This is a genomic window from Aeribacillus sp. SP014 (assembly GCF_054055575.1).
In genome coordinates, this window is the sequence record NZ_JBSRXI010000001.1 from 2,603,840 (window position 1) to 2,719,182 (window position 115,343).

The following is a 115,343-nucleotide window of genomic DNA, read 5'->3' on the forward strand; positions in this document are numbered from 1 at the left end:
TCGTATCAATGGTCAGTGTAGCAATGTCTTTATGTAAAGAGATCTCAATCTTGTAAACCGCCCCTGTCTCTTCTAACCAATCGGTCGTTTTTCGGTACTGCTGCTTCAATTTTTCAACTATTGCTTTTTTCACAATTTTCTGGCAGTCAGAAACACTTGCCAGTTTTGATTTCACCGATTTTCCGATGACAGGAAATTGAGCGTTTTCAGGCAAAAATTCCGCCCAATCAATGGCTTTCGTTTTTTCAAACAGTTCTTCAAATGTCGTCGCCGGAAATTCAGCCACTTTTAATTTCACTCGATCAGCCGTTCTAAGCCATAAATTCGCTCGGCAAATCGCCAGTTCATCGCCTTCAAACGTTACTTTTCCGTTTTCCACTTTGCATGTATATCCTAGATTGCGCACTTCTGATGCAACAATCGCTTCAATTCCCATTGCAGCTGTTGCAATCAATGTAAACCGTTTGCTCATTTTTTCACCTGTCTTTTTAAGAAAATAAAAGCTCTCCAAATGGAGAGCACGAAAAATTGCGGTTTATTCCATAACGTTCTGTAAGCCATGTTTTGTCCCCATGCAGCTTGTACATGGGTGGTAATCATCTATCTACAGAAGGGTTTTAGCCCTTCTGTCCTTCTCCTCGTTCATTTCCTCAGAGAAGGTGCCCCTACCATCATTTGGGTTTCTCGCTCGTGGGGTTTACCGCGTTCCACTCTTGCGATTTCTCGCAAGACTACGTCACTGTGGCACTTTCAGGGTAATAGTGCCATACTAATCAATAGCTTAGGCACGTTCCCCGCCGTCAGCCGAAAAGGCTGCCCTAGCTTATGGTTTCGCTAGGCACGAACACTACGGGCATCTCAGCACCGTGCGAGCATGGACTTTCCTCTACAACGGATGATCCGTTGCAGCGATTACCCGAACGTTATGCTAAACCGCATTATGTAGTATAGTGAAAATGAATAAAAAATTCAAGTGGCATCCATGAACATTATTCATATAATTTGCTTCCAAATACATGTTTTTCTAAATTCGATAAACGCTTCAAAATGTCAAAGTTCGTTGTATTCGCCTGCATCGTCGGTTGTTTTTTCGATGCTTCTTCGAGCTGCTTTTTCAGCCGCATATTTTCCTGCCGCAACTGTTCAATCTCCTGGTAAAACGTTTCGTAATCTTTAATGATAATATCTAAAAATTTATCAACTTCTTCTTGTTTATAACCGCGCATCGAAGTTTTAAACTCTTTTTCCAAAATTTCTTTCGCCGTTAATCTAATTTTATCTGAAATCAACTCGGTTCACCTCAATCGTCAGAAGTCCTCCTAGGCTATATTTTTTCAAACTTCCTGATTAATGTCAATTTATTCTTTATGGTAATAACATGTCTCCATCCTATTATGGAAAAAAATGAAGCCTTCAGAGGTTTAAAAATAATGATTATAAACGGAAGGAGCTGGTTACTCAGCCCCTTCTCAAAGATTATCTCGGAAACGGACCAGGTCCCATGCACTGAAAATGTTGATGTGACACGTTATTTACCGCAGATTGAGTATGCGGGAAATAATGCAAATGTTGATACATTTGATGATTAACATTTGTTGTATGAATTGGATGGATATGAGGAACGATTGTTGTTGAATGTGTATGATTGACGCAGCATTTCGTCGGATGAACAATCGGCTGAAGAACATTCGGTCTGCATTTCATATTATATAACTCCTTCCTATTTATTATTTTTACAATACTAGCCTATGAATATAAAAGTGTACATGTACTAATTCAAATACCTATTTTCAAAAAAAAGCAGGCGCGATATTTATCATGTATAGGCATTTCCTTCATAACCGATTGATTAAGGCACTATATTAAAAATTTGAAAGAGAAAGACCTTCTTGTTCGATGGAAGGTCTTGCTAGTCAATCTTTCTCTTTTTTTTATATTTGACAGAAAAAGCATCTAATAGGCGATGCCGTTTTTACTCGAATATAATACCAAAATATGTTGCCGCCGGCATCTATTCCTTTTAACAAATCCTTATATTAGACGGTTGTGATCGAGTAATTGTTTCATCTTTCTTCCAAATCTTCCAACTTATTTTTTTTCTTTTCCAGCCTCCATTTTCTTTTCAGCAGCTCTTCTTTTTGTGTTGAATGTTTGGATACTCCCATTCTTTCCAGCTGTTTCAAAATTTGAATCGCTTCGTTTGTGTCCATATATGCAGCATCAATATTTTTTTCATAATGCTCATAAAATTTGGCCAGTTCGACTAAAGCTTTTATTTTCAAAAAGCCTTGTCCATGTTTTTTAATTTCGCTCCATAGTTTCACTGCCTCATCCAAACGTCCGTTTCGTTTTGCCAGCATTGCCATTTCAAATTTTGCCTTGAGGTGAAGGCTGCTTGACTGCTCGTTTATTTTCGCATATGAAAAATAAGCAAGCTTTTCATTTCCTTGAGCTTGAAACCATCTTGCCATTTCAAACAGTTCTTTATCATCATGGTTGTCATCGGGAAATAAAAGCTTTTTTGACAAATGAATATAAAGTGAAATTAAGGAGAGAATATCCATCTCATTATGCTGAAAAATTCCGATCACACTATCAGGATTTGGATCTTTCAAAAAATGATGGTAAAGGATCGGCGCTAAATAGCCGGGAGTATCTTCCTTTCGGTTCACTTGCAAAATTATCTTTTTCAACATTTGATAATTTTACCGACTCCAAGCTATTTTTCCAGAGACGTCTAGCTGCATGATATAAATCAAAATGGCCGTACTCAGGCAATTGCGGCACCATATTGCGAATGAGAGTATGCCTCGTTTTCACTTGAGGCCAATCAAATGCTTTTCCATTGTATGTGACTAATGTTTTTATATTTACTTCACTTAAAAACCGTTGATATAAAGCAACCTCATGGCCAGGAGCAGGCAAAAAAAGCTGTTTGATCACCACTTTATCGAATAATATCCGCGCAAATCCAAGTAAAAAGATCATATTGCCTGCTCCGCCCTTCAAACCAGTCGTTTCCGTATCGAAAAAGAAAAGTTCATAAGGTTTATGCCCTTTTGCTGACAGCGGATGCTCCATTTCATTGTCATTCCAGTAATCTACAACATCAATTACTTCGCTCAATTCATACAATCCATGGCGATAATTGAGCGGATATTCTACTTCACGGATGAGAATATATTGGCCATCAAAGAAAAACGGCTTGACTCCAACGCTTTCCCAGCGTTTTAAGTATGGAATCTCTATATCCTGTTCCTTTTTCAATACGTCTTCATGAACAATATGATTTTTTAATCTGTTTAATTTTTGTTTTATGGACATAGAATCTGTCCTTTCTTTATATATTGAAGCAGCCGAAGCGCCGCTTCCTTTCTTCCGCTCGATTCTCCATCAAGACCGATGCAGGAAGGGCAGCCATCATCGCATTTACAGTTTGTTACCATTTCTTCCGTTCTTTCAAGCAAGCATTCAAACTCATCAAATACTTTCTTCGCCAGCCCAACTCCGCCTGGATATCGGTCATACAAATAGATGGTCGGTTTTCCGTTGTGAATGGATTTCACTTGAAATACAACGTCAAGATCGTTTGGATCGCACATTGCTGCAAGAGCACTCACATATTTTAAAGCATGGCTGATACCGACTAAAGCTTTTTCCATTTGTTGTTCCGATAAAACAGAAAAAACGTCATTTTTAAAGCTAATCCAAGCACCTGTTGTATGAAGCTCTTCCTCTGGCAGATGAATAGGACCAGAACCAATGTTCTCATGTGTGCCGAATTTGATTTTTTTAAATATCGTCGGTTGGGCAAGCACCATGACATCTCCAAATCCAATCTCCATGCTCTTGCTTTCCTTTTCCTGATCCACCTCAAGCACCTTTAATTGAACAGCTAGGTTCGCATCCGTAAAATAGTCAACATTGACTTCAGAAACATATGCTTTTTTTTCTTCCCAATCGAGCTTTTCAACCTGAAATTGCCTTCCTTCATGCAAATAGATCGCTTCTTCATGAAGCATCGTCATGGCGCTGAATCGGTCCATTTCCCCGATGACATTTGCGCCATTTGTAGTGTCAATAATTACGACATTTTCTTGAGAAGCAGAACGCAAGCTGATCCCATGTGCAGGAAACGAATCGCTCATCCAATACCATCTGCCTCCGTTTTCGTAAAGAACCGCCTTCCTCTTTCAGAAAATCAAGTATATCGTCAACCTCCACCCCGTCTAACGTTTCACCTGACTGAAATGGAAGCTCAAACGCCGCACATTTTATATGATCTACGAGAATGATTAAGTTATCTGGATGAATGATCGCACTTTCCGGATTTTTTTCAAACAAATATTCTGGATGCTTTAAAATATATTGATCTAATGGACTCGATCCTCCGACGAGAATAATTGCTGCCTCCTCTTCCCTTCTGCCCGCCCGGCCTGATTGCTGCCACGCGCTGGCAATCGATCCGGGGTATCCTGTCATAATGCAAACCTGCAGCTGACCGATATCAACCCCTAGCTCCAAAGCATTGGTGCTGACGACACCTTTAATTTTTCCCTCTCTTAGGCCTTTTTCAATTTCCCTTCGCTGCTTCGGCAAATAACCTCCGCGATATCCGCGTATCGTTTTCGATCCCAATTCCTTTTTCGTCATCTCTTGCAGATACGTTAAAATAATTTCAACCCTTGTCCGGCTTCTAGCAAACACAATCGTTTGAATGTCGTTTTTTAAAAATTCTTTCGCAATCTCTTTTACATCAATCATGGCGCTTCTGCGGATATTGAGAGGCTTGTTAACAACAGGCGGATTGTAAAAGATGAAATGTTTTTTGCTTCTTGGGGCTCCGTTTCGATCAATAAGAACCGCTTTCTCTCCAATCAATGTTTCAGCAAATTCCAACGGATTTGCAATCGTTGCCGACGTACATATAAATTGAACGTCGCTTCCGTAAAATCGGCAAATTCTCTTCAGCCTTCTGATTACATTCGCAACATGGCTTCCAAATACTCCGCGATATGTATGCAATTCATCGATGACGACATATTTTAAGTTTTCAAAAAGCGACACCCATTTCGTATGATGCGGTAAAATGCCTGAATGTAGCATATCAGGATTTGTCATAACAATATGACCAGCTTTTCGAATCTTTTGACGGATTGTTGGAGAAGTATCTCCATCGTATGTATAGCAATTTATCTCCGTTTTTATTCCTTCAATCCATTCATTCAGTTCGCTTTTTTGATCCTGAGCTAGCGCCTTTGTCGGAAAAAGATATAATGCTCTCGTGTTATTGTTTTTTAATATTGCGTTTAAAACAGGCAAATTGTAGCACAACGTTTTTCCCGACGCTGTCGGGGTTACAGCGACAATGTTGTGATGATTTAACGCTAATTCAAACGCTTCTTTTTGATGACTGTATAATTGTTCAATTCCTTTTTTCTTCAACATTTCCTTCAATCGGTTATCCATATCTTCTGGAAAAGGAACTGTGATTGCTTCTTTTTCAGGTATTGTGTGCCAATATACAATCTGATCCCGAAAACGCTCGTCATGTCTAAAATCATGGATGACTTTTTCAAAAGGTTTCCGCCCAAGCATAACCCATTCCTCCTCAAATTCACTACATCTATTCTAACGAATAAACGTTCGTAAATAAAGCATGTTTTCATTGGAAGCTTTCGTTATAAACTTTTCGAAACTCTTTTGCATATAAATGTGAAAAAAAGAAAGGGAGTGAGAGAGCAAGATGAAAAAAGACAAAAAGGAACATGATGAATTTTTGCCCGTGTTTTCCCAACTAGATCCGCTTCCAGGCAGGTTTTCACAATTTTTCGATCCTGCCTACATTCAATCGCTATTAAAACCGTTTCATGATTTGTTTGATACCGCAATGTCCCTTCCCTTTTTTCATTTTGACACTCATGAAACCGATCAAGAATGGGTGTTAGAGGGAAAGCTTCCAGGAGTGAAAAAAGAGCAAATACGCATCGAATCGTATGATCATGTATTAACGATTTCCATTCATCAAGATCAACATATTGAACAAACAAATGATGAAAAACAGATGACGCAAATGTTCAAGTCTCATGGCAAATTTGCGAAATCCTTTTATTTGCCAGCTTACTTAGATGTACAACGTATTAAAGCATCGTTTCAAAATGAAAAGCTGAAAATTGTGATCCCTTCCAAAAAAACAAAAATAAATATTGACTAATATGCTTCTAATCAAAGAGGTTGTCCAAAAAGTCAGGGTAACTGACTTTTGGATTCCCTCATTTTTCCACTTTTAAAAAAGCAAAAAAAATCGTCCTTTCTAAATAAAATGTAGTTGGGACACAACATCACAGAAAGGACGATTTTTTACGAAACCAATCAAATGATTACTACGGAAACAGCACTTTCACTAGATGTAAAAGAAGAAAATACTCCTGACAAAAGAAATTAACATTCCCTCCTACTTTCAAACTATATGACAACCGTCAAGTTCAAGTAATTTTCGATATTGAATTGCTCATACCAGAACATCACGTGGCACGTGTCATAGACAAAATGGTGAAGACGATGCAAGATGAGGTATTGTTTTCTCATTAGCTCACACTTCCTGAAATAGCCGACATCCGCCAGCTACTTTCAGATAAAAATCGAAAAATATAAAAGCAAGTGGAGAGAAACGCGTTGTTTCTCTCTACTTGCTTCCTTTTAGGGACTTATCGGGCAGTCCCATTTTTCCTATTGCATCCTGTAATTGTCTGTTTTGTGATCGGTACTCATCATTCCCCGGGCAATCATGTCATCAGCTGTTGTTCCCGATTGGAAATATTCTTTTTCCAAAAATAGGTTTTTGATATAAAAAGGATTTTTTCGTACATCCAACAAAGCATAAACAGCCTTGACTTGCGGCGAACGGCATCCCTAGCGCCTTACATCGTTTCAAAGCTCATTATTCAGCATCAAGCTTTAAAAATTTGCGTGACTCCTTTTAAAAGGGAGCTCATTTGATTCATCGTTTGAACAACTTGTCCTGCTGTATCGATCATTTTGTTAAAATCCATCTGTCCGTCCGCTTTTTTAAATGAAGAAAGCAATGAAGGATTTGACCCTTTTGGCATCATCATAGGCAGCGTGCTTGGATAAGGCTGAGGATACGGATTCATAAAAGGCTGATAATATGGAGATTGGAAATAAGGAACAACATGTTGATTCATCATGAAATATTGATCGTAAGAAACAGGTCTTAACCAATCATAAACATGATCATGATACATTTTGATCCCTCCAATAAAAACTTAACTAATCATAAAATATGTTTTTGCCTTTTAAAGGGTGAGATGTCAAATAGTGTCGGAAGTTTTTATTTTTTTTAAAATTGATAATTACAAAAGAGATGGTAACATATTAATATAAGTGTTAGGGGGGGATGTTTTATGACGGTTCAAACATTGAGGGAAAGATTTAAAATGGAGAAGCAATACGAAGCAGAATGTGCAAATGAATTGCTGGACTTTGCTCGCAGATTGTATCTTTATGAAAACATCAGCATCAAAGACTTTCGAAATATTGTCAAAACGCTAGAACAGCAAGGAGCCGTTACACCTGAATACATCCTTTAAATCAAGCAGAGGCGGGAGAATTTTCTCCGGCCTCTTTTTGCCGCTTACGAATAGTCCCGTTTACGGCAGTTCAATAGCATAGATTGACAAAAAAGAACGGATATTTTTTAGATAGAATCTTTTAACCCCAAGATTTCTTCAAACGAAGTAAGGTTTTGCGTAAATCGAAAGCCCAATAGATTGTGTCTATATATTCACACATAATAAAGCGGAGAAACTGCTCGCTTCTCCGCTTCCCCATTTTTATTCATTTTTTTCCATTTCACGGATCATGCTTCTTAATGTGTATTCAGCAGATTCTTTTATATTTTTAAATCTCACCTTGCTTGTATCTTGAAAAAAAGATTGGATCACAATGTTTTCAATATGCTCTTTCGCCGTATCAATTTGTTGCGAATGCAGGTATCTAGGATGGTACTTATTGATCCATTTTTTCGCAACAATTTCCCATTCATCCAATATTGGCAAAATCTTGTCAACACTCGGTTTAATTTCGGCAAAAAAATCGTATTCCAGTCCTTCCTTCTTGGTTCTCTCGAAGCGTTGAGCACTTTTTTGGATCACTTGAAGCAATTGCTCCGTGATTTTCCGGACTTGTTCTTCATCCAAGGTTCTCACCTCAGATTCATCATAGCAAATTTTTTTTGTTTTACCAAATTTTATACTACCTTTTTTCTCAAGCTCCGCACGAATTTCCTTTCTGCACACATTTTCTCAAATTCATTCATCTTTTCTTCTCCATTTTCTATAAAGTTTGAAACGGCTTGTTTTGTCCGATGAATTTCTTTATCTATATTTTGCGTCAATTGCTGCTCTAAAAGATCAATTTGTTTTTCAATTTCCTGCAATTTTTTTAATGCCTCTTGCTTTTCTATAAACGAACTCATCAGCATCCCTCTTTTCTTATTTTTGCTAAAAAATTCTTCTTCCTAAATATGAGTCCTGCCTGTTTGACAAAACTAGTTGTGATTCGGCAAAAAAAGTGTAAATTCCCTGCAGCATTCAAAAATCCGCTTCATTGTGCGCATGTATTTTTTCAGGTTAGAAAAAATAAACATGGGAGGTGTTATGATGAAAAACGATAAAAAAACCATTCAAAACGATAGTCAAAAAGAAAAAAAGCGAGGAGTTGGAGACAAAAAGCTTGAAGGTCCAAACAGACCCTCTACTTAAAAATGGTCAGGCTCATTGCCTGACCATTATTGTAAGTATTGCTTCATCATGCATAATAAATGTAGCTGGGACTGTTTTTTCTCATACCAGTTAGTTAATTCAATTCGTTTCGGAATCTCTGGATCTTTATAATACTTTCCGAGCCTCTGCCCATGAAACCATTCTCTTTCTTTTTCGTCTATTTCGTGTGAGATTATCGGAAAAGCCGTCCTTAAATATGGGGATTTTCTTTTTGTTGTTTTTTTCATATATTTTTCATAATCATACCGTGATCCTGTATGTATTACACGATTTGAAAATTTTAGAAACTGTCCATGGTAAAGAGGATGAAATAAAAGCCATGCCAGCCTTTTTCCCAATTCAATCCGTTTTTTGACATGGCTGAATTGATGGGTGGAAAATCCGTACAATTTTCCTGTTAACGTCGGAAACAGTATAACGCGAAAATGAAATAGATCTTGAAAAATAAACGGCAAGCTGTGAAAGACAAATTTTTTAAATAATGGATGATCAATAACCGGTTTTTGAATAACATGCTGCTCATTAATAATAAGGGAGGTTAAAAGCCTTTTCTCATCTTTTGTGCGGAAAAAGCGTTCCCACTCCTCCATCATAAAGGCGGATACATGAAAAGCTTCGAGCAAATAAAACATCGGTTTGTTGTAACGCTTGGAATATTCATATAGTAAAAGCTGTGGATAAGCATCAGCAAAAATGAGCCAGTTTGCGGTTTCAACTGATAAAAAGAGCCATTGCCGTTTTTCATAAGGCAAAGCCTGTTTGAGGGGAATACCTTCTAAATCTGTCATAAACCAGCCGGCGTTTCTGGAGACCATGCTTGCCAGCAACGCCCATTTTACTTCCGGATGTTTTTTATAAAACTTTGCATATCGTTCCGTCCGTGAAATATTATCAACATTTCCGTCATCTGTTTTTAATTTTGTTTGTAATATTATATCATGTAGTGACATAGTATTCCCTCTTTCAACTTAAATCATGTATAATGAAGTCATTTCATCGAAAAAAGGTTAACATTTTTTGTTAAGATATAAATAGCCGGAAAAAGGAGGAGATCGCTTGGCTATTCGTTATCCTAACGGAAAGTTGTGGAAAGCTAAACAAAATGTAGCGAATCCAGTCCCAGTTGAAATACAATATTCAAATAGAGGGATGACCCTCGAGGACGACTTAAATGAGACAAATCTTTATTACAGGGAAAATGGAATAGCTGTCATCCATAAAAAACCGACTCCGATCCAAATCGTTTCGGTTGATTATCCGAAACGGAGCGCAGCAGTCATTAAAGAAGCTTATTTTAAACAGGCTTCAACAACCGACTACAACGGAGTTTATAAAGGCAAATATATTGACTTTGAAGCAAAAGAGACAAAAAACAGCTCTTTTCCACTAAAAAATATTCATGATCATCAAATTGAGCATATGAAGGCTGTGCTCGAACAAAACGGAATATGTTTTCTAATTATACGATTCACTAAACTAAATCAAATATACTTCTTAGAGGCTGAAAAATTGATGCATTTTTGGGAAAGACAGAAAAACGGGGGAAGAAAATCGATTTCGCATCAAGAAATTGTAGAATGCGGTCACCATATCCCTCTTGGCTATTGCCCAAGAGTTGATTATATTAGTATAATAGACAAGTTATATTTTTAGCTACTGCCCTTTTCATTCTAAATGAAAGGTTGGATTTATAATGAGTCAACAATATAAATCGAGGGAAGAAAGACGAAAAGCTTTAGCAAGTAAGAAAAAAAAGCCGAAGAAAAAAGGAATCGCAAGAAAAATTGTGTTTTTCATTCTTTTGTTAGGGCTTGTAGGCATCATTGGAGGAACATCGACATTTGCTTATTTTGCAGCAACGGCACCTCCTCTAAATGATGATCTTTTAAAAGGAAATATGTCATCAAAAGTATATGACAAGGACGGAAATGAAATAGGTGAGGTCGGTTCGGAAAAACGGACATATGTGAAGATCGATGAAATTCCGCAAGTTGTAAAAGATGCGTTTATTGCTACGGAAGATGTTCGATTTTATAAACATAACGGAATCGATCCAATTCGTATTGGAGGCGCTGCAATTGCCAACTTTAAAGAAGGATTCGGTTCTGAAGGTGCAAGTACAATTACGCAGCAGCTTGTCAAGCTTTCCTTTTTATCTCTTGACAAAACATTAAAAAGAAAAGCTCAAGAAGCATGGCTTGCCTTGCAAGTGGAGCAAAAATATTCAAAAGATGAAATACTTGAAATGTATTTAAACAGAATTTATTATCCCGGCAACTATTACGGCGTCGCAAGAGCTACTGAAGCTTTCTTTGGGAAGGATCTTAAAGACATCACGCTGTCTGAAGCGGCAATGCTGGCTGGGATGATTAAAAATCCTGATCTATACAACCCTAGAAAAAATCCCGATCTGGCGGAAAAACGCCGCAATGTTGTCTTAAATTTAATGGTTAAAAACGGATTTATCAGTGAAGAGGAAGCGGCAAAAGCTAAACAAACATCCATCACAGAATCATTAGTAGAACCAAAAAAGCAGCAAAACAAATATCATGCCTTTATTGAACATGCGATTGAAGAAGTAAGAAAAAAGCTTGGCGTTGATCCGAGCTCAGCAGGATTAAAAATCTATACAACAATCGATACAGATGCTCAAGAATATGTTGAACAATTATTGAACGGCGACGAAATCAGTTATCCGAGCAAATATTTTCAGGCTGGAATTGCTCTAATCGACACGACAACAGGTGAAATACGCGCCATCGGCGGCGGGAGAAACCAACCGATTGGCGGATTTAACTATGCTGTCGATTTAAAACGGCAGCCTGGTTCAACCATTAAGCCTATTTTAGATTACGGCCCTGCCATTGAGCATTTAAAATGGTCAACGTATCACCAAATCGTTGATGAGCCGTACACGTATTCAAACGGAAATCCAATAAACAACTATGACCGCAGCTATAAAGGGCAGATGTCAATCAGAGAAGCATTGGCTGATTCAAGAAACATCCCAGCATTAAAGGCGTTTCAAGAGGTTGGTGAATCGAGGGCAAAAGCATTTGCCGAGAAATTGGGAATTAAAATCGATAAAATTACAGAAGCATACGCAATCGGCGGATTTGAACACGGCATATCCCCTCTTCAATTGGCGGGGGCTTACAGCGCCTTTGGCAACAACGGTATATACAATGAACCATATTCCGTAACAAAGGTTGTTTTTGTTGATGGAACAAAAGCTGATTTAACACCAGATCCGGTCGAAGCAATGAGCGATTACACAGCATTTATGATCACCGATATGTTAAAAACCGTTGTAGAACGAGGAACCGGTACAAGAGCTCGGGTGCCTGGCTTAAATATTGCCGGCAAAACGGGTTCAACGAACTTTACAGAGCAAGAAAAAGCAAAATATCATCCGGAGCGCGGTGCAGCAAAAGACAATTGGTTTGTCGGCTATACACCAAAATACACAGCTGCTGTTTGGACTGGATATGAGAAAAATGAAGAGAAAATGTATATAACAAAAAGGGAACAACAAATTGCCAGAGACATCTTTAGAAAGCTAATGCGGCATGTATCTGACGGGGATTCATCCGATTTCAAACAGCCGAAAAGCGTGGTGAAAAAGGCAATCGAAAAAGGATCTAATCCGGCGAAGCTTGCAAGCAAATATACGCCAAAAAATATGATTACGTACGAATATTTTGTAAGAGGCGAAGAGCCGACAAAAGTTTCAACGAAATATGAAAAGCTGGACAAACCGTCAGGCCTATCCATCAATTATGATCAAAAAACGAATGCAGTGAAGCTTAGCTGGAATCACAGTGAATCGGACGTTTCATTTGAAGTGAGCGCCTCGATCGATAACGCTGCTTCCAAAGTATTAACGACTACAAAAGACAAATCGTATGTCTTGTCAAATGTGAAACCTGGTTCTGTATATAAATTCAGCGTTACAGCTGTAAGGGACAGCATGCGAAGCGATCCTGCAAGCGCAATGATCGAAATACCTTCTGTGGAGGAAGAGGAGCAAGAAGAATTACCAGATGAATTAACACCGCCTGAACAGGAACAAAATGAAGGACAAGATGAAGAGGATCAATTGGAGAACGAAAATGACAATGAACAAAATAACGGGCAAAATGAAGAGGAAAATCAAAACGAGAATCCTGAACAGCCGCAGACGCCAAATGACAGTACACAAAACGGCAACCAAGGCGGCGGACCTACTCCTCCTCAAGATCCAGGCAATAACTTCAATCGTTCACAAACGGGTGGAAACGGAAGTTCACAAACCGAAACGCCTGCTGTTCAGCAATGAAAATAAGGGACTGTCCGATAAGTTCCTAAATGGAGCCAGTGGAGAAAAACAGCTCGTTTTTCTCCACTGGCTTTTGTTATAAAAAAATGAGAGGGCTCGAAAAATTCAGTTACCCTGAATTTTTCGAAGCCCCCTTTTGTTTTGCTTTTTTGATCGCCTGATGTTTATAAAACAATTTTTCCGTTTCTGTAAATAGTTCATTTAATTGAATATATGCATGATATTGAGTAGGCTTTTTTAAAATAAACGTTAGACGATCTTCAATATTGACGGGAGCTATATCCAGCTTCTTTATTTCGTCTAATTGCAGTGAATGAACCGGCTTTTCATTGAGCCAATAAAGAAGTTGGATATAGAGGCAGATCCCTGTCATCATTTTTTGTCGATCCATTTTAAACGGTTTTGTTATCGTGCGTTGAATCTCGGTTTGAATTTCCTTCCACTGCTTAAAGAGCTTGGGCAAAAATTGCTCGCTCGCCTCCCACGGTCTCGTATCATCCATTCCAGCCAAATATTGAAGATCATAATAAAAAAAATCAGTTGGATGCAAATATACAGATTCCTCGTCAAAAAACGCAGTATTTTGAAATTGCTCAGGGAGATGAAACATCTTCCTATCGTGCATTTTTTATGCCTTTCCTTTCATTCTTTTTTCCCCTTCTCTGCACAAATAAAGAAGAGGACATTCATGACACTTTGGTGATTGGGCTTTGCAATGATACCTTCCAAAAAAAATAAGCCGATGGTGGGTGATTCCCCATTCGTCCTCAGGAACTTTTTCCATCAATGTTTTTTCCACTTCCAATACAGAATCCTTCCAACGGCAAATTCCGAGCCGCTTCGACACCCGTTCAACGTGTGTATCGACGGCGATGGCAGGTTTTCCAAACGCAACAGATAAAACAACGTTTGCCGTTTTCCTTCCTACTCCAGGAAGGCTCATTAATTCCTCTCTAGTTTCCGGCACTTTTCGGTCAAATTCTTCAATTAACATTTTGCATAATTTTTGAATATTTTTCGCTTTGTTACGGTAAAGGCCGATGGAGCGAATATCTTGTTCTAATTCCTCCAACGGGACAGACAAATAATCATCAGGTGTTTTATATTTTTGAAACAAATTTTTTGTTACTTTATTGACTAACGCATCCGTGCATTGAGCAGACAAAACGACAGCAATGACCAGTTCAAAAGGATTGCTGTGCACAAGCTCGCAATGAGCATCAGGAAACATTTTCCCGATAACCTCTAAGCATTCTTTTACTTTCTTTTTTGATAGCATGTACCATCACCTTTCAATCAGCTTGAACAAGGAAAAGAATTTTAGTTTTCCAGCCAGTTGTAGAAAGGCACCTTCCTTTTATATTCTTGCTCCCCTTGAGTAGACTGCTTTTGTTTTTGATTGAATTCATGAAATTTTTGTGAATGCTTTTTAGCTTGTTCAATTGTTTTGATTCCATTCTTCTTCCATTCAAATAAAATCCGATCAATATATCGAAAATTTAATTTTCCGGAGATCACCGCTTCCCTTAATGCAGAAATGATAATATCGGGATCATGATGATCTTGGTCGATCCAAAAAGCTAACGTTTCGCACTCAATCGGGGAAAGAGGTCGTCCAAATTCTTGTTCAAAGATGGTGTATAATTGATTTTCCTTTTCTACTTTTTCTTGATCTTGGTCCATGACGACTACATCATACAACTTTTCCCATAGCTGTTTTAAAGAATATTTCTCATAAATCATCCCGTTTTGCTCAAATTCCTCTATCGTTAAAAAACCTCTCTGAACTAAACTCCGAAGCAATTTGACACATTCCGCCGTTGTGATTGTCATATGGTCGGAAAGTTCTGTAGGAGTTGGAAAAGCATTTCCTTTTTGAATGTGGGAATGTACGTGCAAAAGGAGAACAAATTCTTTTTCTGACAAACCTAAATCGGCATAATTCCGCAGCAGTATATTGGGAACGGTCAGTGATCCATCTTCCACTAATTCGGTGAACTGTTTTTTCTTCATATTTCGACACCTCAAAATAAGTATACCATGATTGCGGCCATTCATGGCTTCAGAATGCATGGTTGAAAAACGAAACCTCCTGAAGATAGGAGGCTTCATGCAGTTTACGGATATAAACGATTTAATAAACGCGGAAATGGAATCGTTTCACGAACATGTTCGATACCGCATATCCAAGCAACAGTTCGTTCAAGTCCAAGGCCGAAGCCGGAATGAGGTACGGATCCGTATTGCCGCAGCTCAAGATACCATTTATAAGCTGCTTCGTCCAGATGATGCTCTTCAAGACGTTTTTTTAATAAATGATAATCATGGATGCGTTCAGATCCGCCGATGATTTCTCCGTACCCTTCAGGAGCGATTAAATCCGCGCACAGAACAACCTCTGGTCGATTTGGATCAGGCTGCATATAAAAAGGTTTTAAGCTTGTCGGATAATGTGTAATGAAAACTGGTTTATCAAAGCTTTCCGCGATCGCTGTTTCATGCGGCGAACCAAAATCGTCCCCCCATGCGATGTCGTTGAATCCTTTCTTATGCAGCAGCGCGATAGCGTCGTCGTATGTTATTTTCGGGAACGGAGGAACAACCTGCTCCAGCTTGGAAATGTCACGTTCTAATGTTTTCAATTCAAGTGAACAATTTTTTAATACCGATTGCACAATATGGGAAACGTACTGCTCCTGCAGCTGCAAATTGTCTTCAAATTGATAAAACGCCATTTCCGGTTCAATCATCCAAAATTCAATTAAATGACGGCGCGTTTTCGATTTTTCAGCCCGGAATGTCGGCCCGAATGAAAATACTTTGCCTAAGGCCATAGCAGCTGCTTCCATATACAGCTGACCACTCTGCGAAAGGTAAGCATCTTCATCAAAATATTTCGTATGAAACAATTCCGTCGTTCCTTCAGGCGCACTTCCGGTCAAAATAGGGGGATCCACTTTGACAAACCCTTGATCATTAAAAAATTCATAAGTGGCACGGATGAGTTCGTTGCGCACTTTCATAATGGCGTGCTGGCGCTTTGATCGAAGCCAAAGGTGGCGATTGTCCATTAAAAATTCAGTACCGTGTTCTTTCGGCGTAATCGGATAATCGCTTGCTTCATGAATAATTTCTATATTTTCAACGCCAAGCTCATATCCAAAAGGTGAACGTTCATCCACTCTCACAACTCCTGTGACATACAAAGAGCTTTCTTGTGTGAGTTGTTTTGCTTTTTTAAATATTTCTTCATCCACCTTCGATTTTTCAACAACCCCTTGAATAAAGCCTGTTCCATCCCGAAGCTGCAAAAAAGCAATTTTTCCGCTTGATCGCTTATTCGCCAACCAGCAGCCGATTGTTACTTGTTCTCCGACATGGTTTTTAACATTTGAAATTGTTGTTTTCACAGCTTTACCCTCCATATGAAACCGCCTTTTTATTCGATGCTTTCTATTATACATATGTTATTCCTTTTTTTTCAATAAAGGAAACCAGCGAAAAAGCCGGCTGAACCACCGGCTATTGACAATCTTTACTGTTTATGATTGTTGACAAAGCGATCAATACGTTCAATCGCTTTATTTAAAAGTTCTAGCGATGTCGCATACGATAATCTTACATTATCTGGAGCACCGAAGCCGCTTCCTGGTACTAGCGCTACCTTTTCCTCTTCCAAGAGCGCCTCGACAAATTCGTCAACATTACGAAAACCTGTTATCTCTGCTGCTTCTTTTGCATTTGGAAATAAATAAAATGCTCCTTGCGGTTTAATGCACGAGAAACCAGGTATTTGCACAAGTTTTTCGTAAATGATATTTAAACGGTCTTCAAAAGCTCTTCTCATTATTTCGACCGGTTCTTGAGGTCCCTCATACGCCGCGATCGCAGCATATTGAGCAATTGAAGTCGGATTTGAAGTGCTGTGGCTCGCTAGGTTCGTCATAGCTTGAATAATGCGCTCATTGCCCGCCGCATAACCAATTCTCCATCCTGTCATTGAATGGGATTTCGATACACCATTAATAATAATTGTTTTTTCTTTTACTTCAGGAGAAATTTGAGCGATGGACACATGTTCATTTTCTCCGTATACTAATTTTTCATAAATTTCATCGGAAACGATAATAAGATCATGGCTAAGGCAAACCTCCGCCAATTCTTTCAACTCATCCCGCGTATAGATCATGCCGGTCGGGTTGCTCGGAGAATTGATAATCACCGCTTTTGTTTTGTTTGTGATCGCTTGCTGCAGCTGATCAGGCGTAATTTTAAATTGATTTTCTTCCCTTCCCTCTACAAATACTGGAGCTCCGCCTGCAAGCTTCACTTGTTCCGGATAGCTTACCCAGTATGGAGAAGGAATGATCACTTCATCACCATCGTCAAGAATAGCTTGGAACAATGTATATAAAGCGTGTTTAGCGCCTGTTGAAACAATAATTTCAGACGGTTTATATTCTAAATGCTGGTCTTTTTTAAATTTTTCTATAATTGCCTCTTTCAATGATATAAGTCCTCCAGAAGGCGTATACTTCGTATGTCCTTCTTTCATCGCTTTTTCTGCAGCGTCTAAAATATGATCAGGAGTGTTAAAATCCGGCTCACCTGCCCCAAGGCCAATCACATCATGCCCGGCTGCTTTCAATTCTTTTGCTTTTGCAGTGATCGCCAGTGTAGATGAAGGTGTTAAAGTTGATACGCGTTTAGATAAATTCACTTTTACAATGCTCCCTTCTTATTGCTTAATGCTGTACATTTTATAAACTCTGTCATCCGTAAAGCTAACAATAAAATATGTATAACGGTTTTGTTGGTCAATATATTGGACCTCCCAAACCGGTATATCCCATTTTTTCGAATCTGTATCATCATACCCAAGCATGATTTTCTTTATTTTCTTCGGCTTGCTGTTGTCAATGTTTTGAATCAATTGAAGTACGTCGTCTTTGCTCAAGCCTTCCTTCGCTTTTTTAATTAAAATTTTATCCGTGTTCCCCTTTTTCATCCAGCCGATAATTTTTTCGCCTTTTTTATTTTTCCCTTGAATGATATAGTAAACATTTCGATTATAAAATGTGTTGACTTCATCGATCGATGCAAAGCCATGCTCCTTCGCAGCTTGTATAGCTGTTTCGTGTCCTTTTGTTTTATCTTCTTTTGCACTATTATAAAGAAAAGCAAACGTCACCACTAAAAAGATAAGAGCGCATATAAAAGAAATAAAAATTTTTCCTTTCATTATGATCACCGATTATGTTCTATAAATAGTAAAAACCGCTTTATTTGGATCTTTGCTGTCAAGGGCTAATCCGAATAATAAATGTTCTCTTTTTAATGTCCGATTTAGCAAATCAACTATTTTATACAAATCGTCGGAATGCTCAACCGTAACGGAAGATATAATTTCGATTTTGCTTTCCATGTCAGCTTCCTCCTTTACAAAAACAAAATTTGTAATTCATACTTACAAAGCATCCAGGAAACAATACAGATACAACAGCAATATGTTGTTATCTGTACCCATTATAACAGCTTTACGGCTCACACTAAACAAAATTTCTCCTAGTCCACACCTAATTTTTTGAGGAGCCATCGCTGCTCCTCTTTTTTCTATATGTATAGAAAAGTTATGGCCAATTACGTCCGCAATAGAAAATAGGTCAAGCCCTATCGAAAGCTTAAGAGCCTGACCCTTGTTTATCACATAATCGTGTTCGCCGGTTCCTCTTTAATTAACTCGATGATTTCATTGTTTTCATTCATGATGGCTATCGTTGGACGGTGGTTTTTTAATTGATCTTCATGCACAAGCTTATAGGAAATGATAATGACCACATCACCGACCTGAACAAGCCGGGCAGCCGCACCGTTTAAACAAATGACACCGCTTCCTCTTTTTCCAGGAATCACATACGTTTCAAAGCGTTCGCCATTATTATTATTCACGATTTGCACTTTTTCATTCGGGACAATCCCAACGGCATCTAAAATATCCTGGTCGATCGTAACGGAACCTACATAGTTCAAATTTGCTTCCGTCACCCTTGCACGATGAATTTTTCCGTTCATCATCATACGGAACATGTATGAACCCCCCCCTTTAGGTCAAATCGATAATAATATTATCGATCAGCCTAGCATGCTTAAATTTTACAGCAATCGCAACGATAATTTTTCCCGTAAGTGCGTTTGGTTTTTTCAAGTCAGGATAAGTCAAAATATCTATATAATCAATTTCTCCGCTCGTCTTTTCCGTTATAAACGCTCTCATTTTTTCGATGATGGCTTCTTGATCATGCACTTTGTTCTCAACCATTTCTTTTGCCATTAATAACGATTGATATAAATGAACGGCTTCTTTTCGTTCCTGTTCGTCTAACCGTACGTTTCGAGAGCTTTTGGCCAATCCGTCCTCTTCACGAACCGTTTCCACCGGAACAATTTCAATTGGGAAATTAAGATCTTTTATAAGTGCTGTAACAACGGCAACTTGCTGGGCATCCTTCAATCCGAAATAGGCTCTGTCTGGAGTTATGATGTGAAACAGCTTTGTTAAAACCGTTGCCACTCCGTCAAAATGTCCCGGTCTTGATTTTCCGCACAAAACGTCAACGCGCTTCGTCACTTTTACTGTGACGGCAGGTTCTTCCGGATACATTTCTTCTTTTGTCGGCGCGAAAAAAAGGTCAACCCCTTTTTGTCTTGCCAGCTCTTCGTCGCGTTTGATATCGCGAGGGTATGTTTGATAGTCTTCATTCGGTCCAAATTGAAGCGGATTCACAAAAACGCTCATCACCGTTACGTCGTTTTCCTGTTTGGCCCGTTCAACCAATGATAAATGACCTTCATGCAAATATCCCATCGTTGGCACGAACCCTATCGTTTTTCCTTCTTTTTTCTTGAGATCGATTTCTTTTTTTATTTCCTCTATCGAAGTGACGATTTTCATTTTCCTTTTCCTCCATATAAGCTTGCAAGTTCCTCTTCATTCATGCGGAACGAATGATCCAACGATGGAAAGTCCCGATTTTTCACTTCATCTTTATAAGCTTCAATCGCTTTTACAATGCTTTCATTTACATTTGCATATTGTTTAACAAACTTCGGCACTCTTTCCACTCCAAATCCAATCAAATCATGAAACACTAACACTTGTCCATCTGTATATTTTCCTGCGCCGATGCCGATGGTTGGAATGGACAGCTCTTTTGTTATTTTTTCCGCCAGCTGAAACGGGATGCATTCCAATACAATGGCAATCGCGCCAGCCTGTTCGCATTTTTTCGCATCTAGCAGCAGCTTTTCTGCACTTTTCGCTTCTTTTCCTTGTACTTTATATCCGCCTAATACACCTACTGACTGAGGAGTCAGTCCGAGGTGGGCAACAACAGGAATGCCGGCATTTGTTAACAGAGATATGACGTCAAAAACAGGCCCTTCCACCTTTAAGGCATCTGCCCCGCTTTGCTGCACCATTTTCTTTGCATTTTGCAGCGTGTCTTCTGTCGAAATATGATACGACATAAAGGGCATATCCGTCACAACAAATGTATTTTTTGCTCCGCGTTTTACAGCCTTCGTATGATGAATCATATCTTCCACCGTTACAGGTACGGTTGAATCATACCCTAAAACGACCATTCCAAGCGAATCGCCGACAAGGATCATATCAACATTTGCCTGTTCAGCAAGCTTAGCGGACGGATAATCGTATGCCGTCATCATCACGATTGGCTCTTGCTTTTGTTTCATTTGAATAAAATCCAGCTTTGTTTTCATAAAAACTCCCCCTCTTTTGTAGTTGCAGAGGGTAAGAACGAACCGATTAAAAAAACCTTCTTTCACTGAGAAAGAAGGATTTTTACCATTTCCTTATTATCGGCTTCTTCATCCCTCTGTCCCAGTCCTTTTGGATCAAGGCAGAATCAATCTTTTAATAATGACAACATGAAACTTTTTTGGTGCAGTTCCAAACAGGATACTGCCCTTTCGTTAAGTATAACAAAATTTCATTGTAAAATATATTTATTTGATATCAATATCTGCTGAATACACTTTTTCTATTTTTCCTTCAGAAGTTTCAATGAGAAGCGCCCCTTCTTCATTAATGCCAAGAGCCTTGCCGACAACTGTTCCGGATAATGTCCGGGCATGGATCGTTTTGTTTAAACTAATGGAATAGCTTTCCCATAAAAGTTTAATCGGTTTAAATCCATGCTCTAAATATGTAGTATACCATTTTTCAAAACGTTCGAGAAACTTTTGAATGATAAGGGCGCGATGAATTTTCTCTCCCTTTTCAATCGCTATGGAGGTGGCGGTATTGCGAATCGCTTCAGGAAATTCATCAATTTGCTGATTTACATTAATACCGATGCCGATGATCACCGAATGCACTTGATCAGCTTCCGCCTCAAGCTCTGTTAAAATTCCGACTGCTTTTTTTCCATTAATCAAAATGTCATTGGGCCATTTAATGGTCGGAGAAAGCCCTGTTGCCTCTTCAATCCCTTCTACGAGAGCAACGGCTGTCAATAAAGTAAGCTGAGGAGTTTTCTGTAAAGGTATGTTCGGCCGCAAAATGATGCTCATCCAAATCCCTGTACCTTTTGGCGAATACCATACTCTAGCCATTCTCCCTCTTCCGCCTGTCTGTTCATCCGCAACTACGAGCGTTCCCTCCTCAACACCTTTCTGCGACAATTCATGGGCAATTTTTTGAGTAGAATCAACCGTATCGTAATATACAATGTTTTGTCCTATAAAATCCGTTTGCAGACCTAATTGTATTTCGTTGGCTGTAATTTTTTCCGGCGTCTTGACTATTCTGTACCCCTTTCTTCGCACCGCCTCGAGGACAAATCCTTCCTTCCTCAATTCCTCAATATGCTTCCATACTGCCGTTCTTGAACAACCGAGCAATTCGCTGATTTTTTGGCCTGAAACATATCCTCCATCAGCTTCAGAAAAAGCTGCTAACAGCTTTCGCCTAATTTCTGATTGCAATTTTTTAACCACTCCTTTATTTTGCCGCTATTATTTTCAATCAATCCATTGACAACCTGTTGTTCAACCAGCGTTAAATATTCCTCCACCCATTTGCCCGGCTTTTTCGGCACGATGTTTAAAATGTCATTCCCCGTTACGGCCAATTCTTTTCTAGAATGGATTGGAAGCTGTTCGTACGACTTTTGCAGTTTCTGAATGGCTTCTTCGTTTTTTTCTTTTTGCAGCACCTGCCTTATTCTTTCCAGCTGAAGAGCATCCTCAAGCCCTGTCTTATATAAAAGAAAGGCTGTCCAGTCTTTCTCGAAGAGACAATTGAGCAACTCAAGATGTCTGCATACTTTTTTGATCACCCTTCTAGGAAGCTTCCAATTCCGCATAAATGATTCACCATCATCCGTTTCTAAAACGAATAACAAAACAGTCCAGTATTCTTCCCGCTCACACAAATTATGCATTGGATAGCTGAGCAGCTTGTTCAACTGTTCTTTCTTTTGTTTTAATCCAGGCATATGTTGATAAACATTCGTAAGAGTTAATAGTTGTATCGCATCATTTGCGGAAGCTCCAGCCAGAAGCTTTTCAAATTCAGCAGTTATTCGCTCGATCGATATGTTCTGAAGAAGCTTATGCCAAACGGTTATGGCTTGCAAAGTTTTTTCTTCAAGCCGAAAGGACAATTGGCTGACAAATCTTAAAGCGCGCAGCATTCTTAACGCATCTTCGGAAAAGCGTTCATACGGATCTCCCACTGTACGAATCATGCGGTTTTCTAAATCTTCCATGCCATTGACATAATCTAAAATGCGCCCGTTTTTGTCCATCGCCAAAGCATTAATTGTAAAATCGCGCCGCTTTAAATCTTCTTGCAGCGAGCTGACAAAACGGACATATTTAGGTCTTCGATACTCTTCGTATTCCCCTTCCGTCCGAAAAGTCGTCACTTCATATGGCTTTCCATTATGAAGAACGATGACTGTACCATGCTGCACCCCAACATCAATTGTTTTCGGAAAAATTTTTTGAATCTCATCAGGCTTTGCTGATGTGGCAATGTCGATATCCCCGATCTTCCGATTCAGCAATAAATCACGAACAGAACCGCCGACAAAATACGCTTCATGGCCATGCTCATTTAATTGTTCTATAATCGGTATTGCCTCCACAAATTCTGCTTTCATGTTGGAACTCCTTCAGATAGTAATTCAAAATAAATTTGCTCATATGTTGACACAATTTTTTCAGAATGAAATTTTTCTCTGACAAGCAGTATCGCATTTTCTGACATTTTTTGATGAAGTGTTTGATCTTCCAATAAGCGAATCGATTTTTCGGCGGCATCCTCAATATCGCCAAGCTCAACAATATAGCCTGTTTTATGATCTTCAATTACTTCCGGTATGCCGCCGATCCTCGTTCCAATACAGGGAACTCCGCAAGCCATCGCTTCCAATAAAACTAATCCAAAGCTTTCTTTTTCTGACAGCAGCAATTTTAAATCACTGATGGAATACAATTGATCTAAGTTTTCTTGCTTCCCCAAAAACAGCACATGATCTTCCAATTGCAGCTGTTTCACTAATTTCATGACAATCGACACTTCCGGTCCGTCGCCGACCAGCAACAGCTTCGATGGGACTTCCTGTCGGATGAGGGCAAATGCTTTGACGACATCAGGAACTCGCTTCACTTGCCGAAAATTTGATACGTGTATAAGCACTTTTTCATCATCTTGAATCCCGTACTCTCTTTTTAATGAAGGCAAATGTTTTTTATGATAAATTCGTTCATCAATAAAATTGTAAACCGTTTCAATTTCTTTTTTAGGCTCCAATAAATCATATGTTTGTTCAACGAGCGCCTTTGATACGGCTGTAACGCGGTCCGAAGCTTCAATCCCAAATTTGATCGCTATGGAGAGCGTCGGATCATATCCTAGCACAGTAATATCAGTACCATGAAGAGTTGTGACGATTTTTATTTTTCCCCCAACCATTTGTTTAGCCAAAAAAGCGCAAATCGCATGAGGCACAGCATAATGAACGTGCAAAATATCTAAATTTTCCCTCTCAATGACTTCGGCAATTTTGCTGGATAAAGCGAGATCATATGGAGGATATTTAAAAACAGAGTATTGATTTACTTCCACTTCATGAAAATAAATGTTGTGATAAACCTTATTCAGCCTGAATGGCATGCTGGAGGAAATAAAGTGAATTTCATGCCCTCTTTCTGCAAGCAATTTTCCAAGCTCTGTCGCCACCACGCCTGATCCTCCAACAGACGGGTAGCAAGTAATGCCAATTTTCAATTTTTTCATTCATTATCACCAGGAAAGGATATTTTCAAAACTATGATTTCTGCTCAATTTTTCTCGTGGATGATGTTTCTCCATGTAAAATCTCCCCGTTCAAGCCCCTTTACTAATATTTCCGCAGTGCCCATATTGGTTGCCAGGGGGATTGCATACACATCGCATAGACGGATAAGGGCAGAAACGTCCGGTTCATGAGGCTGGGCAGTCAGCGGGTCGCGAAAAAAGAAGACGGCATCCATTTCGTTTTTCGCGACTAATGCACCAATTTCTTGGTCGCCTCCAAGCGGACCGGATTGGAAGCGGTGAATTTTCAGTCCAGTTGCTTCCTGTATTCTTAAGCCTGTTGTGCCTGTTGCAAATAAATCATGCTTTTCTAATATATGTTTATAAGCAATGGTAAATTGAACCATATCGTCCTTTTTCTTATCGTGAGCAATGAGTGCAATCTTCATATATTTCCCCCTCATTCAATAATGTTTTCCAACCCGTAAACGAGCGTATCGATCTTCATCACGGTTTCAACGGAAAGCTTTACTCCTGACATAAAAGACGCACGATTATAGGAATCATGGCGAATTTTCAGCGTTTGACCGTCACCGCCAAACAAAACCTCTTGATGAGCCACTAACCCTGGAAGACGAACGCTGTGGATATGAATGCCATTCCATTCGCCGCCTCTTGCTCCTTTGATCGTTTCCTTTTCCTCCGGATGTCCTTGCTTTTTATTTCCGCGAACTTCATAAATCATTTCAGCCGTTTTGATTCCAGTTCCAGAAGGTGCATCAAGCTTTTTATCATGATGCATTTCGATGATCTCAACATCAGGGAAGTATCTGGCCGCCATTTTTGCAAATTTCATCATCAGTACAGCCCCAATCGCAAAATTTGGCGCGATAATTGCCCCGATTCCTTTTTCTTCCGCTAATTTTCTCAATTCCTGCAAGTCTTCTTCCTGAAAGCCGGTAGTTCCCACTACAGGGCGGACACCGTGCTCCAGCGCAAGCTTTGTATGTATTTTTCCAACCTCTGGTGTTGTCAAATCAATCAACACGTCTGGCGATGTTTCTGCAAAGCATTGTTCAGGGTTTGTATAGGTGCGGACTTGATCTTGAAACCATTCGCCATCATTTATTTTGTCTATTACAGCTGAAAGTGTAAAATGCTCTGTTTCATTTACCAGTTTTACTGCCTCTTGCCCCATGCGTCCTCTTGGACCGGCAATGACGATCTTAATTTGTTCCATTATTCCATCACCTTTCTATTTTTTTGTCCATCTGTTTCGATCTCTAGTTTGAAATTTATGCATGACGCGATCGTGCGCCTTCTCAAGATCAATGTTTAAAGAATTGGCCAAGCAAATGATGACAAACAATAAATCGCCAATTTCCTCTTCAATTTCTTTCTCTTTCTCCGTTTCTTTTTTTGGCTTTTCCCCATAGTAATGATTAATTTCTCTTGCAAGCTCACCAAGCTCTTCTGTTAATCGCGCAAGCATCGCCAGCGGGCTGAAATAGCCTTCCTTAAATTGGGATATGTAATCATCTACTTCTTTTTGCAGGTCTTTAATTGTTTTACGTTCCATTAGGCAACCACCTCATTTGTCTTCTCTTTCATGTTAGCTAATTCCTTACCATTTGACAATAAAAAGAAATGTCGATTGAATTGTAACATACAATCTGATCCATTATAATTAAAAACATCGAAAAAAATAGGAGGTGGGAGTTTGTTGCCTTTTAAATTGAAAAACCTCTTTTTTATATTGCTCGGATCCGCTATTTTTTCGTTTGGACTCGTTCATTTTAATATGCAAAACAATTTAGCTGAAGGCGGTTTTACTGGTATTACGCTCCTTTTATTTTTTTTGTTTCAAATCAACCCCTCTATTTCCAATCTTGTATTGAATGTACCCATTTTTTTTATTGGATGGAAGCTTTTAGGGAAGACGACTTTTTTGTATACATTAATTGGAACGATTTCGGTTTCGTTCTTTTTATGGATTTTTCAGCTGCATCCATTTCATATTCCTCTACATGAAGATTTAACATTGGCGGCTCTGTTTGCAGGAGTTTTCATCGGCGTTGGACTAGGGATTATTTTTCGCTATGGCGGAACAACAGGTGGAGTTGATATCATTGCTCGTCTTGTTTATAAATTTTTCGGCATCAGCATGGGAAAAACAATGTTTTTATTTGACGCGTGCGTGATCACTTTATCGTCCATTTTTTATTTATCCTATCGCGAAGCCATGTACACATTAGTGGCTGTTTTTATCGGAACAAGAGTCATTGATTTTATTCAGGAAGGTGCCTATAGAGCAAAAGCAGCGACCATCATATCGGAGAAACATGAGGAAATTGCCGAAAAAATCATGAAGGATATGGATCGCGGAGTGACCATTTTAAAAGGACAAGGTTCGTTTACAAAACAGAATCGGAATATTTTATATTGCGTCGTTGCCAAAAATGAATTTGTCAAGCTGAAACAAGTTATTACAGCTGTCGACCCTCATGCGTTTGTTGTCGTCAGCGACGTTCATGATGTACTCGGTGAGGGCTTTACCCTTGATGAAAATAAAAATCCGATTGAGCACTAACGCGTTTCTTGTCGTCAACGATGTTTATGATGCTCAAGAAGGATTTACCCTTCATGAAAACAAAAACTTGTTTAAGCACTGACAGGGACTGTCCAGAAAGTCAAATCCCTTTTGAAAACAAAAAATCATAAACATCGATATATCAACGTTTCTAAAATATAAAAGGGGGCTGTCAATAAGCCAAAAAACGACTTATTAGACAGCCACGCACTCTAGTTCTCTTTTCTTTTATCTGTTTTTTCTCCTTTGTATTTTTTCCATCCTGTATAAGCTAGTGCAATAAAAATGACGCTGCCCGTTGAAAACATCACCCATAACAGCGATGGATCTGCTTCGTCGTTTTTGACGCGATCAAAAATGTTTTTTAAGTCTTTTTCGATTTCCATCATATGCTTCTGTCTTGTCTTTTTCGAAATTTCAAAAAACATTTTGTCGTTTACTGCTGAAATATGTGTTTCAATCTTATCAATGTTTTTGCTGTCAACATCAACGGTAAGGCTTGGATAAATAACGGAGTACAGTGACAAAAAACGATTCCACTCATGCTGAAAAGCCGCCCAATCCTCTTTTTCCATTTCCGTTTTTAATTCTGCAAATGTCGTCATGATCGGTTCTTCCATTGTGCTCCAGAGCGGCTGGTGTTCAGACAGAATTGCATCAACAACAAGCCGGAATTGAGTGACTTTGTCGATCCGATCTTCATAGCTCATTCCATCGTTCTCAACGGCATCCAACGCTTTTTCGTAAGAAGCAGAAATGACCCGAAGCTCATTTATTGATAAGCGGTTTTCAACATTATTTTCTTTAAATTCGTTTTCAAGAAATAATAACAGCTGCTTCGCTTCATCAAACTTTTTTTGCTTTGAAAGCTGCCACGCATAATTCGTCATGACATCCAATGTTTCCCAATTGTTTTTTTCTTTTGCATTGATCGGTATTTGAAGCAGGAAAAAAAGCAAGAGAACAATCAACGTACTGATCCATTTTTTCATTCTTGTCCCCCCTATAACTACTAGTAATAGTTATTCAAGAGTGGACAAGAGTAGACCATGTTTCTTACAATTCTTTCAATTCAAATTTGTATGTTTGATTTTTTATAACAAAAAAATAGGCGATCGCAATGGAAATAATACTCAGCCAAAACGTAAAGTAACCGATTAGCGCAGAATATTGATTTAAAACGCTATATTGAGGCATCATATCAAAAACGTAATCAATAATTTCATTGTGAAGCGTCCATATGGAGGCCAGCATCAAGTGCTTCATTTCAAACCGATAATACGGTGCATACAACAGCCCTTCTATTGCCATTCCTAAATGGGACAAAATGAGCATCATTCCGTAAATGGATAAAACACCCGTTTCCAAATATACAAACAGGTTCATGGCAACCGCCCAAATTCCATATTTAAATAGCGTAATCATCGCTAGTGCTTCAAACAATTTAAAATGCTTTCCAACAAGAAACCCAATCAAAACGAAAACAAAGAACAAACTAGCGGTTGGACTGTCAGGAACAAACGCAATAAACTGTGGCGGTGTTTCGGAAAGCTGCTGTTTATACCAAATATAACCATAAATTGTTCCTGCTGTATTGATTAAAAGCATCAAATATAAAAATGATCGCTGCCTTAATAAAAAAAATAACCAACCCATCCAAGTTCACTCCTTGGTTTTATTGAATTCGGGGTCATGTATCATGAGACACCCTGTACTATGTATGCCAAGAAAACACTCTTTTTTCATTGCAGAAATGTTTCTTATATTTTGAAGAACTAAATGTAGGAAGGCATTTTAAAAATAAGTTTATCGCCTTCCACAGCAACAATATTCATCCTGATTATCAAGAGTAACATTCTCTGTAAATAAGGAAAGCGCTCCTCATCTTTGGTAGAATTTTGTTTGATAAGAACATGACCTACCAAAAAAGGAGCACCTTTAAGGTGAAGTCTACCACACCTATCCACAAAATCAAGACCGAATGTACATCGCAAAATGCAAACAACTTCGGCAGATTCAAATATTCCTGGAGCATTCGAAAAATCAAGCCTGAGAAAGCGCTACAGGACTTGCCAGCATCAACGAAACGTCTCGCTGCGGAAGATGCCGCCTGTCGTTACTGGAAATGGTACGTCGATGATGAAGAAGGCATGACGGTCACCTAACCAAGCGATCTTCTGGAAGAACCCTCATCTTGTTGAGATCATAATGCCAAACACAGGTGGTGGATGACGGCCAGATGCTCTAAATCTAATCTTTAATACGGATTTCGATACAAACCAATCGCCACCAACCTCGAGTAGGAAGCGCTCAATTTGTGGCGTTTTTACAACAAACGATGTTCCATGGGAAATTACATCAAAGAAGCTAAGTGCATGTTTGCCATGGACTGGATTGCGACTGGCGATTTTGAAGCGAATGAACTTGACTTTCTCATCAAACTGTTTTCCAACAACCGCTATGAGCGGTTTAAACAAGATTACTGTGAACCCGTTCATCGAGCATACAGCACTGCTCGGTTTCACTTAGAATTCTTCCGTTGTACAGCAATGTACGGTACAGCTGTCGAGGAATTCTCAGGTTGATAAAAGATTTTGCTAATCAACAGACCTGGAGGAGAAGCGAAACAAAGATCGTCCGGCTAGAATGAGTTTACCACAATTTCGCATAGGAATACCGAAGCTCTTAACAGTCGGGAGGGAAGACTAAAGAGTCATGTGATATGATTCAGCGATGCTAACAAATGTACTGTTTGCATACTCTGATATTTCGTCATCTATCATTGTCTACGATGCTGAAAAACACTGAATGATTATTACTATCTAATCCCAATGTTATATTAAGATCATTTCCTTTGATAAACTGATCATAACACAAGTGAAAAGAAAGGGCGATTCATCACACAGCCTATAAAGGTGAGCGACTTCTCGTCAATTTACGTTAAAAAAGGGGCTTATTGTTGGTACGCAATCTTTAGGATCTTTCTTCATTTTCATGTTTATACCCGTCTGCCCAAAATTCGGCATTTTTTACACCCTGTTTTGTAGAATCATAAGTCGGATCAACACCTTGTTTTTTCTGATTTTCATAGTCTTTTAACGCCCTGATGGCCGGTTTATATAATAATACGAGACCGATTAAGTTCACCCATACCATCAATCCTAGTCCGACATCTCCCAAAGTCCATGCGATATCAGATGTCCGAACCGTTCCGTAAAAGACGGCAGCCAAAAAAATTAACTTTAAGACAAGAATCGGTATATTCTTACTTTTTTTCTTAAACAAATATATAATATTTACCTCGGCAATATAATAGTATGCCATTATTGTTGTAAATGCAAAGAAGAATAATGCCACTGCTACAAAGGGGGATCCAAATCCAGGTAGTTGGGAATCGACTGCAATTTGAGTATAAGCAGTACCCACTTCAACAGTTTCTCCAATATTGTTTACAAGCAATGATTTTTGATCAGGCTCATACACATTGTAGGAATTTGTAAACAAAATCATAAAAGCTGTTGCTGAACAGACAAGCAATGTATCAATGTAAATAGAAAATGACTGTACGAGCCCCTGTTTGGCCGGGTGGGAAACTTCGGCAGCACTAGCAGCATGCGGCCCCGTTCCTTGACCAGCTTCATTTGAATAAATCCCACGCTTTACACCCCAAGAAATCGCACTTCCTAAAATCCCTCCGAATAATTGATTAGCTCCAAACGCACTAGAGAAAATTAGTTTAAATACACCAGGAACTGCTTCAATATTCATGATAATAATGATAAGTGAAATAAGTATATATCCGATTGCCATAAAAGGCACTACTAATTGAGCGACGTTGGCGATTCTTTTTACTCCGCCAAGAATAATCACTCCCAATAGTACAACTAAGATGATTCCTGTTACGGTCGGATCAACGGAGAATGCTTTTTTAAATCCAGAAGAAATGGCATTTGATTGAACACCCGGCATTAAAACACTCATTGCTACAATCGCAGCCACAGCAAAAACCATTCCGGCCCAACGTCGATTTAACCCTTTTTCAATATAATAAGCCGGTCCTCCGCAGTATATCCCATCCACTTTTTCTTTATAAATTTGGCCAAGTGTCGATTCCACATATGCCGTAGCAGCACCAAAAAAAGCAATTAGCCACATCCAAAATACTGAACCGGGACCACCGTATGCGATCGCAGTAGCAACACCAGCAATATTCCCGGTTCCGACCCGTCCCGATAATGCGATCGACAATGCTTGAAAAGAAGAAATTCCTGACTTGGAACTTTTTCCTTTAAACATTTGCTGAACCATATCTTTGATCAATCGTATTTGAGCAAATTTTGTCATAAATGAAAAAAACACTCCGATTCCAATACAAAATACGATCATCGGCGTACTCCAAAGCCACCCACTCAATGTTTCAATAAAACCATCCAAAAAAAATTCCCCCTTATTTTAATGTTATGAGTAATTATAGCTCAGCATTTATATTTATAATAGATTCTTCATTAATTTTTGTGAAATAACACAAAAAAGAAAATATTTTTGAATTATTTGAAATGAATGTTAGTGCTATGCAACCAATTATCAGGAGGTTGAACATATTTTCTGTGCGACTAGAATTTCCAGAATTTTAAGTCGTTACTTAACATATGTTTGAAACACATTATAATGTTTAAATAGAGAAAAGGTTTTAGCAAGAACGCTGTCCTTTTACGGCTTTTTTCACCACAAATGTTCAGAACAGGTGGACGAGAAAAATCTGTGAATTACCCTTATGAAATAAACCGTTGTTTTGAATTGTTTATGTGAAACGATATCGTTGTGTCGATGATCGTGAAATATATAATTGGAGCAGCTCAAAATTCAATTATCAAATACCCCAATCATGGAATACTTTCAGACACTCCATACCTACACATGAGCAGAGGGCACAAATCATAAAATCAAAACAGTAAACGCCTTAGCATACTGGCTATAGAAACCAATACCGATTTAGAACACGTGGCTTGTTTAGAGTGTACAGGAGAAACGTATAATAAGCAGGTGTCCTAGCCCTCCTTCTTTATCATTTTGTCAAAAAATAGTAAATGGATAGAAAGCCGTCAACAAAGGCGATTGACCTCCTCTATTTTTTCATTTACCCAGTCTACAAAAAGAAAATACAATCGCATCAATCTTGCTGACTTAATTGTTAGAGTTGTTTCACAGTCAATGGAGATAAGACAATAAAAAAGCTTGTAGAGAAAAAATCTTCCTTTCTCTACAAGCTATACAGACAAACGCGATGTCAGCTCTTTTTATTTCGATGTAACACTAGAAACAAACTCTGCTAATACTTTCAACTCTTCATCCGTACCTTTAAAGATTCCAGGAGGCATGCTTCCTACGCCTTCTTTAGCAATTTTCGCAACTTCTTCCGGAGACAATCCGTTATCAACTAAAGAAGGTCCAGCCGCTCCGCCTTGCAGGTTATCACCGTGGCAGGAGACGCAGCCTTGTTCCTGAAATATTTTGTATCCTTCCGAATTTGTATCAATTTTAGCTTCCGCTTTAATTTTCCCTTGTTCCTCTTTTAATTCCCAGTCCGTATGCTCAACCGACTCCCATGTTAAATAAACGATGGAAGCTACAGCTAGCAGCATCATTCCTACAGCAACCGGACGCTTATGCGGACGGCGTTCTGGCCCGCGATCCAAAAATGGAGCAAGAAGTAGCGCAGAAAATGCCAGTCCAGGTATTACGATTGCACCGATAACGGTATAAGGACCTGATGCATAAGAATATTTTAAAAGCTGGTATAAAAATAAGAAGTACCAGTCAGGAAGCGGTATGTAACCAGTATCCGTAGGATCTGCAACCCGCTCAAGCGGTGACGGATGGGCAACGGTTAAACATAAAAAGCCAATTAAAAAGACCGCGCCAACTAACCATTCTTTTAAAAGAAAGTTGGGCCAAAAAGCTTCAGTTTTCCCTGGGTATTCGGAGTAATCTTTCGGTATGTTCGGCTTTCTTTCAGCCGACACACGAGAATCTCCAACGAACTTCATACCTTTTCCGCGATGCATTGTTTCCCCTCCTTTGTTAAGCGGTTCGCCACGAACAACTTACTAAAAAAGAATAAGCCGGATTTTATAGCGGACCTGAAATCCCTTGTTTGCGAATCATTAAGAAGTGCGCTGCCATTAATCCGAATAATGCAGCAGGCAAGAAAAATACATGAATCGCAAAGAAGCGAGTCAATGTTTGCGCACCGACAATTTCGGAATGCCCTGCAAGCAAAATTTTGACGTACTCACCAATAAGCGGTGTCGATTCAGCAATCTGCAAGGTAACTTTTGTCGCAAATAACGCTTTCATGTCCCAAGGCAATAAATAGCCTGTCAAACCTAAACCTAGCATAACGAAGAAAATGAGTACACCGACAATCCAGTTAAGCTCGCGTGGCTTTTTGTATGCTCCTTGGAAAAATACACGTAAAGTATGTAAAAACATCATGACGATGACTAAGCTTGCTCCCCAATGGTGCATACCGCGAACAATTTGCCCGAACGCCACTTCATTTTGCAAATAATAGACAGACTCCCATGCATTTTTAATATCCGGCACGTAATACATCGTTAAAAACATGCCAGACAGCACTTGAATCACTGTAACAAAAAACGTCAAACCCCCAAAGCAGTATACAAATGCTGAGAAGTGATGGGCTGGGTTAACATGTTCGGGAACTTCATGGTCTGCGATATCGCGCCATAAAGGGGTGATATCTAACCGTTCATCAACCCAATCATACAATTTGTTGAGCACTTATTACGCCCCCCCTCTTGGTTTAGCTTTTCCTAAATATAAAAATCCATCTTGAATTTTGTACTCATATTCATCCAGCGGAGCAGAAGGCGGTGTTCCAGGGACATTGTCGCCGTTTTTCTCATACAATCCTCCGTGGCAAGGACAGAAGAACATGTTAGGGTTTGATTTATCCCCGTTCCAGTTTACTGTGCAGCCAAGGTGTTTACAAATTGGAGAAAGTGCAACAATTTCTCCTTTTTCATTTTTATAAACCCACGCGGATTTTGGCTCTTCAGCTTCATGCCACGCGTCCTTCTGTTTAATGGTAAAGTCGACACGTGTCGGTTCTTCTTTAATGTCTGATTCCTTTACATTTGTATTAACAAATTCTCCAGCTGCTTTCGGCTGCAATACAGGATCTACAGCGAAACGAACCATCGGCATGAGCATGCCCGCAGCCATAAAGCCGCCTACACCCGTTAGCGTATAGTTTAAAAATTGACGTCTTGAAACACGGTGTTTATTCTCGCTCATCTTTTTCCCCCCTCTATCTCAAGCTAGTCCATAATGGACATATACAGAAACATATAAAACTAGGACATACTCATGATATATCAATCTTTGTAGAAGGTCAATATAATCATATCGTTAGAAACAAGGGATTGAAAGGGTTTTTAGGTTCGATTCCAATATTGTAATAAAATGTTCATAATTTGTTCGATTTGGTCCTGAACAACCTTTCGCTTTACATCCTGATCCATATGTTCTATTGGGATTGACGGAATCCATATAAATTCATCACCTTCTTTGCGCCATCTTTCTTCACATGTTAAAAAAATGACATGCTGAAAATGCTGTTTAATCGTATCTTTCCACTTTTTTAACAGTTTATCCAAATCAATGTCGTCATTTTTTAAAGAAACAAACGGAGGCAACAGCATGATCCGCCCCTTTAACTGCCGTTCAAGCTCCTGTGAAACAATTGTAATAAAATCTGCTTTTGACGCATTTCTTTTCAGTTCCTCATCAAAAGATACCGATAGGATAGGAACAACTGCAGTATCAACGTACTCCCTTGATTGAAGAAAAGAATCGATATCAACCATTTGCCATTTCACTGATTTCAGCCCCTATTTTTTATTTTTCCTTACTCATTATAAAACTGATAAGCAAAATAAAAAAGCAATGCTGTACACATTGCCTAACATCCTAAATTGTTCAATTGTTTTACAAGCTTTCGAAACGCCTCTTCATCGTGAGCATCCAACGCTTCATCAATTAAGCGGAGGAGTTTTTCTTTTTGAAATTTTTTAATTGACTCCTCCAAAATTTTTTCCGCAAGCAGCCGGTCTTTCTCATTTCTTTGCATATCTTTAGGCAAATATGGATTTTCAACTAAAACGGCAGCATATTCCGGGGAACGGTATTGAGCGCGAAAGTTTAACTGGATATACAAGTCTTCATCTTTATTCAAGCGAATATCGTGAAAAGACTTTTCTGCATCTGTTGTCATCACATTTTCTTTATAAAATCTAAACGGAACATCATCCACACAGTGGGTGGACATGATCATTCCCCTCGGACAAAATTTGGCATGCTCTACAAAATGGACGTTTTCCATTAATGAATCATGGCTCATTAAATAATTTAATATCCATACGCATTCCCGTCTTTTCAACTGATAATGATTTAAAAACCAGCGAATAAATTCTTTCTTCTCGTTAACAGAAACAGGGGCTTTCATCTTTAACCCTCCTCTGCTTTCCATCTAATTCAAAAATTCAACATAGTTGCGTTGAATTCCTTCCAATTCCGCCTAAAAATTGTCCTCCAATTCGAGCAGCATATTTTCATATTCAATGTTGCCTGGATCAAGCTCCAGCGCTTTTTCAAAAAGCTTCCTAGCCTTTGCCCGCTCCCCTTCTTCAAGCAGAAAATAAGCGTAATTCTCCAAAAATTCCGGGTCTGTTTTAAAATTATTATATGCACTTTCATAATGCTTTAATGCCTTTTCGTACTGTTCGGTTCGATGATAAGCGATCGCTAAATTGAAGTCAAAATGAGGATCATATTCTTCATGTCTTTCCACGATTTCCGTCAACATCTCAATCGTTTCCACATATTTGCCTTGGTTTAACAACACTCCTGAAAGTGTTATGATTGCTTCTATATAACCCGGATCCAGCTCCAGCGCTTTTTTTAACAATTTTACTGCATTGTCTACATCTTTGAGCTTTAAGGCAATTTTTCCGCCGAATAAATAAAGCTCTTTATTAAATGGATCCTCCTGTAAACCTTCTTGAACAATTTGAAAACTTTTTTCCACCATCCCTTCCTGTTCATAGCTTTTGGCCAAAATATAAATATAGTGAGTGGTAGGTAGTGTCCAATTCCTTTATTCGTTCAAATTGTGCAATTGCTGTTTTTGTCTGGCCTGCATTTAAAGCTGTCATCCCATAAGCGAAATATGTGTCCAAATCCTCTTCTTCCACCGCTTTCTCAAAATAAGCAAGGGCTTCTTCAAATTCACCGCAAGCAGATAAAGACTCGCCTATTCGTTTATGAATATTTACATTCATTATATTTTCAAATTCCTCTAGGACTACTCTATAAAAGTCGATTGCTTGACGATATTTTCCGAGATGAAAATAATGCTCGGCTAATGCGAAATCAATTACTTTCTCTTCAGGCAACCTTCTCTTGGCTTCCTTCAGCTTTTGTTCGCTGACTTCATATAAGCCTTGCAATTGATACAAATCAGCCATAAGAAGAAGGGCTTGCGGATATGATTCATCCTCTTGATCAATTTCATTCAGCAGATCAATCGCTTTTTCTTCATCGTCAAGCTCAATGTATATTTCCGCCAAAAAAAGAGTGATAGCAGATTCATCAGGGTATAACTGCGACAGCTCCTCGGCTATTTTAAGCGCTTCATCTGTCCTGCCCCATTGAAAATATTTTTCCGCAAGCTCAAACTTTTCTTCATCATTTAACTCTTTTTCAATGGATGAAAGTTTTTTCAATCCTTTTTCCACTTGGCCGCTTTCAACCAATTGAACGGCTTCGCTCATTTTTTTATTCAACCTAAAACTCCCCTTCTAAATTCAGTACTTGTTTATTGGCTGCGAATACATATTGAAGCGTCCTGGTGCATTCATCTGCACTTCTTTTCCGAACCCTGGTTTATAAAATATTTGTTCTCCTGCTTTCAAAACGCTTCCGTTGTGAACGATCACTTCTGGGTTATGATTATAATAATCTAGATAATTATTTTCTTCAACTAAATCGATCATCCGAAATAAATTATAATCAACATTGCTTCCGCTTAAAATTTCGCCGCGAATCGGATAAAGACCGATTTTCATTAATGCTTCTTTCGTAAGTGGGACACCGTTTTCAGGACATTCTTCCAATGATGGCAATTTATATTTTTTTACAATTTGCCGCCATTTGCTTTTCAACTGATGGAAGATGGATTGATCTTCTGAAGAAAAATGGGGAAAAATTGGAGTTTGCTTTGGAAATAAAGTCTCACGAATCCATTCCCATGGAACATCATCAAGCTCAGCAATCTGCTTAATTTCCACGATAATCACAGTAATTTTTTCTCTTTTTAGCATTCTGATGATTGAAGGGGTCAGCCGTTCGATTGGGATTTTTGCAGCGATCGCATAATCGATCGGCGAATTCATCATCACTTTGCGAATATGTTTTTTCTTTTCATCCCATTGTCTTTCAAACGGCAAATCAACAGCAGCAATTAAAAAAGTGCAGCCTTTTTGGATCAAATTCTTCACATATAATTTGAATGAATGGCTTTGGTCTAGATGTTGAATGTTTTGGTCAAGCATGACAAAGCCCGGTGTCATGAAATAGGGCGATCCATCCATTTTCATAAATCGAAACTGATCTAATTGCTTTTCTTTAAAACGAAACTCATTTCCGTCAACGAGTATTGAGCGCGTCACAATTTGATTGTCTTCCATTAAACGAATTTGATCAATAATATATGCCATTTTCCCACCTCAATAGCTTTTTTAGACAAGCTATGAAAAGGTTGATAAAAATATGACAAAAACCATCTGACAAACTCAGATGGTTTTGGAAAGCAAATTCAAATGGTCAAAAAAAGCAGGATAGGATACACTGACTGCCTCGTGCTGCATTAATTCCACAGGTTCTTCACAAATAGTGCTGGCAATCGCGAGCATCATGCCGATGCGGTGATCTCCATGGCTGGAAACATTCGTTCCTCCTTTCAGCTTTGTTTTTCCGCGAATGATCATTCCATCGCTTGTAGCTTCAATATCCGCGCCAAGCTTTTTCAGCTCGCCGACAACTGTATCAATTCTATTTGTTTCTTTTACCTTTAATTCTTCGGCGTCTTTAATAACTGTCGTTCCTTCAGCCTGTGTCGCAAGAAGGGCAATGATCGGAATTTCATCAATCAGTCTCGGAATCAGCTCTCCTGAAATTTCGGTTCCTTTTAACTCTGATGTCCTGATCGATATATCAGCCATCGGTTCGGCAGAATCTAATGTCGGTATAATCTCGATTTCTGCACCCATATTTTCTAAAACATCTAAAATCCCTGTTCTTGTTGGGTTAATGCCGACATTTTTCAGCTTGATCGAACTGTCCGGAACAATGGCTCCCGCAACAAGGAAAAAAGCAGCGGAAGAAATGTCACCAGGCACATAAATATTGGCGCCTTTTAATGTTTGTCCTCCCTCTACCGAAACGGTCAAATTTTGTTTTTCCACATGGACGCCAAAGGCTGACAAAAGACGTTCCGTATGATCTCTTGATTGATACGGCTCCTCAACTGTTGTGGTTCCATCTGCTTGAAGACCTGCAAGCAAAATCGATGACTTCACTTGAGCACTCGCTACTGGGGATTTGTAATAAATGCTCTTTAAATTCCCGCCGCGCAAAGACAGCGGGGTAAAAGATCCGTTATTCCGTCCATCAATATGAGCTCCCATTTGTCTTAAAGGAGCTGTTACACGATCCATCGGTCTTTTCGCAATTGACTCATCCCCAATAATGCATGCATGAAAAGGACGTCCCGCTAAAATACCCAGCATTAATCTTGTCGTGGTGCCTGAGTTCCCAACATTTAAAATGTTAACAGGTTCTTTCAGTCCGGAAAATCCTTTCCCTTCAATTGTTACATTCGTTCCTTCCTGTTTGATCGACACCCCCATCTCTTTGAAGCATGAAATGGTGCTTAAGCAATCCTCTCCAGTTAAAAAGTTTTGAATAGTTGTTTTTCCTTCCGCAATTGCCCCAAACATAACCGCCCTATGGGAGATCGATTTATCGCCGGGAACTTCTATAGTTCCGTTCAGCGAATGTTTTTTTGTCAAGACAAGCCCTTGATTCATATCTGTATCACCCCAACTACAGTATATATGTTTCATAATTCGTGTAGCGATCAATGCATTGTTTCGCCTTCATCCGGTCTTCATCCGACTGAAAGCTGATGCGCAAAACACCAAAAATTTCTTCACGCGTTTCTAAAATTCGAATATTTGTTATGCTAATTTCCTCTTTTGCTAAATAACCGGTAATTTCAGAAATAACCCCCGGATAATCCGGAACATCGACATAAAGGTCATAAAAGGACGGAATGGCTCCTTTTTCCCTTTCAGGCAATCCGTCTCGATATGTCTTCGCTTTTTCAAAATATGTATAAAGCTGTTCTTTATCGAGATTCTCAATGAATTGTTTAATTTGCTTCATTTCTTGAATCCATTCATCAAATAACTTGATTAATACATCATGGTTGTGAACAATAATATCGCGCCACATAACCGGGTTGCTTGACGCAATTCGGGTAATGTCGCGAAATCCTCCGGCCGCAAGCCGCTTAATAATTGGAAACATTTCTTCTTTCTTTTCTGCCTGATGGACGAGGCTTGCCGCGATTAAATGCGGAAAATGGCTAATGACCCCGGTAATGGAATCATGTTCTTCAGGTGTCATGACAATAAATTGCGCTTTTGTTCCCTTTAAAAGCTTTTTTAATTGTTCTATTTTTTCCGGACGTTCGTTGCTGCCAGGCGTTAAAATATAAAACGCATTTTCAAATAAATGAGTTTTCGCTGCCGCAACGCCTGATTTATGTGAGCCCGCCATTGGGTGACCGCCAATAAATGTTACTGTTTTCGGCAAAGAAAAGCTCGCATGATCGACAATTTTTTTCTTTGTGCTGCCGACATCAGTGATAATGACTCCTTCTTTCAAGCTTAGCTCTCCCAAAAACGTTAAAACGTTCAATGTTTGTTCAACGGGAGTTGAAATAATAATAACGTCCGCTGATTCAGCGCCTTCCTTAATAGATTCTGCTGATTGATCAATGATTCCCAATTTTTTTGCCATTTGCACTTGATCATTTTTTATATCATATCCGACCAATTGAACCGATGGATGTTCTTTCTTAATTGCACGTGAAATCGATCCGCCGATTAAGCCAAGACCAATGATAAAAACTTTTTCCACAAAAAACCACCTGTTTCTGCTTTTTGGTAAAAAAAGAGGTGAGCGTTCACCTCTTTTAGGAAAGTAGTTCCTTTAAAGTTTGAATCAGTGCTTCATTTTCCTCTTCTGTTCCGACAGTAATTCTCAGCGATGTCGGAAATCCGAGAGCTTTTCCTGACCGGACGATGAATCCTTTTTCAAGCAGCTGTTGAAAAAGCTCATCCGCATCCCTTTGAAAATCTATTAAAATAAAGTTCGTTTGCGAAGGGAAGTACTCAAGACCAAATTGTTCACAAAAATCATAGTATTGTTTGAGCCCTTCCCGGTTCAATTTTTTGCAGGTTTCGATAAAAGTTTGATCGTTTAGCGCTGCAATAGCAGCCTTTTGTCCAAGACGATTTGTATTAAAAGGTTCCCTTGCAGGCTCAATTAAGCGGATGAGTTCTTCATTTCCAATTCCATATCCTACTCGGAGTGCAGCTAGACCGTATGCTTTTGAGAACGTCCGTAAAATTAATAGATTTGGAAATTGATCCAATAAGGCGACTGAATTCGGATAATCTTCCGCCGTCACATATTCGTAATACGCTTCATCAGATACGACAAGGACATCCTTCGGCACTTTGTTTAAAAAATTAATAAGCTCTTCTTCACTTATGTAAACTCCTGTAGGGTTATTCGGATTGCATAACCATACAATTTTTGTTTTGGAATCAATAGAGTCTGCCATTTTATCCAAATTGTGCCGCCCATCTACAAGTTCAATTTCGCGAATTTCGGCATTTTCGATCACCGCATTATGCCGGTATTGGGAAAATGACGGTGACGCCATTACGGTATTGAAGCCTTCGCTCAAAAGTGAACGTGACAGAATTTGTATAATATTATCTGATCCGTTTCCGAAAATGAGCTGATTTTCTTTTACGCCTACATGCTTTGCCACCTGTTTTCGCAGCTCTGCACTATAGCCGTCAGGATAGATCGCAAGAGATTCAAGCTCTTCTTGTATCGCTTGTTTCACTTTATCAGAACAACCGTACGGGTTTTCGTTTGATGCAAGCTTGATCACCTTTGTTAGACCAAACTGTTCTTTTACTTGTTCAATTGGTTTTCCAGGTTCGTATGGTTTCAGCGACTTTAACTGTTCTTTTACCTCCAACCTTAACACCTCTTTCATCCCCTAATGGAGCAAACCGTTAATAAACCTTTCAAATTCCTGTAACCCGCTCTGTTTTGTATTCGCATTTGTGAGAAGCGGAATAAGCTTTTCAATTTGTTTAACAATCGCACTGCCCACAACGACGCCGTCACTTATTTTGAAAAATTTTTTTACATGCTCATTCGACGAAATGCCGAACCCGACAGCCACCGGAACTTCCGCATACTTCTTTACATGAGAGATAAAATCAGAAACGCGCTCATCAAATGATTGGCGCTCACCCGTCACCCCGAGAGATGAAACACAATATAAAAATCCTGCGGCGTTCTCAGCAATTTTTTTTATTCGATTGTAGGAAGTGGGAGCAACCATAGAGATAAAATAAATCCCATGCTCGTCACATTTTTTTCGCATCCATCCGCTTTCTTCGAACGGGAGATCAGGAATGAGAAGTCCTTCTAATCGATTTTTCTCCATTAAAGTAAAAAAGTATTTTTCTCCTAATTGTAGCACAGGATTGAAATAAGTAAAGAGAATGATCGGAATTTTTAAACCTCTTTCTTTCATTTTATATGCTAATTCCATCGCCTTTTCAATATTCATTCCATTTCTTCTTGCCCGGATGGATGCCTGTTGAATAACGGGGCCGTCAGCAAGCGGGTCCGAATAGGGAACGCCAAGCTCAATGGCTGACGCCCCGCATTTTTCTAAAGTAAGGGCGAGATCAATGGTCAACTCTTCATTCGGATCTCCAGCTGTAATAAAAGGAATAAAAAGCTTGTCAAACTGTTGAAACATGCTTTTGTTAGAAACCATTTTCAACTCCCCCTTTCGTTTTCATCAAAGTGTGAACATCTTTATCGCCCCGTCCGGACAAACAAATTAAAATTGACTGTTCATTTGATAAAGTTTTTGCTACTTCAATTCCTTTTGCAACGGCATGAGCAGATTCAATTGCGGCTAATATTCCTTCTGTTTTCGCCAATGTTTCGAGTGCTGCAATCGCCTCTTCATCTGTCACAGATTCATAAACGACACGCCCTATTTTTGCTAAATAAGCATGCTCCGGACCGACACCCGGATAATCGAGGCCGGCAGAAATCGAATAAGGCTCAATAATTTCACCGTATTGATTTTGCAATAAGTACGTCATCGAACCGTGAATAACGCCTTTCGTCCCCTTTGTAATTGTTGCCGCATGTTCACCCGTTTCCACTCCTTTTCCTCCTGCCTCCACTCCAATAAGCTTTACATCTTCTTCTAAAAACGGTGTAAACATCCCGATCGCATTGCTTCCTCCGCCCACACAAGCTATGACAACATCCGGCAGCTTGCCAAACTCGTTGAAAAACTGCTCTTTCGCTTCATCTCCAATGATCCGCTGGAATTCTCTTACCATCATCGGATATGGATGCGGACCGACAGCTGAGCCCATTAAATAAAAATGGTCTTCACAATGCTGAACCCAATATCGGATCGCCTCATTCACAGCGTCTTTTAATGTTTTATTTCCGCTTGTAACAGGCACTACTTCAGCACCTAGCAGCTGCATCCGAAAAACGTTGAGGCGCTGTCTATCGATGTCTTCTTCTCCCATAAATACTTTGCAGTCCATGCCAAATTTCGCAGCGACAGTTGCTGATGCTACACCGTGCTGTCCGGCACCTGTTTCAGCAATAAGCTTCTTTTTTCCCATTCTTTTCGAAAGAAGCGCTTGACCAATGGCATTATTGATCTTATGGGCACCAGTATGGTTGAGATCCTCCCGTTTTAAAAAAATGTTTGCTCCCCCGACATGTTTTGTTAATTGGTCTGCAAATGTTAAAGCGGTCGGTCTGCCGGAATATTTTTGCAGCATTTGATGATATTGCTGTTGAAAAGAAGAATCACTTAATGCATCCTTTAATGCTTCTTCTAATTCATACAACGGCTTCATTAACGTTTCTGGTACATATTTTCCTCCAAATTCTCCAAATCTGCCATATTCATCAGGATATTTCATCAGCCTTTCACCTTCTCTATTAATTTTGCTATTTTTTCGACATCTTTTTTTTCATTTGTTTCAACACCGCTTGCAACATCAATGTTTTCAGCGCCTTTTTCAAGCAGCTCTGTTATGTTTTCAGGTGTAATGCCGCCCGCAATAAAACAAAGCTTCCGGTGATTTTTCGCCCATATTATATAATCAGACACATTTGACCAGTCAAAAGCAACGCCTGTTCCGCCCCACATTCCTTTCACACGGCTGTCAATCACATATCCATCCACCCAACGCGAAAATTTTTCCATTTCCTCTATCACATGTTCATGATGAGGAAGAGCTTTCCAAACAGAAAGACCGAACTTTTCCTTTACCTGTTTTACAAATTCTTCATCTTCATCGCCATGCAGCTGTATGCAGTCTAATTCGACCGCTGCTAGCACATCCTCTAAAAATTGAATCGTCGGATGAACAAATACGCCTACTAGTTTTGGACGCATTTCTTTTGGAAAAGCTTCCATCCACCTGCCGACATCATTTGCCTTCACCTGCCGTCTGCTTTCAGAGGAAAAGATAAAGCCGATATAATCGGCTCCTTGATTGATGGAAACGGCTGTATCTTCAAATGTGCGGTTGCCGCAAATTTTGACGAGTCTCACTTTACACTCTCCTTAAACAGCTCATAAATTCCTTGTTCCGGATCTTTTTTCCGCATGAGCGCCTCCCCGACAAGCACGCCTTTTGCTCCATATTCATACACCGTTTGCAAATCTGCCATCGTGCTTATGCCGCTTTCACTGATCAATAAAATATCTTTCGGCACATATTTTTGAATCGTTTCCAGATGATGAATATCCGTATGAAAGGTTGTTAAATCCCTGTTGTTCACCCCTAATATATTCGGCACAAATATGTCTAGTATTCTTTCAAGAGTCTCGACAGAATGGACCTCCACCAGCACATCCAGCTCTAAGCTGACCGCTTCATCCCAAAGCTCCTTTAATTTTTTGGGCGGAAGAGCCTCCCCGATTAACAAAATGGCATCCGCTCCGATCCATTTCGATTCATACACTTGCTTTTTATCGATAATAAAATCTTTGCGCAAAACAGGAAGTTTCACCTTTTCTTTAATTTCAGACAAAAATGCGGTTGACCCTTGAAAAAACTTTTGATCGGTTAAAACAGATAAGCAGTCTGCCTTCCCTCTCTCATATTTTTTTGCAATATCGACAGGATCGAAATCTTCACGAATGACACCTTTGGACGGCGATGCCTTCTTCACTTCCGCAATGAGCCCAAGAAAACGGTTCGGGTTTTGAAGAGCAGCGAAAAATGATCTTTTTTCGAATGTTTTTTGGTCTAATTGCGTCAAATCAAGCTCTTTCACTTCTTGTTCTTTAGCTCTTATGATCGTATCAAGCATAGCTCTCTTCCTTTCGGATGGCCAATCTCTTTAATTGCTGATAGGCGGTCCCGTCTTTTATGGCTGTTAAAGCCATCTGTACCCCTTCAGAAATGTTTTTTGCTTTTCCTGCTACGTACAGAGCTGCAGCCGAATTTAATGCTACAATGTTCTTCACGCTTTCATTTCCTTTATTTTTCAGTACTTCCTCTATCATTTTAGCACTTTCTTTAGCATCTGAGACTTGTATTTCTTCAAGCTTCCCTCGATTCATTCCAAATTGCTCCGGAGAAATCGTATATTTTGTTATGTTCCCATCTTTTAGTTCTACGACATCCGTTTCATCACTGATCGAAATTTCATCTAATCCGTCCCTTCCTGATACTAACAGCACATGCTCTGAACGGAAATGTTTTAATGTTTCAGCCATTTTCTCCGCATGCTCCAATGATGAAACGCCAAGCACTTGTCGTTTTGTATTGGCCGGATTAGCCAGCGGCCCGAGCAAATTAAAAATCGTTCGGAATCCCACTTCTTTTCTTGCTTTGGCAACATGCTTCATCGATGAATGATAGAGAGGAGCAAACAAGAAGCTCATATTCGTTTCTTCCAAGCTTCTTCTTGCTTCTTCAGGCGTTGTTTGGATTGGGATGTTTAAACATTCGAGCACATCAGCGCTGCCGCTTCTTGAAGAAACAGCGCGGTTTCCGTGTTTTGCGACTTTCACTCCCAACGATGAAGCTACAATGGCAGATGCGGTTGAAATGTTAAATGTTGATGCTCCGTCTCCGCCCGTTCCGCAAGTATCAACTGCATTTTCAAATCCTTCAAGCTGAGTCATATTTTCCTTCATCGCTTTCACAAATCCCGTCATCTCTTCGACCGTTTCGCCGCGAAATCGTAAAATAGTGATGAGACTGGCAATTTGACTGTCCGGAACCTTTCCTTCCATGATTTTTTTCATAATATCTTCTGCTTCAGATGCTGAAAGAGTCTCACCATTAATGCACTTCTCCAATATATGCTTCATGCCCTCTTCCTCCCTTTTTCTAAAAACAATTGTTCTGCTAATTCGATCGTTTGAATGAGCGCACTCGCTTTGTTTCTTGTTTCTTCCCATTCTTTTAAAGGAACAGAATCGGCAACGATCCCAGCCCCCGCCTGGACATATGCCTTCTGATTGCTCAGCGTGATTGTCCGAATTGTGATGCATGAATCAATGCTTCCATCGAAGCTGATGTATGCAACAGCCCCCGCATAGCTCCCCCTGGCAGTCGGCTCCAGCTCATGAATAATTTCCATCGCGCGTATTTTTGGGGCTCCTGAAACGGTTCCGGCAGGAAAAGCCGAAATTAACGCATCAATCGGATGAATGCTTTTTCTCAATTTTCCTCTCACTTTTGAAATGAGATGGATAACATGTGAAAAATAAGCTGCATCCAGAAGTACAGGTGTTTTGACCGTCCCGTATTCAGCAACTCGGCCGATATCATTTCTTGCTAAATCAACAAGCATATAATGCTCCGCTAGTTCTTTTTCATCCTGCAGCAATTGGCGAACGAGTCTTCTATCTTCTTCCTTTGTTTTGCCCCGCTTTCTCGTGCCGGCAATAGGATGAATTTCAACATAATCGTCGCGAACATGAATCAATCTTTCCGGTGAACTGCCGATAAGCTCTTGGTTTGATAGTTTTATATAAAATAAATAAGGGGAAGGATTGATAATTCTTAAAATTCGATATAATTGCAGACCGGTTACCGATACTTGTTTTTCAAAGCGCTGCGAAAGAACTCCTTGAAATATATCGCCAGAACGAATATATTCCTTCATTTTTTCAACATGATGCAAAAATTGTTCTTTTGTATAATTCGATTCAAATCCGGCGAAAGAAACCGGTTCTTTGTTTGACGGGATGAAAATATTTCCTTCCGGCTTGACGTTTTTTAATTCATTGCGATATTGAAAAATGCGTTCCTTTCCCGCCTCAAATATTTGCTTCAGCTCTTGTTCGCTTTCGTTTCCTTCTAGCTCTCTGTAATGAATAAATGTCAGCAGTTTTTCCCTGTGGCTATATGCAATGACCGTTTGGCAAATGACCAGTTCACATACAGAATGGGTTCTGTCAGCATGACGATGAGCTGGAATTTTTTCAAATAGGCTGACCGCATCATAATCGATTTTTCCGACAGCTCCGCCTGAAAACGGCACATCGATCGCCACTTTTTTTACATTGAAGCTTACCGTCATTCTATGAAACAATGCTGATAACGAAACATCTTTGTCCATGACCATCTGTTTTCGATTTTGCAGCTGGAACGTTCCATTTTCTTCCTTGATAAAATACATCGGCTCAAGACCGATAAACGAGTAGTTGGACCAGTTCGACTCGCTGTCATTGCTTTCTAAAATATAACAAGCATCGGTTTGCAGCGTTTGAAATATTTGGATAGGTGTCAGCATATCGACATGATATTGCTCGATAATGGGAACCGTCTTATATTTGCGGCAATCCTGCAAAAAATCTTGAAAGGTTGTTGCCATTGAAGTACTCACTCCTCCAAAGTATTTGGAGAATGAGTCATAGAGGATCGTTTTTGAGGGATGAAATTGATAATAAAAATGCCCAAAAACATTACGTTTTTGGGCAGTCGATCAATCTATCTTCCTAAACCACTCATCTATTACTTCCTCGACTCATTCTCAACTACCCTTAACTAAACTCAGCTCATTTCAGGTCATATAAAAACTTTCTTATTCGCCATATTATCGGATACAGCATTATTTGTCAACAAGATCCGGTCGTAAAATTTTTGCCTTCTCTAAATAAACATGGCAAATATCGTTTTGGGCGGCTTCTGTATTAATATGCATCATCACCCTTACGCATTTCTCAAGGGCGCCTTCAACGGCTATTTCCTGCATGCATGTCACAGGAACATATTTCCAGCCTTCAATATTTCTTAATGCTTTTGCAGGGAAGCAGGCATTTAAATCATTTGTCGCCGAAATAAACACGGAAGCTACTTGTTCAGGGGCAATGTTGTTTAATCGAATCATCTCCCTTAAGAGCCTCTCCGTGCTTTCTACAATCTGTTCTTCATTATTTTCCGAAACGGTGATGGCCCCTCTAACACCTCTTATCAAACGCATCCCTCCGTTCTCCACTCATTAAGAAATGAATATAATGTATGCGTGTCAAACGTCTTAAGTACCGGATTGCCGATATCCTCGAGAAGCACAAAACGAATCTGGCTATGTACCGTTTTTTTGTCTTTTTTCATTCGTTCAAGAAGCGATTCGGTTTGAATGGTTTCATCGATTTTGACAGGAAAGCCGATTTCGTTAAACCAATTTTTGATCGATTTATATTGAAAATCTTTGCGGAACATCTTTTCACTCAGCCATAGAGCAAACAGCATGCCGCATGCAACGGCATCTCCGTGGGAAATCTTCCCGTAACCTAACTCCGCTTCGAGCGCATGGCCGAGAGTATGACCGAAGTTTAAAAACGCCCTTTTTCCCGTTTCTCTTTCATCTTCAGCGACAAATTCTGCTTTCACTTCAATTCCCTTTCGTATAAACCATTGCAGCTGTTCGCTTGTTACATGATTCAACGAATGGATCGTTTTCATTAAATTTTCAACAAATGAACGATCATTGATGAAGCCGTGCTTCACCACTTCTGCAAATCCTGAGCGGATTTCTAGAAGAGGTAGTGTTTTTAAAAACTGTGTATCATAAATAATGGCATGAGGCTGATGAAAAGCCCCGATCATATTTTTTCCGAGCGGATGGTTAATGGCCACCTTTCCCCCGACAGCACTGTCATGAGCCAAAAGGGTCGTCGGCACTTGAATGAACGGAATTCCTCTCATAAATGTTGCAGCTACAAAGCCTGCTAAATCACCCACTACACCGCCGCCAAAAGCAATGATCACGGATTCTCTGTCCAGATTGTTTTCTAAAGCAAAGGTCAAGCATTTATAGTACGTTTCAAATGATTTAGACTGTTCGCCGCTCGGAACAACACATGTCAATACGTCCAAATCAAATGCTTTTAATACCGACTCTAATTTTCCGCCATACAGATCCTTGACTGTTTGATCAGTAATGATCAAAATTTTCGAAGGATTATTGCAAACAGACAGAAGCCATTCTCCGACATTATCGATAATTCCGTCTCCTAAAAAAACTGGATACGAGCGACTTTTCGTTTGAATCATCATCTGTTCCATTAAAATTCCCTCGCATATTGTTTCATACGTTCGATATTTTCCCGAATAAGGTCAATGCGATCAAGACCAAACTGTTCAACGATCGCTTTGGCTACTTCCCATGCAACAACTGCCTCCGCCACAACACTTGCAGCCGGGACTGCGCAGCTGTCCGATCGTTCAATGCTCGCCAAAAAAGGCTCTTTCGTATCAATGTCAACGCTTTGCAAAGGTTTGTACAGTGTTGGAATTGGCTTCATGACTCCTCTGACGACGATGGGCATGCCGGTCGTCATGCCGCCCTCAAAGCCTCCCAGATTGTTTGTTTTGCGATAGTATCCTTTCTCTTCGCTCCAAAGGATTTCATCATGAACTTCGCTGCCAAAACTCCGTCCCGCTTCAAATCCCAAGCCGAATTCAACCCCTTTAAACGCGTTGATGCTTACGATCGCTTGCGCTATTTTGGCATCCAGCTTTTTGTCCCAATGAACATAGCTGCCGACACCAGGCGGCATTCCTTCAACAATCACCTCAACGATGCCGCCGATGGAATCACCCTTTTCTTTTGCTTCGTCGATCGCCTTCATCATTTGCTGAGCCGCATTTTCATCTAAACAACGCACAGGTGAGTTCTCTGTCTTTTCCTTCAACTCAGCAAGCGTCGAATAGTCCAATTTTTGCGCACGGACACCGCCAATTTCAATGACATGTCCTGCCACTTGAATACCGAGTTCAGACAAAATTTTCTTCGCAACAGCTCCTGCTGCCACCCTGACAGTTGTTTCCCGGGCAGAAGAGCGTTCAAGCACGTTGCGCATATCACGATGTCCGTATTTGATCGCCCCGACTAAGTCGGCATGGCCTGGGCGAGGTCTCGTAATTTTTCGTTTCATTTCCGCTTTCTCCGATTCGGAAATCGGCTCTGCCCCCATAATTTTCGTCCAATGGGCAAAGTCTTTATTTTCTACAACTAGCGCTATTGGTGATCCTAGCGTTTCGCCATGGCGCACTCCGCCTAGTATTTGCACCTGGTCTTTTTCGATTTGCATTCTTCGACCGCGGCCATAGCCTTTCTGTCTTCTTGCAAGCTCAATATTGATGTCTTCTTTCGTTAGAGGAAGCCCTGCCGGAACTCCTTCTATAATCGTCGTTAATTGCGGGCCGTGAGATTCCCCTGCTGTCAAATATCTCATACTAGCAAACTCCTTCCCATAACACTTTAACGCTTTTATGCTTTTATGCTTTTACGTAACTATACCATAAGATTTTTTGTTTGAATAGAAAGATCTTTGCTATTGCTACAATCGTGTATAAAAAAACGTTTCGATCGTTTTTAATCCATATTTTTCCGGAGTGAAAATTTGCTCTGTGCTGCCAACAAATAAAATCCCGTTTCGTCTAAGCGAGTTGCTGAATTTTTCATAAAGCTCTTTTTTCGCAGACTCAGTAAAATAAATGAGGACGTTTCGGCATACGATCAAATCAAAATCTGTTTCAAAGCGGTCTGACAGCAAATTATGCTTTCTAAAAGTAACCGAGCGTTTAATGTCTTCTTTTACATGATAGAAAGAGCCTTCTTGCTGAAAATAATTAGTTTTATATTCAAGAGGTACTTCTTTTAGCGATCTTTCCGGATAAATTCCAATTTGTGCTGTTTTAATCGCTTGTTCATCTATATCTGTGGCTAATATATATGAGTCTTTCAATAGCGAATTTTGTGCTAAAATCATCGCAATTGTGTAAGGTTCTTCTCCCGTTGAGCAGGCAGCGCTCCAAACCTTTATATGTTTTTTACCATTCAGCAAACGCGGAAGCAATTTTTTTTCAAGGATGTTCCAGCGCTGATAGTTGCGAAAAAATTCAGAAACATTAATAGTCATCCGATCTAAAAACAGATTGTATAAACATTTATCCTTTTCCATCGCTAAAAAAAACTCGTGAAAGGATTGAAAGCCTTTTTTTTCATACAATGATTTTAATCTTCTTTTCATTTGAGTCTCTTTATATAACGACAGGTCAATCCCGCTTTTTCTTTTTATCTTTTCGATAAATGCAACATAGTCCTTATCTGTCACTTTCCGATCTTCCCCCGAATGTAATGTAGAAAACCCTAATCAAACCATTGTTTGATTAGGGTCAGATGTTAATAGATCCATGCATCAATTTCACGGTCATATTCTACAAGCTCTTCAGCTTTAAAAAACAATTGAATTTCCCGCTCAGCGCTTTCAGGTGAATCAGAACCGTGAATTACATTCTTCCCTACTGTTAAACCAAAATCGCCGCGAATTGTTCCAGAAAGGGCATCCTTTGGATTGGTTTTTCCCATCATTTGACGGGCAATTTCGATTGCATTTTCGCCTTCCCAAACCATTGCAAAAACCGGTCCTGAAGTGATGAATTGAACGAGTTCATTGAAAAAAGGCTTTTCTTTATGTTCTCCATAATGCTGCTGGGCCAATTCTTCAGAGATTTTCATTAATTTTGCACCGATAAGCTTCAGCCCTTTTTGCTCAAATCTTGAAACGATTTGTCCAATCAGCTGCCGTTGTACACCATCAGGCTTTACCATTAAAAACGTCTTTTCCATCAACACATCCACCTCGAAAATTTCTTTATGTATAAGTACAAAATCCACAAGAAAATAGTATCATTATTAAAGCGGTTACGCAAACTAAAATTTCCTTTTTCCAATATATTTGGCAATATTGTATAGCGAAGTTCGCGCTTTCCCGTGCTTGAGGCCTTCCAATTGATGAAAGCTCTTCTGCAAATAGCGGTCACTAATATTCATCGACTGTTCGATTGCTCTTGATTTTTTAATTTCATAAATAATCGGCTTGATTTCTTCAGCAGTTGTTTGATTATTGATTTTGACAATTTTTTTTCTTAATTCTTCATTTTGCATGGCAAACAAAACAGGAAGGGTAATGTTTCCTTGAAGTAAATCGCTCCCAACTGGTTTTCCAAGCTCTTCTTCCGTAGAGGTAAAATCTAAAAGATCGTCAATAATTTGATACGAAATTCCAACATAATAACCGTACAAATAAAGCTTTTTACAAACGGATTCTGGAGCGCCGGAGGCAAGAGCGCCCAATTGGCAGCTGACAGCAATTAATAAAGCTGTTTTTCTTTTAATTCGTTTGACATACGTCCGATAAGACTGATCAAAATTGTATTTATCGTTGATTTGTTCGATTTCTCCTAAACAGAGTTCAACAAGAGCTTTCGAAAGAACTCGGTGAATAAGCGGCTCGTCCAGCTCTGTTATGATTTCAAGAGCCCGTGCGAATAAGTAATCTCCAACATACATGGCAATGCGATTGTCCCATTTTGCATTAACTGTTGGTTTTCCTCTTCGCAGCTCAGCATTGTCAATGACGTCATCGTGTACCAATGAGGCGCTGTGAATCAGCTCTAAAGCGACGGCAACCGGTTTCATACGGTCAATGTTATAATCTCCGAACATTCCTGACAACAATACAAAAACAGGGCGAATCCGTTTTCCCCCTGCTTGAAGAAGATGAATCCCGGCTTCACGTATTAACGGATCTTTTGTTTGTACGGAAGACAGCAATTCATTTTCAATCACTTCAAGGTCTTTTGTTAAAAAGGAATAGAATGATTTTAACTTCATTTATTTCACCTTTGTTTCCAATTTCGGTTTATAACCTAAGTGCATTGCTGCAACACCGCCTGTAAATGGCTTCACTTCTACATTTATAAAACCAGTTTGCTCGAACATTTTTTTCAGCTCTTTCATGCCAGGAAATTGACGCGCGGACTCCTGCAGCCAAGAATATTCTTCATAGCTTTTAGCAAATATCTTGCCGAATAAAGGCATGATAAAGCGAAAATAAAAATAGTAAAGCTGTTTGAAGCCAATCAAGGTCGGCTGTGATGTCTCCAAACAAACTACCATTCCTCCGGGTTTCAATACGCGGTACATTTCCGATAGAACCTGCATATAATCAGGAACATTTCTGAGGCCAAACCCGATGGTCACATAATCAAACTCGTTTTCAGGAAACGGCAAATCCATCGCATTGCCGTGAATAAATGAAATATTGGAAAATTGTCTTTCCTTTGCCTTTTCCTCACCGATGCTTAACATATTTTGGCTAAAATCAAGTCCTATGACCTTTCCGTTTTGCCCGACTGCTTCCCCGAGCGCAAGCGTCCAGTCCCCCGTTCCGCAGCAAACATCGAGTGCGTAGGAACCTTTTTTCACATTCATTCTCCGCATCGTTTCTTTTCGCCATGCAATATGACGATTAAAGCTGATCACAGAATTCATCCGGTCATAATTTTTATAAATTTTTTCAAATACGCGGTGCACACGTTCTTCTTTCGATTGCTGCATTTTTTAACCTTCCTCCACTATCATATGCGAAAACCGTAATACATGAATTCGGTTCATAATAAATTGTTTTACGGCAGGCGAATATTTCAGACTTTTTTCCAACAGTTTATTAATTTCCCAGAAATAATGATTGCAGCATTCTATGAAAGTTCCAACTAAATCAATCGGGCTTTTAGATTTCTTTTGAAATTGTGTTAAAACGGACTGGCTATTTTTATCGTATTTATGTTTTTCTTCACATAAACGTTTATATGTTAAATATGTTTTGGAAATTTCCGGCCACGTCTCAATTTGAAAATGCTCTCCGATCCGTTGAAATAACGCGGTTTCCACAATGACGATGCTTTCGACTATTGCTTCAATCGACTGGCAGCTTCGGTCGTAAAGACGAATTTTATGCTCATTAATTTCTTTAATCGCGGTTGCAAGCGCACGAACCATTTTCAAGTCTTGAATTTCAGAAAGAATAAAATAATATAGACCGCTGAAATAATCACCTGCAATGACATTTAATTGTCTTTCAACAAAAAGCTTCTTATTTTCACATTCCGTTGTCGTTACTAAATCATGGGTATCAAGGGCTGATTGAACAAGCATGGCAGTCACAACATATTTTTCCTTCTTTTCATCTGCTATTTCCGCTTCTTCAAAAAGAGCGTAAAACAATAGCAGCTTGTCTTCATCAATTACAGGCTTTTGAATATATTGTTTAAGCACAGGATGTGAAAAATATTGGTCTAGCGAACGTTTTATTTGCTCCAGCTTTTGATAGATTTCCATCATTATCACCCTTGTCCCCCATATATCTCTATACTAACATTTACAAATTTTATTATATCATAACCACATTTTTTCATTAGGCTTTGTCGAAAAAGTAAAAGCAGAAATCCTGCTTATTTTCTCTCGCCGCTCTCAATCTCTCCATAGCTTGTTTGAATAAGCGCCTTGCCGCGAATTTTAATGGCAGAAGTGTGTTCCGTAAATTGAGCAATCATTACTTCTCCTTTATCAAGCTTTTCGGAATGGTGGAACCTAGTATCGGAACCTCTTGTCAAACCAATCACATTGACGCCATCTTCAATTGCTTTAATAACCACATAATCATTTTGATTCGGATTCATCTATCAACACCTACCGTTTATTTTTTTATTAATGACAGCACTTCGCTTCTTGCCGCAGCATCATTCAAAAAACATCCTCTGACTGCTGACGTTACAGTGATTGATCCAGGCTTTTTCACTCCGCGCATTGTCATGCACATATGCTCCGCTTCAACAACAACCATCACACCGTGAGGATCCAATGATTCGACTATGCTGTCGGCAATCGTTGACGTAATCCGTTCTTGCAGCTGTGGTTTTTTTACAACCGCTTCAACAGCGCGGGCTAGTTTGCTTAGTCCAGTCACTTTGCCGCCTTTTGGTATGTATGCAATATGTACTTTACCGAAAAAAGGAACTAGATGGTGTTCGCACATTGAAAAAAATTGAATATCCTTTACTAAAACAAGCTCTTCATGATCCTCTTCAAATACGGTTTGAAAATATTCTTTAGGATCCTGATCTATACCTGAAAAAATTTCCTCATACATATTGGCAACCCGCTTAGGTGTATCAGCCAATCCTTCCCTATTAGGATCCTCCCCTATAGCTTCTATAATTAAACGTACTGCCTGTTCTATTTGCTCTTTATTAATTTTTGGCATACTCGGCTCCTCCTATTGTCATTCATTCATACCGATTCTAGCACAATTAATGAAAAAAAAGCAAAATGAAGCTTCCTTTCCCGCAAATAGAACAGAAAACTTTTCTGAACAATCTCGCCTAAATAGGAAAAGCCCCAAAAAGGGGCTTATTCTGTGAAGAAATGCAGCGAGCATATGTAGTCGCTACTCATTTCTTAATTGTGTGCGTTCATTTCATTACTTGCCAGCAACTGCATCTTTAAGAGCTTTGCCTGGTTTAAACGCAGGCACTTTGCTTGCCGGAATTTCAATTTCTTCACCAGTTTGAGGATTGCGACCTTTGCGCGCTGAACGCTCACGCACTTCAAAGTTTCCAAAACCGATGAGTTGAACTTTGTCACCTTTTTTCAAAGATTCTAAAATTGTATCGAAAACAGCATCTACAGCTTTCGTTGCATCCTTTTTGGATAATTCGCTAGCTTCTGCTACAGCGTTGATTAATTCTGTTTTGTTCATTTAATGTTTCACCTCCTCCCAAAAAAGTTTCATGAAAATCCAGCTATTATACATTTCTTCACAGCTTTTAAGAATTCTATACATGCAACAACAAGAAGTTGGTGACTAGCTTATCATAAATGAAACAATATTTCATTTCAACAGTTTTTCATTTTCAAATTGGTTGCAAAGGATGATTCATCCTTATGAGAGAAGAATTTCTGTAAAAAGATTATCATAACAATAATGGCAGAATCAAGCACAATTCTATTAATTTCAGTCATTTTTCAATCGATTTGGCAAAAAGTTCGCCAAAACAATAGGGGGAGACTGCATGAGCAGTCAACCCTTCCATCATTTAAAAACGCATCTCCCACATATTTCCGTTTTCAAAGCGCCGAATTTTTTTTCTTTTCGTATGTTTAAAATCCCGGCTCCCGCTTGTTTTATCCGATCTTCTTCTTCCTTCAGGTTCTTGGAAATAAAAATGTTTCAACCCTTTTTCTTCCCCCCCTATGAAATGCTTCTTTAATCACTTTTTCGGAAATCACTATTCTGCCCTCCCCTTTTATTTTGTATAGCATATGTGTCTTTACATTAATTCGTTTGGACCTTTAAATCGTTAAAAAAATGTGCGTTTACCAACAGTGGCATGTTTTATCCACATTCATACTATTTAAATGAAAAACAGTAAAAAGAGGGATCAAATGGAAAAAGGCTTGGAGAAAATTTCCTTATACATTCATCCGAAAGATTTGTTTTTTTTTACAAAAAAATAAATGGGATGAAGACGGAGTTCCGGCATGGTTTATTTAGGGAAGAAGATCGATGCGGATATAATGTATCGTGGCTCTCATACTAGAAAAGCGAAAAAAAAATCTTTTTTTATAAAATATTACCGTCCTTCAAAATACAATAGCGAAAAGGAATTTCATTTAAATGTGGAATATTTTGATCCTTCACTGATTCGCAATAAGCTTTCTTTTTATTTTTTGACCGCATAGGAGTATACGTCCCCGAAACAAAATTCACCCTTTTATCGATCAATGGAATCCATCAAGACATTTATTTACGCCTTGAATCCGTCAATGAAGATTTTTTAGCAAAAAGAAAACTGCCTAAAGACCCAATTTTTTATGCAATAGATGGTGATGCTAATTTTTCGTTTTACAGCGATTTAGACCAAAAGGTAAAAAAAGCTTATCACAAGGATATGAGCTAAAATACGGGGAAAATGACGATTTTAGTAAGTTCGAACAATTTATTTATTTTGTTAATACAAGCATTTCGTCCCAATTTTCTGAAGAAATTGAACAATATTTAGACGTGGAGCAATATTTAAAATGGCTGACAGGTGTTATTTGCACACAAAATTACGATGGTTTTGTTCACAATTACGCACTTTACTTACATGGAGAAACAAGCCGTTTTCATATTATTCCCTGGGATTACGATGCGACAGGGGGAATTGATGTCAACGGAGAAAAAATGCGACATGACTATGTTCGGGTAGAAGGATTTAACACTTTAACGGCAAGGCTGCTAGACGCCCAAAAGTATAAAAAACTTTACCAACAACTTTTATATGACACTATACAACATCAATTTACGGTAAAAAATTTGATAGATGCTGTATACGGTTATTATGAACAAGTGAAAAAGTTTATTAGCAAAGATCCTTATTTCCAATATACCCTTGACGAATTTAATCAACAGCCTTCACAAATTCTCGATTTTATCTCGAAAAGAAATCAATTTATCGCTTCACATTTAATGTTTTAGCAAGTTGAACGACGCAAATAGGCGATCGCTTATTTTTCATGAATTGGGTAAATGTTCTGTTGCTTTCTCCCATTTTGAACGTATAAATACATTATGATTGACCTGTATGGTTGAATGCCAAGGGAGGTTAAAGAAAATGAGTGCAGATGGAGAAAAATTTTATCAATATGTAAAGTCGCTTGTTGGAAAAATGATTAAGGTGAATAGAGGCGGTCCTGAAAGCAAAAGCGGTTTGCTGCTTGAAGTAAAAACTGATTATTTGGCCCTCTATTTATTCGAATCAAACAATGTTGTTTACTACCAATTGAAACACATTAAAAGCATTACAGAAAATTCTAAGACAAATTTCAAACCTTTACGACTGGAAGATGTTGAACAAAACGCTTCGAAAAGCGACAGCTTCCGCCACCTAATGAAATTATTTCAGTACGAATACCTTCAAATTAACCAAGGCGGCCCTGAAGCAATGAGCGGGAAGTTATTAGATGTAACAAATCATTATGCTGTTCTCTACAAAGATGATCAGGTGATCTATCTCAATTTGGAGCATATTAAAAGCTTTTCATTAAACAAAAGCAAAAACGCTGAAGAAAAGGAAACCGTCCGCTATTTGAAAGTAAAAACATTTGATGAAATACTCAATTATTTTATTCATAAATGGGTTTCCATTAATTTGGGAGGACCGGAAGCGCTCGAAGGTGTTCTGTCATACAGCGGAAATGGGACATTCATTTTAATTAACAAAGAAGAAGTCATTCGAATTCAGCCGTTCCACGTTCGAAGCATTTTTGAAGGTTCCCGTGATCAGAAAAAAAATGAGAACAAACAAACTGAAAAAAAAGATCGATCCGATCATGATAAAAGAACTTCAACGGAAAAAGATTCTAAAAGCGGACAAAGCACGTACGAGATTGAGCATAAAAACACTTACTCACACTCAGAACGTCATGTTAGAACCGATGATCTTGATAGAAGTACTGAAAAAAAATACCTGTCAACGCCAGATGATAGAAGAAGAGCTTCGAATACCTATATAGAAAGAGCAGAGATACAGTTGCGATCAATGCCGCATCCTGAAAAAGTAGTCAAAACTGTCCACTATCGTTGGAAAGGTTAGCTAGCGTCTCTGCCATCAAATTCCCCCTCTGTTTTTGTTTCAGTGTTTCAAAGAAAGGAGGCATTGAAGTTTTGAGATTTTCTGAACTTATTGACGAACAAGTAAAAGCAGAAATAAGCGGCAAAAACGAAATTATCGGAATTTTAGTTGACGAAGGATTAGATGTGATCGTGCTTTATAATGGTTATAAATATATATATATTCCTCTTCTACATTTACACAGTTTGGAAAAATATGATGACGAAAATCCGATTAAATACGATCACAAAACGATTAAACCAATGTTTATTGAGGAAGATTCCATTTCCTACCGAAAAATATTAATCAATGCTAAAGGAATGTTTGTTGAAATATATGTAACTGGAAATAAAGCTTTACACGGTTATATTACATCTGTCTTAACTGACTACTTTGTTTTTTATTCCCCTGTGTTTAAATATGTTTTAGTGTCTTTTCAGCATTTAAAATGGCTCATTCCATATCAAAACACAACAACGCCTTACTCGTAGGTGCGAAAATCATTGCCGTATGCATGTATAAATCCATTCCTACAATCTTTAATGCGATCAGATTTACAATGTTGCTGACACCAATTGGCGCGCTTGAAGCGGTGGCAACCAGCGCTCCACTTAGAAGGTACGGAATTTTTTCGTGATGTTTTAAACGAAGGTGATGAAGAAGTAGCAGTAAAATAGGAGTCGTAATTAAAATGCTTCCGTCATTATTAAATATGACAGTCATGAAAAAACAGAGAAGATTCGTATACCAAAACAATCGGATTCCAGATCCGTTAGCTTTAAATGCCAACTGATGAGCACACCATTCGAAAAAACGAAAGCTTTCCAAAACGATTGCCATGACAATCGTTGCGATAATCGTAACAGAAGCTTCTGTTACATTTAAAGCAATTTCTGACAATTCTTGAAAGCTGATTCCCCCAACGAATAATATGATAAGTGCCCCAATTGTTGCTGGAAATGCTTCATTTACTCCGCGGGGGCGCCAAAAAATCAAGATCATCGTTATGAAAAACACGAATAAAATCACTAAATCGCGGTCAACTAGCAAACTATTTCCCTTCTTCCTTACCGTCAGGTTCTTTTTAAATATCCACCATGGTTTCTATCACTCCTTATCACCTGTACTATATAAATATGTGTCTAACAATATCTCTGCCATCTATCAACAACCCATTTTCTATTAAATCCGCAAAAAACTATCTACTATTATCTCGGAAATCGATTCACTTGTCGGTTTTTTCGCTAAGTTGTTTAACCTTTTTAAAAAAATGATGTGTCTTTTCAAAGGCCGGAAAACGCAGGGCAGAACTTCTTGTCAAAAAAAAAACAGGGCTCACTCGTTTGCCCCTTGTGAAAAAAACAACGGCCAAAAAACCGTTGTTTTTGACCTTTTGATCTTTTATAATATGATTGCTATGAGCCCGCCTGACCCCTCGTTGATGATTCTTTCCAATGTTTCTTTTAATTTGTAGCGGGCATTTTCAGGCATCAACGACAATTTTGCCTGTATTCCTTCTCTGACGATCGAGCTTAAGCTTCTTCCGAATATATCGGAATTCCATATGGACAAAGGATTTTCTTCAAAATCTTGCATTAAATAACGCACAAGCTCTTCACTTTGTTTTTCTGTGCCAATGATCGGCGCAAATTCAGATTCAACATCTACTTTAATCATATGAATGGAAGGTGCGACTGCTTTGAGCCGGACGCCGAATCTCGATCCTTGGCGGATAATTTCCGGTTCATCCAGACTCATATCTGATAAAGCCGGTGCTGCTATGCCGTAACCTGTCTGTTTTACCATTTTTAAAGCATCAGCTACTTGATCGTATTCCGCCTTAGCGTGTGCAAAATTTTGCATGAGCTCAAGCAGATGATCCTTCCCGCGTATTTCAACACCGACAACTTCTTTTAAAATTTGATCGTACAGCTCATCCGGCGCAAACAAATCGATCTCCGCAATCCCTTGGCCCATTTGAATACCAGCTAGTCCAGCCCGCTCAATAAAATCATACTCACTGAACTGCTGGACAACTTGATTGACATCACGCAGACGTTTGATATCTTTTACTGTTTCCTTCACCGTTTCTTGATAGCTCGTGCGAAGCCAATGATCTTCTCTCAGCACCATCACCCAGCTGGGCAAATTCACATTGACTTCCAAGACTGGAAATTCGAAAAGCGCTTCTCTCAATACATTCGTTACATCAATTTCCCTCATGCTTTCCACGCTCATAGCAAGAACTGGAATATCATATTTTTCATTTAATTCTTTTCTTAAAGCCTCCGTATCCGGATGATGAGGATGCACAGAATTAATAATCATAATAAATGGTTTTCCGACTTCTTTTAACTCTTCAATTACTCGTTCTTCCGCTTCTACGTAATCTTTTCTAGGAATTTCGCCGATTGAACCGTCTGTTGTGACGACTACACCGATTGTTGAGTGGTCTTGAATAACCTTGCGGGTGCCAATTTCCGCTGCTTCATGAAACGGGATCGGCTCCTCATACCATGGAGTGTTGATCATTCTCGGCCCATTTTCATCTTCGTATCCCTTTGCACCAGGCACTGTATATCCTACGCAATCTACTAATCTTATATTGACATCAAGGCCTTCATCAACATGGACGGTGACCGCTTGATTCGGGACAAACTTTGGCTCCGTTGTCATAATGGTTTTGCCTGCTGCGCTCTGAGGGAGCTCATCTTGAGCACGTGCTTTATCCGCTTCATTTTCAATATTGGGAAGAACAACTAATTCCATAAACTTTTTTATGAATGTTGATTTACCGGTTCTAACTGCACCAACGACCCCTAGATAAATATCGCCGCCAGTTCGCTCTGCAATGTCTTTGAAAATATCTACCTTTTCCAAGTGATTCCCTCCCGACTTTCAAGTCTTATAACATCCATACATTTACAATTCTTTAGTCATTACATATTTATGATGTTGTCCTATCTAGTTATGACTGTAAAAAAAGAATTTCTTCCAAAAAGAAAAGAACCTTTCTCTTAAATTGTATTCTTAAGAAAAAGGTTCATGACTTATTTTATTAAAAATACCGGTTCATTTTTTTCATTCACAGTATATGGAAGGGAAAATGCAGGGACGAACGGGGAGTTTTCTACTAGCAAATGACGGATATCTTCCCCCTCTTTGAATGATCTTTTTGATTCCTTAATGGCACGGTATAAATCTAAGCTGTAATCAACGTAAACTTCTCGATTGTTGTCGATCACAAGCGGAAGATTTTCCCCTGAGTACGGACTCTTCACATGAGGAGGCTCTTTTAATCCTAGCTTTTTATAGTTCAGTGTAAATACATTTTTCGCTATTTGCTTTTCATAAGGAGGATATTCATGAGCATTGATCCTCATCTTTAGTTCACGGATCGCCTCTGCTATTCGTAAATCGATCAGCTTTACGGTTGGATTTTTTTCCACATCGACTAAAACATATAAGTAAATACCTCCATTTTCAAACGCGGTGCCAGGGGGCTCAGGCAAATATTCAGGAATCAACAGATTGAAATCAATAGGGTATTTTTCATAAATAGGCGTTGATTTGTCTCTCGTTTTAATCGGCAAAAGCCCTTCCGTATCAGCTTTATATTGTTCTACTGCTTTTTGCACGGATTGTATTTGCGCTTCATAAGGTATTTCATTTTTATGTAATCGTTCTTCTGGGTATAAACATCCAGATAAAAGCAAAACAAACATGATAGAGATGAAAGATTTCATTATGCTTTTCTTGTTCATCCTCGTCTTCCTCACTTTGCCTACTCGCTTGTCGGTCCGGAAAAGACTACGAAAAAAATGATAATTCCTGCTAAAATCATAAAAAAATAAGCAATCACTGCTGTGATAGATTTCAAAAATCCTTTTAGTTTAAAACGGCTCAAGTATATGGAAAAGACCGCGATAAACATAAAGGCCATCGCTGTGAGGGCAATCCACATTTTCATTAGACCTTCTGACATTGTGATCCACTCCTTCTATTCCTACCAATCATTTTAACATATGCTCTTTTTCACGCAATTGTTTTCCATATAAGAATCGAATTCAAAAAAAAACTGAAGCAGCTGGGAAATGTGCTACAGTTCTTCATTTCGATTTTCTAATATGTTCACAAGATCTTCCATTTCATGCGTTTTAACTCTCGCCATAAGCGCTTCGACTGCTTCTTTCGGATCTTTTTCGTGAAACAGCACTTCATAAAGGACATTGGCAATCGGCATTTTTACTGAATATTTTTCAGAGAGCTGTTTAGCTGCTTTTGTTGTTCTTACTCCTTCGACAACCATTCCCATGCTTTCTAAAACTTCATCTAGTTTTTTGCCCTTTCCTAGCAAATGGCCGGCACGCCAATTGCGGGAATGCACACTTGTGCAAGTGACAATTAAGTCGCCGATTCCGGCAAGACCAGAAAACGTTAATGGATTGGCACCCATTTTACAGCCTAATCTTGAAATTTCCGCCAATCCTCTAGTTATTAAAGCAGCCTTCGCATTGTCCCCGTATCCAAGGCCGTCGCTGATTCCGGCAGCTAAAGCAATAATGTTTTTCAGCGCTCCTCCAATTTCAACCCCGATTATATCCGGATTCGTATACACACGAAAATAGCGGTTAATAAATAAATCTTGAACAAATTTTGCTGCTTGAATATTTTTGCTCGCAGAAGTCACTGTTGTCGGCTGTCTCAAAGACACTTCTTCCGCATGGCTTGGACCTGATAATACAACTACGTCCTTCAAAAGGTGAGGAGGCATTTCTTCTTCAATAATTTCGGAAATTCTTTTTAATGAACCCGGCTCAATCCCTTTTGAAACATGGACAATTAAAATCGGCCGATCAATGGCTTCTCTTAATTGACTCAGCACTTCTCTTATCGCTTTTGTCGGGACTGCCAAGACAATCGTTTCCACATTTTCAACCGCATCCTTTAAGGAATAAAATCCGGTTAAATTGTCCGGCAATGGGACATTTGGCAAATATTTCTCATTTTTTTTTGTACGATTGATCGCTTCTATATGTTCTTTCCGATGTCCCCAAAGATGCACTTCATGACCATTGTCGCAAAGAACAATTGCAAGCGCTGTTCCCCAGCTTCCAGCTCCCAATATTGCCACCTTCGCCAAATTACTCACTTCCTTTTATTTATCTTCTTTTTCTCGCAATGATTTTAATAGGGGTTCCTTCAAACCCGAATGCATCGCGAATACGATTTTCCAAAAAACGTTCATATGAAAAATGAAGAAGCTCCGGATCATTTACAAATATGACAAATGTAGGCGGTTTAACAGAAACTTGTGTTGCATAATAGATTTTTAATCTCGTACCGTGGTCCGTTGGAGTCGGATTCATAGCAACGGCATCCATGATCACATCATTCAATACGTTTGTTTGGACACGCATCGCATGATTCTCGCTGGCAAGAATAATTTGAGGCATTAATGTGTGCAATCTTTTCTTCGTTTTTGCAGACAAAAAGACGATTGGCGCATAGTCTAAAAATAAAAATTGATCGCGAATATCTTTTTCAAACTCTCTCATCGTTCTTTCATCTTTTTCCACTGCATCCCATTTGTTTACTACAATGACAACGGCTTTCCCGGCTTCATGGGCGTAGCCAGCAATTCGCTTGTCTTGTTCAATAATTCCTTCCTCTGCATTTAAAACAACTAACACTACGTCAGAGCGTTCAATCGCTTTAAGCGCCCGCAAAACACTGTATTTTTCTGTTGTCTCATAAATTTTTCCTTTTTTTCTCATGCCAGCTGTATCAATGATGACAAACTCCTGCTTGTTATACGTAAACTTAGTGTCAATAGCGTCTCGTGTTGTTCCAGCAATTTCGCTGACAATCACTCTTTCTTCTCCTAAAATAGCATTTACTAAGGAAGATTTGCCGACATTTGGTCGGCCAATCAAAGAAAATTTAATGATGCCTTCATCATCATTTTCTGATTGGAGTTTTGGAAAATGTTTGCATACTGCATCCAAAAGATCTCCCAGTCCGAGCCCATGCGCTCCTGATATCGGGTACGGTTCTCCAAAGCCAAGAGAATAAAATTCATATATATTTTCCCTCATATCCGGGTTGTCCATTTTATTAACGGCAAGGACAACGGGTTTGTTTGAGCGGTACAATATTTTTGCAACTTCTTCATCAGCGGGAGTTACGCCTTCTCGACCGTTAGTAATGAAAATAATTACATCCGCTTCTTCAATCGCAATCTCCGCCTGATGGCGAATTTGTGCTAGAAACGGTTCATCCCCAATTTCAATTCCACCTGTATCGATCAAGTTAAATTGGAAATTCAGCCATTCACAAGGTGCATAAATACGGTCACGGGTAACACCAGGTATATCTTCTACAATTGAAATACGTTCACCGACAATTCGATTAAAAATCGTCGATTTGCCGACATTTGGTCGACCGACAATAGCCACAACAGGTTTCGGCATACTAAAACTTCCTTCCTAATTTAAAACTCATCACATTTTTCACTATGTATAATGTTAAAGGGGCTACGCCTTCAAGAAATCGCAGCATGTTTTCGCGCCTAACTCCTTTTTCGGCATGCCCCGGAAGTTTTTTACCAAGCTTTTTTCCAACTACCCTATTATATAGCAGTTTATGAAATTGAACAACTGCCTTAAAAATGTTTCACAATGATATATATTTCCTCGCTTATGGCATGAGCAATTCCATCTAGAATCGCTTCTAAATTTTTTGCAATCGAATCCATTTCGTTTTGGTTATCACAAATAAAAACAGGTGCACCGCCTTTTATTTTTTTCTCATTTGTCGTAACGACCGCTAAAACCGCTTTCTCTAAAACCATCGTTTTTTCTCACCTTTCCTATTTGCCTTCGACTCCGTCGGCATGCGAATGGCATTTTCAAGCGTTGGCACGTTGCTGATCACTCGAATGGCAATATCCAAATCATGTTTTTGAGGAAGCACAAACACGCCGACTCTTCCATCCTCAAGATCTCGTTTTGCCAATGGGACTAATGATGGTTCACCCGCATCGCGGTTTACGCCCAGCGCAGTTGAGACATCATGGAGAATCGCCTGACGTTGTCCGATGTTGGCAATCGTTGTTCTCGCATCAAATGATTTTGGTGTCAAAATAAACCCCATGCCATATTTTAAAACTAGTTCACGTTTTTCCGGGATGCCGATATTCATAATATAAATGTCATCGACATACAAGCCTGCACCGTCAAAATGCGGCTTTACATATTGAATGTCAACAATATCTTTCAATGTGCCTCCAGACATTAACACTTTAGAAATGATAAAGCAAACGACCGTCATCACAAGAGCCATCCAAAAGCCAAAGATTAAATAAGCAAGCGTAACAAATAAAGATGTGAAAATCACTAAATAATTTCTGCTTTCAAAGGCGATTGCAATTCCTTCAATATATGTACTTCCCCGAGGAACAAGCTCATATTGATCGAGCTCTGACAGTGTATTTCTTTCCATGTTGCGGACTTCGCGAAACTGCGATGCAGCCAACGTTAAAAAAGTAATGGCAGTAAACTCCTTTTCCATTATGGCCGGAACAGCAATCGTGCCGAGTCCCGCCGCTATAAATCCAAGTGCGATATGAATAATTTTTCCGTGCAAATATGTGGGATATTGGCGATAATCGGTTTTTAGCATAAAAAGACGGGCTAACACACCTACGAAGACACCATAAAAAATAGGAAGCGTGTATTCATTCATGACCCTTGCCTCTCCCTTGCATGTTTTTTGAATATATGTTCTAAAGAAGCAGCGAATGTTTTGAATGACGCCCATATGAGCAATGAAAAGATTCCGATTGACAGCATATCAAGAAAAGGAAAGTCGCCTATTACAATCGGCCGATAATAAGAATAAACTGCAGACGAAAAAAGAGCTTCTCCGTAACAAGATCCCAATATAAAAAATGCCATTCCTTCAAAAAAATCTTTGCTCAGCATATTGGATAAAATGACTCCTAATATAGATAAATACATCTGAACGTCAAGTAAAAACCAGACAGGATCAAATAAATAAAACAGCTTGACTCCTGCATAGGCAACCGTAATGATCAAAACGGAAAATAATGAATAAAATAAACGCTTAGTTCTATACAAGATGAAAAAACTAAGCAAAGCAAATAAGATATACGAAAAACCAACATGTATTTGTGTAAAGTGTATAAACGTTGCACTTCCTAAAATATTTAACAATATAAAAAAGGAGAGCCAAAAACGAGCATCCGTTTTTGGAAGCCAAAATGTTACAATTACCCAAATCATCCACATGAACCAATAATAATATATTCCTTCCATCTCCAACCTCCTACTATTTCCATTATGTGAAAAATTTATGGATGCTAACCGTACAAATTTTGAAATCAAAGCTAAAAGCGTATAAAAAGCAGTTAAAGGGCTGTGGGAGAATTGATTGCTGATAGATTGCTGTGAGAGGAAAATGTAAACATTTCACTGCCCGTCAAGAAAGGAATTTTCGCTATTTTTTTAGAGCTCATAAGCCGATCTGTTTAATGGCAGAATGTCCGTATAATTTCTTTTCATAAAAAAAGGCTTCTAAATCATTATTTTGTTTTTTAGGAGGGAGTTTTTCTGCAAAAAAATTGTGGGCTAATGAATACAGGCTGGATGTATCATTTGTTTATCTGCACAAGTTTTGATTTTTAATGGAGATACGAACGCAAAACGGACGTATCGCTTGCTTATAAAAAGCAGCGAAGAATTTTGTTCGCACATATAATCACGATATAGAGCAGCTTAGCAAAAATAGAACCGATACTGCAGAACTCAAAAGACAGCTTATTGAAGTGATATGGAAGCTATATACTAGGCGAGGCTTCGAACAATAACAGCTTATTACAGCGAGGATGGATCGTATCATTCTCAAGGATTTATGAAAAGAACAGCAGTGGAGAAGATGATAAAACAGCTCGTTATATGCTGGGCGGTGCTTATGGAGTCTTTATGGAGAACGCTCAAATGCGAAACGTAGATTTCGTTTGAGGACTGGCAATCGATACAAATTACCCTCATAAAACGACTAAACGGCCTCAGCCCTATGGAATATAGAGATAAAGCCGCTTAGATCATTTTTTATTCCGCTGTCACCTTGACAAGGGGCAGCTCGTGATAATCGCCTTTGTCTTTATTTTAATTTATTTAATTGCTCTCCGATCATTTCGCTTAGTTGAAATCCTGTCGATTCCTCTTTCGGACGATATTTGCGAAAATCTTCTTCACTACCGGTCCCATCATCTTCCAATTCCTTTATGCTTAAGGAAATCCGTTTCTCTTCTTCGTTTACATCAAGCACTTTTACTTTTACCTTTTGTCCTTCTTCTAACACTTCTTGAGGAGTGCCTATATGTTTTTTAGAAATTTGCGATATATGGACAAGACCTTCTACTCCAGGTAAAACTTCTACAAAAGCTCCGAATGAGACGAGGCGTTGTACAGTTCCTTCGACAACATCACCGGATTTGATTTTTTCAGAAATGTTTTCCCATGGACCAGGCAATGTTTCTTTAATCGATAGTGAAACCCGTCCATTATCCCGATCGACAGACAAAACTTTCACTTTTACCTTTTCGCCTTCTTGAAGCACATCTGACGGTTTATCTACATGAGCATGAGAGATCTGAGAAATATGTACAAGACCGTCAATCCCGCCGATGTCAACAAAGGCTCCGAAATCGGCTAAACGTTGGACTGTTCCTTCCAATACATCACCAGGCTGAATCGACTGAAGCACTTGCTGTTTTTTCTCTTCCTGCTCCTTTTCCACTACAGCACGATGAGACAAAATCACTCGATTTTTTTCACGGTTTAGCTCCACAACCATCAATGTCAATGTTTTTCCTTTATAATCTGAAAAATCCTCAACATAGTGAGGTTCAACCAATGAAGCAGGAATAAATCCGCGGACGCCTAGGTCTACCACTAAACCGCCTTTTACGACATCCTTCACTTCTGCCTCAAATACTTCTTTATTTTCAAATTTTCTCTCTAATTCCACCCAAGCTTTATCCGCAGCCACTTTGCTTTTCGATAAAATGACGGCTTCTTCCTCAACTTTAATGACCGCTAGTTCAAGCTTGTCATTTTCCTTTACAACATCTGAAGCTTTTTCAATATGCAAACTAGACAGTTCACTAATCGGAATGATGCCCATTTGTTTGCAATTTTTAATATCAACAATCACCTGCTTATCTTCCACTTTTGTTACAATTCCCTCTACAACGTCTCCCACTTCAGGCACAAAAACTTCACCTTGATTGATGTCCTCTACCATACCATTTACCTCCTTGGTCAAGCCATAGCAACTCAACAAAATATGTACCATTCTATTTAGTATGTCACAAGCTACTCTAAATAGAATGAAAAATACCTCTTTTCTATAAGTTCTAACAAAAAATTCCGTTTGTCAAGTTAAATCCATTGATTACCTATATTTTTCGAGCAAATTTCTAATTTCTGTCATGATTTTATCGGTCGCTTCTTCAGCTGAAATTTTTTTGTTTCGATAAGATGTAAAATCAATGGCTGGGCCGAAAATGACTTTCGTTTTCCGAAACGGTTTGTAAGAACTGACGACGGCGCATGGCAAGACGACACAATCTGATCTTAAGGCAAAAAAACCTGCACCAGCCAAACCTTTTCCGAGTTCACCTGTTTTGCTTCTCGTTCCTTCCGGAAAAATGGCTAAAACTTCTCTTTCTTTTAATATTTTCAAGCCTGTTCTTAACGCCTCTCGATCGGAAAAGCCCCTTTTGACCGGAAACGCCCCCAATGCCCGGACGATCAGGCTGAAAACCGGAATTTTAAACAGCTCCTCTTTTGCCATAAAACGGAGCTGCCTTGGTGAAACGATACCAATCGTCGGAGGGTCCAAATTATTAATATGATTGGAACAAAGCAGCACGGCACCATCCATTGGAAAATGTTCCTTTCCGATCACTTCGACCCGAAAGAGCGGTTTAATAAAGCAGTAAACAATTGCCTTTGCAAATTGATAAAATTTACCCATTTCTTACAGCCTTTCTGTTACCAATTCTTTAATTAATTCCGCCACCTCTTCAATCGTCAATGAAGTTGTATCGATTTCGACGGCATCCGGCGCTTTTTTTAATGGGGCAGTTGCCCTCGTGGAATCAAGCTTATCTCTTTCTTCAATTTCTTTCTTTAATTGTGTTAAATCGGATGTAAAACCTTTTCTTAAATTCTCCTCATACCTTCTTTTTGCTCTTTCCTCTACAGAAGCCTTTAAAAATATTTTCAACTCCGCATTCGGCAGCACATGAGTGCCGATATCCCTGCCATCCATGACAACGCCGCCGTTTCCTGCAAGCTGTTTTTGCCTTTTCACCATTTCCTCCCGCACATTAGGATGTTTGGAAACAGTGGAAACATGCTTTGTTACTTCATTGGAACGGATAATCGCCGTTACGTCTTCACCGTTTACTAGCACTTGCTGACCTTCATTTACCGGCTTCAGTTCAATCGTCATTTCATTCAAAAGCTTGGTGAGCGCTTTTTCATCCTCCAAAGAAATGCCATTCTGTAAAGCTTTCAAAGTGAGAGCTCTGTACATCGCACCCGTATCAATGTATGTATAGCCTAAATCTTTTGCGATTTTTTTGGCAACTGTGCTTTTCCCGGCAGCTGCCGGACCGTCGATTGCAATGGAAATTTTTTTACTCATAATACCTCCTAGCTAGTTTCAAAAAATATGTATCTATTTTTTTGGAATACAGAAAGAAAAGCAGGGGTTTCCTGCTCTTTTAGCGGCTGATAGTTTCCACCCATTCGGAGATGGACATGTTTCCAACACCTTCATATTGCACGGCTTTTGATAAATATGGCTTCAATTCAGAATGGCGCAAAAAAAGCTGAGCGGCAATTAACATAATGAATTGTATAATGATCAATTTGATCAATATTTGTTCAAAGCGCTTCACAAAAAACATCCTTTTGCCATTTTTTATAAATAGTATGGACAGCCTTGCCGGTATTATTCATTCAAAATTCCTTTCTTTTTCATTTGCAGCTGCTGTTCAAAGCAAAAGCGAATCAATTTTTGCTGTGTCTTTTCATCAATATTGATAAAAGCTATGGAAGCGAGCTTATGATGTTCCGCTTCCACAACTCTGAGCGCCTTCCCTGTTACCTTATAATATTCAATCGTTCCGTCCATAAACGTGAGCACCATATAAATATGTATATTTTCATTTAGCGGTACGTCCACACCGTTTGGAATAATGATTGAAATGCCGCCAGCACTTATGTCGTTTGTAACTGTTGTAAATGGGGCGAATTCCTGATTAATGGCGTGTATGGCTACATCAACAGCTGTCTCGATTCTGACAAATTGCCGCCTTTGGATCTCCTCCATATACTCAGGTGCCTGAAGCATGATCATCGGGAGGTTATCTTTTTTCTTGCCAAGAACTTTAGTACGAAATTTATACGGTTTTTTTTCGCTGTTCACAAATGTTGCAACGAGCTCGGTGCCGTCTGGTAAGAAAACAGTTTTTCCTGTCTTGCTATTTATAGGAAAATCAATATAAAGAATGTTTTCTTCTTGGTCCACAAGTTTGCATTTTAGTATTTGATCTTGGCCAGAAAGTTCCAATGTGATCATCGTACCAATTTTTATCAACGTTACCACTCTTTCAATGTAATAAGCGCTCTACATTTATTAAAGCATGAAATGAAAAAAAGGGAAAGCCTAAAAATCGACTCCCCTTTTTGTGATTAAATTTCTCTGAATAACGGTTCAGCACTTTGCAATTTTTCCACTTTTTCTTCCGTTCCGTCCATTGCGTTGATGAAAATGCGGTACGTGTCTTGGTCAATCGTTCCTAAAAATTCATAGCACAGCACTTCTTCGCCGGCATCATTTGTCACAACAGCTAATCGATCCTCCTGAATTTCAACGTTAGAATGGACTGATTTTTTCGCTTCTTCTTTTGTAATAGCCGGTTTCGGCAAATTTCTTTTTTTGTGCGCTGCTAAATAATCACGTCCAGAATAACCTATAATTTCTCCGTTGTCCAACGCTACCTTTAAACGAACTGCATCTGGATATAGACGTACACCTTTGTAATTAGAAACAAATGTGAAAACACCAATGTTGTCATATTGTGCACTCTCATAAAGCTCTAAATCCTTAAATTTTAGCTTTTTCAAAAATTCCGTTGCTCGGTTGGATGCTTCATTTAAGCTGATTTTTTGTTGTTTAATATCTCTGTTGTGCAATAAATAAATTAAATGACCGCCTTTTTTCGTGATATCCATATAAACATCATGTTTATTTCCTTTATCATGCATAGTAATGCTGTAAAACTGAATGTTTGATCCTTTACCATTTGTTGTTACATCTACTCGTTCTACATTTTTAGGGGCAAATCGTTTTGCGATTTGTTTTGCTTCTTGCTCTGATATTTCCTTTCCAGTTAATTGTTCAAATCCTTTTTTAGGCTTTTGCAGCGCTGTTGCTGTTGGACCGAAATTAGTTTCGGAATAGCCTTCAACATTTTTTTCTACCGTTTTAAATCCATCAATAATCGTATTGTCCATTTGTTTTTGCCCTGATGCTAGTGCGAGTTCAACATCCATCCAGCGCAGATTGTTTTTTAAGATTAAATGCTGGACGTTTCTCAATTCGTCTTGTATGTCTTTTGCATTTTTATACAATTTTTTTAACGTTTCATATTCTTGATCCGTTAACGGGTCTTTGTTTAAATCTCTCACCGCTGTTTGATAACTAAATTTGCCAATATTTGACAAGAATTCCTCTGTTTTATTGAACGGCAAAAGAGTTAACGGAAGCTGGCCGACATCATTGTGCGCTTCCGATGTAATTCTCCAAACTTCCGCCAGCGCCGGTGACAATGATTTTCTCGAATTCATGGCGAGTGTCTCGCCAATTTTGTCATGAAGCTGATCCACTTGATAGGTTAGATCGTGAAAAGCCCGCTGGTAATTGTTTTCTGCATGAATTAATACGGCGTTTTTTTCCTGATGCTCTTTATATCCCCAGTAGCCTGTTCCGATTAAGGCCACTGTAAGCAGCCCGATTAATAATCCTCGAAGCATATTGAATCACCTCACTATTCACAGAATATGTGTTTTCCGATTTTCTTGATTTGCGGCCGCGTCCATATCCATGGGCTTGTTGCTGTATCAGGATTGAAATAATAGAGAGCTTCTTCTGTCGGATCCCACCCGTTAATAGCGTCCATCACCGCTTTTCTCGCTGTTTCATTTGGTGTCAAATATATTTGTCCATCGCTGACAGCTGTAAAAGCACCCGGTTCAAAAATAACACCAGCAACCGTATTTGGAAATGTCGGGCTGTTCAGTCGGTTTAAAATTACTGCCGCAATTGCTACTTGACCAATATAAGGCTCGCCGCGGGCTTCTCCGTAAACGGCATTGGCTAAAAGATTTAAGTCATTTTGTGAAAAGCCTCCAGGCATATTCACCGCCATCGGCTGTACCGATTTCCCTGTTTGTTGTTTATTTTGGGCTGCTTGCTGTTTAGGAGCAGCCTGCTGTTGCCCTTGTCCAGCCTGACCAGCTTGTTGTTTTTTTGGCGGTACATTTTTTGCGAGATTTTTTTCGGTTTGCTTCCGCCATTTTGCGCGCAGCTCCTCAGAAGGCGCTGTTTGGATTTTTAGCGGCACTCCGCCATAATGGGTAAAGTCTCTGCCTTTTCGAATTTGTTCGTGGACAAAAGACTTATAATATTTTGTCGTATTGAAAAGCTTTTGTTTTGTTTCAGGACCAACTAAACCATCTACTTCTTTAAGTCCAAAATTATTTTGAAATTTTCTAACTGCCCAATAAGTATTCCATCCATATACTCCATCAATTTTCCCATGATAATATCCGTTATATTGAAGTCTTGCCTGTAGTTCAATGACATCATCACCTGTCGCACCTCTCTGAATCACTTGTTCGCTAAAAGCATGAACATGCAGCTGATTGTTAGAAAGAATAAGAAAAACGATTAAAACAAAAGCGTTTGCGAGCAGATATTTCATGTTTTTTCCCATCATCATGCCTCCTCACTTTATATCGTTACATGTATTTTCTGTAGTAGATAGCATTTTATACAACAAAAAAACCGGCTCATGCCGGTTCAAAAATTTTATCCTGATATTGTTTCGATATTTTGCTTGTATACCATGCGCGCTTTTTTTGCTTTATGTAGCCCAAACCACCATAAAAACACCATAAACGGAGTGACCCAAAACTTCCAGTCTTCATTGGAAAGCAAGATATAATTGTACGTTCCGTGCAAAAGAAACGGAATAACTAGAGAATAAAGGAGCCATCTTTTTTTAAGCCTATCATTCGAAAATTTGCTTTTTCCTAAATAATACCCCATGATGACACCGAACAATGCATGGCTTGGGACTGGAAAAATTGCGCGCCCGAATGCAAACTCCACACCGTTCGCAATTAAATATAAAATATTTTCCAATGTCGCAAAGCCGAGAGAGATGGACACACCATAAACGATTCCATCGTAATGTTCATCAAAATGAAAATGGGAGTAAATTGTAAAATAAAAAATAAACCATTTAAAAAACTCTTCCAATAAACTCGAAGCAAAGAAAGCTTGTAAAAAAGAAGAGGGCAATACATTTTCTGTTTCCAGAACGTATTCAATAAACATAATTGGAAAAACAAGCAGCGCACCGAAAATAAACGTCCGAACCACCATGTAAAGGGGTTCCATTTCATATTGATCCTTCAAATAAAAATATGAAAGTATTGCCAGCCCTGGTGCAATGCCTGCTGTAATAATCGCAATCATAATGACAGCCTCTTTTCTTCTAGTATCTCCTTATTTATGTATAGATTTATCAGAATGTTCCTTTTAAAATAAAACAAAATAAAAGAATGAGAAATGATGATTCATGTTAGAGCAGCAGTAAGTTGTTAAAAACATCCTTTTGATAAAATGGTAACATGTATATGACAAAATGAAAATCAAAAATAAGCATGAAAAAAATGAAACTTTAATGAAAGGGATAAAAAGATGAAGAAAGTATTGATTTTACATACAGGCGGTACAATTTCAATGCTGGAAGATGAACAAAGCGGTGCAGTGAGACCAGAAGGGTCCAATCCTCTAACAAATTTTTCATTGAATGTAAACAATGTACAAACAATCGTAAAAGAGCTTTTTAACTTGCCTTCCCCACATATAACTCCTAAGGAAATGCTGGAAATTAAAAAAGAAATCGAACATCATGCCAAAAATGGAAGCATCGACGGTGTCGTCGTCACTCATGGAACGGATACTTTAGAAGAAACAGCTTATTTTTTAGATTTGACTCTTGACCTTCCCATCCCGATTGTTGTAACAGGTGCGATGAGGTCAAATAATGAACTCGGATCAGACGGTTTATATAATTTATTGATGTCCATAAAAGTTGCTGCTTCCGACCAAGCGAAAAACCTTGGTGTGTTAGTTGTCATGAATGACGAGATTCATACAGCAAAAAACGTCACAAAAACGCATACAAGCAATATCGCTACATTCCAAAGTCCGCAATACGGACCGATCGGTATTGTGAACAAAAAAATTCTGGCATTTCATCACTATCCGTTGAGAAAAGAAAAATATCATATAACGAAAATCTCTAAACATGCGCTCCTTTTAAAGGCGTATGCAGGCATGGATGAAAAAATAATGGAAGCAGTTGAAGGACTGAATCCGGATGGAATCGTCATTGAAGCTTTAGGGCAAGGAAATTTGCCGCCAGCTTTAGTCCCCGGCATGAAACGGCTTATTGAGAAGAAAGTGCCGATCGTCATTGTCTCACGATGTTTTAACGGCATTGTGCAGGATGTCTATGATTATCAGGGCGGAGGAAAACATTTAAAACAGCTTGGCGTTATATTTTCGAACGGATTAAACGGGCAAAAAGCTAGAATAAAGCTTTTAGTGGCTTTAGAAAAAACGAGCGATTTAACTGAAATAGAAGAAATGTTTTCGAAATAATAAGCTGTTGTGATGATCAACACAAATTTTACTAAAAAATGTTACAAGTAAAGGGGGTGTCTAATAAGTCGTTTTTACAGCTTATTGACGCCCCCATTAATGTTTTAGAAATGTTGATATATCGGTATTTATGATTTTTTGTTTTCAATGGCGATTTGATTTCTGGACGGCCCCACAACTTATGAAAGCAACAAAATCAAGTAGAGAAAAACGGATTGTTTTTCTCTACTTGATTATTTTCGGGACATCCCCTATTCTTACCTCTAGTCAAGTATTTTTTATTAAATAATTTGGTTAATATAGATTTTATTTTGGAAGGAAGGGGGACCCCTTCCTTCCAAAATAAATTTTCGCATGACAAATAGACCTCACGATTTCCATTTTTTTCGTCAGGTCTTTGTGATATAATCTTACTTACGATTACTGATGCATTGTTGCCTTTTCGTAATCGTATTTCAGATTATGTGTGATAAGGTGATAAGCCGATTTCAAGAACTTATTCACGCATGCTATGGACGCAACTTTATGAGGTTTCCTCTGGGGTTGCGTTTTTAATTTATCATAATAATCTACAATATGATTTTGTGTGTTTTTCCGTAGTTGGATCATGGTCTGGATCATGTAAAATAGAATCTTTCTAAGTTTGTTATTTCCTCTTTTATTAATCTTGTCTTTATAAAAGGTATTCCCAGATTGATATCTCATAATATCAATACCGACGTAAGCATTCAGTTGTTTATGGTTTTTGAATCGTCGAATATCTCCTAATTCTCCAATTAAACGAACTGCAGTCGTTTCTCCGATTCCTGGAAATGAAATTAAAATCTGATACTCTTGTTTATCTTTCGATAATTTAACCATCTTTTGGACAAGTTGATCTCTTTTCTCCTTCAAGTCTGCAATCCGTTTGGCATAATCCCGCACTTGTTCACAGCGAATATCATCTTTTGAAATTGCTGGATACGCTTCTTTTGCTGCTTCGATTAAAGCGATCCCTTTTTCTTCAGCACGTGCCAATGATAAGTTTTTTCTTGTGTTGGCTTTTAAACGATTACGAATCACTGTTTTTGAACAAACTAACACATGATCCGGATGAGGGTATAATTGAACGACATTCAAAAATAAAGCAGAACGTTTACTGAATAGCTTTTCTAACTCGGGAAAACTCAATTGTAGAATCGCATGTAAACGACTATATAAATGCGTCATTTCACTACTTAATTCATCATAATATCTCGTCATTGCACGCATTTGTTTATAATATTCCCCTTCTTGATAAGTTTGTTCACGTTCAACTCTAAAGTGAGTTTTCGCAAGTTCATGAGCGTCGCTTTTATCTGTTTTTTGTCTCCTCATTGAAGCCATTTGAATATTCGCTTCGAGTGGGTTAACTCGATAATACATATAACCTTGATCACCTAAGAATCGTTCTAGTGGTTTTGAATATACGCCTGTTGCTTCAAAGACAATATCAGGTGCCTGTGCATCTTTTTGTGTTAAAGATATAAGGGTTTCGTTTAATTTCTCGAAAGAGTAGCGGTTATGGGTTATTTCACCCTCATATTCGCATTGACGATAACGGTCATAAATGACCATTGTACTTTTCCCCATACTGACATCAAATGCCACTACGTGTTTCATATTTTCTGCCTCTCCTTTTTAGCCAAACATAGAAGTTCTTCACATTGCCTTATTGATTCCATTTTCTTATACACGGTCTCTTCGGACCCAACATACTAAACTGATTCAAATAAGGATGTGAAGTTGGTCTGTTTTTAATACGGACTCTATTTGGTCCCAGGGGATGTTCGACCTTCCTTCACTTCTACTATAAAAAAATAGTAGCACAAACCTTGGCCTAGGTCTGTACTACTAATGTTAGTATGTTTTTATACTCTTTTGATAATTTCTTCTGCGATCAATTCCCCGTGAAATCTGCCGTTTTCGATAAAAATCTCATTCGCATCATTTCCAGCTGCGATGACACCGGCTATAAAAATCCCATTTACATTCGTTTCCATTGTATCGGGATTGTAGTAAGGTCTGCCTGTCTGCTCATCAATAAGTACACCCATTTTTTTCAAAAAGTTATGATCTGGATGGTAGCCAGTCATGGCAAAGACAAAATCACAAGGAATAGTTTTTTCTTCTGTTCCGTTCACAATATAACTAATAGAGTCATTTTTAATTTCTTTTACATCTGCCCGAAATTCCATTTTTATATAGCCTTTTTTGATAAGAGAATCAAATTCCGGCAATATCCAAGGCTTAATGCTTGAAGAATACCCGCTTCCTCGGTACAATACAGTTACTCTAGCCCCGGCTTTATAAAGCTCAAGCGCGGCATCAACACTTGAGTTTTTCCCGCCGATCACAACGACATCTTTATCAAAATATGGATGAGCTTCTTTAAAATAATGGAAAACGTGGGGCAGATTTTCGCCTGGAACATTCATGTAATTTGGATTATCATAATAACCTGTAGCAATCACAACAAATGACGCACGATATTTTCCTTTTTCCGTCGTTACCATGAACGTTCCGTCCTGCTGCTTTTCTACCTTCTCTACTTTTTCATATGTATGAATGCGCAAATTTTTTCGCTTCACAACTTCCCGGTAGTAAGCAAGCGCTTGATTGCGGACAGGCTTTCGGTTTTCTGTGATAAATGGGACTCCGCCAATTTCAAGCCTGTCTGCTGTGCTGAAAAAGGTTTGATGTGTTGGAAAGCGATAAATGGAATCAACAATATTTCCTTTTTCAATAACTAAAGGATTTATTCCTTTTTCCTTCAATTCGATCGCAGCCGATAGTCCACATGGACCTCCGCCGACAATGATCACTTTTTCTTCTTGCATCATGATCACTCCTATAGCATTAAGCGGCTGGTGACAAAAGAAAAGTTTCCCCTACATTATCATAGGGGAAACTGCAAAACGATGCAAATATTATACCCATCCGCGATATCTGCATGCTTCTGCCATTTTTCTTACGCCTACCATATATGCAGCAAGCCGCATATCTACTCTTCTGTTTTGCGCCGTTTCATATACAGTGTTAAATGCTTTCACCATCATTTTTTCCAATTTTTCTTCCACTTCTTCTTCAGACCAATAGTAGCCCTGATTATTTTGAACCCATTCGAAATAAGAAACCGTTACTCCTCCCGCGCTTGCCAATACGTCAGGCACGAGTAAAATTCCCCGGTCCGTTAAGATTTGAGTGGCTTCAACAGTTGTCGGACCGTTGGCTGCTTCTACGACAATTTGAGCCCGAATATTATGGGCATTTTCTTCTGTAATTTGGTTTTCAATCGCCGCAGGAACTAAAATTTCGCAATCAAGTTCTAACAATTCTTTATTAGTGATCGTATCATTAAACAATTTCGTAACAGTTCCGAAGCTGTCGCGCCGGTCTAATAAATAATCGATGTCAAGTCCGTCTGGATCGTACAGACCGCCGTATGCATCGGAAATACCTACAACTTTTGCTCCGGCATCATGCATAAATTTTGCTAAATAACCGCCTGCATTTCCAAATCCTTGGACAACGACCCTAGCCCCTTGTAAAGAAATTCCACGCTTTTTCGCTGCTTCGCGAATGCAAATGGTCACGCCTTTTGCCGTTGCCGATTCACGGCCATGTGAACCGCCGAGAACGAGAGGCTTGCCGGTAATAAATCCTGGCGAATTAAATTCATCAATCCGGCTGTATTCATCCATCATCCAAGCCATGATTTGCGAGTTCGTAAATACATCAGGTGCAGGTATATCTTTTGTAGGGCCAACAATTTGACTAATTGCCCGAACGTATCCTCTGCTTAATCTTTCTAATTCCCTGAACGACATATCTCTTGGATCACAAACAATTCCACCTTTTCCACCACCGTAAGGCAAATCAATAATTCCGCATTTTAGACTCATCCAAATTGAAAGCGCTTTTACCTCGTTTTCAGTTACATTTGGATGGAAGCGAACGCCTCCTTTTGTAGGTCCTACAGAATCATTATGCTGCGCCCGGTAGCCAGTAAATATTTTAACAGAACCGTCATCCATGCGAACAGGTATTTTCACTGTCAGCATGCGAATCGGCTCTTTTAATAATTCATACACCTCTTCTGGATAACCTAGTTTTCCTAACGCTTTATGTATTACCTTTTGCGTAGCTTTTAGCACATCATGCTTGTCATTGCCTTCGGCTACCATAATAAGTAAACCTCCTATATGTTCTTTAATAATGAAAAGGAAAAGTCCACCTTTCATGACTTAGTATACACCTTCTATAAATTAATTCAATCATTAATTCATAGAAAATAAAGGGATACTGAATTTCTTGTTAAAAAAAGAAAGCGGCAAACCGCTTTGTTTTTTATCAAATAAAATACTAAATCTACGCAAAAAAAGCTGATAAAACATCGCTGAAAGGCGATGTTTTGTCAGCCTCAGGAAAAATAGTCATTCAAAAGACGAACAGCGTGATCCTTTATCAATAATTTTCCATATTCATGCAGTCTATGAGTTGTCATATGTGTCGGCGTTCCATATTCCGCTAAAATTGCAACAAGATGCTCCGTTTCAATCTTAGAGATGTCATCAAACAGCAGGTAGTATCGTCCCTGATATGAATATAGCGCGCCTTCTGTTATTTCGAAACGTTGAAGAACTTTTGCAAGATCGAGGACATCTTCGAAATTCAAAAACTCATACAATATATCTTGATGTTCATCCACTTTTACTTGCATTTCAATATAATCATCTAAAAATTCATCTTCAAGTTCTTCATCATTATTTTTGGAAACAATAATCACCATTCCCTGTGCTTTTAGTGAATAAACCTCGACCGCAATCGAACCGTTTGCATGAAAATCGAGTTCTTCACTTGCCTCATTGATCATTTCCCGGAAAAGCTGATGAACTTTTAAAGAGTTGTTCCATAGATCTTCTTTTGTTAAGCCGCGATCCGACAAATCATCTAGAGTCAGGAAAATTTTAATTTTATTATGATTAAGACGCTCGAGCCGCATCTTCTTCCCTCCTGCCGTCAATACATCATACGATATTGTATGTTGATTCTAAAAGATGGTTCTTTAGTTAGTAAACAGTTTACAATTACGAGGGGGTGAAGACAAGCATTTTTACTCACAAATCACATTTTTATTTCGTTTTATAATAGAGATTAATATCAAATTCTTTTTTCATAACAGAAAAAACCTTGTCGCGATTCATCCACTCTTCTTCGCTTTTCCAAAAATCAGTGCTTTTATCAATAATTTCCCATCTAAGCTCATGATATTCTTTTTCCGCTTTTTCTTCTTTCTTTTTAAAATAAACGGCTGTTGAATAGCTGAATGCAATCAGCAAAACGGCGAATAAGTGTGATGATTGAAAAAAATAGAATAAAACAAACAAAAGATCTGTTTCCAATCGTTGATATACGTTGAAATAAATAAACACTATAAAAATGATCACTTCCACAAATGTAATTATTTGCCAAGCCAAACATTTCTGTTTATATGTTTCGAATTCTCTTTTACGCTCAATGAGCCCTTGCAGCATATGCTTGGTAGGTTGATCTGTATAGGGCAGATCTTTAATTTGCCTTTCCATTCGTTTAAAATCCCCCAAAGTTTTTTGTACAAGTTATGCATGATCTTTTTCAAATATGAAAAATTTTTAGTTATTGGGGATTATCTAAAGGGATTTTTAAAACTTGTCCGACATAAATGTTGGAATCTTGAAGATGATTCCATTCTCGAATAAGCTCTTCGCCATTTCGGCTTTTATAATACTTCATCGAGATTTTATACAGCGTTTCGTTCGGCTGGACAACATGAGTAATGATGCGTCTGTTCTCTTCCATGTTTCCATCGCTTTCATTTCCAGAAATTTCTTTTCGGGTTTCGTCTCTTGTGCTGTTGGAAGAGGATTGTTCTTCAGTCGTTGGAGAAGCTTCCTGTTCATTCTGATTTCCTTCTTCTTTGTCTGAGTTAGAGGAATTATTTTCTTCCACTCTCTCTTCTTGAACAGACTTCCCGCTATTATTTTTAATAATTACAGAGTCAAAATCTGAAAGATTTTCCCCGCTGCGGTTTGATTGATTTCGTTCCAAATAAGAAGTTAAAAATAAAACAACGACTGGCACTAATATAAAAAGAAAGACGAGAATACGCAAAAGCGGATAGTTCATTTTCTTTTTTTTCTTCCGCCTTTTTTTATGCACTTCACTCCGAGACGGATATGTCCCCGTTCTCTCTTTTATTTCATCAATCATTTTTTCCCTTAAACGCTCAGCTTGGTCATGTTCATACGGACTTGTCATCTTCTTCATCGTCCCTCCCATCGCCTTTACTATTTTTCAAATATTGAAAGCGAATTTGCACTGCCGATACAAAGTCGATAAGAAAATGAGCGAAAATTGTTGTTAAAATATTCTCAGTCAGTTCAAATATCACTCCGAGAAAAAAACTGACGAACAAAACCGTTGCAAATAACAGCCATTTTGAAAGATAACGAAAATGCATGAAGGCAAAGATCAAACTGGCGATAAACAGTCCAAAATGGGTTTGCAGAACCCCGCGAAACAATATTTCTTCCGCAAAAGCAACGATAAGGGTCATCCAAAAAATTTCCGGCAAGCTTCTGTTTTGAAACAGTTTTTCATTGATTCCTCCATCATCGTACCAGCTTTTTGGCGCCCATTTCATAATTACCAAATCAATGAGCAGAACGATAACTGTTGCAAGCAAGCCAACAGCTATCGATTCCCAACTCAATTCCCATAATTGAAAAAAATCCTCCGCACGGTCAAAAAAAATGAACCCTAAAATAATCGATATAAGAAGAAATAGCGACTGAGTGACCATGAGATGAAATAAAAGCTCTCGATCGGTCATGTTCTTTATCAATTCTTCTTGTCTTTTAATCACGCCTTCACCCACTTTGACGAAACAGCCTTTTTAATTCTTGCTTCCAATCCCACTTTATCATTGGCTGGGATGAATGAATTTTTTTTCGGATAAAAAAACGATCGTTTATTCCGCAATTGTCGCAGCAAATCGAAACCTTTGTTGAAGGTTTTTCCTGAAAATAGCTTAAAATCATGTTCCGCCTGCATGCTTTTGCTCGTAAAAATGCTTCCATGTCGGCTAATTTTTTAAATTTCATTTTCATTCGATCTTCAATCTTGCTCCATACATAATTTACGATCTGATCAGTCGTCCAATGATACATGTTTTCATCCAACATTTGGAAATTATATTGTAAAAATCTCCTCTGTACATCAGACAAGCCGAAGCTGCTCCACTCTTCTTCTGTTAAATCAAAGCTTCCCTTTAACCGAATCGTTTTTACAATCAACTCAATCTCTTTTTTTTCAGGAAATTCAGAACGTATTATCGACCGGGGAAACTCCTCGTCACCCTTTGCTACAAGTGCAATTGCAATGCTTTGGTTTCCATCTCTTCCTGCCCGGCCTATTTCTTGTACGTATGATTCCATGTCAGCAGGATAATGGAAATGGATGACAAATCGAACGTCTTTTTTGTTTATTCCCATTCCAAAAGCATTTGTCGCCGTTATAACCGAAAGTTCGTCATTTAAAAATTGCTGTTGAATCAACATTCTATCTTCATATTCCATTCCGCCATGATAATAAGCCGCATTTGTCATTCCCTTTTGTTCAATCCATCTGGCAAGCTCTTCCGCCCACTTTCTTGTGGAGCAATAAATGATACCCGGCCCTTCTAACATTTTCAGCCATTCGGCTAATCGCTCCAATTTTTCCTCTTGGCTGCTTACGGCTTCAACATTAATGGCAACGTTTTGCCTGTCAATAGAATGAATATGAAATGTTGCATCGGTTAAATGCAAGCATTTCGCGATATCGTTCAGCACTTCTTTAGTGGCTGTGGCGGTCATCGCCAAACAAGGGGGAGAACCGATCATCTCCCTTACCTTTCCGAGCTTTAAATAGTCAGGCCGAAAATCATGTCCCCACTGTGAAATGCAATGCGCTTCATCGACGACAAATAAAGATATTTGGATTTGCGCCAATGCATCCAATAGCCTTTTTGATTTAAACATTTCAGGCGATAAAAATATAAATTTGTAACGGTGCAATTGCCGGAAAGCTTTTTCTTTTTCATATCGGGTTAAAAAGCTATTTAATGCAATGACTCTTTTTTCTCCAAACATTTTCATCTGCTGTTCCTGGTCTTGCATGAGCGACAATAGCGGGGACACTATTAATACAGCACCTTGTAAACAATAGCCAGAAAGCTGATAGCACAATGATTTTCCACCGCCTGTCGGCAGCATGGCAACTACGTCATGTCCGCTAATAACATCTTCAATTATTTCCTTTTGGCCTGTTTTAAAGCTTGAATAACCGAATTTTTCCTTCAGCAAAGTAAAAAGATCTTTCGTCATTGCCATCTCCTTATTGCAGCCATTGCCAGCCGAATTTGAAAATAGCTGTATTGATCTTGAAGATATTCTTTAACTGTTTTCAGCTTGTTCGTTTGCAGCTTTTCAATCGCTTGCCCGATTTTGACCACATCTTCTTTGCTTACATAAGGTTCGAAGGCAAAATCGTGCATGTTTAAAGCAATCTCAACAATATGGTCCTCAATCGTATTTCTTTTAAGCTTTCGGACTGCTGCAATTTCATCAATGCCCAACCCCTCCGCCAACAAGCGGTACGTTTTTTCCGCCGATGCGGTTAGCGGGTGTTTTTTTATCAAATCTCTTAAAAGACCGAATAATATCGGATATTGATCAGAACGTTTTTGCAATTCGTTCACCATTTGAATGACGGCAGCTTGAAACATAAGCTTCAAATAAAAAGGATCTTCATTCGCAGCTGCTGCAAGCTGTTCAAAGGTGATTCCATTTTTTTTAAAGCCGGACAAACGATTGACAACTAAGATAGCTCCCTTTTCATCTAAACATTCAAGCAAACGGTTCATTTCCAAAAACGTTCGATTTCCGATATTTTTCTTTGTCTCTTTCATCTGCAATATGTATGTTTTGACAAAATGCAACAGCTGACCATTATTTGTTATAGGTAAAAATTTCGAATGGTTATAAACTAGATGGGAAACCGTTTGAACAAATAAAGATAAACGCTGCCAAAAAATTTTCCCTATATCATTGTAGGTGGCCCCATCCAGCTTATCAGGAAACGGTTTTTCTGACAAAAATTCTTGCAGCACCCGTTCGCCGTTCATTGTGACCATATAAAACTCGCCTTTTACTTGTTTGACATATGACAGCTGAACCAATCTGTTTAACAAGTGATTATATTCTTCAAGCTCGAGCTCACGGCAAATGCCAAATAAGTTCGATAAATGAAAAATAATGCTATCTTGAATCGTTTGAGAAGATTTTTTTCCTTTTAATAAATGAAAAACAGCTGCTTTCGATCGCTCGCATTTGAGCTGTTGAAAACAATAAAGGATGATTCCTTCCAAATAAGAGAGAGGCATTTGATCACCTTAAAAATTGAAACCTTCTGTTCAATCCTTATTTTATCAAAATTTATCCAATAATTGTCGAAAAATATATAATGAATGATTTGATTTAAGTAAGTTTATCGAAATACTATGACATTTCATCTTTTTTTATTGAAATGTTTAATATTCCATCTTACAATAATTATGTGGTATTCTGATTATTATATAAAACATTCTGAAGTGGAAGATAAATGTTTCTTTCTCTTTTATGACTTCTACTCATTTCATTTATACAGGAGGTTAGACAATGCCAAAATATACAATCGTTGACAAAGAAACATGCATTGCATGCGGTGCATGTGGGGCAGCAGCGCCAGATATTTATGATTATGATGACGAAGGAATCGCATACGTTATTCTAGATGATAACCAAGGGACGGTTGAAGTTCCAGAAGTTTTAGAAGATGATTTAATGGATGCTTTTGAAGGTTGCCCAACAGATTCCATTAAAATTGCTGATGAACCCTTTGACGGCGATCCTTTAAAATTTGAATAGCTGTTTCATCAGCTTTAAAAGAACAACCCCCACGGAAAAACGAATTTCTGTGGGGGTTTTGTGTATCATAATTCGGAGCACCGTTATGATGCGAAAACATCATAGCGGCTGGTCTCCGCTTTTTTGCATATAAATTATGCATTTTGCACGTTAAATTTATGTTGAAGCCATTCTTTTATTCTGCCGTAAATCATTAAAAAGACAATGGCAATAATTGTTCCTTTAATGAGGTTAAAAGGCAAAATCCCGGCAATAATGACTTGCTTCACTTCTGCAATCGACATTTGCGGCATATTTAAAAACAGCGTATATGCCGGCAAAATGAAATAATAGTTCAATAAGCTCATGGCTACTGACATTGAAATGGTCCCGGCAGCTAAACCGAAAAGAACCCCTTTCATCGAACGAACTTTTTGAAACACGAATGCAAACGGCAAAAGGAAAAACAATCCGGCCAAGAAATTTGCCAACTGATCAATCGGAACTCCTGTCGCGCTTCCTTGAATGATGTAATGAAGCGTATTTTTAATCGCTTCTACAGCCAATCCTGCAATCGGCCCTAATAAAATCGTCGCCAGCATAGCAGGAATTTCGCTGAAATCAATTTTTAAAAATGCCGGAAGTCCCGGAAGCGGAAAGTTAAGAGCCATAAGCAAGTAGGAAATCCCGCTTAACATTCCTACAAAAACAAGTTTAAATGCCTTTGTTTTTAACACAGTCCTTCTCTCCTTTTCTTTCTGTGATCCATCTTGAAAAGAAGGAAGGGTCCATCTCCTGCTTCAATAAAAAAACCCTCTACATTGACGCAGAGGGAGAATTGTAAGCAGGTTAAAATAAACGTTTCAATGATCATATTTTTTGAAACGCCTGAACCCTCATCTTCTCCCATCCAGACTATACTGTCGGCTCTGGATTCTCACCAGATCCACCGTAAAGGAAAAACACCTTTACGGGTCACGGGCTAAAAAAGCTTAAAAGCTTTTATCACCGCCGGTCGGGAATTTCACCCTGCCCCGAAGATGAATCCATATTTTTTATCTTCATTATATACAATAACGAAAAAAAAAGAAACTTATTTTATTTCATTGTCTTTTTTTCTACAATTGCCAATATTTTTTACATCCTCTATAATAAAAAGGCATACATAATAAAGGAGGATTTTGTCGATGGCAAACAATAAAGTTGTCGAAGCTTTTATTGAAATTCCGACAGGAAGCCAAAACAAATATGAATATGACAAGGAAAAAGGCGTTTTTAAACTAGACCGGGTTCTTTATTCGCCTATGTTTTACCCTGCAGAGTACGGTTATTTAGAAAATACTTTAGCACTTGACGGCGATCCTCTTGACATTCTCGTAATCGTCACCAATCCGACTTTCCCTGGATGCGTCATAGAATCGCGTGTCATTGGCTATTTAAACATGATCGACAGCGGTGAAGAAGATGCAAAATTAATCGGCGTTCCTGTAGATGATCCTCGTTTTGATCATGTTCAATCGATTGAAGATCTGCCGGAGCACAAATTAAAAGAAATTGCCCATTTCTTTGAACGTTACAAAGATTTGGAAGGAAAACGAACAGAGATCGGCAGCTGGGAAGGACCTGAAGCAGCGGCAAAACTAATTGACGAATGTATCGCACGATACAATGAATCTAACAATTAAACAAAAAAGAGAGCTGTTTCTTCAGAAGCAACTCTCTTTTTCCCTTTTTACACACAGTAAACGTTTTCAAACTGTAAAGTTTTGAACCTTGACAACATAGATCAGTTAAGATAAAATAATCAGAAATTTTGTTTTCATTTTTAATTCGTTCACTAGGGGGATCTTAGAAAATGTTTCATGTTCTTGTTTCTGACTCAATATCAAGCGATGGATTAGCACCATTATTGAACGATGAAAACATCAATGTCGTTCAGAAAAAAGTAAGTGAAGTTGACGACCTGGAAAAATATGATGCTCTGCTCGTCCGCAGTGCAACGAAAGTAACAGAAGAACTGCTTCAAAAAATGACAAATTTAAAAATTGTTGCAAGAGCAGGCGTCGGAGTCGATAATATCGATGTTGAAGCAGCGACAAAATACGGAGTTGTCGTAATTAATGCACCTGACGGAAATACGATTTCAACTGCCGAGCATACATTTGCCATGATGGCATCGCTTGTTCGTCATATTCCACAAGCAAATGTTTCCGTTAAATCAGGTGAATGGAACCGCTCCGCCTTTCTCGGTACTGAGCTATACGGCAAAAGCTTAGGAATCATCGGTTTAGGACGAATCGGCAGCGAAATTGCCAAAAGAGCAAAAGCTTTTGGAATGAACGTATTAGTGTTTGATCCATTTTTAACAAAAGACCGGGCGCAAAAATTGGGAGTAAACAGCTGCAAGCTCGATGAAGTTTTAGCGCAAGCTGATATCATTACTGTTCATACACCATTGACAAAAGAAACAAGAGGTTTATTAGGAAAAGAAAATATCGGAAAAACGAAAAAAGGAGTTTATTTATTAAACTGCGCCCGGGGCGGCATCATCGATGAAGAAGCATTAATTCATTATTTAGAAATTGGACATGTGAAAGGCGTTGCACTTGATGTATTTGAAGTCGAGCCTCCAGTAAATCGGAAGCTGCTTGATTTTGAACAGGTCATTGCTACACCGCATCTTGGAGCATCAACGAAAGAGGCCCAATTAAACGTTGCCTCTCAAGTTGCTGAAGAAGTATTAAAATTTTTAAATGGAAAACCTGTTACAAATTCTATTAATCTACCAACATTAACAAAAGATATATTTGACAAAATACAGCCGTTTTATAAATTGGCCAAAAAATTGGGTCAGCTTGCTTCTCAATACATGAAAGAACCTGTTCAACATATCGGAATCGTTTACGAAGGAACGGTTGCTGAACTCGAAACATCTTTTATTACGAAAGCATTTCTTGCTGGATTTTTAGGAGAACGGGTTGATTCAACTGTTAACGAAGTGAATGCTGGCCTCATCGCCAAAGAACGCGGCATCAGCTTCAGCGAAAAAATTGCTTCAAACGGTTCTGGATATGCAAATTGCATCGCTGTTCAAGTAGATGGAGATCATCGGACTTTTTCCGTAAAAGCAACGTATATTCCAAACTACGGTGAACGAATTGTTGATTTAAACGGTTTCGATATCGATTTTTACCCGGCAGGGGAAGTATTATATGTAGAACACATCGATAAACCAGGTGTTATTGGACGCGTCGGAAAAGTACTGGGCGACCATGGCGTAAACATCGCAACAATGCAGGTTGGACGTAAAAACATCGGCGGCGAAGCAATCATGGTTTTAACTTGTGATAAACTGATTGATGATCAGCTTATTGAAGCGTTAGTCCAGTTCGATGACATCGTTTCTGCCAAAACTATTCATTTATAATATTTAAAGGTGCTGGGAGGGCTTATCTCTCCTGGCTCCTCTGTTTTTAATCCTCCCAAAAACAAAAGACCGATGAAAAGCCCCATAATTAGGGCAATACCCAGCCTCCGCATTAAATCCAGCATCCGTTCATCCTCCTTTCCTCCTTTCGTACATTCTCAATATTTATGATGGTGTCTTTATGTTTAGACCTATTTCCGTTCCGTTTGCTATGCATCAACTTTCAGGTCAATAAAATTAGGCGAAAAAGGCACTTCCACCGGTTTTGAAATATCAATATTTCCGATTTTTTTCGCATCAAAGCCTTCGAACTTCACTTTCTTAAAGCCGAATTCTTTCGCTGTCATTAAAATCGCTTCCAGCATAACTTCAGTATGCTCTGTGTTTTTCATTTTTGAAGCATTTTCAAAAGTGACCGTAAGCAGCTCATCATCCTTTTTCAATTGCTTAATTTTAACGGAATTATTAATGGAAGGTTCAAGCCCGTCTTCCTTACCTTTTTGCATGGCATTCATTGCATCTTCAATTGTTTCATATTCATTTTTTGATGGAACGAGCAAAGGATTGCTGCTATTTTTAGGAAAAAACAAGAAATAGGCTTTTTTCAGCAGCTTCTTTATTTGAAATTCGGAAACAAAATGCTCAGAAGGAACATGCTGCTTTTCATTTGTAAATAAGCGCACCTTTTTATAATTTTGCCACCGAAATGTTTCTTTTAATACTTCTTTAAAATTTTGTTCATTATGGAAACGGTCTTTTATATTCAATTTTTCAAAATTTATGATCACCTCGTCACTTCGGCTTTTGCTTTCATAAATGTCTGCATCTTGAAAGGCAAAAGCTGAAAGATTGAAACGTTTCACATCGATCTTGTTTAAGACGTCATTTATTTGCTTGACGGCAGGCTCGAATTGATTTCCTTTAAAGCTTAGAGGAACGACATGCTGTTTGCTTTCATCTAAAAGCCCTACTGTGATAATTTGTTCAGTTGAAGAATTTGGAACTATGGAACGATACTTCGGCGAAGCCTCCATCGTTTGACTTTCGGTTAAATGACTGTTTCCTGCGTTTTCGGCCTTTTTGTTGTATGAATATTGGGTTTGTTCATTTTTGCTGTTGCTTAGCGGAAAAACTACAAAAGTGACGGCTGCTGTCAAAGCAACAATCGAAGCTGATGGAACAATGAATTTCAATATTGTTCTTTTTCTTTTTTTCTCGGTAATATTGTTCCAAATCTCGAATGAACTGCGGGAATCTTCTACTTTTGGAAACTCGCTTATCCATTTTTTGATTTGTTCATCGCTCCACCGAGAGTTTTTCACTTGAAACTACCTCCTGTTCTGTCATAGCTCCCTGATCTTTCGTGGCACCTTGTTCTTTCATAGCTTTATCTATATAATTTTTTAACACTTTTAAAGCCCGATGCTGGGTTGTTTTGACTTTGCTTTCCGTCCACCCCAACACCTCGGCTGTTTCTGCAACAGATAATTCTTTTATAAACCGTAAAATTAAAACGGTTCTTTGATTCACATTACAGTCATTCATTGCTTTGTATAGCATCTGTATTTCTTCTCGTTGTAAAGCTATTTCTTCCGGGAGGGGCTCTTGATCCGCAATTTGTGCTTGATCTAAATCAAATTTTTCCATTATTCGCTGACGGAGAGTTTTTTGCTTTCGAAAAAAATCAATCGCTACATGCCGAGCAATGGAAAATAACCATGTTTTTTCACTGCTTCGTCCTTCAAAGCTCGAGTATGATTTTAAAACTTTTATATACACTTCATGCACCAAATCTTCCGCTTGTTCCCGATCCTTCACCAAATAATATAAAAACTGAAAAATATCTTGATGATACTTTTCGTATAATCTTTGAAACGATTCATCCATGCACATACCCTCCGTTTAAAATATTTGTCGAAAGAGACGCATGACATGTTACAAACAAAAAAGAAAGGGTCTTATAAAAGAGACCCTCGGTGTCAATTTTTTTTGCTATTATTTGTCCGGAACACCTTCCCGCTTCGTTCGTATTCGACATCCTTCACGTTTAGGCGGTAATTTACAACCCGAGCAGCAGCAAATAAATAATCAGACAGACGGTTCATGTAAATGAGGACCGGATGATGAATTTTAACCTCTTTCATTAAAGAAACGATTAAACGCTCTGCTCTTCTGGCAACTGTTCTCGCAATATGTAAAACGCTGGCCGCCTCCGTTCCTCCGGGCAAAATAAATTTTTCTAATGCAGGAGCTTCTTCCACATAATGATCGATTCGTTCCTCTAAAAAACGGATCATATCCTCCGTCGTTTTAAACGGATGTTTTTGCTTTTCGTACACAACCGCTATGTCAGATCCGCAATCAAACAAATGATGCTGAATTTTTTCAAGCTCTTCGTAAATATCTTGAAACGCTTTATCTGTTAAAAACGTCCTTGCATAGCCTATGTAAGCGTTCAATTCATCAATCGTTCCGTAAGCTTCCACCCTTGGATCATCTTTATCGACGCGCGCACCAATAACGTTCGTCTGTCCTTGATCCCCTGTACGTGTATATAAATTCATTGCCAAACCTCCCTTCTGTTACGTGTGAAACAATAAAGATCGGCAAATTTTTACGATGTTTGCGGCAATAATACGGTAAATGTCGTTCCAACATTTAATTTGCTGTGAACTTGTATTACCCCTTTATGGGCATCAACAATATTTTTCGCAATGGCAAGCCCCAGACCCGTACCTGCTCTTCCACGCGTTCTCGCTTTGTCAGCTTTATAAAAGCGTTCAAACACAAACGGCAGATCTTCTTCACTGATTCCGCTTCCTGAGTCCTGAACATCTATTTTTAAACCATTGCTTTCTGAAATAATTACTTTTACAAATCCTTGTGCACTCGTATGGCGGATAGCATTGTCAATTAAATTGGTCAGTACTTGCTCAATGCGGTCCGGATCAAACGAAAAGGAATCCGTTTGAACATTCAGCAAATATTCGAGGTGAATCTGTTTTTCTTTTGCAATGCCTTGAAATTTGCGAATAATTTTTTCAATAAAAGGCTTCAATTTGACATCTTGTATATTTAAGGAAATATGTCCTGCCTCCATTCTGGCCAAATCCAATAAATCATTCACCAATCGGCCCATTCGCAATGATTCGTCATAAATAACCTGAACAATCTCCTTCCGCTCCTTTTCGCTTCCTGCAATGTCATCGCGAAGAGCTTCGCTGTATCCTTGCAGCATGGCAATAGGCGTCCGCAGCTCGTGGGACACATTGGCAATAAAATCAATTCTTAATTTGTCGAGACGTCTTTCCTTCGTTATATCGCGCAATACAACGACCGCTCCTCGAACACGATTTTGATTATAAAGAGAGCTCATGATCACTCCCCATGTTCTGCCTTGCAAAGTAATCTCAGTAACCTGCTCGCGGTGAGTCGTCGTCACTCGTTTAAACAGCTCTTCAATAGCCGGCGGAAGCTCATGTTCCTTTTTCGGATTCATTCCGTTTTCATAATACCATGCCTGCAAAAAACGTTCAGCAGGAGGATTTGTGACTAAAATCGTTCCATCGATATTTAACGTAATGACACCGTCGGCCATGCTGCTTAAAATGTTTGAAAGCTGTTCTTTTTCTTGCCGCAAAGCGTTAATATGGAATTTCACCTGCCGGCCCATTTGGTTAAAGGCAACAGCTAATTCACCAATTTCATCGCTTGTCAGCTTCGGAACTTTCGTATCAAATTTTCCATTCGCCACTTCAATCGCGACTTCTCTCATTTTTCGGAGCGGATAAGTAATGCGGGTTGATAAAAAAAAGGCAAAAACGGTCGTTAATATAATAGCTATAAATGCTGCCATAAAAATATATTTAGTTGTTTGTTTTGTTGTTTCATTAATGGCCGACAAAGATTGTACGACAAATATCGCTCCAGATTGATAAGGCACTCCGACGATCATCATTTCATTGTTGAATTTATTGTGATCATTCGTTTGCGGAAAGCTTTTTACAAGGCTGATTTTTTCTTGATCTTCCAATACTTTTGACAGCTCTTTTTCACTGATGATTTCATTTAATGAATATTGAGCGACACCCGCCCCGTCATTTTGTTTTTGCCAATATGTTTTTCCACCATCAACGATATACACACTTGTTAGTTTATCAGAAAGTTCAGTTGCGATGGAGCCGGCTAATGGTGTATTTTGATGATTTTCCATAATAATGGCTGCTTTATTGGCAAGCTGGGTCAATTTTTGCTCGGCATCTTTTATATGATAATTTTCCATAAACTCGAGCAGCAAAATGGTTAAAATCGACAGAACCACTATCACAAGAAATAAAATGGTCATCCAAAGCTTGCCAACAACGCTTCTCCAAAATTTCATTCTTCAACGACCTCGAATTTATAGCCGACACCCCAAACAGTCACGATCATTTTGGCGGCTTCAGGCGAAACTTTGTTTAATTTTTCCCTAAGTCTTTTCACATGAGTGTCAACTGTTCGTAAATCTCCAAAAAATTCGTAATGCCATACTTCCTTCAGCAGCTTTTCCCGGTCGTATACTTTATCAGGAGTTTTTGCCAAAAAATAAAGCAGCTCGTACTCTTTCGGGGTTAAGTTGACTTCCTTGCCGTCGGCCGTCACGCGATGAGCATCATGATCGATTGTTAAGTGCGGGAAAACGATCACATTTTTCGCCGATGAATCGGTTTTTAAATAGCTTGTTTGTGACGCCCTTCTTAAAATCGCTTTCACACGCAAAACAACCTCTCTCGGGCTGAACGGTTTTACAATATAATCGTCCGCACCGACCTCAAACCCTTGAACACGGTTTACCTCCTCTCCTTTTGCTGTCAGCATAATGACAGGAGTGGCTTTCTTTTCTCTCAGCTGCTTGCACACTTCGATTCCGTCAATTCCGGGCATCATAATATCCAGAATAATCAAATCATAATCGGCACAAAGAGCCTTTTCAAGCGCTTCATCACCATTTTCCGCCTCATCTATTTGATAATTTTCCCTTTCTAAGTACATTTTCAAAAGCCTGCGAATTCTTTCTTCATCATCTACCACTAAAATCGTTACATCCTGGTTCTCTGACATATTTTATTCCTCCCTTGATCAGGTTAAAAAAGAGCTGACTCAAATGATAATGATCCAAATTCCAGCATGTATCATGAGTCAGCCAATCCGTTTATGCATATGAATGTAAACCAGCTATCACAAGGTTTACAAAAATTAAATTAAACATGATGATCGCAAATCCGATAACCGCAAGCCATGCTGATTTTTCTCCATGCCATCCTCTCGAAAGCCGTAAGTGAAGATATGCCGCGTAAAACAGCCAAGTGATCAATGCCCAAACCTCTTTCGGATCCCAGCCCCAAAATCGGGTCCAAGCGATCTGCGCCCAAATCATGGCAAATATTAAAGCACCTAGCGTAAATACTGGGAATCCAATCGCTACTGAACGGTAGCCAATTTCATCCACCACATCCAAATTTAAATTTTTCACTAAAGGCTGCAACGCTGCAGAAATACGCTTTCTCAATATTAGGCGGATCACTCCGTATAAAATCAGTCCTACAAATGTGGACCATAAAACAGTGTTCACCTTTCTGGCCGATAAAATCGCCGGCAATTCCACAAAGCCTGCAAGCCGATCTTTTGTCAACAATTCTCCTTCGTGCGGCGCAACGAGAGCAGGCAAATGAAATTCCATTTCCGCCTCTTGTCCATTTTTATCGATCCATTTAAACACTGATTCATAATCCATTGCTCGGAACACGGTTGTGACAATGACAAATGCTAGTGTTGTGACTAATACAAACATGACAAATTCAAGCCAAAACGTCTTTTTTGTTGCTTTTGATTGGTCCACAACCTTTGTTAAATACAGGACTCCGGCTACAAAGCTGATCGCCAAAATAGCTTGTCCGGCAGCAGCTGTTGTTACATGGATTTTCAGCCAATCGCTTTGAAGAGCTGGTATTAAAGGGCTGATTTCTGTCGGAAACATGCTGGCATATGCAATCAATAAAAGTGCAACTGGCAATGTAAATAAGCCAAGTGCAGACAGCTTATAAATAAAATAAATAATGATAAATGCTCCTACTAGCATCATACCAAAGAATGTCGTGAATTCAAATAAGTTCGAAACCGGGGCATGTCCAGCAGCGATCCATCTCGTAACGAAGTATCCCAGTTGAGACAAAAAACCGAGGATCGCCGCCGCAATGCCTAATCGCGCCCATCTATTCGTTTTTTCATCCTTTCCTCTTTTGTCACGGATGGAACCGCCAAAAAAGAATGTTCCTATTAAATACAAAATAAACGCAATGTATAATAAAGTGCTGCTAAGTTCAGCCACAAACTTCCCCTCCTTCATGAGGTTCTATTCTTTTAATTGTTTTTGGTCAACAGGCTTTTGAATTTCAGTATCGCGCAAAATGATGTCCAATTCATTTTTTAATCCAAACCAGTTTTTGTTTGTATGCCCCGCCAGCATGATTTTGTCGTTATCCGCTTTCAGCCATATGCGGCGATGCTGCCAGTACAATCCTTGAATTAAGCCTATCATAAAAATGGCTCCGCCGACACCGAGCACCCATAAAGTTAAATCTTTTCTTACAACTAGACCCGTTAAGTTTTTCGTTTCAATTCCTGAAAATTTCATTTTGTATTTGTTATTCTCGTTAGGTTCAATCGTTTGCTGGATGGCAACGAAACTCGTTTCTCCCTTCGGTCTGTCAGGTGCAATCATTTTAAAAACAAATGCCGGGTTGTTTGGCACTCTCGACCGCGTGGCTGGATTGCCTTCGTCATCAAAATAAAAATCTGGAAGATAGCTGGCAATTTCAACAGCATAGCCGTTTCCTAAATCATATTTCTTTTCTGGATTTAAGAGGTCAATGACAACTTTCCCGAAGCTTTTCCCCGATTTTTTATCGATAAGATCAAACGTCATTTTATTTAACTCATTCAGCTTGTAATTCACTTGATAGACAGCATAAGAATCAAATTTCAATGGTTCGTTGACGCGAATGCTGAAGTCTTTTACCTCTTTTAATTTTGGTTCTTCACCCGGCAGGCTGTCTCCCTGCTTTTTATAAAGCGTCACATTTGATTGGAAGTTTTTAGCTACGCTTCCATCGCCGACACGGTCAATCGCTTCCTGAAACACATCTTTTTCTTTTTCCTTTTGATAAGTTTCCAAAATGAATTGATGATGCTTCAAATAATACTCGCCATTTGTCCCGGGTATTTCTTTCGTTTCCCCTTCTCTTAACCAGAGAACCTCATCCACATACATCCCCGGGAAAAAGCGGAGCATGGCTCCAATTAAAAAAATAATCAATCCGATATGATTGACATACGGACCCCATCTGGAAAATCGATTTTTCTCTGCCAAAATGTTTCCATTTTCTTCTCGAATGCGATAACGGCGCGCTGTTAAATTTTTTTTAACTTGTTCTACATTTTTTTCAATATTGTCCACATATGATTCGCTAAAAAGGCGCTGTCTTTTCAAAAAAGACTCGTGCCGAGACACACCTTGATTTTTCAAGGCACGATAAAGAGGAATAACTCGGTCAAGCGAGCAAATCACAAGCGATATTCCAATCGATGCGATCAAGGTCATATACCACCAAGAACCGTATAGGCGGTGAAAGCCTAATTGATAATAAAGCTGGCCTAAAATTCCATATTCATCTTTATAAAATTGCTCTGGCGTTACGTTGGAAGGTATGTACAATTCTTGCGGAAAAATCGTTCCGATTGCTGATGCGATCAGCGTTATCACAATCAGCCAGACTCCAACTTTAACAGAAGAGAAAAAATTCCATACTTTATCGACGATCGTTTTATTATATGTTTGAGAACGTCTGGCGCTTCCGTCATAACGCATATCATGAAGTTTTTCCGAATTGCCTTCGCTCTCTGCTGCCAAGGCCCGTCCGCAATTTTCACACAGCACAGTACCGAACGGATTTACATGACCGCATTCACATTTCACATGATTCATGTTGAAAACTCCCTAACTATGGTTTTATCATTTCCATGTAATCTCGAACTTCCCGTTCCGTCATTGGTGCAGTAATGATTTTGACAACCTTCCCGTTCTTATCGATGAGAAACGTAGTAGGCAGCGGATCTACATCATATGCATGAAGCACCTGCTGATTTTTGTCAATGACAATCGGGAAATTGAGTCCGTATTTTTCCGCAAATTTTTCCACTACTAATTTTGATTCGCCAACGTTGACAGCTAAAACTTCCACGCCTAAATTTTTATAGTGCTGATATTGTCTTTCAATGTAAGGCATTTCACGTTCACAAGGTTTGCACCACGTTCCCCAGAAATTGAGAAATACCCCTTTTCCTCTATAATCGGAAAATTGATGCTTTTTTCCTTCTAAATCAGTAAGAACAAAATCAGGCGCAGCTGATCCGACTTTCACTTTTTCTTTGCTCATAAAAAAATTTGAATAGAGTGTATATCCAAGAGCACCTAATAAAATAACAAGAATAATCGAGCGAGTAATGAGTCGCTTTTTTTTCATCGTGTGTACTCCCTTTGTTTTTCATTCGCTTGTTATTATATCATTGAATTTCCGTTCATTCAGAAAAATAATTTTGACGTTTATGTGACATAAAAACGTGTAAGCCCCTAAAGCAGTACATTGTTTGCAACGTTTTGTCGGTATAAATGCGAAAGCTTAACCGATTTTAGGCTAAACTCTCGCATGCTTGCCGTGCTGGGCCAACGCCCGCAATCTCTTCACCTCGTGGGGAGTAATTTCGCGGAACGCACCCGGATTGAGCCCTTTTAAATCTAAAAATGCGTACCGTTCTCTTTTCAGCTTCAGCACAGGAAAGCCGATTTTATCAAACATTCTTCTAATTTGCCGGTTTCTTCCTTCATGAATGGTAATTTCGATTATACACGTTTTTTTTCTTTTATCTAAAGAAAGCATTTTGACTTTTGCTGGTTTTGTCATTCCATCCTCCAGCATGATCCCTTGCTCCAGTTGTTTTAATTCTTTCCTTCCTGGAATTCCTTTAACTTTCGCTACATACACTTTATCAATTTCATATCGTGGATGCATTAACAAATTAGCAAAATCGCCATCGTTTGTCAGGATTAGAAGGCCTGAAGTATCATAATCAAGTCTGCCGACCGGAAAGATGCGCTGCTCAAAATCTCGAAAGTAATCGGTGACGACTTTTCTTCCTTTTTCATCTTTCACGCTCGAAATAACTCCCCTAGGCTTATAAAACAAAATATAAATCGGTTCTTCCCTTTCTACCGGAATCCCGTTTACCTCCACCTTGTCCTCGTCAGATACTTTTGTTCCGAGCTCTGTTACAACTTGTCCATTTACAGTAACTTTTCCGTCCAAAATTAATTGCTCCGCTTTTCTTCTTGAAGCAATTCCCGAACGCGCTATCACCTTTTGCAAACGTTCCATTGATCTCACCTCTCTAAAAATATTACCTTCTTTCGGTCTCGTTACACAAGATGAACGCATTTATTTTTTTGCAAATAAAAAAGCTAAGCTCATTAAAGCTTAACCGAAAAGGAGCGTAACAATTATTATGGAAGAAAGGATGGCTGCAAAATCCGCCAGCAGCCCAACCTTTATCGCATCGCCCATTCGCTTGATCCCAACAGCACCGAAATATACTGTAATGATATACAAAGTCGTGTCTGTGCTCCCTTGCATGGTGGCTGCCAGTCGACCGATAAACGAATCCGCTCCATGCATTGAAATTAAATCGCTCATAATTCCTAACGAAGCTGTTCCAGAGATGGGCCGAATTAACGCCAGCGGAACAATTTCCGCCGGGACGTGGATAGCTTGAAACATCGGTTTTAACAGGTCCATAAAAAAATCGAGAGCCCCTGAAGCGCGAAAAACAGACACTGCCACGAGCATGCCGACAAGATACGGAATAATGGAAAAAGAAATTTCGATTCCTTCTTTTCCACCTTCAACAAACGCTTCATAAGTTGGAATGCGTTTAAAAGTCCCGTACAACAAAATAAAACCGATGATCAATGGGATCAGCCATATCGAAACAGCACTAATGAACACCATCGTTATTCTCCTTTTCTTTTTCGTAAATAGTAAAAATAGCGGTCAATCATAATAGCGGCTATGGTAGCAAAGAAAGTCGACAGAAGCGTTGGCACGACAATATCAGTCGGATTATGCGAACCGTATGTCATTCGTATAGAAATTACAGTTGTTGGAACAAGAGTCAATCCAGTTGTATTTAATGCTAGAAAGGTGATCATGCTTCTGGACGCCTGGTCTTTATTTTTGTTCAATTTTTTCAACTGCTCCATCGCCTTAATTCCCAACGGTGTAGCTGCGTTTCCTAGCCCAAACATATTGGCGAGCAAGTTTGACAGCATGTAGCCCATCGCAGGATGCTCAGGGGGAACATCAGGAAAAATTCTCCTCATCAGCGGTTTGAACAGATTCCCTAGCTTTTCTAACAGACCGCTTTTCTCAGCAATATTCATTAAGCCTAACCAAAATACAAGCACGCTGATGAAGCCAAAGGCAATGGTGACACCCTCTTTTGCACCTGAAAAGACGGCTTTATTCACTTCCTCCATTGTTCCGTTGAACATTGCAAATACGACGCCGATCAAAGTTAAGGCAACCCAAATAATATGAATCATGCGGAAACACCCAGCATATCAAAAAATAGATCGATCATCTTTCCAAACCAGCCATGCGGAGGCTCTACATCACCGTTTTCAAAATAGATCGGCACTTCTTCAATCGTTTCGCCATCGAGCAACACTCTCAATGTTCCTACTTTTTCTGGAACCTTTTCAGGATGGTTCTTCCACGAAGCCTTCGGTTTTGCTAGGAATAAACGGATGTTTATTTTGTTTTTTTCTTCCTCCATCAGCGGATAAACAATGTCGCGATTAATGAAGATGCGGTCTTTGTAAAACTTGTTGTCAATGGCAAGGTATCCTTCTTTTTTGATCGTCACTTGATCATATTCGCTGAACGCGCTGTTAAACATGGACATATGGTCGTTCCAATCATCGGGAGCATTTAGCGTAACAGCAATTAAATGTAAATCATCTTTTTCCGCAGTGGAGACTAATGTTCTATTTGCCCTCTTTGTGTACCCGGTTTTACCGCCTGTACAATATTCATATAAATTTAAAAGTTTGTTTTTATTTTTCCACTGAAATCCGTCTTTTTTATAAACTTTTGTTCCAAATATTTTGCGGAACGTTTCATTCTCCATGGCGTATTTCGTTAAAAGAGCCATATCATATGCGGTAGAATAGTGGTTTTCGTGATCATCCAAACCGTGCGGGTTGGCAAATTCAGTATTTGTCATGCCGATTTCCTTCGCCTTTTCGTTCATCATAAATACGAAACCATCTAAACTGCCTCCGACAAATTCAGCAATCGCCACCGCAGCGTCATTTCCGGACCTTAGCATAAGACCATAAACCAAATCTTCCAGCTTCACCTTTTGCTTTTGCTTAAGATATATGGAAGACCCTTCAGTTCGGACAGCGCGGTCACTGACAGTCACATTTTGATCCATTTTTCCTGATTCAATTGCTAAAATCGCCGTCATGATTTTCGTAATGCTTGCAATGCGCATTTTTTTATGTGGGTTTTTTTCAAAAAGGATCCGGCCGCTCTCCTGATCCATTAATATGGCGCTTTCTGCACTAACTTCAATCGTATGAGTTGCATGAGCTGTCGGGATAAAAAAATGGCCTATCAATATAAAAAGAATGAATACATTAATACGTGATGTCCATTTGTTCATTAATGCTTTCACGTCCCTTTATTCGATTCGTTTTGTACAAGTTTATGCAAAGAAGACAACCGTATGAACGGAATTTGAAAGAATGTGAAATAAAAATAAGTCTCAGACTGCCGCCTGAGACGACTTACAAGTTATTTAATTTTTCAAAGAATAAATCTGCCTCTTCTTGAATAAAATGCTCTTCATTCTCGATCTCTGTCAATGAAGGCAATTCTTCGATCGTTTTTAATCCGAAATATTCAAGAAACTCTTTTGTCGTTCCGTATAAAATAGCTCTTCCCACTCCCTCTTCTCTGCCGACTTCTTGAATAAGCCCTTTCGCTAAAAGGGTCCGGATCGGCCTTTCTGACTTTACCCCTCTAATTTCTTCTATTTCAATCCGGGTAATCGGCTGTTTATAAGCGATAATGGCCAATGTTTCAAGCGCAGCCTGAGAGAGTGATTGGTTCATAGGAGTTTCCATCAGCCGCTTTAAATATGGTGCATGCTCCTTTTTGGTTGTGAGCTGGTAAACCCCTGCTACTTCTACAAGGTCGATCCCCCGTTCTTTTTTTTGGTATTCCTCTTTTAAATCTTCAATAATGCTTAAAACCGTTGCTTCGTCAATTTCAAGAACGGAAGTTAATTGCTTGATGGAAAGGCCTTCGTCTCCAGCCGCAAATAAGAGCCCTTCCAAAATGGATTTCCATTCAATAATCCCTAAACTCATGCAGCTTTTCACTCCCGTAAATATAAATTTCTGAAAAATTATGTTCTTGTTCTACATGAACGTATTCATTTTTCATCAGCTGAAGCAAAGCTAAAAAAGTCACGACCATATAATCCTTCCTGTCAGCTGGAAAGAAATCGTGAAACTCCTTTTTCTTTTTCGATGCCTTCAGCTCCATGATCATTTCCTTCATTCGTTTTTCGATCGGGATTTCTTCTTTTGCTACGGTTCGTTCGATTGGCTTTTCAATTTTTTTTCGTTTTAGCATTTTTTGAAAGGCAGCGATCATATCATAAACCGTTACGTTTCCTTTTTGCAAAATCGGCTCTTTTTCCTCCAAATATTCGCTCAAGTCGCTTGGAGGCTTCGTATAGACAAGCGCCCGTTCACTTTCCAGTTCTTTCAGCTTTACTGCCGCTTCTTTATATTTCTTGTATTCAATTAAACGGGTAACAAGCTCATCTCTCGGATCGGACTGCTCTTCTTCGATGATTTCCTCGTCTGACCACTCTTCCTCCTGTCTTGGAAGGAGCATTTTGCTTTTAATCGACAATAATGTGGCTGCCATCACTAAATATTCACTGGCAACATCCAGCTCAAGCTCCTGCATCGTGTGAATATATTCCATATACTGTTCTGTTATTTCGCTGACAGGGATATCATATATATCAATTTCTAAACGATGAATTAAATGCAAAAGCAAATCTAACGGACCTTCAAAAGCTTCTAACTTTACTAGATACATTACCTGATCATCACCCTCGATAAATGGCTAATTTTTAGTATAGACCAATAGAAAAATACATCCAATACTCTTTTTCAACAAAGCTCATTTTTGTTTATTTTTAAATCAGGCATGAATACTTTCTTTTTTGCAGCCATTTTCATAAACTATAACATATATAGTAGAAAAAAGGAGTTTTCTCAATATGTACCCACCTGAATATATTGAGTTTTTATATCATTTTCATTGTGACCGGGATTATTTTGAATGTCATGAAATTTTAGAAGAATTGTGGAAAAAAGATCCTAAAGAAGAGAGAAAACAAATCTGGGTCGGGCTCATACAAATTGCCGTTAGCTTTTATCATTACAGGAGAAAAAATTTCAATGGTGCTGAGCGGATGATGAAAAATGCTATTCGCATTTTAAAAAATGAAACGGCGTCTCTTAACAAACTCGGTTTGGATGATGAACAGCTCTTACATATTTTACAAAACACTTTTGGTCGAATTCAAAAAAGAGAACCATATAAAAGCATTCAGCTGCCGATTTTTGATCAAAACCTTTACGAAATTTGCTTAACAACAGCAAAGGAACGAGGAAAAACGTTCGGTGAGCCTAGCGATATTTCAAACGTTTTTTTAATACATAAACATAAAACAAGGGATCGAACGGACATCATTGAGGAGAGATTGAAAAATTGGCATAAAAAAAGAAAAAGAAGAGAGTGATCAGCTCTCTTCTTTTTCCAATTGTTCATGGTCGCATTTTTCAAAAAAGGATTGAATTTGTTCGCTAGGAATAACATGTTTATCTTTATATAGCTCTTTTACGGCATTGATCATTTTTTTGCCGATTCCTTCATGACGATGGGACGGGTTTACGCAAATATGCTGAATTTCCACTATTCCTTTATCTTTCAATTCAACGCCGATCACTCCGATAACATCTTCTTCCTTCCATAAGAAAAGCTGCCAATTTTCGTCATTTTCATACGTTTTCATCGTTTGCTGGAGCTGCTTTAAATCCTTTTCACTCGGCATAAAGGAAAGAAGCCCCATCGCAATTTTTTCAAAAGCTTTCTTATATCGAACTAACATGCTGGATCCCTCGTTAATATATAACATTCTTTCAAGAAAGATTTTATGGGCAACTGGTGTTGAATCCCATTTATCATATTGCTCTTAACATTATATACATTTTCTTATGAATTTTAAACTGTTTTCTTTAAAGTTGGGCGAGGGATTTGATTAAATTTGCCATTTCAATTGCCGATAGTGCTGCGTCCCAGCCTTTATTGCCCGCTTTCGTTCCTGCTCGTTCAATCGCTTGCTCGATATTTTCCGTCGTGACGACGCCAAATATTACCGGCACTCCTGTTTGCAGAGAAGCGTTCGCAATCCCTTTTGCCGCTTCATTGCATACGTAATCGTAATGCGTAGTGGATCCACGGATAACTGTTCCTAAGGCAATGACCGCATCGTATTTTTTGGACTCAGCCAGTTTTTTGGATACAAGCGGGATTTCAAAAGCCCCCGGAACCCATGCAACATCAATGTCGCTTTCCGAAACGCCGTGGCGGATGAGAGCATCGATTGCTCCGCTTAACAGCTTGCTTGTAATAAATTCATTAAATCTTGATACGACAATTCCGATTTTCAAATCTTTTCCGACTAAATGTCCTTCAATTTTGTTTATGCTCATTAGTATAACCTCCCGCTAAATATGAAGTAGATGTCCTAGTTTCGATTTTTTTGTTTTCAAATATTTTTCATTATCCTTGTTTGCCGGTATTTCAATTGGAACCCGCTCCAATATTTCAAGTCCGTATTCTTGCATTTCTTTCATTTTTCTCGGATTGTTTGTCATTAAACGAATAGACTTGGCTCCAATATCCTTCAGCATCTGTGCTGCAACAGCATATTCTCTTTGATCCGGCTGAAAGCCGAGCTCCTCATTTGCTTCGACCGTATCATAACCTTTTTCTTGAAGCTTATATGCTTTCAATTTATTTATTAGCCCGATCCCCCTGCCTTCTTGGCGCAAATAGAGCAAAATTCCGCTTCCTTCTTTTTCAATTTCACTCAATGCAGAATGAAGCTGCGGGCCGCAGTCGCATCTGTGAGAATGAAAGACGTCTCCTGTCAGGCATTCTGAATGGATTCTAACTAAAACGGGATGCTCCGGCTTAATTTCACCCTTCACCAGCGCAATATGCTCTTTTCCATCATACAAGCTGGTATAACCGATGGCTTTAAAACGGCCAAAACCTGTCGGAAGCTCGATTTCCACTTCTTTTTTGATTAATTCCTCCCGTTTTCTGCGGTATTGAATTAAATCTTGAATCGTGATCATTTTTAAATTGTATTGTTCCGCTATTTCTTTTAATTGAGGAACCCGAGCCATTGTTCCGTCTTCATTAATAATTTCACAAATGACGCCAGCTGGAAAGCATCCTGCCAGCTTTGCCAAATCAACGGCTGCTTCCGTGTGGCCGGCTCTTTTTAATACTCCTTCGTTCTTTGCAATTAACGGGAAAACATGTCCGGGTCTTTTAAAATCCTCCGCCCTTGCATCCGGCTGAATGAGCGACTGAATCGTTTTAGCTCGCTCATATGCGCTGATTCCCGTCGTTGTTGTTTGATGATCGATGCTGACAGTAAACGCGGTTTGGTGCAAATCTGTATTTTCCGCTACCATAGGGTGAAGCTGCAAACGGTGCGCTAACGATTCCGTGATCGGCACACAGACGAGACCTTTTCCTTTTGAAATCATAAAATTGATCATTTCAGGGGTGGAAAACTCAGCTAGACCGACAAAATCTCCTTCGTTTTCCCGATTCTCATCATCCACGACAATGATCACTTTCCCCTGTTTTAAATCTGCGATGGCATCCTCAATGGAATGAAACATTATTCTATCACCTCTATTCACTGTAAAAACCGTGCTTTTGCAAAAAATCAACGGTAATTCCGGTTGGCGCCTCTTTGCGGACAAACTTTTCTAAATATTTCCCGATCAAATCACATTCAATATTGACCTTATCGCCTATCTCCTTTTCCCCAATAATTGTTTCTGAATATGTGTGAGGAATAATCGAAATCGTAAAGGTTTGTTCTGTTAAGCCAAAAATGGTTAAACTCGTTCCGTCAACTGCAACTGAACCTTTTAATATCATGTAATAAAGCAAATCTTTAGGAGCTTTAATTTGATAATAAACAGCATTTTCCTTTCTTTCTTTTTTGACGATCGTGCCAACGCCATCAACATGTCCTGAAACGATGTGGCCGCCAAATCGGTCGCCAACAGCCATTGCCCTTTCCAAATTCACCTTTGATCCGGTTTTTAATGTACCTAATGTCGTTGCCGCCATCGTCTCAGGCATGACATCCACAGAAAAATAATTCGATTCAAAGTCGGTGACCGTTAAACAGACTCCGTTGACGGCAATGCTGTCGCCTATTTTTACATCTTGCAAAATGTTTTTTGCATAAATTTCTAAAATTACTGCTTGATTCGTTCCTTTTACTGATTTGATTTCCCCTATTTCTTCAATGATTCCAGTAAACAATCTTGTCCACCTCTTTTCGGAACGGAGACAATTTTCACATCTTCTCCTATTTTCGTAACGGACTGAATTTCAAATGAATGTGCCATCCTCATCTTTAATGCTTCATCGCCCATGACGGCTGATATTCCTTCAGGGTCTCCCAATATTTTGGGTGCAAAATACACGATTAATTCATTCACTGCTTCCGCTTTTAAAAATGAAGCATGGACTCTTGCTCCTCCTTCAACGAACAGGGAGGTGATGCCTCGCTCGCCTAATATTTTTAAAATATTTGGGATATTCCATTGATCATGTAAAGTCAACACTTCTATTCCTAATTTTTTCAGTTCCGCTTTTTTATTGAGATCCCCATCTTGGCAAATGACCCAAGTTTCTGCTTCCTTGTCAGTTATCACATTGGCATCCATCGGAATTCGCAGATGGGTATCTAAAATAATCCGTATCGGTGTTCGTTTGCGATCCGGCAGCCGACAAGTCAGACTTGGATTGTCTTTTATAATTGTATTAACACCCACTAAAATGCCGTCGTGTATTTCTCTGTAACGGTGCACATCCTGTCTTGCTTCCTCTCCGGTAATCCACTTGCTGTCACCTATTTTTGTAGCAATTTTCCCATCGAATGTTGCGGCATATTTTAATGTGACAAACGGAGTGTTTGTTTGAATGTAATGAAAGAAAACTTTGTTAAGTTCATGTCCATTTTTTTGCAATATCCCGGCTTCCACATCGATTCCAGCATCTTGCAAAGCTTTCACACCGCGTCCACTTACGAGAGGATTCGGATCCAAAGCAGCTACAACGACCCGTTTAATCCCTCTTTTGATAATAAGCTCAGAGCAGGGAGGAGTTTTGCCAAAATGGCTGCAAGGTTCAAGCGTGACGTACAGCGTTGCACCTTTTGCCTTTTCCCCAGCCATATTTAAAGCATGAACTTCCGCATGGGGTTCCCCAGCCTTTAAATGCGCTCCAAACCCGATCAGTTCCCCATCCTTCACAACGACCGCTCCCACCAACGGGTTAGGGCTCGTTTGGCCGATTGCTTGTTTCGCTAGCTGAAAGGCAAATTCCATCCATTTTTCGTCATTCATGAAGGACACACCTCCCTTTTGTTGATTTCAAAACAAAAGCCCCGGGTTTGTTCCCCCAGGGCTTGATGATCACTTTAACGAAAAGAAGGTATACTCAAATAAGAGTATAAAATCTGTTCTTTTTGAACAGTTTATACTCCTCACCTTCAAAAGTGATCCTTCTCCCATCCAGACTATACTGTCGGCTCTGGATTTTCACCAGATCCACCGCAAAGGCGTTCCGCCAATGCGGGTCACGGGCTAAAAAAGCTTAAAAGCTTTTATCACCGCCGGTCGGGAATTTCACCCTGCCCCGAAGGATGCATCATTCATTTTATGTTATTTTCAATGGGAAAAACGGCTGCTTCCTCTTGCTTCCCACCTTCCATTTTGAAGCATTCACGAGTTTTTGAAAAAGAAACAAAGCTGAAGAAAACAGCCAATTATTTTACTATTATCTCCCTTCAAACGGTCTTCTGTCAAGAAAGCAATCTTTGACCAATATGAAAAAGTGCCTTTTTATCGATTATTTCTCTCCTACACTTGACCGCATCTACAAGAATTATATTATCAACTAAAGCTGAGCGGTATTCAGCTAGTCAGCAATGAACATCCAATAGACGAGTCCCCAAATAATGCTCAATACAACAAGAACAATAAATAATATCCAGTTTTTCATTCTCATTTTGTACATCCCTTTCTATTTGAAAGAGGAATTTAATTTTCATACACTTCTACTTTTTTCATTACATCTCCGTTTTTCATGCTCAACACAGCTTCCATGCCTGAAGTTACTTGGCCAAAAACAGTATGAACTCCATCCAAGTGAGGCTGAGGTTCATGAACGATAAAAAATTGACAAGAGCCTGTATCCCTGCCTGCGTGAGCCATAGAAATGGCGCCGGTTACATGTTTATGCGGATTGCCATCTGTTTCGCATTTGATCGTATATCCTGCATTACCAGTGCCGTTGCCATTCGGACATCCGCCTTGGCTTACAAACCCTGGAATAACACGATGAAAAGTCAAACCGTCATAAAAGCCTGAATTCGCAAGTTTTTCAAAGTTCTTCACTGTATTTGGAGCTTCATTCGGAAAAAGCTCAAATTCAATTTTTTCTCCGTTTTCCATTAAAATGTAGCCTTTTTTGCTCATAAAACAGCTCCCTTTCATGAAAAAATTTTCTCTTTATTTTATCATAGAGTAAAACATAAAATACAGATGAAACGTTTTAGTATATATATACGTCTTAAATGGTTGAAAGTTTTTGCACTCTATATCATATATTCGAAGTCATGTTCGCTTAGGAGGTTAAGTGATGAAAAAAATCGTTTTATCCATATTACTTGCTATTGGGTTGGCAACACCAACTACTAGTTTTGCTGATTCTGTTGTTGGAGATGTTATTGTCACGTTAGGCAGCGATTTAACGGAGCAGCAAAAGCAGGATCTCTTAAAGGAAATGGGCGTACCAGATAACGTGCAAACGGTCACCGTGACAAACGAAGAGGAGCACAAATATTTGGGGGATTATATTCCGAAAGCGCAAATCGGTTCAAAAGCGATTTCTTCTTCCAAAATACAAATTGAGAAAAAGGGATCTGGTTTAGAAGTCCAAACAAACAACATAAACTGGGTCACGGATGAAATGTACTTAAATGCGCTCATGACAGCTGGTGTCAAAGATGCAAATGTTTATGTCACCGCGCCTTTTGAAGTTTCCGGAACAGCCGCTTTAACAGGGTTGATAAAAGCTTATGAAGTTTCGACTGATAAAGCGATCCCTGAAGACGTGAAACAGGTCGCCAACCAAGAGCTGGTGGAAACAGCAAAGCTTGGAGATAAGATTGGTGACGAAAATGCTTCGGCATTAATTGCAAAAGTAAAAGAACAGATGTCCGAAAACGGCGTTCCGAAAAATGACCAAGAGCTAAGAGAAATGATTGAACAAGCAGCAAAAGATTTGCAAATAAATCTTTCCGAAGATGATATAAACAATTTAATCCTCTTATTTAACAATATGATTAACGTCAATATCAATTGGGATGAAGTCGGAAACCAGCTTGACAAAGCAAAAGACAAAATTTCTAAATTTCTCGAATCCGAAGAAGGACAAAGCTTTTTGCAAAAATTGAAAGAATTCTTTTCTTCGATCATTGATGCCATCGCATCGTTTTTCCAAGAATGAAAACGGCGTCTTCAACTAATGTTGAGACGCCGTTTTTCGTTTACGGTTGACCGACTTCCGCTTTTAAAGGCAAATCGAGACTGACTAAATCCTCGTATGTTTCCCTTTTGACGACAAGTCTCGCTTCGCCGTTTTCAACAAATACAACAGCAGGCCGAGCGATCCGGTTATAATTATTTGCCATAGAATATCCGTAAGCCCCCGTGCAAAAAACAGCTAATATATCGCCTGCTTTTACGGTAGGAAGGGATAAATCCCAAATGAGCATGTCCCCGCTTTCGCAGCATTTTCCAGCAATCGATACAGTCTCAGAACATTCGTCATTCATCCGGTTGGCAAGAGCCCCCTCGTATTTTGCCTGGTACAAAGCAGGCCGGATGTTGTCGCTCATGCCTCCGTCCACCGCAACATATTTGCGAATGTTAGGGACGACCTTTTGAGATCCTATCGAGTACAAGGTTGTTCCTGCATCCCCGACGAGAGAGCGTCCTGGCTCAATCCATATTTCAGGGAGAGGAATTTGAAGCTTCTCAGAGTGCCCTTTCACAACTTCCACCATTTTTTCAACATATACATTCATTGGCAGAGGATCGTCCTCTTTCGTATATCGAATTCCGAATCCTCCCCCTAAGTTTACAACTTTCGGAACAAACTGAAACTTTTCTTTCCAAATAGAAATTTTCCCAAAAATCTTTCCTGCTGCTAAAACAAATCCTTCAGTGCCAAAAATTTGCGAACCGATATGGCAATGGATTCCTAATAGCTGTAAATGCGATTGATTTTTTACAAGCTCAATCGCTTTTTCGATTTGACCATTATGAAGGTCGAATCCAAATTTCGAATCTTCCTGCCCGGTTGTAATGTAATCATGTGTATGTGCCTCGACGCCTGGTGTAACGCGAAGCAATACCGCAACTTTTTTATTCATTTGCTGGCAAAGAGAAGATAAAACATCAATTTCATAAAAATTATCAATCACAATGCAACCGATATTTGCCTCCAGAGCCATTGCAAGCTCGTCGATGCTTTTATTGTTTCCATGAAAATGAATTTTTTCCGGAGGAAATCCTGCTTTTAATGCCGTATACAGTTCACCGCCTGAAACGACATCAAGAGAAAGCCCTTCCTCATTTGCAAGCTGCACCATTGCAATGGAAGAAAAGGCTTTGCTTGCATAAGCAACTTGATATGGAACTCCTAATGATTCAAATGTATTTTTAAAAGAACGGGCTCGTTCGCGAATGAGTGCGACATCGTATACATATAACGGTGTCCCATACTGTTTGGCAAGTTCAACTGTATCGACACCGCCGATTTCTAAATGCCCTAACTGGTTGATTTTACTTGTTCCCTGTAAATACAAAGACTAGCCCCCGCTTTCATGAACGTAAAAGTTAAAAATACATTACCATAAAACATTTTCTCTTTCAAATTTTTTTAAGGCTGCTTTTTTACGTTCTGCGGATGAACAATGCTTGGCCTTACTTTTATATGAGGCACCGACGACCTGACGATGATCTGCCAAAAGGCTTGAGGATTAAAAGGGATAAACGGCCATAAATAAGGCGTATTTAACGATCGAATGCTGGCAAGGAAAAGGATGAACAGTGTGCAGCCGATCACTAATCCGGGCACTTTAAAGATCACTACTAATAGCAGCAATACAAAACGAACGATTTTATTGGCTACGCTCAATTCATAGCTCGGGGTTGCAAAAGTACCGACCGCCGCAATGGAAACGTACAAAATAACTTCCGGCGAAAACAAACCGACATCGATGGCAATTTGTCCTATGAGAACTGCTGCAATTAAACCCATCGCCACTGAAAGAGCTGTCGGTGTATGAATGGCTGCCATTCTTAAAAGCTCAATCCCTATGTCAGCAAGAAAAATTTGAACAACAATCGGAATATTTTTTTCTTTGTTTGGTCCGATGTAAGATATAGCCTCCGGCAGTAAAGACGGCTGCACTACATACAGCATCCAAAGAGGAAGCAAATAAATAGAAGCTAGCATGCCAAAAAAGCGCACCCATCTGACAAACGTTCCGGCCGCTGGCGCCTGACGGTATTCTTCGGCGTGCTGAACATGGTGAAAAAAAGTAGTTGGCGTAATAATGACACTCGGGGACGTGTCAACAAGAATAATGACATGTCCTTCCAGCAAATGAACTGCAGCGACATCCGCTCTTTCCGTATAGCGGACAAGCGGAAACGGATTAAAGCCTTGCTTTACTAAAAATTCTTCAATTGTTTTATCTGCCATTGGAAGCCCGTCAATCTTTATCGTTTTTAACTCCTTTTTGATCACTTCAATTAATCCTGGATCCGCCACATCTTCCAAATACGCGATCGCAATGTCGGTTTTTGATCGCTCGCCGATTTTCATGATTTCATATCTCAGACGTTCGTCCCTTATTCTTCTCCGAATCAGTCCCGTGTTGACAACGATATTTTCCACAAAACCGTCACGTGCGCCGCGAATCACTTTTTCCGTATCCGGCTCTTCCGGCTGTCTTCCAGGATAGTTGCGGACATCGACAACAAAAGCAAAATCGCTGTCTTCGACAAAAAAAACGACTAAGCCTGACAACACTTGATCGACTGCTTCATCAAGCGTTTGAACCAATGTTACTTGCTGATGAACGAGACGGTTTTTGACAATTTCCTTTAAACGATTGGCTTCCGTTTCATGATCATTGATTTTCAAAAGCTCCTTGATCAGTTCGATGACATAAAGTGAATCGCAAAGTCCTGTCACATAATATAAATGCACTTGTTTTCCGAGAAGCATAAATTTGCGCACGCCTAAATCAAAGCTTGTTCCTAAGCCAATATGATCTCGAAAAAATTTTTCGGTATCTTGCAGCTTGGGAGAGATTTGACTTTTTTCTTGATCGGTTAATTTCGTCATGCTATCGAATCCTTTCTCTTCATCATTCATGTTCAGCTCACCTTTTCCCGCCTTTCTATCTCTGTCTTTCAAAAACTACTCCGTGAGCTATGGCCGGGATCGATTCGTTCAGCTTGATCATCGTTTTACTTAACAGAGCCCCGGTTGCCACCATCAATACTCGTTTTAAATTTCCTTTTTTCATTTCTTGGAATATGTGGCCGTAAGTTACAACTGCTGAACAAGCACATCCGCTCCCGCCGGCAAATGCTCTTTGTGCTGGATGAAAAATTAACAGCCCGCAATCTGAATGGTTGCCTCGGATGTCGTACCCATCCTCAAGCAATAATTCCTTCAGCTTCGGACTGCCGACTCCCGAAAGATCGCCGGTAAGAATTAAATCGTAGTCAGAAGGAGTCCGATTTAAATCACGAAAGTGCTGCTTAATTGTATCTGCAGCTGCCGGCGCCATTGCGGACCCCATATCATAAGGGTTTTTCCTGCCAACATCGATCACCTTGCCGATCGTTGCAGCCGTTATGGCAATCTCACTTTCGTCTTTGCTGATTAATACAGCACCTGCCCCTGTTACGGTTGTCGTCGCTGTTTCTGGTTTTTGTCCGCCGAAATTCGTTGGATGCCGAAACTGCTTTTCAGCTGCGCCATAATGGCTGCTTGTGGCAGCGATAATTTTGTTCGCGAACCCCCCATCGATCAGCGCGCATGCCGCAGCGACTGTTTCCATTGAAGTCGAACAGGCCCCGTACATACATAACAGCGGAATATTGAGCATTCTAGCTGTATAGTTCGATGTAGCATTTTGGTTCAATAAATCCCCCGCCAAAAACAAATCAATATCCTCTTCCTTTAATTCAGCTTTTTTTAAACAGCGGCTGATCGCCTGCTCCATTAAATTCCGCTCGGCCAATTCCCAAGACGGCGCACCGCAGTACATATCATCAAAATGAGCATCAAATGTTTCCTTAAGCGGTCCTTTCGCTTCCTTCGGCCCAACGACAGTTGCCGTTTTATTGACAAACAATTTATGTTGAAACACCCATGTTTGCTTTCCCGTTAACCGCATCATGCTATGTTTCCTCCGATCATATGACAAATTGCCTTTACAGACCAGCAAAATAAAGCCAATGAAACAAAGAGCCGCAAATTTTTCCTAAAACGATCGCCATCATCAACATAACGATTTTGTCATCAATGCCGATCCTTTTCGCTAATATCGGAAATACATTCAGCACTTCTGTTAATGCTGCTGCAAGCATTCCGACAAATATTCCGTAAAGGAGACCGATCGGGATAAACCAATAATGCGAAGCATGCAAATAGACGGGAGAGAGGCTGAACCAACCGCCGGACACGGCGCCAAGAATAACAGCCCATTCATACAAACGAATCCATTTTATTGTCTTCGTCAGTTGCATGAGTCTTGGAATGATTCCGAGAACAGATAAAAACGCAACAAATCCACACCCGACAGCCAAGCCCCCTGCAAACCCCGTAAACAAAAGCATGAACCATTTAATCATCATCATTTTTCACGCTTTCTTTGTTTTCGTTTATGGCGATGTATTGGTCGAGATCCATTTGATAATTAAAAATCTCGACTTCCAACGGACTCGGCTCTTCATTAAATTTCTTTTTAAAAACGTGATTAAAAAACAGAACCATTCCCAGCCCCAAACCGATGGAGTAGGGGATTTGCAAAATTAACGGCTTATCGATCTTATTGCCAGTGAAAAACTGATACAAATTGCGATGCATCCGCTGCATGCTGACATCTTCATGAAAGTTCATAATCGTTAAAGCCGATCCGACAAATAATAACAGCCATACAAGAAAAAAAAGGACGGGAGCAAATTTTTTTCGATGATTTTGAATTTCAACAATTGTTTGCGTCGGCCCAACAGGTTGGACATCAAGGGAAGGATCAATGGATTGGATTTTTTCTATGACGTTGATGACATCAATGACAACATATGTTTTATCTTTTGATTGAATTTGATGAATGATTTGATCCCCCATTTTGCTGATTATCGCTTCGTCTGCAATTATTTTCGCGATTTTGTTAAGCGTGATCCTTTCGTTCGGTTTTGCCTGAATACGATGCTTTAGACGCACATAAACCGTTTTATTCACGCCCTTTCACATCCTACTTTTTTCTAATAGTATGAAACGTTCGCCACTCCCTCATGCAAAATGATCAAGACCATTTATTTCCACAAAAAAAGACCAAAGAGCTATCCGCTCATTCGGTCTTTCATTTGCTTTAATATTTTCTTTTCCAGTCTGGACACCTGAACTTGTGAGATTCCTAACCGTTTTGCGACTTCCGACTGTGTTTGATCTTTATAATACCGCAAATAAACGATCAGCCGCTCCCGCTCGCCTAAATTGTTCATAGCATCTTTTAATGCTATTTGATCAAACCATTTTTGCTCATTTTGATCTGCAATTTGATCCAGCAATGTAATCGGATCGCCATCATTTTCATAAACCGTTTCATGGATGGAGGAAGGTGCACGTACAGCTTCTTGTGCAAGAACGATATCTTCAGGTGAAATATCTAAGTAGTCAGCGATCTCCCCTACTGTTGGCACCTTGCCAAGTGTTTTGGACAGTTCCTCTCTAGCCCGTCTAATTTTATTTCCGAGCTCTTTTAATGAACGGCTCACTTTTACTGTTCCGTCATCCCGGATGAATCGTTGAATTTCTCCTATAATCATCGGAACAGCATAAGTGGAAAATTTAACATCATACGACAAATCAAACTTATCGACCGATTTCACTAAGCCAATGCAGCCGATTTGAAATAGATCATCCGCCTCATAGCCTCGGTTTAAAAATCGCTGCACAACTGACCAAACGAGCCGCATGTTTTTTTGGATAAGCAAATCGCGGGCTGCCTGATCGCCTTGCTGGCTTCTTTTAATCAAATCCCTGACTTCCTGATCCTTCAATTGTCCATTCGAATGTTCGTTCTTGACCTCCACATCCATAAGCTAATCTCCTTAATTACATAAAGCTTTGCTTTTTGTAAGATGTTTTGTTAATCGAATGATTGTGCCTTTATTTTTTTCCGATTCTATTTTCACTTCATCCATAAAATTTTCCATGATGGTAAATCCCATTCCTGAACGCTCCAGCTCAGGCTTTGTTGTAAAAAGCGGCTGTCTAGCTTCTTCAATGTTGTCAATTCCTACCCCCCTTCATCTCGAATCGTCAAATGAACGATATGGTCCTCTAGCGTGCAGGAAATATACACAATACCGTCAGGATTATTTTCATAACCGTGAATGATCGCATTTGTCACAGCTTCGGAAACTACTGTTTTGATTTCGGTTAGTTCATCGATCGTCGGA

The 115,343-nt window shown here is 39.2% G+C and carries 123 protein-coding genes, 1 other RNA gene, 5 pseudogenes and 2 riboswitches (2 of these 131 running past the window's edge); of the genes and pseudogenes, 16 read left to right on the forward strand and 113 right to left on the reverse strand.

Annotated elements, in window-relative coordinates; genetic code table 11:
• From ACVIJU_RS12615 to ACVIJU_RS12640, 6 genes and pseudogenes are all read right to left on the reverse strand, one after another.
• Positions 1-472, reverse strand: the 5' portion of a protein-coding gene (locus ACVIJU_RS12615; protein ID WP_456687659.1) for a THUMP domain-containing class I SAM-dependent RNA methyltransferase. It extends 674 nt beyond the left edge of the window; 472 of the gene's 1,146 nt are visible here — the first part of the coding sequence; the start codon lies at positions 470-472; its stop codon lies beyond the left edge, outside the window.
• Positions 473-548: 76 nt separating this feature from the next.
• Positions 549-924: RNase P RNA component class B (gene rnpB / locus ACVIJU_RS12620), an RNA gene on the reverse strand.
• A 65-nt stretch (positions 925-989) separates the two neighbouring features.
• Positions 990-1,289 (reverse strand): cell division regulator GpsB, encoded by a 300-nt coding sequence (gene gpsB, locus ACVIJU_RS12625; protein WP_063388535.1) that lies wholly within the window; start codon positions 1,287-1,289, stop codon positions 990-992.
• Positions 1,290-1,476: 187 nt separating this feature from the next.
• Positions 1,477-1,704, reverse strand: a complete 228-nt coding sequence (locus ACVIJU_RS12630) for a CotD family spore coat protein (protein ID WP_063388536.1) — start codon at positions 1,702-1,704, stop codon at positions 1,477-1,479.
• Between the two features lie 359 nt (positions 1,705-2,063).
• Positions 2,064-3,324: pseudogene (locus tag ACVIJU_RS12635) on the reverse strand (ribonuclease H-like domain-containing protein).
• Positions 3,315-5,598, reverse strand: a pseudogene (locus ACVIJU_RS12640) (DEAD/DEAH box helicase). Before ACVIJU_RS12640 ends, ACVIJU_RS12635 begins: the two co-directional pseudogenes overlap by 10 nt.
• Before the next feature lie 148 nt (positions 5,599-5,746).
• Here ACVIJU_RS12640 and ACVIJU_RS12645 point away from each other — a divergent pair.
• Complete coding sequence (locus tag ACVIJU_RS12645; RefSeq protein WP_063388539.1) at positions 5,747-6,214, forward strand: Hsp20 family protein; 468 nt, start codon at positions 5,747-5,749, stop codon at positions 6,212-6,214.
• 251 nt (positions 6,215-6,465) lie between these two features.
• Here ACVIJU_RS12645 and ACVIJU_RS12650 read toward each other — a convergent pair whose 3' ends face one another.
• Together ACVIJU_RS12650 and ACVIJU_RS12655 are read right to left on the reverse strand one after the other, a co-directional pair.
• Positions 6,466-6,588, reverse strand: coding sequence for a hypothetical protein (locus ACVIJU_RS12650; protein WP_268753477.1), 123 nt, complete (start codon positions 6,586-6,588; stop codon positions 6,466-6,468).
• Between the two features lie 362 nt (positions 6,589-6,950).
• Entirely contained in the window at positions 6,951-7,265 is a 315-nt protein-coding gene (locus tag ACVIJU_RS12655; RefSeq protein WP_063388540.1) for a YppG family protein, read from the reverse strand.
• 159 nt (positions 7,266-7,424) lie between these two features.
• Between ACVIJU_RS12655 and yppF the strand changes: the two genes are divergently transcribed.
• Positions 7,425-7,610: a YppF family protein gene (gene yppF, locus ACVIJU_RS12660; protein ID WP_063388541.1), complete on the forward strand. Its 186-nt coding sequence runs from the start codon at positions 7,425-7,427 to the stop codon at positions 7,608-7,610.
• Between the two features lie 243 nt (positions 7,611-7,853).
• On the opposite strand, the gene ACVIJU_RS12665 is transcribed toward yppF, so the two are convergent.
• The 3 genes from ACVIJU_RS12665 to ACVIJU_RS12675 all read right to left on the reverse strand — a co-directional run bounded on the left by ACVIJU_RS12665 (position 7,854) and on the right by ACVIJU_RS12675 (position 9,754).
• Positions 7,854-8,219, reverse strand: coding sequence for a YppE family protein (locus ACVIJU_RS12665; protein WP_063388542.1), 366 nt, complete (start codon positions 8,217-8,219; stop codon positions 7,854-7,856).
• A 50-nt stretch (positions 8,220-8,269) separates the two neighbouring features.
• A complete protein-coding gene (locus tag ACVIJU_RS12670; RefSeq protein ID WP_063388543.1) occupies positions 8,270-8,497 on the reverse strand; it encodes a hypothetical protein in 228 nt (75 codons plus the stop codon).
• Between the two features lie 312 nt (positions 8,498-8,809).
• On the reverse strand, positions 8,810-9,754 hold the full coding sequence (locus tag ACVIJU_RS12675) for a DUF2515 family protein (RefSeq protein WP_063388544.1): 945 nt from the start codon (positions 9,752-9,754) through the stop codon (positions 8,810-8,812).
• Between the two features lie 106 nt (positions 9,755-9,860).
• Here ACVIJU_RS12675 and recU point away from each other — a divergent pair, with 106 nt between their 5' ends.
• Positions 9,861-10,457, forward strand: a complete 597-nt coding sequence (recU, locus tag ACVIJU_RS12680) for a Holliday junction resolvase RecU (RefSeq protein ID WP_063388545.1) — start codon at positions 9,861-9,863, stop codon at positions 10,455-10,457.
• Between the two features lie 40 nt (positions 10,458-10,497).
• Positions 10,498-13,122 carry a transglycosylase domain-containing protein gene (locus tag ACVIJU_RS12685; RefSeq protein ID WP_063388546.1) on the forward strand — a complete coding sequence of 875 codons (2,625 nt, stop codon included), beginning with the start codon at positions 10,498-10,500 and terminating at the stop codon, positions 13,120-13,122.
• A 109-nt stretch (positions 13,123-13,231) separates the two neighbouring features.
• Here the strand turns inward: ACVIJU_RS12685 and ACVIJU_RS12690 are convergent, their stop codons facing one another.
• The 16 genes from ACVIJU_RS12690 to ACVIJU_RS12765 form a co-directional block, all read right to left on the reverse strand.
• Positions 13,232-13,747: a YpoC family protein gene (locus ACVIJU_RS12690; protein WP_133309192.1), complete on the reverse strand. Its 516-nt coding sequence runs from the start codon at positions 13,745-13,747 to the stop codon at positions 13,232-13,234.
• A gap of 3 nt (positions 13,748-13,750) precedes the next feature.
• On the reverse strand, positions 13,751-14,401 hold the full coding sequence (nth, locus tag ACVIJU_RS12695) for an endonuclease III (RefSeq protein ID WP_063388548.1): 651 nt from the start codon (positions 14,399-14,401) through the stop codon (positions 13,751-13,753).
• Positions 14,402-14,442: 41 nt separating this feature from the next.
• A complete protein-coding gene (locus tag ACVIJU_RS12700; protein ID WP_063388653.1) occupies positions 14,443-15,135 on the reverse strand; it encodes a DnaD domain-containing protein in 693 nt (230 codons plus the stop codon).
• A 104-nt stretch (positions 15,136-15,239) separates the two neighbouring features.
• Positions 15,240-16,532 (reverse strand): asparagine--tRNA ligase, encoded by a 1,293-nt coding sequence (asnS, locus tag ACVIJU_RS12705; protein WP_063388654.1) that lies wholly within the window; start codon positions 16,530-16,532, stop codon positions 15,240-15,242.
• A 125-nt stretch (positions 16,533-16,657) separates the two neighbouring features.
• Positions 16,658-17,842 (reverse strand): pyridoxal phosphate-dependent aminotransferase, encoded by a 1,185-nt coding sequence (locus ACVIJU_RS12710; RefSeq protein ID WP_063388549.1) that lies wholly within the window; start codon positions 17,840-17,842, stop codon positions 16,658-16,660.
• Between the two features lie 18 nt (positions 17,843-17,860).
• Positions 17,861-18,364 (reverse strand): cell wall elongation regulator TseB-like domain-containing protein, encoded by a 504-nt coding sequence (locus ACVIJU_RS12715; RefSeq protein WP_063388550.1) that lies wholly within the window; start codon positions 18,362-18,364, stop codon positions 17,861-17,863.
• A gap of 12 nt (positions 18,365-18,376) precedes the next feature.
• Positions 18,377-18,547 (reverse strand): YpmA family protein, encoded by a 171-nt coding sequence (locus tag ACVIJU_RS12720; RefSeq protein WP_065095534.1) that lies wholly within the window; start codon positions 18,545-18,547, stop codon positions 18,377-18,379.
• 278 nt (positions 18,548-18,825) lie between these two features.
• Positions 18,826-19,209 carry an aspartate 1-decarboxylase gene (panD, locus tag ACVIJU_RS12725; protein ID WP_063388552.1) on the reverse strand — a complete coding sequence of 128 codons (384 nt, stop codon included), beginning with the start codon at positions 19,207-19,209 and terminating at the stop codon, positions 18,826-18,828.
• Between the two features lie 16 nt (positions 19,210-19,225).
• The gene (gene panC, locus ACVIJU_RS12730) at positions 19,226-20,074 is read right to left on the reverse strand and encodes a pantoate--beta-alanine ligase (protein ID WP_117016803.1); all 849 of its coding nucleotides are present in this window, start codon (positions 20,072-20,074) and stop codon (positions 19,226-19,228) included.
• Positions 20,071-20,904 (reverse strand): 3-methyl-2-oxobutanoate hydroxymethyltransferase, encoded by an 834-nt coding sequence (gene panB / locus ACVIJU_RS12735; protein WP_063388554.1) that lies wholly within the window; start codon positions 20,902-20,904, stop codon positions 20,071-20,073. The genes panC and panB overlap by 4 nt, the downstream gene beginning before the upstream one ends.
• 246 nt (positions 20,905-21,150) lie before the next feature.
• Complete coding sequence (locus tag ACVIJU_RS12740; RefSeq protein ID WP_117016804.1) at positions 21,151-22,131, reverse strand: biotin--[acetyl-CoA-carboxylase] ligase; 981 nt, start codon at positions 22,129-22,131, stop codon at positions 21,151-21,153.
• The gene (locus ACVIJU_RS12745) at positions 22,101-23,312 is read right to left on the reverse strand and encodes a CCA tRNA nucleotidyltransferase (protein WP_117016805.1); all 1,212 of its coding nucleotides are present in this window, start codon (positions 23,310-23,312) and stop codon (positions 22,101-22,103) included. The genes ACVIJU_RS12740 and ACVIJU_RS12745 overlap by 31 nt, the downstream gene beginning before the upstream one ends.
• Positions 23,309-24,451 (reverse strand): N-acetyl-alpha-D-glucosaminyl L-malate synthase BshA, encoded by a 1,143-nt coding sequence (bshA, locus tag ACVIJU_RS12750; RefSeq protein ID WP_456687660.1) that lies wholly within the window; start codon positions 24,449-24,451, stop codon positions 23,309-23,311. Before bshA ends, ACVIJU_RS12745 begins: the two co-directional genes overlap by 4 nt.
• 44 nt (positions 24,452-24,495) lie before the next feature.
• Positions 24,496-24,900 carry a methylglyoxal synthase gene (gene mgsA, locus ACVIJU_RS12755; protein ID WP_063388558.1) on the reverse strand — a complete coding sequence of 135 codons (405 nt, stop codon included), beginning with the start codon at positions 24,898-24,900 and terminating at the stop codon, positions 24,496-24,498.
• Between the two features lie 11 nt (positions 24,901-24,911).
• Entirely contained in the window at positions 24,912-25,691 is a 780-nt protein-coding gene (gene dapB, locus ACVIJU_RS12760) for a 4-hydroxy-tetrahydrodipicolinate reductase (RefSeq protein ID WP_094246121.1), read from the reverse strand.
• Positions 25,692-25,706: 15 nt separating this feature from the next.
• Positions 25,707-26,030, reverse strand: a complete 324-nt coding sequence (locus ACVIJU_RS12765; protein WP_063388560.1) for a nucleotide pyrophosphohydrolase — start codon at positions 26,028-26,030, stop codon at positions 25,707-25,709.
• A 141-nt stretch (positions 26,031-26,171) separates the two neighbouring features.
• Here ACVIJU_RS12765 and ACVIJU_RS12770 point away from each other — a divergent pair, with 141 nt between their 5' ends.
• Positions 26,172-27,041: a YitT family protein gene (locus tag ACVIJU_RS12770; protein WP_094246122.1), complete on the forward strand. Its 870-nt coding sequence runs from the start codon at positions 26,172-26,174 to the stop codon at positions 27,039-27,041.
• A gap of 212 nt (positions 27,042-27,253) precedes the next feature.
• Here ACVIJU_RS12770 and ypjB read toward each other — a convergent pair whose 3' ends face one another.
• A complete protein-coding gene (ypjB, locus tag ACVIJU_RS12775) occupies positions 27,254-28,033 on the reverse strand; it encodes a sporulation protein YpjB (protein WP_063388562.1) in 780 nt (259 codons plus the stop codon).
• 64 nt (positions 28,034-28,097) lie between these two features.
• Positions 28,098-28,697, reverse strand: coding sequence for a lipoprotein heptaprenylglyceryl N-acetyltransferase LhaT (gene lhaT / locus ACVIJU_RS12780; RefSeq protein WP_327856242.1), 600 nt, complete (start codon positions 28,695-28,697; stop codon positions 28,098-28,100).
• A gap of 287 nt (positions 28,698-28,984) precedes the next feature.
• Between lhaT and ACVIJU_RS12785 the strand changes: the two genes are divergently transcribed.
• Both ACVIJU_RS12785 and ACVIJU_RS12790 read left to right on the forward strand, forming a co-directional pair.
• Positions 28,985-29,206 (forward strand): hypothetical protein, encoded by a 222-nt coding sequence (locus tag ACVIJU_RS12785; protein WP_340733961.1) that lies wholly within the window; start codon positions 28,985-28,987, stop codon positions 29,204-29,206.
• Between the two features lie 150 nt (positions 29,207-29,356).
• Positions 29,357-29,626, forward strand: coding sequence for a hypothetical protein (locus ACVIJU_RS12790; RefSeq protein ID WP_340733962.1), 270 nt, complete (start codon positions 29,357-29,359; stop codon positions 29,624-29,626).
• A gap of 388 nt (positions 29,627-30,014) precedes the next feature.
• Here the strand turns inward: ACVIJU_RS12790 and ACVIJU_RS12795 are convergent, their stop codons facing one another.
• The 29 genes from ACVIJU_RS12795 to hbs form a co-directional block, all read right to left on the reverse strand.
• On the reverse strand, positions 30,015-31,475 hold the full coding sequence (locus ACVIJU_RS12795; RefSeq protein ID WP_063388566.1) for an alanine/glycine:cation symporter family protein: 1,461 nt from the start codon (positions 31,473-31,475) through the stop codon (positions 30,015-30,017).
• A gap of 863 nt (positions 31,476-32,338) precedes the next feature.
• Positions 32,339-33,106 carry a menaquinol-cytochrome c reductase cytochrome b/c subunit gene (locus ACVIJU_RS12800; RefSeq protein WP_063388567.1) on the reverse strand — a complete coding sequence of 256 codons (768 nt, stop codon included), beginning with the start codon at positions 33,104-33,106 and terminating at the stop codon, positions 32,339-32,341.
• 64 nt (positions 33,107-33,170) lie between these two features.
• A complete protein-coding gene (gene qcrB / locus ACVIJU_RS12805) occupies positions 33,171-33,845 on the reverse strand; it encodes a menaquinol-cytochrome c reductase cytochrome b subunit (RefSeq protein WP_063388568.1) in 675 nt (224 codons plus the stop codon).
• Between the two features lie 3 nt (positions 33,846-33,848).
• Entirely contained in the window at positions 33,849-34,361 is a 513-nt protein-coding gene (locus ACVIJU_RS12810; protein WP_063388569.1) for a QcrA and Rieske domain-containing protein, read from the reverse strand.
• 140 nt (positions 34,362-34,501) lie between these two features.
• The gene (locus ACVIJU_RS12815) at positions 34,502-34,945 is read right to left on the reverse strand and encodes a YpiF family protein (RefSeq protein WP_327873669.1); all 444 of its coding nucleotides are present in this window, start codon (positions 34,943-34,945) and stop codon (positions 34,502-34,504) included.
• Between the two features lie 83 nt (positions 34,946-35,028).
• Positions 35,029-35,571, reverse strand: coding sequence for a ReoY family proteolytic degradation factor (locus tag ACVIJU_RS12820; RefSeq protein ID WP_063388571.1), 543 nt, complete (start codon positions 35,569-35,571; stop codon positions 35,029-35,031).
• 72 nt (positions 35,572-35,643) lie between these two features.
• Complete coding sequence (locus tag ACVIJU_RS12825; protein ID WP_456687661.1) at positions 35,644-36,153, reverse strand: tetratricopeptide repeat protein; 510 nt, start codon at positions 36,151-36,153, stop codon at positions 35,644-35,646.
• 13 nt (positions 36,154-36,166) lie between these two features.
• Positions 36,167-36,910: a tetratricopeptide repeat protein gene (locus tag ACVIJU_RS12830; protein ID WP_456687662.1), complete on the reverse strand. Its 744-nt coding sequence runs from the start codon at positions 36,908-36,910 to the stop codon at positions 36,167-36,169.
• Positions 36,911-36,931: 21 nt separating this feature from the next.
• A complete protein-coding gene (locus tag ACVIJU_RS12835) occupies positions 36,932-37,843 on the reverse strand; it encodes a hypothetical protein (RefSeq protein ID WP_117016811.1) in 912 nt (303 codons plus the stop codon).
• 75 nt (positions 37,844-37,918) lie between these two features.
• Complete coding sequence (gene aroA, locus ACVIJU_RS12840; protein ID WP_117016812.1) at positions 37,919-39,214, reverse strand: 3-phosphoshikimate 1-carboxyvinyltransferase; 1,296 nt, start codon at positions 39,212-39,214, stop codon at positions 37,919-37,921.
• A 16-nt stretch (positions 39,215-39,230) separates the two neighbouring features.
• Positions 39,231-40,331: a prephenate dehydrogenase gene (locus tag ACVIJU_RS12845; protein ID WP_117016813.1), complete on the reverse strand. Its 1,101-nt coding sequence runs from the start codon at positions 40,329-40,331 to the stop codon at positions 39,231-39,233.
• A 55-nt stretch (positions 40,332-40,386) separates the two neighbouring features.
• Entirely contained in the window at positions 40,387-41,469 is a 1,083-nt protein-coding gene (gene hisC / locus ACVIJU_RS12850) for a histidinol-phosphate transaminase (RefSeq protein ID WP_066251925.1), read from the reverse strand.
• 21 nt (positions 41,470-41,490) lie between these two features.
• Complete coding sequence (trpA, locus tag ACVIJU_RS12855; protein WP_375338753.1) at positions 41,491-42,285, reverse strand: tryptophan synthase subunit alpha; 795 nt, start codon at positions 42,283-42,285, stop codon at positions 41,491-41,493.
• Positions 42,275-43,471: a tryptophan synthase subunit beta gene (gene trpB, locus ACVIJU_RS12860; protein WP_412674490.1), complete on the reverse strand. Its 1,197-nt coding sequence runs from the start codon at positions 43,469-43,471 to the stop codon at positions 42,275-42,277. Before trpB ends, trpA begins: the two co-directional genes overlap by 11 nt.
• A complete protein-coding gene (locus ACVIJU_RS12865; protein ID WP_117016815.1) occupies positions 43,471-44,109 on the reverse strand; it encodes a phosphoribosylanthranilate isomerase in 639 nt (212 codons plus the stop codon). Before ACVIJU_RS12865 ends, trpB begins: the two co-directional genes overlap by 1 nt.
• On the reverse strand, positions 44,106-44,873 hold the full coding sequence (trpC, locus tag ACVIJU_RS12870; RefSeq protein WP_117016816.1) for an indole-3-glycerol phosphate synthase TrpC: 768 nt from the start codon (positions 44,871-44,873) through the stop codon (positions 44,106-44,108). Before trpC ends, ACVIJU_RS12865 begins: the two co-directional genes overlap by 4 nt.
• Positions 44,866-45,882 (reverse strand): anthranilate phosphoribosyltransferase, encoded by a 1,017-nt coding sequence (gene trpD, locus ACVIJU_RS12875; protein ID WP_063388580.1) that lies wholly within the window; start codon positions 45,880-45,882, stop codon positions 44,866-44,868. Before trpD ends, trpC begins: the two co-directional genes overlap by 8 nt.
• Positions 45,879-47,393, reverse strand: a complete 1,515-nt coding sequence (gene trpE, locus ACVIJU_RS12880; RefSeq protein WP_130156176.1) for an anthranilate synthase component I — start codon at positions 47,391-47,393, stop codon at positions 45,879-45,881. Before trpE ends, trpD begins: the two co-directional genes overlap by 4 nt.
• 237 nt (positions 47,394-47,630) lie before the next feature.
• Positions 47,631-47,996 carry a chorismate mutase gene (aroH, locus tag ACVIJU_RS12885; protein ID WP_063388656.1) on the reverse strand — a complete coding sequence of 122 codons (366 nt, stop codon included), beginning with the start codon at positions 47,994-47,996 and terminating at the stop codon, positions 47,631-47,633.
• Positions 47,993-49,087 (reverse strand): 3-dehydroquinate synthase, encoded by a 1,095-nt coding sequence (aroB, locus tag ACVIJU_RS12890; protein WP_456687663.1) that lies wholly within the window; start codon positions 49,085-49,087, stop codon positions 47,993-47,995. The genes aroH and aroB overlap by 4 nt, the downstream gene beginning before the upstream one ends.
• Positions 49,087-50,259 carry a chorismate synthase gene (aroC, locus tag ACVIJU_RS12895; protein ID WP_063388583.1) on the reverse strand — a complete coding sequence of 391 codons (1,173 nt, stop codon included), beginning with the start codon at positions 50,257-50,259 and terminating at the stop codon, positions 49,087-49,089. Before aroC ends, aroB begins: the two co-directional genes overlap by 1 nt.
• Before the next feature lie 105 nt (positions 50,260-50,364).
• Positions 50,365-51,141: a CheR family methyltransferase gene (locus ACVIJU_RS12900; protein ID WP_063388584.1), complete on the reverse strand. Its 777-nt coding sequence runs from the start codon at positions 51,139-51,141 to the stop codon at positions 50,365-50,367.
• A 68-nt stretch (positions 51,142-51,209) separates the two neighbouring features.
• A complete protein-coding gene (gene ndk / locus ACVIJU_RS12905) occupies positions 51,210-51,656 on the reverse strand; it encodes a nucleoside-diphosphate kinase (protein WP_063388585.1) in 447 nt (148 codons plus the stop codon).
• Between the two features lie 84 nt (positions 51,657-51,740).
• Positions 51,741-52,703 carry a heptaprenyl diphosphate synthase component II gene (gene hepT / locus ACVIJU_RS12910; protein WP_063388586.1) on the reverse strand — a complete coding sequence of 321 codons (963 nt, stop codon included), beginning with the start codon at positions 52,701-52,703 and terminating at the stop codon, positions 51,741-51,743.
• The gene (locus ACVIJU_RS12915) at positions 52,704-53,429 is read right to left on the reverse strand and encodes a demethylmenaquinone methyltransferase (protein WP_063388587.1); all 726 of its coding nucleotides are present in this window, start codon (positions 53,427-53,429) and stop codon (positions 52,704-52,706) included.
• Positions 53,430-53,432: 3 nt separating this feature from the next.
• On the reverse strand, positions 53,433-54,209 hold the full coding sequence (locus tag ACVIJU_RS12920) for a heptaprenyl diphosphate synthase component 1 (protein WP_158640198.1): 777 nt from the start codon (positions 54,207-54,209) through the stop codon (positions 53,433-53,435).
• A gap of 113 nt (positions 54,210-54,322) precedes the next feature.
• Positions 54,323-54,550, reverse strand: coding sequence for a trp RNA-binding attenuation protein MtrB (gene mtrB, locus ACVIJU_RS12925; protein WP_063388589.1), 228 nt, complete (start codon positions 54,548-54,550; stop codon positions 54,323-54,325).
• A 17-nt stretch (positions 54,551-54,567) separates the two neighbouring features.
• Positions 54,568-55,134, reverse strand: coding sequence for a GTP cyclohydrolase I FolE (gene folE, locus ACVIJU_RS12930; protein ID WP_063388590.1), 567 nt, complete (start codon positions 55,132-55,134; stop codon positions 54,568-54,570).
• A 216-nt stretch (positions 55,135-55,350) separates the two neighbouring features.
• On the reverse strand, positions 55,351-55,629 hold the full coding sequence (gene hbs, locus ACVIJU_RS12935; protein ID WP_063388591.1) for a non-specific DNA-binding protein Hbs: 279 nt from the start codon (positions 55,627-55,629) through the stop codon (positions 55,351-55,353).
• Between the two features lie 818 nt (positions 55,630-56,447).
• Between hbs and ACVIJU_RS12940 the strand changes: the two are divergent.
• From ACVIJU_RS12940 to ACVIJU_RS12950, 3 genes and pseudogenes are all read left to right on the forward strand, one after another.
• Positions 56,448-57,390, forward strand: a pseudogene (locus ACVIJU_RS12940) (CotH kinase family protein).
• 136 nt (positions 57,391-57,526) lie between these two features.
• The gene (locus ACVIJU_RS12945) at positions 57,527-58,507 is read left to right on the forward strand and encodes a hypothetical protein (RefSeq protein WP_456687664.1); all 981 of its coding nucleotides are present in this window, start codon (positions 57,527-57,529) and stop codon (positions 58,505-58,507) included.
• A 71-nt stretch (positions 58,508-58,578) separates the two neighbouring features.
• Positions 58,579-59,016, forward strand: a complete 438-nt coding sequence (locus tag ACVIJU_RS12950) for a hypothetical protein (RefSeq protein WP_456687665.1) — start codon at positions 58,579-58,581, stop codon at positions 59,014-59,016.
• Here ACVIJU_RS12950 and ACVIJU_RS12955 read toward each other — a convergent pair.
• The 17 genes and pseudogenes from ACVIJU_RS12955 to prsW all read right to left on the reverse strand — a co-directional run.
• A pseudogene (locus tag ACVIJU_RS12955) lies at positions 58,997-59,575 on the reverse strand (ArsB/NhaD family transporter); the annotation flags it as partial. The gene ACVIJU_RS12950 and the pseudogene ACVIJU_RS12955 sit on opposite strands and share 20 nt — an antisense overlap.
• A 351-nt stretch (positions 59,576-59,926) precedes the next feature.
• Positions 59,927-61,405, reverse strand: a complete 1,479-nt coding sequence (gene spoIVA, locus ACVIJU_RS12960) for a stage IV sporulation protein A (RefSeq protein ID WP_063388595.1) — start codon at positions 61,403-61,405, stop codon at positions 59,927-59,929.
• A 170-nt stretch (positions 61,406-61,575) separates the two neighbouring features.
• The gene (locus tag ACVIJU_RS12965) at positions 61,576-62,289 is read right to left on the reverse strand and encodes a hypothetical protein (protein WP_082829632.1); all 714 of its coding nucleotides are present in this window, start codon (positions 62,287-62,289) and stop codon (positions 61,576-61,578) included.
• Between the two features lie 20 nt (positions 62,290-62,309).
• Positions 62,310-62,510: a DUF2768 domain-containing protein gene (locus tag ACVIJU_RS12970; protein WP_063388596.1), complete on the reverse strand. Its 201-nt coding sequence runs from the start codon at positions 62,508-62,510 to the stop codon at positions 62,310-62,312.
• A gap of 114 nt (positions 62,511-62,624) precedes the next feature.
• The gene (locus ACVIJU_RS12975) at positions 62,625-63,668 is read right to left on the reverse strand and encodes an NAD(P)H-dependent glycerol-3-phosphate dehydrogenase (protein WP_429652934.1); all 1,044 of its coding nucleotides are present in this window, start codon (positions 63,666-63,668) and stop codon (positions 62,625-62,627) included.
• A gap of 19 nt (positions 63,669-63,687) precedes the next feature.
• Positions 63,688-64,998: a ribosome biogenesis GTPase Der gene (der, locus tag ACVIJU_RS12980; protein WP_339193004.1), complete on the reverse strand. Its 1,311-nt coding sequence runs from the start codon at positions 64,996-64,998 to the stop codon at positions 63,688-63,690.
• Between the two features lie 191 nt (positions 64,999-65,189).
• Positions 65,190-65,378, reverse strand: coding sequence for a capping complex subunit for YIEGIA (locus ACVIJU_RS12985; RefSeq protein WP_327856234.1), 189 nt, complete (start codon positions 65,376-65,378; stop codon positions 65,190-65,192).
• A complete protein-coding gene (locus ACVIJU_RS12990) occupies positions 65,369-66,271 on the reverse strand; it encodes a YIEGIA family protein (RefSeq protein ID WP_063388600.1) in 903 nt (300 codons plus the stop codon). Before ACVIJU_RS12990 ends, ACVIJU_RS12985 begins: the two co-directional genes overlap by 10 nt.
• Entirely contained in the window at positions 66,268-66,864 is a 597-nt protein-coding gene (locus ACVIJU_RS12995) for a YphA family membrane protein (RefSeq protein WP_063388601.1), read from the reverse strand. Before ACVIJU_RS12995 ends, ACVIJU_RS12990 begins: the two co-directional genes overlap by 4 nt.
• An 847-nt stretch (positions 66,865-67,711) precedes the next feature.
• Positions 67,712-68,857: a 30S ribosomal protein S1 gene (rpsA, locus tag ACVIJU_RS13000; RefSeq protein ID WP_144598135.1), complete on the reverse strand. Its 1,146-nt coding sequence runs from the start codon at positions 68,855-68,857 to the stop codon at positions 67,712-67,714.
• A gap of 150 nt (positions 68,858-69,007) precedes the next feature.
• Positions 69,008-69,592: a lysophospholipid acyltransferase family protein gene (locus tag ACVIJU_RS13005; RefSeq protein ID WP_066251969.1), complete on the reverse strand. Its 585-nt coding sequence runs from the start codon at positions 69,590-69,592 to the stop codon at positions 69,008-69,010.
• Positions 69,593-69,595: 3 nt separating this feature from the next.
• Positions 69,596-70,267 carry a (d)CMP kinase gene (cmk, locus tag ACVIJU_RS13010; RefSeq protein ID WP_327874015.1) on the reverse strand — a complete coding sequence of 224 codons (672 nt, stop codon included), beginning with the start codon at positions 70,265-70,267 and terminating at the stop codon, positions 69,596-69,598.
• 79 nt (positions 70,268-70,346) lie between these two features.
• Complete coding sequence (locus tag ACVIJU_RS13015) at positions 70,347-70,532, reverse strand: DUF5359 family protein (RefSeq protein ID WP_232515564.1); 186 nt, start codon at positions 70,530-70,532, stop codon at positions 70,347-70,349.
• A gap of 44 nt (positions 70,533-70,576) precedes the next feature.
• Positions 70,577-71,224 (reverse strand): flagellar brake protein, encoded by a 648-nt coding sequence (locus tag ACVIJU_RS13020; protein ID WP_130156168.1) that lies wholly within the window; start codon positions 71,222-71,224, stop codon positions 70,577-70,579.
• Between the two features lie 95 nt (positions 71,225-71,319).
• Positions 71,320-72,663, reverse strand: coding sequence for a germination protein YpeB (ypeB, locus tag ACVIJU_RS13025; RefSeq protein ID WP_066251975.1), 1,344 nt, complete (start codon positions 72,661-72,663; stop codon positions 71,320-71,322).
• Positions 72,664-72,677: 14 nt separating this feature from the next.
• The gene (gene sleB / locus ACVIJU_RS13030) at positions 72,678-73,580 is read right to left on the reverse strand and encodes a spore cortex-lytic enzyme (RefSeq protein WP_412674498.1); all 903 of its coding nucleotides are present in this window, start codon (positions 73,578-73,580) and stop codon (positions 72,678-72,680) included.
• A 140-nt stretch (positions 73,581-73,720) separates the two neighbouring features.
• The gene (gene prsW / locus ACVIJU_RS13035) at positions 73,721-74,392 is read right to left on the reverse strand and encodes a glutamic-type intramembrane protease PrsW (RefSeq protein WP_456687666.1); all 672 of its coding nucleotides are present in this window, start codon (positions 74,390-74,392) and stop codon (positions 73,721-73,723) included.
• A gap of 225 nt (positions 74,393-74,617) precedes the next feature.
• Between prsW and ACVIJU_RS13040 the strand changes: the two genes are divergently transcribed.
• Positions 74,618-75,586: an asparaginase gene (locus ACVIJU_RS13040; protein WP_456687667.1), complete on the forward strand. Its 969-nt coding sequence runs from the start codon at positions 74,618-74,620 to the stop codon at positions 75,584-75,586.
• Between the two features lie 420 nt (positions 75,587-76,006).
• Here the strand turns inward: ACVIJU_RS13040 and ACVIJU_RS13045 are convergent, their stop codons facing one another.
• From ACVIJU_RS13045 to ACVIJU_RS13085, 9 genes are all read right to left on the reverse strand, one after another.
• Positions 76,007-77,227, reverse strand: a complete 1,221-nt coding sequence (locus ACVIJU_RS13045) for an IS110 family RNA-guided transposase (protein WP_063388609.1) — start codon at positions 77,225-77,227, stop codon at positions 76,007-76,009.
• Between the two features lie 248 nt (positions 77,228-77,475).
• Positions 77,476-78,444 (reverse strand): YpdA family putative bacillithiol disulfide reductase, encoded by a 969-nt coding sequence (locus ACVIJU_RS13050; RefSeq protein WP_066247690.1) that lies wholly within the window; start codon positions 78,442-78,444, stop codon positions 77,476-77,478.
• Positions 78,445-78,534: 90 nt separating this feature from the next.
• Positions 78,535-79,791: a Glu/Leu/Phe/Val family dehydrogenase gene (locus tag ACVIJU_RS13055; RefSeq protein ID WP_063388611.1), complete on the reverse strand. Its 1,257-nt coding sequence runs from the start codon at positions 79,789-79,791 to the stop codon at positions 78,535-78,537.
• Positions 79,792-80,027: 236 nt separating this feature from the next.
• The gene (locus tag ACVIJU_RS13060) at positions 80,028-80,609 is read right to left on the reverse strand and encodes a genetic competence negative regulator (RefSeq protein WP_063388612.1); all 582 of its coding nucleotides are present in this window, start codon (positions 80,607-80,609) and stop codon (positions 80,028-80,030) included.
• A gap of 130 nt (positions 80,610-80,739) precedes the next feature.
• Entirely contained in the window at positions 80,740-81,192 is a 453-nt protein-coding gene (locus tag ACVIJU_RS13065) for a DUF2663 family protein (RefSeq protein ID WP_066247688.1), read from the reverse strand.
• Between the two features lie 70 nt (positions 81,193-81,262).
• Positions 81,263-81,913, reverse strand: a complete 651-nt coding sequence (locus ACVIJU_RS13070; RefSeq protein WP_157728008.1) for a LysM peptidoglycan-binding domain-containing protein — start codon at positions 81,911-81,913, stop codon at positions 81,263-81,265.
• The gene (locus ACVIJU_RS13075; RefSeq protein WP_311066282.1) at positions 81,888-82,511 is read right to left on the reverse strand and encodes a CPBP family intramembrane glutamic endopeptidase; all 624 of its coding nucleotides are present in this window, start codon (positions 82,509-82,511) and stop codon (positions 81,888-81,890) included. The genes ACVIJU_RS13070 and ACVIJU_RS13075 overlap by 26 nt, the downstream gene beginning before the upstream one ends.
• A 4-nt stretch (positions 82,512-82,515) precedes the next feature.
• Positions 82,516-84,012 (reverse strand): RecQ family ATP-dependent DNA helicase, encoded by a 1,497-nt coding sequence (locus tag ACVIJU_RS13080; protein WP_063388616.1) that lies wholly within the window; start codon positions 84,010-84,012, stop codon positions 82,516-82,518.
• Positions 84,009-85,070 (reverse strand): helix-turn-helix domain-containing protein, encoded by a 1,062-nt coding sequence (locus ACVIJU_RS13085; RefSeq protein WP_063388617.1) that lies wholly within the window; start codon positions 85,068-85,070, stop codon positions 84,009-84,011. Before ACVIJU_RS13085 ends, ACVIJU_RS13080 begins: the two co-directional genes overlap by 4 nt.
• A gap of 274 nt (positions 85,071-85,344) precedes the next feature.
• On the opposite strand from ACVIJU_RS13085, the gene ACVIJU_RS13090 reads away from it, so the two are divergent.
• Positions 85,345-85,593: a ferredoxin gene (locus ACVIJU_RS13090; RefSeq protein WP_063388618.1), complete on the forward strand. Its 249-nt coding sequence runs from the start codon at positions 85,345-85,347 to the stop codon at positions 85,591-85,593.
• A 134-nt stretch (positions 85,594-85,727) separates the two neighbouring features.
• On the opposite strand, the gene ACVIJU_RS13095 is transcribed toward ACVIJU_RS13090, so the two are convergent.
• Entirely contained in the window at positions 85,728-86,309 is a 582-nt protein-coding gene (locus ACVIJU_RS13095; RefSeq protein WP_082829402.1) for an ECF transporter S component, read from the reverse strand.
• Positions 86,310-86,466: 157 nt separating this feature from the next.
• Positions 86,467-86,618, reverse strand: a riboswitch (FMN riboswitch).
• Between the two features lie 141 nt (positions 86,619-86,759).
• Here ACVIJU_RS13095 and ACVIJU_RS13100 point away from each other — a divergent pair.
• Together ACVIJU_RS13100 and serA are read left to right on the forward strand one after the other, a co-directional pair.
• Positions 86,760-87,257, forward strand: coding sequence for an inorganic diphosphatase (locus ACVIJU_RS13100; protein WP_063388619.1), 498 nt, complete (start codon positions 86,760-86,762; stop codon positions 87,255-87,257).
• A 170-nt stretch (positions 87,258-87,427) separates the two neighbouring features.
• Positions 87,428-88,999 (forward strand): phosphoglycerate dehydrogenase, encoded by a 1,572-nt coding sequence (gene serA, locus ACVIJU_RS13105; RefSeq protein ID WP_066247685.1) that lies wholly within the window; start codon positions 87,428-87,430, stop codon positions 88,997-88,999.
• Here serA and ACVIJU_RS13110 read toward each other — a convergent pair.
• The 15 genes from ACVIJU_RS13110 to ACVIJU_RS13180 form a co-directional block, all read right to left on the reverse strand.
• Positions 88,990-89,124, reverse strand: a complete 135-nt coding sequence (locus ACVIJU_RS13110) for a hypothetical protein (protein WP_261308724.1) — start codon at positions 89,122-89,124, stop codon at positions 88,990-88,992. The genes serA and ACVIJU_RS13110 overlap by 10 nt on opposite strands.
• Positions 89,125-89,208: 84 nt before the next feature.
• Positions 89,209-90,321, reverse strand: a complete 1,113-nt coding sequence (locus ACVIJU_RS13115) for a GerMN domain-containing protein (RefSeq protein WP_456687668.1) — start codon at positions 90,319-90,321, stop codon at positions 89,209-89,211.
• Positions 90,296-90,886: an RNA polymerase sigma factor SigX gene (gene sigX / locus ACVIJU_RS13120; protein WP_130157469.1), complete on the reverse strand. Its 591-nt coding sequence runs from the start codon at positions 90,884-90,886 to the stop codon at positions 90,296-90,298. The genes ACVIJU_RS13115 and sigX overlap by 26 nt, the downstream gene beginning before the upstream one ends.
• 92 nt (positions 90,887-90,978) lie before the next feature.
• A complete protein-coding gene (locus ACVIJU_RS13125; protein WP_094246153.1) occupies positions 90,979-91,563 on the reverse strand; it encodes a cob(I)yrinic acid a,c-diamide adenosyltransferase in 585 nt (194 codons plus the stop codon).
• A 50-nt stretch (positions 91,564-91,613) separates the two neighbouring features.
• A complete protein-coding gene (locus tag ACVIJU_RS13130) occupies positions 91,614-93,380 on the reverse strand; it encodes an ATP-binding protein (RefSeq protein ID WP_456687669.1) in 1,767 nt (588 codons plus the stop codon).
• Positions 93,377-94,099: a response regulator transcription factor gene (locus tag ACVIJU_RS13135; protein WP_066247683.1), complete on the reverse strand. Its 723-nt coding sequence runs from the start codon at positions 94,097-94,099 to the stop codon at positions 93,377-93,379. Before ACVIJU_RS13135 ends, ACVIJU_RS13130 begins: the two co-directional genes overlap by 4 nt.
• Before the next feature lie 91 nt (positions 94,100-94,190).
• Positions 94,191-95,366, reverse strand: coding sequence for a c-type cytochrome biogenesis protein CcsB (ccsB, locus tag ACVIJU_RS13140; protein WP_144598193.1), 1,176 nt, complete (start codon positions 95,364-95,366; stop codon positions 94,191-94,193).
• A gap of 24 nt (positions 95,367-95,390) precedes the next feature.
• Positions 95,391-97,022 (reverse strand): cytochrome c biogenesis protein ResB, encoded by a 1,632-nt coding sequence (gene resB / locus ACVIJU_RS13145; protein ID WP_456687670.1) that lies wholly within the window; start codon positions 97,020-97,022, stop codon positions 95,391-95,393.
• Positions 97,023-97,038: 16 nt separating this feature from the next.
• Positions 97,039-97,560, reverse strand: coding sequence for a thiol-disulfide oxidoreductase ResA (gene resA, locus ACVIJU_RS13150; protein WP_094246155.1), 522 nt, complete (start codon positions 97,558-97,560; stop codon positions 97,039-97,041).
• A 171-nt stretch (positions 97,561-97,731) separates the two neighbouring features.
• A complete protein-coding gene (locus ACVIJU_RS13155) occupies positions 97,732-98,469 on the reverse strand; it encodes a pseudouridine synthase (RefSeq protein ID WP_340857146.1) in 738 nt (245 codons plus the stop codon).
• 99 nt (positions 98,470-98,568) lie between these two features.
• Entirely contained in the window at positions 98,569-99,099 is a 531-nt protein-coding gene (locus ACVIJU_RS13160; RefSeq protein ID WP_456687671.1) for a spore maturation protein, read from the reverse strand.
• Positions 99,100-99,101: 2 nt separating this feature from the next.
• Positions 99,102-99,692 (reverse strand): nucleoside recognition domain-containing protein, encoded by a 591-nt coding sequence (locus ACVIJU_RS13165; RefSeq protein ID WP_063388631.1) that lies wholly within the window; start codon positions 99,690-99,692, stop codon positions 99,102-99,104.
• Positions 99,689-100,819, reverse strand: a complete 1,131-nt coding sequence (locus tag ACVIJU_RS13170; protein WP_066247679.1) for a D-alanyl-D-alanine carboxypeptidase family protein — start codon at positions 100,817-100,819, stop codon at positions 99,689-99,691. Before ACVIJU_RS13170 ends, ACVIJU_RS13165 begins: the two co-directional genes overlap by 4 nt.
• Positions 100,820-100,943: 124 nt before the next feature.
• On the reverse strand, positions 100,944-101,528 hold the full coding sequence (gene scpB / locus ACVIJU_RS13175) for an SMC-Scp complex subunit ScpB (protein ID WP_063388633.1): 585 nt from the start codon (positions 101,526-101,528) through the stop codon (positions 100,944-100,946).
• Positions 101,509-102,273 carry a segregation/condensation protein A gene (locus tag ACVIJU_RS13180; protein ID WP_063388634.1) on the reverse strand — a complete coding sequence of 255 codons (765 nt, stop codon included), beginning with the start codon at positions 102,271-102,273 and terminating at the stop codon, positions 101,509-101,511. Before ACVIJU_RS13180 ends, scpB begins: the two co-directional genes overlap by 20 nt.
• Positions 102,274-102,457: 184 nt before the next feature.
• Between ACVIJU_RS13180 and ACVIJU_RS13185 the strand changes: the two genes are divergently transcribed.
• A complete protein-coding gene (locus tag ACVIJU_RS13185) occupies positions 102,458-102,982 on the forward strand; it encodes a DUF309 domain-containing protein (RefSeq protein ID WP_063388635.1) in 525 nt (174 codons plus the stop codon).
• Here the strand turns inward: ACVIJU_RS13185 and ACVIJU_RS13190 are convergent, their stop codons facing one another.
• The 6 genes from ACVIJU_RS13190 to ACVIJU_RS13215 all read right to left on the reverse strand — a co-directional run bounded on the left by ACVIJU_RS13190 (position 102,983) and on the right by ACVIJU_RS13215 (position 108,044).
• The gene (locus tag ACVIJU_RS13190; protein WP_063388636.1) at positions 102,983-103,351 is read right to left on the reverse strand and encodes a GNAT family N-acetyltransferase; all 369 of its coding nucleotides are present in this window, start codon (positions 103,349-103,351) and stop codon (positions 102,983-102,985) included. It abuts the gene before it with no gap.
• Between the two features lie 127 nt (positions 103,352-103,478).
• Positions 103,479-103,949, reverse strand: a complete 471-nt coding sequence (gene ribH, locus ACVIJU_RS13195; RefSeq protein ID WP_063388660.1) for a 6,7-dimethyl-8-ribityllumazine synthase — start codon at positions 103,947-103,949, stop codon at positions 103,479-103,481.
• Positions 103,950-103,970: 21 nt separating this feature from the next.
• A complete protein-coding gene (locus ACVIJU_RS13200) occupies positions 103,971-105,164 on the reverse strand; it encodes a bifunctional 3,4-dihydroxy-2-butanone-4-phosphate synthase/GTP cyclohydrolase II (RefSeq protein ID WP_063388637.1) in 1,194 nt (397 codons plus the stop codon).
• Between the two features lie 13 nt (positions 105,165-105,177).
• Entirely contained in the window at positions 105,178-105,822 is a 645-nt protein-coding gene (gene ribE / locus ACVIJU_RS13205; protein ID WP_063388638.1) for a riboflavin synthase, read from the reverse strand.
• A complete protein-coding gene (gene ribD, locus ACVIJU_RS13210; RefSeq protein WP_066247677.1) occupies positions 105,795-106,910 on the reverse strand; it encodes a bifunctional diaminohydroxyphosphoribosylaminopyrimidine deaminase/5-amino-6-(5-phosphoribosylamino)uracil reductase RibD in 1,116 nt (371 codons plus the stop codon). Before ribD ends, ribE begins: the two co-directional genes overlap by 28 nt.
• Positions 106,911-107,062: 152 nt before the next feature.
• Positions 107,063-107,214: riboswitch (FMN riboswitch) on the reverse strand.
• Positions 107,215-107,606: 392 nt separating this feature from the next.
• The gene (locus ACVIJU_RS13215) at positions 107,607-108,044 is read right to left on the reverse strand and encodes a peptidylprolyl isomerase (RefSeq protein WP_456687672.1); all 438 of its coding nucleotides are present in this window, start codon (positions 108,042-108,044) and stop codon (positions 107,607-107,609) included.
• A 163-nt stretch (positions 108,045-108,207) separates the two neighbouring features.
• On the opposite strand from ACVIJU_RS13215, the gene ACVIJU_RS13220 reads away from it, so the two are divergent.
• Entirely contained in the window at positions 108,208-109,077 is an 870-nt protein-coding gene (locus ACVIJU_RS13220) for a DUF1002 domain-containing protein (RefSeq protein WP_456687673.1), read from the forward strand.
• Between the two features lie 40 nt (positions 109,078-109,117).
• Here the strand turns inward: ACVIJU_RS13220 and lysA are convergent, their stop codons facing one another.
• The 7 genes and pseudogenes from lysA to spoIIAB form a co-directional block, all read right to left on the reverse strand.
• Complete coding sequence (gene lysA / locus ACVIJU_RS13225) at positions 109,118-110,440, reverse strand: diaminopimelate decarboxylase (protein WP_066247674.1); 1,323 nt, start codon at positions 110,438-110,440, stop codon at positions 109,118-109,120.
• Positions 110,441-110,514: 74 nt separating this feature from the next.
• On the reverse strand, positions 110,515-111,990 hold the full coding sequence (locus ACVIJU_RS13230) for a spore germination protein (protein WP_327855896.1): 1,476 nt from the start codon (positions 111,988-111,990) through the stop codon (positions 110,515-110,517).
• A 55-nt stretch (positions 111,991-112,045) separates the two neighbouring features.
• Entirely contained in the window at positions 112,046-113,053 is a 1,008-nt protein-coding gene (gene spoVAD / locus ACVIJU_RS13235; protein ID WP_063388662.1) for a stage V sporulation protein AD, read from the reverse strand.
• Positions 113,054-113,090: 37 nt separating this feature from the next.
• On the reverse strand, positions 113,091-113,513 hold the full coding sequence (locus tag ACVIJU_RS13240) for a stage V sporulation protein AB (protein WP_063388663.1): 423 nt from the start codon (positions 113,511-113,513) through the stop codon (positions 113,091-113,093).
• Entirely contained in the window at positions 113,503-114,120 is a 618-nt protein-coding gene (locus ACVIJU_RS13245; RefSeq protein WP_456687674.1) for a stage V sporulation protein AA, read from the reverse strand. Before ACVIJU_RS13245 ends, ACVIJU_RS13240 begins: the two co-directional genes overlap by 11 nt.
• Before the next feature lie 101 nt (positions 114,121-114,221).
• On the reverse strand, positions 114,222-114,980 hold the full coding sequence (sigF, locus tag ACVIJU_RS13250; RefSeq protein WP_456687675.1) for an RNA polymerase sporulation sigma factor SigF: 759 nt from the start codon (positions 114,978-114,980) through the stop codon (positions 114,222-114,224).
• Positions 114,981-114,992: 12 nt separating this feature from the next.
• A pseudogene (spoIIAB, locus tag ACVIJU_RS13255) lies at positions 114,993-115,343 on the reverse strand (anti-sigma F factor); it runs 92 nt beyond the window's last position.

What these genes read in the sequence shown, in the direction of transcription:
- ACVIJU_RS12630 (WP_063388536.1), bottom strand. Translation starts at nt 1,704, where the DNA reads ATGAAATGCAGACCGAATGTTCTTCAGCCGATTGTTCATCCGACGAAA.
- ACVIJU_RS12645 (WP_063388539.1), top strand. Translation starts at nt 5,747, where the DNA reads ATGAAAAAAGACAAAAAGGAACATGATGAATTTTTGCCCGTGTTTTCC.
- ACVIJU_RS12650 (WP_268753477.1), bottom strand. Translation starts at nt 6,588, where the DNA reads ATGAGAAAACAATACCTCATCTTGCATCGTCTTCACCATTTTGTCTAT.
- ACVIJU_RS12655 (WP_063388540.1), bottom strand. Translation starts at nt 7,265, where the DNA reads ATGTATCATGATCATGTTTATGATTGGTTAAGACCTGTTTCTTACGAT.
- yppF (WP_063388541.1), top strand. Translation starts at nt 7,425, where the DNA reads ATGACGGTTCAAACATTGAGGGAAAGATTTAAAATGGAGAAGCAATAC.
- ACVIJU_RS12670 (WP_063388543.1), bottom strand. Translation starts at nt 8,497, where the DNA reads ATGAGTTCGTTTATAGAAAAGCAAGAGGCATTAAAAAAATTGCAGGAA.
- ACVIJU_RS12675 (WP_063388544.1), bottom strand. Translation starts at nt 9,754, where the DNA reads ATGTCACTACATGATATAATATTACAAACAAAATTAAAAACAGATGAC.
- ACVIJU_RS12685 (WP_063388546.1), top strand. Translation starts at nt 10,498, where the DNA reads ATGAGTCAACAATATAAATCGAGGGAAGAAAGACGAAAAGCTTTAGCA.
- ACVIJU_RS12690 (WP_133309192.1), bottom strand. Translation starts at nt 13,747, where the DNA reads ATGCACGATAGGAAGATGTTTCATCTCCCTGAGCAATTTCAAAATACT.
- nth (WP_063388548.1), bottom strand. Translation starts at nt 14,401, where the DNA reads ATGCTATCAAAAAAGAAAGTAAAAGAATGCTTAGAGGTTATCGGGAAA.
- ACVIJU_RS12700 (WP_063388653.1), bottom strand. Translation starts at nt 15,135, where the DNA reads ATGAAGAAAAAACAGTTCACCGAATTAGTGGAAGATGGATCACTGACC.
- ACVIJU_RS12715 (WP_063388550.1), bottom strand. Translation starts at nt 18,364, where the DNA reads ATGAAAGGAAAAATTTTTATTTCTTTTATATGCGCTCTTATCTTTTTA.
- ACVIJU_RS12720 (WP_065095534.1), bottom strand. Translation starts at nt 18,547, where the DNA reads ATGGAAAGCAAAATCGAAATTATATCTTCCGTTACGGTTGAGCATTCC.
- panD (WP_063388552.1), bottom strand. Translation starts at nt 19,209, where the DNA reads ATGTTCCGTATGATGATGAACGGAAAAATTCATCGTGCAAGGGTGACG.
- panC (WP_117016803.1), bottom strand. Translation starts at nt 20,074, where the DNA reads ATGAAAATCGTCACTTCGATAGAGGAAATAAAAAAAGAAATCGATCTC.
- panB (WP_063388554.1), bottom strand. Translation starts at nt 20,904, where the DNA reads ATGAAAACAAAGCTGGATTTTATTCAAATGAAACAAAAGCAAGAGCCA.
- ACVIJU_RS12745 (WP_117016805.1), bottom strand. Translation starts at nt 23,312, where the DNA reads ATGAAAGCAGAATTTGTGGAGGCAATACCGATTATAGAACAATTAAAT.
- bshA (WP_456687660.1), bottom strand. Translation starts at nt 24,451, where the DNA reads ATGAAAAAATTGAAAATTGGCATTACTTGCTACCCGTCTGTTGGAGGA.
- mgsA (WP_063388558.1), bottom strand. Translation starts at nt 24,900, where the DNA reads ATGAAGATTGCACTCATTGCTCACGATAAGAAAAAGGACGATATGGTT.
- dapB (WP_094246121.1), bottom strand. Translation starts at nt 25,691, where the DNA reads ATGGAACAAATTAAGATCGTCATTGCCGGTCCAAGAGGACGCATGGGG.
- ACVIJU_RS12765 (WP_063388560.1), bottom strand. Translation starts at nt 26,030, where the DNA reads ATGGAACGTAAAACAATTAAAGACCTGCAAAAAGAAGTAGATGATTAC.
- ypjB (WP_063388562.1), bottom strand. Translation starts at nt 28,033, where the DNA reads ATGAAAAAATGGATCAGTACGTTGATTGTTCTCTTGCTTTTTTTCCTG.
- lhaT (WP_327856242.1), bottom strand. Translation starts at nt 28,697, where the DNA reads ATGGGTTGGTTATTTTTTTTATTAAGGCAGCGATCATTTTTATATTTG.
- ACVIJU_RS12800 (WP_063388567.1), bottom strand. Translation starts at nt 33,106, where the DNA reads ATGCATCGCGGAAAAGGTATGAAGTTCGTTGGAGATTCTCGTGTGTCG.
- ACVIJU_RS12810 (WP_063388569.1), bottom strand. Translation starts at nt 34,361, where the DNA reads ATGAGCGAGAATAAACACCGTGTTTCAAGACGTCAATTTTTAAACTAT.
- ACVIJU_RS12820 (WP_063388571.1), bottom strand. Translation starts at nt 35,571, where the DNA reads ATGAAAGCCCCTGTTTCTGTTAACGAGAAGAAAGAATTTATTCGCTGG.
- ACVIJU_RS12835 (WP_117016811.1), bottom strand. Translation starts at nt 37,843, where the DNA reads ATGGCATATATTATTGATCAAATTCGTTTAATGGAAGACAATCAAATT.
- aroA (WP_117016812.1), bottom strand. Translation starts at nt 39,214, where the DNA reads ATGAATCAAGGGCTTGTCTTGACAAAAAAACATTCGCTGAACGGAACT.
- trpA (WP_375338753.1), bottom strand. Translation starts at nt 42,285, where the DNA reads ATGGTTTCTAACAAAAGCATGTTTCAACAGTTTGACAAGCTTTTTATT.
- trpB (WP_412674490.1), bottom strand. Translation starts at nt 43,471, where the DNA reads ATGAAATATCCTGATGAATATGGCAGATTTGGAGAATTTGGAGGAAAA.
- trpC (WP_117016816.1), bottom strand. Translation starts at nt 44,873, where the DNA reads ATGCTTGATACGATCATAAGAGCTAAAGAACAAGAAGTGAAAGAGCTT.
- trpD (WP_063388580.1), bottom strand. Translation starts at nt 45,882, where the DNA reads ATGAAGCATATATTGGAGAAGTGCATTAATGGTGAGACTCTTTCAGCA.
- trpE (WP_130156176.1), bottom strand. Translation starts at nt 47,393, where the DNA reads ATGGCAACAACCTTTCAAGATTTTTTGCAGGATTGCCGCAAATATAAG.
- aroB (WP_456687663.1), bottom strand. Translation starts at nt 49,087, where the DNA reads ATGGAACAGATGATGATTCAAACGAAAAGTCGCTCGTATCCAGTTTTT.
- aroC (WP_063388583.1), bottom strand. Translation starts at nt 50,259, where the DNA reads ATGAGATATTTGACAGCAGGGGAATCTCACGGCCCGCAATTAACGACG.
- ndk (WP_063388585.1), bottom strand. Translation starts at nt 51,656, where the DNA reads ATGGAAAAGACGTTTTTAATGGTAAAGCCTGATGGTGTACAACGGCAG.
- hepT (WP_063388586.1), bottom strand. Translation starts at nt 52,703, where the DNA reads ATGAAGTTAAAATCATTCTATTCCTTTTTAACAAAAGACCTTGAAGTG.
- ACVIJU_RS12915 (WP_063388587.1), bottom strand. Translation starts at nt 53,429, where the DNA reads ATGCAGCAATCGAAAGAAGAACGTGTGCACCGCGTATTTGAAAAAATT.
- ACVIJU_RS12920 (WP_158640198.1), bottom strand. Translation starts at nt 54,209, where the DNA reads ATGGAAATCTATCAAAAGCTGGAGCAAATAAAACGTTCGCTAGACCAA.
- mtrB (WP_063388589.1), bottom strand. Translation starts at nt 54,550, where the DNA reads ATGAATCCGAATCAAAATGATTATGTGGTTATTAAAGCAATTGAAGAT.
- folE (WP_063388590.1), bottom strand. Translation starts at nt 55,134, where the DNA reads ATGCCAAAAATTAATAAAGAGCAAATAGAACAGGCAGTACGTTTAATT.
- hbs (WP_063388591.1), bottom strand. Translation starts at nt 55,629, where the DNA reads ATGAACAAAACAGAATTAATCAACGCTGTAGCAGAAGCTAGCGAATTA.
- ACVIJU_RS12945 (WP_456687664.1), top strand. Translation starts at nt 57,527, where the DNA reads ATGAGTGCAGATGGAGAAAAATTTTATCAATATGTAAAGTCGCTTGTT.
- ACVIJU_RS12965 (WP_082829632.1), bottom strand. Translation starts at nt 62,289, where the DNA reads ATGAACAAGAAAAGCATAATGAAATCTTTCATCTCTATCATGTTTGTT.
- ACVIJU_RS12970 (WP_063388596.1), bottom strand. Translation starts at nt 62,510, where the DNA reads ATGTCAGAAGGTCTAATGAAAATGTGGATTGCCCTCACAGCGATGGCC.
- der (WP_339193004.1), bottom strand. Translation starts at nt 64,998, where the DNA reads ATGCCGAAACCTGTTGTGGCTATTGTCGGTCGACCAAATGTCGGCAAA.
- ACVIJU_RS12985 (WP_327856234.1), bottom strand. Translation starts at nt 65,378, where the DNA reads ATGGTTTTAGAGAAAGCGGTTTTAGCGGTCGTTACGACAAATGAGAAA.
- ACVIJU_RS12990 (WP_063388600.1), bottom strand. Translation starts at nt 66,271, where the DNA reads ATGAATGAATACACGCTTCCTATTTTTTATGGTGTCTTCGTAGGTGTG.
- ACVIJU_RS12995 (WP_063388601.1), bottom strand. Translation starts at nt 66,864, where the DNA reads ATGGAAGGAATATATTATTATTGGTTCATGTGGATGATTTGGGTAATT.
- rpsA (WP_144598135.1), bottom strand. Translation starts at nt 68,857, where the DNA reads ATGGTAGAGGACATCAATCAAGGTGAAGTTTTTGTGCCTGAAGTGGGA.
- ACVIJU_RS13005 (WP_066251969.1), bottom strand. Translation starts at nt 69,592, where the DNA reads ATGGGTAAATTTTATCAATTTGCAAAGGCAATTGTTTACTGCTTTATT.
- cmk (WP_327874015.1), bottom strand. Translation starts at nt 70,267, where the DNA reads ATGAGTAAAAAAATTTCCATTGCAATCGACGGTCCGGCAGCTGCCGGG.
- ACVIJU_RS13015 (WP_232515564.1), bottom strand. Translation starts at nt 70,532, where the DNA reads ATGTTTTTTGTGAAGCGCTTTGAACAAATATTGATCAAATTGATCATT.
- ypeB (WP_066251975.1), bottom strand. Translation starts at nt 72,663, where the DNA reads ATGCTTCGAGGATTATTAATCGGGCTGCTTACAGTGGCCTTAATCGGA.
- prsW (WP_456687666.1), bottom strand. Translation starts at nt 74,392, where the DNA reads ATGATTGCGATTATTACAGCAGGCATTGCACCAGGGCTGGCAATACTT.
- ACVIJU_RS13040 (WP_456687667.1), top strand. Translation starts at nt 74,618, where the DNA reads ATGAAGAAAGTATTGATTTTACATACAGGCGGTACAATTTCAATGCTG.
- ACVIJU_RS13045 (WP_063388609.1), bottom strand. Translation starts at nt 77,227, where the DNA reads ATGAAACACGTAGTGGCATTTGATGTCAGTATGGGGAAAAGTACAATG.
- ACVIJU_RS13050 (WP_066247690.1), bottom strand. Translation starts at nt 78,444, where the DNA reads ATGCAAGAAGAAAAAGTGATCATTGTCGGCGGAGGTCCATGTGGACTA.
- ACVIJU_RS13055 (WP_063388611.1), bottom strand. Translation starts at nt 79,791, where the DNA reads ATGGTAGCCGAAGGCAATGACAAGCATGATGTGCTAAAAGCTACGCAA.
- ACVIJU_RS13060 (WP_063388612.1), bottom strand. Translation starts at nt 80,609, where the DNA reads ATGCGGCTCGAGCGTCTTAATCATAATAAAATTAAAATTTTCCTGACT.
- ACVIJU_RS13065 (WP_066247688.1), bottom strand. Translation starts at nt 81,192, where the DNA reads ATGGAAAGGCAAATTAAAGATCTGCCCTATACAGATCAACCTACCAAG.
- ACVIJU_RS13070 (WP_157728008.1), bottom strand. Translation starts at nt 81,913, where the DNA reads ATGAAGAAGATGACAAGTCCGTATGAACATGACCAAGCTGAGCGTTTA.
- ACVIJU_RS13080 (WP_063388616.1), bottom strand. Translation starts at nt 84,012, where the DNA reads ATGACGAAAGATCTTTTTACTTTGCTGAAGGAAAAATTCGGTTATTCA.
- ACVIJU_RS13085 (WP_063388617.1), bottom strand. Translation starts at nt 85,070, where the DNA reads ATGCCTCTCTCTTATTTGGAAGGAATCATCCTTTATTGTTTTCAACAG.
- ACVIJU_RS13090 (WP_063388618.1), top strand. Translation starts at nt 85,345, where the DNA reads ATGCCAAAATATACAATCGTTGACAAAGAAACATGCATTGCATGCGGT.
- ACVIJU_RS13100 (WP_063388619.1), top strand. Translation starts at nt 86,760, where the DNA reads ATGGCAAACAATAAAGTTGTCGAAGCTTTTATTGAAATTCCGACAGGA.
- serA (WP_066247685.1), top strand. Translation starts at nt 87,428, where the DNA reads ATGTTTCATGTTCTTGTTTCTGACTCAATATCAAGCGATGGATTAGCA.
- ACVIJU_RS13110 (WP_261308724.1), bottom strand. Translation starts at nt 89,124, where the DNA reads ATGCTGGATTTAATGCGGAGGCTGGGTATTGCCCTAATTATGGGGCTT.
- sigX (WP_130157469.1), bottom strand. Translation starts at nt 90,886, where the DNA reads ATGGATGAATCGTTTCAAAGATTATACGAAAAGTATCATCAAGATATT.
- ACVIJU_RS13125 (WP_094246153.1), bottom strand. Translation starts at nt 91,563, where the DNA reads ATGAATTTATATACACGTACAGGGGATCAAGGACAGACGAACGTTATT.
- ACVIJU_RS13130 (WP_456687669.1), bottom strand. Translation starts at nt 93,380, where the DNA reads ATGAAATTTTGGAGAAGCGTTGTTGGCAAGCTTTGGATGACCATTTTA.
- ACVIJU_RS13135 (WP_066247683.1), bottom strand. Translation starts at nt 94,099, where the DNA reads ATGTCAGAGAACCAGGATGTAACGATTTTAGTGGTAGATGATGAAGAA.
- resB (WP_456687670.1), bottom strand. Translation starts at nt 97,022, where the DNA reads ATGAATCATGTGAAATGTGAATGCGGTCATGTAAATCCGTTCGGTACT.
- resA (WP_094246155.1), bottom strand. Translation starts at nt 97,560, where the DNA reads ATGAAAAAAAAGCGACTCATTACTCGCTCGATTATTCTTGTTATTTTA.
- ACVIJU_RS13155 (WP_340857146.1), bottom strand. Translation starts at nt 98,469, where the DNA reads ATGGAACGTTTGCAAAAGGTGATAGCGCGTTCGGGAATTGCTTCAAGA.
- ACVIJU_RS13160 (WP_456687671.1), bottom strand. Translation starts at nt 99,099, where the DNA reads ATGGTGTTCATTAGTGCTGTTTCGATATGGCTGATCCCATTGATCATC.
- ACVIJU_RS13165 (WP_063388631.1), bottom strand. Translation starts at nt 99,692, where the DNA reads ATGATTCATATTATTTGGGTTGCCTTAACTTTGATCGGCGTCGTATTT.
- ACVIJU_RS13170 (WP_066247679.1), bottom strand. Translation starts at nt 100,819, where the DNA reads ATGAACAAATGGACATCACGTATTAATGTATTCATTCTTTTTATATTG.
- scpB (WP_063388633.1), bottom strand. Translation starts at nt 101,528, where the DNA reads ATGAGTTTAGGGATTATTGAATGGAAATCCATTTTGGAAGGGCTCTTA.
- ACVIJU_RS13180 (WP_063388634.1), bottom strand. Translation starts at nt 102,273, where the DNA reads ATGTATCTAGTAAAGTTAGAAGCTTTTGAAGGTCCGTTAGATTTGCTT.
- ACVIJU_RS13185 (WP_063388635.1), top strand. Translation starts at nt 102,458, where the DNA reads ATGTACCCACCTGAATATATTGAGTTTTTATATCATTTTCATTGTGAC.
- ACVIJU_RS13190 (WP_063388636.1), bottom strand. Translation starts at nt 103,351, where the DNA reads ATGTTAGTTCGATATAAGAAAGCTTTTGAAAAAATTGCGATGGGGCTT.
- ACVIJU_RS13200 (WP_063388637.1), bottom strand. Translation starts at nt 105,164, where the DNA reads ATGTTTCATTCCATTGAGGATGCCATCGCAGATTTAAAACAGGGGAAA.
- ribD (WP_066247677.1), bottom strand. Translation starts at nt 106,910, where the DNA reads ATGAATGACGAAAAATGGATGGAATTTGCCTTTCAGCTAGCGAAACAA.
- ACVIJU_RS13215 (WP_456687672.1), bottom strand. Translation starts at nt 108,044, where the DNA reads ATGAGCAAAAAAGGCTACATTTTAATGGAAAACGGAGAAAAAATTGAA.
- ACVIJU_RS13220 (WP_456687673.1), top strand. Translation starts at nt 108,208, where the DNA reads ATGAAAAAAATCGTTTTATCCATATTACTTGCTATTGGGTTGGCAACA.
- ACVIJU_RS13230 (WP_327855896.1), bottom strand. Translation starts at nt 111,990, where the DNA reads ATGACGAAATTAACCGATCAAGAAAAAAGTCAAATCTCTCCCAAGCTG.
- spoVAD (WP_063388662.1), bottom strand. Translation starts at nt 113,053, where the DNA reads ATGCGGTTAACGGGAAAGCAAACATGGGTGTTTCAACATAAATTGTTT.
- ACVIJU_RS13240 (WP_063388663.1), bottom strand. Translation starts at nt 113,513, where the DNA reads ATGATGATTAAATGGTTCATGCTTTTGTTTACGGGGTTTGCAGGGGGC.
- sigF (WP_456687675.1), bottom strand. Translation starts at nt 114,980, where the DNA reads ATGGATGTGGAGGTCAAGAACGAACATTCGAATGGACAATTGAAGGAT.